The sequence below is a fragment of the Microbacterium sp. BH-3-3-3 genome, from assembly GCF_007679045.1.
GTDB classification, from domain to species: domain Bacteria; phylum Actinomycetota; class Actinomycetes; order Actinomycetales; family Microbacteriaceae; genus Microbacterium; species Microbacterium algihabitans.
In genome coordinates, this window is record NZ_VEFS01000001.1 from 784,706 (window position 1) to 895,363 (window position 110,658).

General features: G+C 69.2%; 123 protein-coding genes (1 of these 123 running past the window's edge). 44 read left to right on the top strand and 79 right to left on the bottom strand.

The annotated features are described in order from the left end of the window. Together FS769_RS16750 and coaA are read right to left on the bottom strand one after the other, a co-directional pair. Nucleotides 1-960: hypothetical protein (locus FS769_RS16750; RefSeq protein ID WP_186325406.1), on the bottom strand; the 960-nt coding region annotated here is incomplete at its 3' end. 301 nt (nt 961-1,261) lie between these two features. Continuing rightward, on the bottom strand, nt 1,262-2,215 hold the full coding sequence (coaA, locus tag FS769_RS03655; RefSeq protein ID WP_144829506.1) for a type I pantothenate kinase: 954 nt from the start codon (nt 2,213-2,215) through the stop codon (nt 1,262-1,264). A gap of 85 nt (nt 2,216-2,300) precedes the next feature. Here coaA and FS769_RS03660 point away from each other — a divergent pair, with 85 nt between their 5' ends. Beyond that, the gene (locus FS769_RS03660) at nt 2,301-3,230 is read left to right on the top strand and encodes a Ppx/GppA phosphatase family protein (RefSeq protein ID WP_144829509.1); all 930 of its coding nucleotides are present in this window, start codon (nt 2,301-2,303) and stop codon (nt 3,228-3,230) included. A gap of 119 nt (nt 3,231-3,349) precedes the next feature. On the opposite strand, the gene glmM is transcribed toward FS769_RS03660, so the two are convergent. The 5 genes from glmM to FS769_RS03685 all read right to left on the bottom strand — a co-directional run bounded on the left by glmM (nt 3,350) and on the right by FS769_RS03685 (nt 7,640). Further along, nucleotides 3,350-4,705 carry a phosphoglucosamine mutase gene (gene glmM, locus FS769_RS03665; protein WP_144829511.1) on the bottom strand — a complete coding sequence of 452 codons (1,356 nt, stop codon included), beginning with the start codon at nt 4,703-4,705 and terminating at the stop codon, nt 3,350-3,352. Nucleotides 4,706-4,719: 14 nt separating this feature from the next. Beyond that, nucleotides 4,720-5,190 carry a 30S ribosomal protein S9 gene (rpsI, locus tag FS769_RS03670; RefSeq protein ID WP_144829514.1) on the bottom strand — a complete coding sequence of 157 codons (471 nt, stop codon included), beginning with the start codon at nt 5,188-5,190 and terminating at the stop codon, nt 4,720-4,722. A gap of 24 nt (nt 5,191-5,214) precedes the next feature. After that, nucleotides 5,215-5,661, bottom strand: a complete 447-nt coding sequence (gene rplM, locus FS769_RS03675) for a 50S ribosomal protein L13 (protein WP_056226423.1) — start codon at nt 5,659-5,661, stop codon at nt 5,215-5,217. 189 nt (nt 5,662-5,850) lie between these two features. Beyond that, a complete protein-coding gene (locus FS769_RS03680; protein ID WP_144829517.1) occupies nt 5,851-6,597 on the bottom strand; it encodes a type II CAAX prenyl endopeptidase Rce1 family protein in 747 nt (248 codons plus the stop codon). A 206-nt stretch (nt 6,598-6,803) separates the two neighbouring features. Beyond that, nucleotides 6,804-7,640: an alpha/beta fold hydrolase gene (locus FS769_RS03685; protein WP_144829520.1), complete on the bottom strand. Its 837-nt coding sequence runs from the start codon at nt 7,638-7,640 to the stop codon at nt 6,804-6,806. A gap of 142 nt (nt 7,641-7,782) precedes the next feature. On the opposite strand from FS769_RS03685, the gene FS769_RS03690 reads away from it, so the two are divergent. Both FS769_RS03690 and FS769_RS03695 read left to right on the top strand, forming a co-directional pair. Beyond that, complete coding sequence (locus tag FS769_RS03690; protein ID WP_144829523.1) at nt 7,783-8,268, top strand: hypothetical protein; 486 nt, start codon at nt 7,783-7,785, stop codon at nt 8,266-8,268. Nucleotides 8,269-8,431: 163 nt separating this feature from the next. After that, on the top strand, nt 8,432-9,721 hold the full coding sequence (locus FS769_RS03695) for a hemolysin family protein (protein ID WP_144829526.1): 1,290 nt from the start codon (nt 8,432-8,434) through the stop codon (nt 9,719-9,721). A gap of 7 nt (nt 9,722-9,728) precedes the next feature. Here the strand turns inward: FS769_RS03695 and FS769_RS16755 are convergent, their stop codons facing one another. Next, a complete protein-coding gene (locus tag FS769_RS16755) occupies nt 9,729-9,866 on the bottom strand; it encodes a hypothetical protein (protein WP_186325407.1) in 138 nt (45 codons plus the stop codon). Nucleotides 9,867-10,002: 136 nt separating this feature from the next. On the opposite strand from FS769_RS16755, the gene FS769_RS03700 reads away from it, so the two are divergent. Together FS769_RS03700 and FS769_RS03705 are read left to right on the top strand one after the other, a co-directional pair. Further along, entirely contained in the window at nt 10,003-10,482 is a 480-nt protein-coding gene (locus FS769_RS03700; protein ID WP_144829529.1) for a MarR family winged helix-turn-helix transcriptional regulator, read from the top strand. Between the two features lie 26 nt (nt 10,483-10,508). Beyond that, nucleotides 10,509-10,928 carry an organic hydroperoxide resistance protein gene (locus tag FS769_RS03705; RefSeq protein WP_144829531.1) on the top strand — a complete coding sequence of 140 codons (420 nt, stop codon included), beginning with the start codon at nt 10,509-10,511 and terminating at the stop codon, nt 10,926-10,928. Nucleotides 10,929-11,000: 72 nt separating this feature from the next. Here FS769_RS03705 and FS769_RS03710 read toward each other — a convergent pair whose 3' ends face one another. After that, nucleotides 11,001-12,071 (bottom strand): PIG-L family deacetylase, encoded by a 1,071-nt coding sequence (locus FS769_RS03710; RefSeq protein WP_186325408.1) that lies wholly within the window; start codon nt 12,069-12,071, stop codon nt 11,001-11,003. Nucleotides 12,072-12,257: 186 nt separating this feature from the next. Here FS769_RS03710 and FS769_RS03715 point away from each other — a divergent pair, with 186 nt between their 5' ends. The 3 genes from FS769_RS03715 to FS769_RS03725 all read left to right on the top strand — a co-directional run bounded on the left by FS769_RS03715 (nt 12,258) and on the right by FS769_RS03725 (nt 13,362). After that, nucleotides 12,258-12,539 (top strand): hypothetical protein, encoded by a 282-nt coding sequence (locus FS769_RS03715; protein WP_144829537.1) that lies wholly within the window; start codon nt 12,258-12,260, stop codon nt 12,537-12,539. Nucleotides 12,540-12,609: 70 nt separating this feature from the next. Beyond that, nucleotides 12,610-13,134 (top strand): YbhB/YbcL family Raf kinase inhibitor-like protein, encoded by a 525-nt coding sequence (locus FS769_RS03720; RefSeq protein ID WP_144829539.1) that lies wholly within the window; start codon nt 12,610-12,612, stop codon nt 13,132-13,134. A 9-nt stretch (nt 13,135-13,143) separates the two neighbouring features. Beyond that, nucleotides 13,144-13,362, top strand: a complete 219-nt coding sequence (locus FS769_RS03725; RefSeq protein ID WP_144829542.1) for a three-helix bundle dimerization domain-containing protein — start codon at nt 13,144-13,146, stop codon at nt 13,360-13,362. 6 nt (nt 13,363-13,368) lie between these two features. Here FS769_RS03725 and FS769_RS03730 read toward each other — a convergent pair whose 3' ends face one another. Then, a complete protein-coding gene (locus FS769_RS03730) occupies nt 13,369-14,472 on the bottom strand; it encodes a PIG-L family deacetylase (protein ID WP_144829545.1) in 1,104 nt (367 codons plus the stop codon). Nucleotides 14,473-14,833: 361 nt separating this feature from the next. On the opposite strand from FS769_RS03730, the gene FS769_RS03735 reads away from it, so the two are divergent. The 6 genes from FS769_RS03735 to FS769_RS03755 all read left to right on the top strand — a co-directional run bounded on the left by FS769_RS03735 (nt 14,834) and on the right by FS769_RS03755 (nt 20,754). Then, a complete protein-coding gene (locus FS769_RS03735) occupies nt 14,834-16,291 on the top strand; it encodes a sugar transferase (RefSeq protein WP_144829547.1) in 1,458 nt (485 codons plus the stop codon). Between the two features lie 74 nt (nt 16,292-16,365). Further along, complete coding sequence (locus FS769_RS03740; RefSeq protein ID WP_144829550.1) at nt 16,366-17,691, top strand: UDP-glucose/GDP-mannose dehydrogenase family protein; 1,326 nt, start codon at nt 16,366-16,368, stop codon at nt 17,689-17,691. A gap of 181 nt (nt 17,692-17,872) precedes the next feature. After that, on the top strand, nt 17,873-18,097 hold the full coding sequence (locus FS769_RS03745) for a hypothetical protein (protein WP_144829552.1): 225 nt from the start codon (nt 17,873-17,875) through the stop codon (nt 18,095-18,097). Nucleotides 18,098-18,151: 54 nt separating this feature from the next. After that, entirely contained in the window at nt 18,152-20,158 is a 2,007-nt protein-coding gene (locus FS769_RS03750; protein WP_144829555.1) for an AarF/ABC1/UbiB kinase family protein, read from the top strand. Nucleotides 20,159-20,265: 107 nt separating this feature from the next. Further along, nucleotides 20,266-20,427 carry a hypothetical protein gene (locus tag FS769_RS16760; protein WP_186325409.1) on the top strand — a complete coding sequence of 54 codons (162 nt, stop codon included), beginning with the start codon at nt 20,266-20,268 and terminating at the stop codon, nt 20,425-20,427. Between the two features lie 66 nt (nt 20,428-20,493). After that, a complete protein-coding gene (locus tag FS769_RS03755) occupies nt 20,494-20,754 on the top strand; it encodes a hypothetical protein (protein ID WP_144829558.1) in 261 nt (86 codons plus the stop codon). Between the two features lie 103 nt (nt 20,755-20,857). Here the strand turns inward: FS769_RS03755 and FS769_RS03760 are convergent, their stop codons facing one another. After that, nucleotides 20,858-21,523, bottom strand: a complete 666-nt coding sequence (locus FS769_RS03760; RefSeq protein WP_186325410.1) for a hypothetical protein — start codon at nt 21,521-21,523, stop codon at nt 20,858-20,860. On the opposite strand from FS769_RS03760, the gene tatA reads away from it, so the two are divergent. Next, nucleotides 21,522-21,983 carry a twin-arginine translocase TatA/TatE family subunit gene (tatA, locus tag FS769_RS17035; RefSeq protein ID WP_230704188.1) on the top strand — a complete coding sequence of 154 codons (462 nt, stop codon included), beginning with the start codon at nt 21,522-21,524 and terminating at the stop codon, nt 21,981-21,983. The two genes, FS769_RS03760 and tatA, sit on opposite strands and share 2 nt — an antisense overlap. Nucleotides 21,984-22,051: 68 nt before the next feature. Continuing rightward, the gene (gene tatC, locus FS769_RS03770) at nt 22,052-22,783 is read left to right on the top strand and encodes a twin-arginine translocase subunit TatC (RefSeq protein ID WP_144829568.1); all 732 of its coding nucleotides are present in this window, start codon (nt 22,052-22,054) and stop codon (nt 22,781-22,783) included. Nucleotides 22,784-22,844: 61 nt separating this feature from the next. Here the strand turns inward: tatC and FS769_RS03775 are convergent, their stop codons facing one another. Beyond that, a complete protein-coding gene (locus FS769_RS03775; RefSeq protein WP_144829572.1) occupies nt 22,845-23,198 on the bottom strand; it encodes a hypothetical protein in 354 nt (117 codons plus the stop codon). 94 nt (nt 23,199-23,292) lie between these two features. Beyond that, nucleotides 23,293-23,568 (bottom strand): helix-turn-helix domain-containing protein, encoded by a 276-nt coding sequence (locus FS769_RS03780; RefSeq protein ID WP_144829575.1) that lies wholly within the window; start codon nt 23,566-23,568, stop codon nt 23,293-23,295. A 340-nt stretch (nt 23,569-23,908) separates the two neighbouring features. On the opposite strand from FS769_RS03780, the gene FS769_RS03785 reads away from it, so the two are divergent. Further along, nucleotides 23,909-25,384 carry a sugar transferase gene (locus tag FS769_RS03785; RefSeq protein WP_144829578.1) on the top strand — a complete coding sequence of 492 codons (1,476 nt, stop codon included), beginning with the start codon at nt 23,909-23,911 and terminating at the stop codon, nt 25,382-25,384. Between the two features lie 71 nt (nt 25,385-25,455). Here FS769_RS03785 and FS769_RS03790 read toward each other — a convergent pair whose 3' ends face one another. Then, complete coding sequence (locus FS769_RS03790) at nt 25,456-27,090, bottom strand: polysaccharide biosynthesis tyrosine autokinase (protein WP_230704519.1); 1,635 nt, start codon at nt 27,088-27,090, stop codon at nt 25,456-25,458. 395 nt (nt 27,091-27,485) lie between these two features. Between FS769_RS03790 and FS769_RS17040 the strand changes: the two genes are divergently transcribed. Beyond that, nucleotides 27,486-29,954, top strand: coding sequence for a LuxR C-terminal-related transcriptional regulator (locus FS769_RS17040; protein WP_144829583.1), 2,469 nt, complete (start codon nt 27,486-27,488; stop codon nt 29,952-29,954). Here FS769_RS17040 and FS769_RS03800 read toward each other — a convergent pair. Both FS769_RS03800 and FS769_RS03805 read right to left on the bottom strand, forming a co-directional pair. Then, nucleotides 29,932-30,144, bottom strand: coding sequence for a hypothetical protein (locus tag FS769_RS03800; protein ID WP_144829585.1), 213 nt, complete (start codon nt 30,142-30,144; stop codon nt 29,932-29,934). The genes FS769_RS17040 and FS769_RS03800 overlap by 23 nt on opposite strands. Nucleotides 30,145-30,175: 31 nt before the next feature. Continuing rightward, the gene (locus tag FS769_RS03805; protein WP_144829588.1) at nt 30,176-30,862 is read right to left on the bottom strand and encodes a DUF998 domain-containing protein; all 687 of its coding nucleotides are present in this window, start codon (nt 30,860-30,862) and stop codon (nt 30,176-30,178) included. A gap of 503 nt (nt 30,863-31,365) precedes the next feature. Here FS769_RS03805 and FS769_RS03810 point away from each other — a divergent pair. Beyond that, complete coding sequence (locus FS769_RS03810; RefSeq protein WP_144829592.1) at nt 31,366-31,557, top strand: hypothetical protein; 192 nt, start codon at nt 31,366-31,368, stop codon at nt 31,555-31,557. A 167-nt stretch (nt 31,558-31,724) separates the two neighbouring features. Here the strand turns inward: FS769_RS03810 and FS769_RS03815 are convergent, their stop codons facing one another. Beyond that, entirely contained in the window at nt 31,725-32,102 is a 378-nt protein-coding gene (locus tag FS769_RS03815) for a hypothetical protein (protein WP_144829594.1), read from the bottom strand. A gap of 80 nt (nt 32,103-32,182) precedes the next feature. Here FS769_RS03815 and FS769_RS03820 point away from each other — a divergent pair, with 80 nt between their 5' ends. Continuing rightward, entirely contained in the window at nt 32,183-32,773 is a 591-nt protein-coding gene (locus tag FS769_RS03820) for a MarR family winged helix-turn-helix transcriptional regulator (RefSeq protein WP_144829597.1), read from the top strand. A 23-nt stretch (nt 32,774-32,796) separates the two neighbouring features. Here FS769_RS03820 and FS769_RS03825 read toward each other — a convergent pair whose 3' ends face one another. Next, nucleotides 32,797-33,504, bottom strand: coding sequence for a triacylglycerol lipase (locus tag FS769_RS03825; protein ID WP_144829600.1), 708 nt, complete (start codon nt 33,502-33,504; stop codon nt 32,797-32,799). 111 nt (nt 33,505-33,615) lie between these two features. Between FS769_RS03825 and FS769_RS03830 the strand changes: the two genes are divergently transcribed. Beyond that, entirely contained in the window at nt 33,616-33,861 is a 246-nt protein-coding gene (locus FS769_RS03830; RefSeq protein WP_144829604.1) for a hypothetical protein, read from the top strand. Continuing rightward, complete coding sequence (locus FS769_RS03835) at nt 33,861-35,303, top strand: glycosyltransferase (RefSeq protein ID WP_144829607.1); 1,443 nt, start codon at nt 33,861-33,863, stop codon at nt 35,301-35,303. The genes FS769_RS03830 and FS769_RS03835 overlap by 1 nt, the downstream gene beginning before the upstream one ends. Nucleotides 35,304-35,455: 152 nt before the next feature. Here the strand turns inward: FS769_RS03835 and FS769_RS03840 are convergent, their stop codons facing one another. Next, a complete protein-coding gene (locus FS769_RS03840) occupies nt 35,456-35,644 on the bottom strand; it encodes a hypothetical protein (protein ID WP_144829610.1) in 189 nt (62 codons plus the stop codon). A gap of 89 nt (nt 35,645-35,733) precedes the next feature. Continuing rightward, on the bottom strand, nt 35,734-38,340 hold the full coding sequence (locus FS769_RS03845) for an MMPL family transporter (RefSeq protein ID WP_144829613.1): 2,607 nt from the start codon (nt 38,338-38,340) through the stop codon (nt 35,734-35,736). A gap of 117 nt (nt 38,341-38,457) precedes the next feature. On the opposite strand from FS769_RS03845, the gene FS769_RS03850 reads away from it, so the two are divergent. The 3 genes from FS769_RS03850 (at nt 38,458) to FS769_RS03860 (ending at nt 41,336) form a co-directional block, all read left to right on the top strand. Next, a complete protein-coding gene (locus FS769_RS03850) occupies nt 38,458-39,030 on the top strand; it encodes a TetR/AcrR family transcriptional regulator (RefSeq protein WP_144829615.1) in 573 nt (190 codons plus the stop codon). A 202-nt stretch (nt 39,031-39,232) separates the two neighbouring features. After that, nucleotides 39,233-40,255 carry a TerC family protein gene (locus tag FS769_RS03855; RefSeq protein ID WP_144829618.1) on the top strand — a complete coding sequence of 341 codons (1,023 nt, stop codon included), beginning with the start codon at nt 39,233-39,235 and terminating at the stop codon, nt 40,253-40,255. A 115-nt stretch (nt 40,256-40,370) separates the two neighbouring features. After that, entirely contained in the window at nt 40,371-41,336 is a 966-nt protein-coding gene (locus FS769_RS03860; protein WP_144829621.1) for an LLM class F420-dependent oxidoreductase, read from the top strand. Nucleotides 41,337-41,404: 68 nt separating this feature from the next. On the opposite strand, the gene FS769_RS03865 is transcribed toward FS769_RS03860, so the two are convergent. From FS769_RS03865 to FS769_RS03890, 6 genes are all read right to left on the bottom strand, one after another. After that, nucleotides 41,405-42,325: a helix-turn-helix domain-containing protein gene (locus tag FS769_RS03865; RefSeq protein ID WP_144829624.1), complete on the bottom strand. Its 921-nt coding sequence runs from the start codon at nt 42,323-42,325 to the stop codon at nt 41,405-41,407. Then, entirely contained in the window at nt 42,322-44,481 is a 2,160-nt protein-coding gene (locus FS769_RS03870) for a right-handed parallel beta-helix repeat-containing protein (protein ID WP_144829627.1), read from the bottom strand. The genes FS769_RS03865 and FS769_RS03870 overlap by 4 nt, the downstream gene beginning before the upstream one ends. Beyond that, nucleotides 44,474-45,772 carry a glycosyltransferase gene (locus FS769_RS03875; protein ID WP_144829630.1) on the bottom strand — a complete coding sequence of 433 codons (1,299 nt, stop codon included), beginning with the start codon at nt 45,770-45,772 and terminating at the stop codon, nt 44,474-44,476. Before FS769_RS03875 ends, FS769_RS03870 begins: the two co-directional genes overlap by 8 nt. Nucleotides 45,773-45,853: 81 nt before the next feature. Beyond that, nucleotides 45,854-46,852: a right-handed parallel beta-helix repeat-containing protein gene (locus FS769_RS03880; RefSeq protein WP_144829633.1), complete on the bottom strand. Its 999-nt coding sequence runs from the start codon at nt 46,850-46,852 to the stop codon at nt 45,854-45,856. Between the two features lie 115 nt (nt 46,853-46,967). Further along, on the bottom strand, nt 46,968-48,191 hold the full coding sequence (locus FS769_RS03885; RefSeq protein WP_144829635.1) for a M20 family metallopeptidase: 1,224 nt from the start codon (nt 48,189-48,191) through the stop codon (nt 46,968-46,970). A gap of 50 nt (nt 48,192-48,241) precedes the next feature. Further along, entirely contained in the window at nt 48,242-49,789 is a 1,548-nt protein-coding gene (locus tag FS769_RS03890; RefSeq protein WP_144829638.1) for an AbgT family transporter, read from the bottom strand. A 114-nt stretch (nt 49,790-49,903) separates the two neighbouring features. Here FS769_RS03890 and FS769_RS03895 point away from each other — a divergent pair, with 114 nt between their 5' ends. Then, the gene (locus FS769_RS03895; protein WP_144829641.1) at nt 49,904-50,953 is read left to right on the top strand and encodes an Lrp/AsnC family transcriptional regulator; all 1,050 of its coding nucleotides are present in this window, start codon (nt 49,904-49,906) and stop codon (nt 50,951-50,953) included. Nucleotides 50,954-51,128: 175 nt separating this feature from the next. Here the strand turns inward: FS769_RS03895 and FS769_RS03900 are convergent, their stop codons facing one another. From FS769_RS03900 to FS769_RS03910, 3 genes are read right to left on the bottom strand one after another with little or no spacing between them, the layout of a single operon-like run. Next, the gene (locus FS769_RS03900; protein ID WP_144829644.1) at nt 51,129-51,506 is read right to left on the bottom strand and encodes a PPOX class F420-dependent oxidoreductase; all 378 of its coding nucleotides are present in this window, start codon (nt 51,504-51,506) and stop codon (nt 51,129-51,131) included. A 2-nt stretch (nt 51,507-51,508) separates the two neighbouring features. Further along, complete coding sequence (locus FS769_RS03905; RefSeq protein WP_144829647.1) at nt 51,509-52,042, bottom strand: 2'-5' RNA ligase family protein; 534 nt, start codon at nt 52,040-52,042, stop codon at nt 51,509-51,511. 7 nt (nt 52,043-52,049) lie between these two features. Then, the gene (locus FS769_RS03910) at nt 52,050-52,427 is read right to left on the bottom strand and encodes a hypothetical protein (protein WP_144829650.1); all 378 of its coding nucleotides are present in this window, start codon (nt 52,425-52,427) and stop codon (nt 52,050-52,052) included. Between the two features lie 168 nt (nt 52,428-52,595). Between FS769_RS03910 and FS769_RS03915 the strand changes: the two genes are divergently transcribed. After that, the gene (locus tag FS769_RS03915; protein WP_144829653.1) at nt 52,596-52,889 is read left to right on the top strand and encodes a hypothetical protein; all 294 of its coding nucleotides are present in this window, start codon (nt 52,596-52,598) and stop codon (nt 52,887-52,889) included. A gap of 15 nt (nt 52,890-52,904) precedes the next feature. Here the strand turns inward: FS769_RS03915 and FS769_RS03920 are convergent, their stop codons facing one another. After that, nucleotides 52,905-53,231 (bottom strand): hypothetical protein, encoded by a 327-nt coding sequence (locus FS769_RS03920; RefSeq protein ID WP_144829656.1) that lies wholly within the window; start codon nt 53,229-53,231, stop codon nt 52,905-52,907. Between the two features lie 187 nt (nt 53,232-53,418). Here FS769_RS03920 and FS769_RS03925 point away from each other — a divergent pair, with 187 nt between their 5' ends. Next, nucleotides 53,419-53,874 (top strand): MarR family transcriptional regulator, encoded by a 456-nt coding sequence (locus tag FS769_RS03925; protein WP_144829659.1) that lies wholly within the window; start codon nt 53,419-53,421, stop codon nt 53,872-53,874. A gap of 6 nt (nt 53,875-53,880) precedes the next feature. On the opposite strand, the gene FS769_RS03930 is transcribed toward FS769_RS03925, so the two are convergent. Then, on the bottom strand, nt 53,881-54,201 hold the full coding sequence (locus FS769_RS03930) for an ATP-dependent DNA ligase (protein ID WP_144829663.1): 321 nt from the start codon (nt 54,199-54,201) through the stop codon (nt 53,881-53,883). A 75-nt stretch (nt 54,202-54,276) separates the two neighbouring features. On the opposite strand from FS769_RS03930, the gene FS769_RS03935 reads away from it, so the two are divergent. Both FS769_RS03935 and FS769_RS03940 read left to right on the top strand, forming a co-directional pair. Beyond that, nucleotides 54,277-55,302 (top strand): glycoside hydrolase family 6 protein, encoded by a 1,026-nt coding sequence (locus FS769_RS03935; protein ID WP_260979688.1) that lies wholly within the window; start codon nt 54,277-54,279, stop codon nt 55,300-55,302. 120 nt (nt 55,303-55,422) lie between these two features. Further along, entirely contained in the window at nt 55,423-56,376 is a 954-nt protein-coding gene (locus tag FS769_RS03940; RefSeq protein WP_186325411.1) for a response regulator transcription factor, read from the top strand. Nucleotides 56,377-56,463: 87 nt separating this feature from the next. Here FS769_RS03940 and FS769_RS03945 read toward each other — a convergent pair whose 3' ends face one another. Beyond that, nucleotides 56,464-57,939, bottom strand: a complete 1,476-nt coding sequence (locus FS769_RS03945; RefSeq protein ID WP_144829665.1) for a glycosyltransferase — start codon at nt 57,937-57,939, stop codon at nt 56,464-56,466. Between the two features lie 142 nt (nt 57,940-58,081). Between FS769_RS03945 and FS769_RS03950 the strand changes: the two genes are divergently transcribed. Further along, the gene (locus FS769_RS03950) at nt 58,082-59,161 is read left to right on the top strand and encodes a hypothetical protein (RefSeq protein WP_144829668.1); all 1,080 of its coding nucleotides are present in this window, start codon (nt 58,082-58,084) and stop codon (nt 59,159-59,161) included. A 20-nt stretch (nt 59,162-59,181) separates the two neighbouring features. Here FS769_RS03950 and FS769_RS03955 read toward each other — a convergent pair whose 3' ends face one another. Beyond that, nucleotides 59,182-59,982 carry a fructose 1,6-bisphosphatase gene (locus tag FS769_RS03955; protein ID WP_144831864.1) on the bottom strand — a complete coding sequence of 267 codons (801 nt, stop codon included), beginning with the start codon at nt 59,980-59,982 and terminating at the stop codon, nt 59,182-59,184. A gap of 180 nt (nt 59,983-60,162) precedes the next feature. On the opposite strand from FS769_RS03955, the gene FS769_RS03960 reads away from it, so the two are divergent. Together FS769_RS03960 and FS769_RS03965 are read left to right on the top strand one after the other, a co-directional pair. Then, nucleotides 60,163-61,830 (top strand): cell wall metabolism sensor histidine kinase WalK, encoded by a 1,668-nt coding sequence (locus FS769_RS03960; RefSeq protein WP_144829671.1) that lies wholly within the window; start codon nt 60,163-60,165, stop codon nt 61,828-61,830. After that, entirely contained in the window at nt 61,827-62,945 is a 1,119-nt protein-coding gene (locus FS769_RS03965; RefSeq protein WP_144829674.1) for a hypothetical protein, read from the top strand. The genes FS769_RS03960 and FS769_RS03965 overlap by 4 nt, the downstream gene beginning before the upstream one ends. Here the strand turns inward: FS769_RS03965 and FS769_RS03970 are convergent, their stop codons facing one another. Continuing rightward, nucleotides 62,946-63,584 carry a hypothetical protein gene (locus FS769_RS03970; RefSeq protein WP_260979689.1) on the bottom strand — a complete coding sequence of 213 codons (639 nt, stop codon included), beginning with the start codon at nt 63,582-63,584 and terminating at the stop codon, nt 62,946-62,948. Nucleotides 63,585-63,673: 89 nt separating this feature from the next. Between FS769_RS03970 and FS769_RS03975 the strand changes: the two genes are divergently transcribed. Both FS769_RS03975 and FS769_RS03980 read left to right on the top strand, forming a co-directional pair. Next, nucleotides 63,674-65,443, top strand: coding sequence for a DUF4012 domain-containing protein (locus tag FS769_RS03975; protein ID WP_144829679.1), 1,770 nt, complete (start codon nt 63,674-63,676; stop codon nt 65,441-65,443). Between the two features lie 176 nt (nt 65,444-65,619). Further along, nucleotides 65,620-66,192 carry a hypothetical protein gene (locus tag FS769_RS03980; RefSeq protein WP_144829682.1) on the top strand — a complete coding sequence of 191 codons (573 nt, stop codon included), beginning with the start codon at nt 65,620-65,622 and terminating at the stop codon, nt 66,190-66,192. A 72-nt stretch (nt 66,193-66,264) separates the two neighbouring features. Here the strand turns inward: FS769_RS03980 and FS769_RS03985 are convergent, their stop codons facing one another. From FS769_RS03985 to FS769_RS04150, 34 genes are all read right to left on the bottom strand, one after another. Continuing rightward, entirely contained in the window at nt 66,265-66,960 is a 696-nt protein-coding gene (locus FS769_RS03985) for an endonuclease/exonuclease/phosphatase family protein (RefSeq protein WP_144829684.1), read from the bottom strand. A 91-nt stretch (nt 66,961-67,051) separates the two neighbouring features. Continuing rightward, a complete protein-coding gene (gene truA, locus FS769_RS03990; RefSeq protein WP_144829687.1) occupies nt 67,052-67,909 on the bottom strand; it encodes a tRNA pseudouridine(38-40) synthase TruA in 858 nt (285 codons plus the stop codon). Between the two features lie 86 nt (nt 67,910-67,995). Next, nucleotides 67,996-68,559 (bottom strand): 50S ribosomal protein L17, encoded by a 564-nt coding sequence (rplQ, locus tag FS769_RS03995; protein ID WP_144829690.1) that lies wholly within the window; start codon nt 68,557-68,559, stop codon nt 67,996-67,998. Between the two features lie 41 nt (nt 68,560-68,600). Further along, entirely contained in the window at nt 68,601-69,590 is a 990-nt protein-coding gene (locus tag FS769_RS04000; protein ID WP_058230893.1) for a DNA-directed RNA polymerase subunit alpha, read from the bottom strand. A gap of 178 nt (nt 69,591-69,768) precedes the next feature. Next, nucleotides 69,769-70,167 (bottom strand): 30S ribosomal protein S11, encoded by a 399-nt coding sequence (rpsK, locus tag FS769_RS04005; protein WP_013583990.1) that lies wholly within the window; start codon nt 70,165-70,167, stop codon nt 69,769-69,771. A gap of 36 nt (nt 70,168-70,203) precedes the next feature. Continuing rightward, the gene (rpsM, locus tag FS769_RS04010; protein WP_056226287.1) at nt 70,204-70,578 is read right to left on the bottom strand and encodes a 30S ribosomal protein S13; all 375 of its coding nucleotides are present in this window, start codon (nt 70,576-70,578) and stop codon (nt 70,204-70,206) included. Nucleotides 70,579-70,720: 142 nt separating this feature from the next. Next, the gene (gene rpmJ, locus FS769_RS04015) at nt 70,721-70,837 is read right to left on the bottom strand and encodes a 50S ribosomal protein L36 (protein WP_005050492.1); all 117 of its coding nucleotides are present in this window, start codon (nt 70,835-70,837) and stop codon (nt 70,721-70,723) included. Between the two features lie 60 nt (nt 70,838-70,897). Further along, nucleotides 70,898-71,119, bottom strand: a complete 222-nt coding sequence (gene infA, locus FS769_RS04020) for a translation initiation factor IF-1 (protein ID WP_013583992.1) — start codon at nt 71,117-71,119, stop codon at nt 70,898-70,900. A gap of 141 nt (nt 71,120-71,260) precedes the next feature. Then, nucleotides 71,261-71,965, bottom strand: coding sequence for a thioredoxin domain-containing protein (locus FS769_RS04025; protein ID WP_144829693.1), 705 nt, complete (start codon nt 71,963-71,965; stop codon nt 71,261-71,263). After that, nucleotides 71,965-72,804 carry a type I methionyl aminopeptidase gene (gene map, locus FS769_RS04030; RefSeq protein WP_144829696.1) on the bottom strand — a complete coding sequence of 280 codons (840 nt, stop codon included), beginning with the start codon at nt 72,802-72,804 and terminating at the stop codon, nt 71,965-71,967. Before map ends, FS769_RS04025 begins: the two co-directional genes overlap by 1 nt. Nucleotide 72,805: 1 nt before the next feature. Next, a complete protein-coding gene (locus FS769_RS04035) occupies nt 72,806-73,402 on the bottom strand; it encodes an adenylate kinase (RefSeq protein WP_144829699.1) in 597 nt (198 codons plus the stop codon). Next, nucleotides 73,399-74,721, bottom strand: coding sequence for a preprotein translocase subunit SecY (secY, locus tag FS769_RS04040; protein WP_076673717.1), 1,323 nt, complete (start codon nt 74,719-74,721; stop codon nt 73,399-73,401). Before secY ends, FS769_RS04035 begins: the two co-directional genes overlap by 4 nt. Before the next feature lie 109 nt (nt 74,722-74,830). Beyond that, nucleotides 74,831-75,364, bottom strand: coding sequence for a 50S ribosomal protein L15 (gene rplO, locus FS769_RS04045; RefSeq protein WP_144829702.1), 534 nt, complete (start codon nt 75,362-75,364; stop codon nt 74,831-74,833). Further along, nucleotides 75,364-75,549, bottom strand: a complete 186-nt coding sequence (gene rpmD, locus FS769_RS04050; protein ID WP_013583998.1) for a 50S ribosomal protein L30 — start codon at nt 75,547-75,549, stop codon at nt 75,364-75,366. The genes rplO and rpmD overlap by 1 nt, the downstream gene beginning before the upstream one ends. Further along, on the bottom strand, nt 75,549-76,232 hold the full coding sequence (rpsE, locus tag FS769_RS04055) for a 30S ribosomal protein S5 (protein WP_144829707.1): 684 nt from the start codon (nt 76,230-76,232) through the stop codon (nt 75,549-75,551). Before rpsE ends, rpmD begins: the two co-directional genes overlap by 1 nt. Next, a complete protein-coding gene (rplR, locus tag FS769_RS04060) occupies nt 76,229-76,588 on the bottom strand; it encodes a 50S ribosomal protein L18 (protein ID WP_056226271.1) in 360 nt (119 codons plus the stop codon). Before rplR ends, rpsE begins: the two co-directional genes overlap by 4 nt. Before the next feature lie 2 nt (nt 76,589-76,590). Next, nucleotides 76,591-77,127 (bottom strand): 50S ribosomal protein L6, encoded by a 537-nt coding sequence (rplF, locus tag FS769_RS04065; RefSeq protein ID WP_144829709.1) that lies wholly within the window; start codon nt 77,125-77,127, stop codon nt 76,591-76,593. 6 nt (nt 77,128-77,133) lie between these two features. Continuing rightward, complete coding sequence (gene rpsH, locus FS769_RS04070) at nt 77,134-77,532, bottom strand: 30S ribosomal protein S8 (protein WP_094736305.1); 399 nt, start codon at nt 77,530-77,532, stop codon at nt 77,134-77,136. 93 nt (nt 77,533-77,625) lie between these two features. After that, nucleotides 77,626-78,216 carry a 50S ribosomal protein L5 gene (gene rplE, locus FS769_RS04075; protein WP_144829713.1) on the bottom strand — a complete coding sequence of 197 codons (591 nt, stop codon included), beginning with the start codon at nt 78,214-78,216 and terminating at the stop codon, nt 77,626-77,628. Between the two features lie 2 nt (nt 78,217-78,218). Then, nucleotides 78,219-78,578, bottom strand: a complete 360-nt coding sequence (gene rplX, locus FS769_RS04080) for a 50S ribosomal protein L24 (RefSeq protein ID WP_094736303.1) — start codon at nt 78,576-78,578, stop codon at nt 78,219-78,221. Between the two features lie 2 nt (nt 78,579-78,580). Then, on the bottom strand, nt 78,581-78,949 hold the full coding sequence (gene rplN, locus FS769_RS04085) for a 50S ribosomal protein L14 (RefSeq protein ID WP_013584005.1): 369 nt from the start codon (nt 78,947-78,949) through the stop codon (nt 78,581-78,583). 35 nt (nt 78,950-78,984) lie between these two features. After that, nucleotides 78,985-79,311 (bottom strand): 30S ribosomal protein S17, encoded by a 327-nt coding sequence (rpsQ, locus tag FS769_RS04090; RefSeq protein WP_144829716.1) that lies wholly within the window; start codon nt 79,309-79,311, stop codon nt 78,985-78,987. Then, nucleotides 79,311-79,622 carry a 50S ribosomal protein L29 gene (gene rpmC / locus FS769_RS04095; protein ID WP_144829719.1) on the bottom strand — a complete coding sequence of 104 codons (312 nt, stop codon included), beginning with the start codon at nt 79,620-79,622 and terminating at the stop codon, nt 79,311-79,313. Before rpmC ends, rpsQ begins: the two co-directional genes overlap by 1 nt. Beyond that, entirely contained in the window at nt 79,622-80,041 is a 420-nt protein-coding gene (gene rplP, locus FS769_RS04100; RefSeq protein ID WP_013584008.1) for a 50S ribosomal protein L16, read from the bottom strand. The genes rpmC and rplP overlap by 1 nt, the downstream gene beginning before the upstream one ends. Beyond that, the gene (gene rpsC, locus FS769_RS04105) at nt 80,041-80,799 is read right to left on the bottom strand and encodes a 30S ribosomal protein S3 (protein WP_058230882.1); all 759 of its coding nucleotides are present in this window, start codon (nt 80,797-80,799) and stop codon (nt 80,041-80,043) included. The genes rplP and rpsC overlap by 1 nt, the downstream gene beginning before the upstream one ends. Beyond that, the gene (rplV, locus tag FS769_RS04110; protein ID WP_013584010.1) at nt 80,799-81,197 is read right to left on the bottom strand and encodes a 50S ribosomal protein L22; all 399 of its coding nucleotides are present in this window, start codon (nt 81,195-81,197) and stop codon (nt 80,799-80,801) included. Before rplV ends, rpsC begins: the two co-directional genes overlap by 1 nt. Before the next feature lie 22 nt (nt 81,198-81,219). Then, complete coding sequence (gene rpsS / locus FS769_RS04115; protein ID WP_013584011.1) at nt 81,220-81,501, bottom strand: 30S ribosomal protein S19; 282 nt, start codon at nt 81,499-81,501, stop codon at nt 81,220-81,222. 12 nt (nt 81,502-81,513) lie between these two features. Then, a complete protein-coding gene (gene rplB / locus FS769_RS04120; RefSeq protein WP_013584012.1) occupies nt 81,514-82,353 on the bottom strand; it encodes a 50S ribosomal protein L2 in 840 nt (279 codons plus the stop codon). Between the two features lie 24 nt (nt 82,354-82,377). Next, a complete protein-coding gene (gene rplW / locus FS769_RS04125; RefSeq protein ID WP_144829723.1) occupies nt 82,378-82,677 on the bottom strand; it encodes a 50S ribosomal protein L23 in 300 nt (99 codons plus the stop codon). Next, nucleotides 82,674-83,336 carry a 50S ribosomal protein L4 gene (gene rplD / locus FS769_RS04130; protein WP_144829726.1) on the bottom strand — a complete coding sequence of 221 codons (663 nt, stop codon included), beginning with the start codon at nt 83,334-83,336 and terminating at the stop codon, nt 82,674-82,676. The genes rplW and rplD overlap by 4 nt, the downstream gene beginning before the upstream one ends. A gap of 2 nt (nt 83,337-83,338) precedes the next feature. Further along, nucleotides 83,339-83,998 carry a 50S ribosomal protein L3 gene (gene rplC, locus FS769_RS04135; RefSeq protein ID WP_055959336.1) on the bottom strand — a complete coding sequence of 220 codons (660 nt, stop codon included), beginning with the start codon at nt 83,996-83,998 and terminating at the stop codon, nt 83,339-83,341. An 8-nt stretch (nt 83,999-84,006) separates the two neighbouring features. After that, complete coding sequence (gene rpsJ / locus FS769_RS04140) at nt 84,007-84,315, bottom strand: 30S ribosomal protein S10 (RefSeq protein WP_013584016.1); 309 nt, start codon at nt 84,313-84,315, stop codon at nt 84,007-84,009. Between the two features lie 438 nt (nt 84,316-84,753). Next, nucleotides 84,754-84,969, bottom strand: coding sequence for a hypothetical protein (locus FS769_RS04145; protein ID WP_144829729.1), 216 nt, complete (start codon nt 84,967-84,969; stop codon nt 84,754-84,756). Nucleotides 84,970-85,059: 90 nt separating this feature from the next. Further along, nucleotides 85,060-86,604 (bottom strand): sugar transferase, encoded by a 1,545-nt coding sequence (locus FS769_RS04150; protein WP_144829732.1) that lies wholly within the window; start codon nt 86,602-86,604, stop codon nt 85,060-85,062. Nucleotides 86,605-86,759: 155 nt separating this feature from the next. Between FS769_RS04150 and FS769_RS04155 the strand changes: the two genes are divergently transcribed. After that, the gene (locus FS769_RS04155) at nt 86,760-88,373 is read left to right on the top strand and encodes a hypothetical protein (RefSeq protein WP_144829735.1); all 1,614 of its coding nucleotides are present in this window, start codon (nt 86,760-86,762) and stop codon (nt 88,371-88,373) included. Here FS769_RS04155 and FS769_RS04160 read toward each other — a convergent pair. Further along, entirely contained in the window at nt 88,360-89,703 is a 1,344-nt protein-coding gene (locus FS769_RS04160; RefSeq protein WP_144829738.1) for an O-antigen ligase family protein, read from the bottom strand. The genes FS769_RS04155 and FS769_RS04160 overlap by 14 nt on opposite strands. 158 nt (nt 89,704-89,861) lie before the next feature. Here FS769_RS04160 and FS769_RS04165 point away from each other — a divergent pair, with 158 nt between their 5' ends. Genes FS769_RS04165 through FS769_RS04195 form a run of 7 tightly spaced genes read left to right on the top strand, consistent with a single transcriptional unit; the run spans nt 89,862 to nt 97,853 of the window. After that, nucleotides 89,862-90,974, top strand: a complete 1,113-nt coding sequence (locus FS769_RS04165) for a hypothetical protein (RefSeq protein ID WP_396652404.1) — start codon at nt 89,862-89,864, stop codon at nt 90,972-90,974. Further along, nucleotides 90,971-92,326, top strand: coding sequence for a flippase (locus FS769_RS04170; RefSeq protein WP_186325412.1), 1,356 nt, complete (start codon nt 90,971-90,973; stop codon nt 92,324-92,326). The genes FS769_RS04165 and FS769_RS04170 overlap by 4 nt, the downstream gene beginning before the upstream one ends. Further along, the gene (locus FS769_RS04175) at nt 92,307-93,347 is read left to right on the top strand and encodes a nitroreductase family protein (protein ID WP_144829746.1); all 1,041 of its coding nucleotides are present in this window, start codon (nt 92,307-92,309) and stop codon (nt 93,345-93,347) included. The genes FS769_RS04170 and FS769_RS04175 overlap by 20 nt, the downstream gene beginning before the upstream one ends. After that, nucleotides 93,344-94,450 carry a polysaccharide pyruvyl transferase family protein gene (locus FS769_RS04180; protein WP_144829749.1) on the top strand — a complete coding sequence of 369 codons (1,107 nt, stop codon included), beginning with the start codon at nt 93,344-93,346 and terminating at the stop codon, nt 94,448-94,450. The genes FS769_RS04175 and FS769_RS04180 overlap by 4 nt, the downstream gene beginning before the upstream one ends. Next, complete coding sequence (locus tag FS769_RS04185; RefSeq protein WP_222123892.1) at nt 94,447-95,502, top strand: glycosyltransferase family 1 protein; 1,056 nt, start codon at nt 94,447-94,449, stop codon at nt 95,500-95,502. The genes FS769_RS04180 and FS769_RS04185 overlap by 4 nt, the downstream gene beginning before the upstream one ends. After that, a complete protein-coding gene (locus tag FS769_RS04190) occupies nt 95,499-96,557 on the top strand; it encodes a polysaccharide pyruvyl transferase family protein (protein ID WP_222123893.1) in 1,059 nt (352 codons plus the stop codon). Before FS769_RS04185 ends, FS769_RS04190 begins: the two co-directional genes overlap by 4 nt. Beyond that, a complete protein-coding gene (locus tag FS769_RS04195; protein ID WP_144829752.1) occupies nt 96,558-97,853 on the top strand; it encodes a hypothetical protein in 1,296 nt (431 codons plus the stop codon). A 31-nt stretch (nt 97,854-97,884) separates the two neighbouring features. Here the strand turns inward: FS769_RS04195 and FS769_RS04200 are convergent, their stop codons facing one another. From FS769_RS04200 to FS769_RS04210, 3 genes are all read right to left on the bottom strand, one after another. Next, entirely contained in the window at nt 97,885-98,934 is a 1,050-nt protein-coding gene (locus FS769_RS04200; protein WP_144829754.1) for a glycosyltransferase family 4 protein, read from the bottom strand. After that, nucleotides 98,931-100,394, bottom strand: a complete 1,464-nt coding sequence (locus FS769_RS04205; protein WP_144829757.1) for a polysaccharide biosynthesis tyrosine autokinase — start codon at nt 100,392-100,394, stop codon at nt 98,931-98,933. Before FS769_RS04205 ends, FS769_RS04200 begins: the two co-directional genes overlap by 4 nt. Before the next feature lie 80 nt (nt 100,395-100,474). Then, entirely contained in the window at nt 100,475-101,854 is a 1,380-nt protein-coding gene (locus FS769_RS04210) for a polysaccharide biosynthesis tyrosine autokinase (RefSeq protein ID WP_186325413.1), read from the bottom strand. Nucleotides 101,855-101,950: 96 nt separating this feature from the next. Between FS769_RS04210 and FS769_RS16765 the strand changes: the two genes are divergently transcribed. Further along, on the top strand, nt 101,951-103,183 hold the full coding sequence (locus tag FS769_RS16765; protein WP_186325414.1) for a hypothetical protein: 1,233 nt from the start codon (nt 101,951-101,953) through the stop codon (nt 103,181-103,183). 74 nt (nt 103,184-103,257) lie between these two features. On the opposite strand, the gene FS769_RS04220 is transcribed toward FS769_RS16765, so the two are convergent. The 7 genes from FS769_RS04220 to rpsG all read right to left on the bottom strand — a co-directional run. Beyond that, complete coding sequence (locus FS769_RS04220) at nt 103,258-103,854, bottom strand: low molecular weight phosphatase family protein (RefSeq protein ID WP_144829762.1); 597 nt, start codon at nt 103,852-103,854, stop codon at nt 103,258-103,260. A 91-nt stretch (nt 103,855-103,945) separates the two neighbouring features. Beyond that, nucleotides 103,946-104,482 (bottom strand): VanZ family protein, encoded by a 537-nt coding sequence (locus tag FS769_RS04225; protein ID WP_186325415.1) that lies wholly within the window; start codon nt 104,480-104,482, stop codon nt 103,946-103,948. A gap of 146 nt (nt 104,483-104,628) precedes the next feature. Then, nucleotides 104,629-106,542 carry a DUF4012 domain-containing protein gene (locus FS769_RS04230; protein ID WP_144829769.1) on the bottom strand — a complete coding sequence of 638 codons (1,914 nt, stop codon included), beginning with the start codon at nt 106,540-106,542 and terminating at the stop codon, nt 104,629-104,631. Between the two features lie 114 nt (nt 106,543-106,656). Beyond that, nucleotides 106,657-106,941, bottom strand: a complete 285-nt coding sequence (locus FS769_RS04235) for a hypothetical protein (RefSeq protein WP_144829772.1) — start codon at nt 106,939-106,941, stop codon at nt 106,657-106,659. Nucleotides 106,942-107,070: 129 nt separating this feature from the next. Beyond that, entirely contained in the window at nt 107,071-108,264 is a 1,194-nt protein-coding gene (tuf, locus tag FS769_RS04240; protein WP_144829775.1) for an elongation factor Tu, read from the bottom strand. 161 nt (nt 108,265-108,425) lie between these two features. Continuing rightward, on the bottom strand, nt 108,426-110,540 hold the full coding sequence (fusA, locus tag FS769_RS04245; RefSeq protein WP_144829778.1) for an elongation factor G: 2,115 nt from the start codon (nt 110,538-110,540) through the stop codon (nt 108,426-108,428). Nucleotides 110,541-110,627: 87 nt separating this feature from the next. Next, a protein-coding gene (gene rpsG / locus FS769_RS04250) for a 30S ribosomal protein S7 (RefSeq protein WP_144829781.1) crosses the window boundary here: on the bottom strand, nt 110,628-110,658 show its final stretch. Its footprint extends 440 nt past the window's final position; the window shows 31 of its 471 coding nt (coding positions 441-471); its start codon lies beyond the right edge, outside the window — the gene reads right to left on this strand; its stop codon occupies nt 110,628-110,630.

The window sequence follows — 110,658 nt, forward strand, 5'->3', positions numbered from 1 at the left end:
GGCGTCAGCGGCATCCGCGTCCACCACGTCCGTGGCGTCAGCAGCATCCGCGTCGATGTCCAGCACGTCCGCGTCGGCGTCGAGGACGTCGAGCACGTCCACCGCGTCGAGCACGTCGGTGACGTCGAGCACGTCGGCGTCAGCGTCCAGCACGTCGGCGTCGGCGTCGAGGTCGAGAGCGTCGAGCACGTCGGTCACATCGATGTCGAGGAGGTCCAGCGCGTCGGCGGCATCCACGTCGAGCACCTCGGTCGCGTCGACCACGTCAGCGGCGTCGAGCACCTCGGCCGCGTCGACGACGTCGGCGCCGTCGGCGTCGATGTCGAGCACGTCGGCGTCCGCGTCCAGGATGTCGATGTCCAGCGCATCCGCGTCGATCAGGTCGATGTCGAGACCCTCGGCGTCACCGTCGATGTCCAGCACGTCCGCGTCCGCGTCGAGCAGGTCGAGGGTGCCGTCCAGGTCGAGGGCGTCCAGCACGTCGGTCACGTCGATGTCGAGCACGTCGAGCGCCTCCGCGTCGGCGGCGTCGGCGTCGGCCACATCCGTCGCGTCGACGGTGTCGGCGTCGAGGTCGAGCACGTCGGCATCCGCGTCGAAGGCGTCGATGACGTCCAGGTCGAGCTGGTCGACGACGTCGGTGACGTCGAGCACGTCGGCGTCGGCGTCGAGCAGATCGAGATCCGCGTCGAGATCGAGGGCGTCGAGCACATCCGCGACGTCGATGTCGAGCGTCGTGTCGACGGCGTCCGCCAGGTCGAGGGCGTCGACCACGTCCGTGACGTCGAGGTCGAGCGTCCCGTCGATCAGGTCGAGCACTCCGAGCTGGATGGGCGCCGGGGCGCTCACCGTCGGAGCGGCCTGCGCGGCCGTGACCCCGCCGAACAGGCTGAGCGATCCCGCGCCCACCGCTGCGGCGACCTTGATCGCGGCGCGTCCGGTGCGACTGCCCGTCCACACCCGACCGTTCTCCGTCGACCCGCTGCCGGGACCGGAACCCCGGTCCCTCCATCTCACGCGAAACATATGACTCCCCCTTCGGTACGCCGGCGCCGCCGTCGGCGCAGGTCACGGCATCCCGCGAAAGAGAGCCGTGCAGTCACGCTAGGTCGGCTGTGAGGAGTCTGTGAACGACCTGTGGTACCGGTTTGAATGCGGGGCCGCGGGCAGTAGGTATACCGAGCGACGGACGTCGGTACCGCTCGGATCCGTCGCCGATTACCGGCCCTTCACGGGGACGGACGGTTCCAGATGCCGCGGCTCAGAGCTTGCGCAGCAGCACCGACTCGACGGTGTGGTCGGCGCCCTTCTGCAGCACGAGCTTCGCGCGATGCCGCGTCGGCAGCACGTTCTCTTCGAGGTTGGGGAGGTTGATCTCGCGCCAGTAGCCGAGCGCGCGCTCGACCGCTTCTTCGTCGCTGATGTCGGCGAACACGCGGAAGAACGACGTCGGGTTCGTGAAGGCGTTGTCGCGCAGGGCGAGGAACCGGTCGACGTACCAGCGCTCGATGTGGGCGGCGTCGGCATCGACGTAGATCGAGAAGTCGAACAGGTCGCTGACGGCGACCTCGTTCGGCGAGGGCGGCGGCTGCAGGACGTTGAGGCCCTCGACGATCACCACGTCGGGACGGTGCACGCTCACGTGCGCGTCGGGCATGATGTCGTACCGCACGTGCGAGTAGAAGGGGGCGCGGGCCTCTTCGGCGCCCGACTTGACCTCGCTGAGGAACTCCACGAGCGCCCGCCGGTCGTACGACTCGGGGAAGCCCTTGCGGTCCATCAGGCCTCGCCGTTCGAGCTCGGCGTTCGGATAGAGGAACCCGTCGGTGGTCACCAACTCCACGCGCGGCGTATCGGGCCAGCGACTCATGAGCTCGCGCAGCAGACGCGCGATGGTCGACTTGCCCACCGCCACCGACCCGGCGACGCCGATGACGAAAGGCGTCGTGGCATCCGGCTCGCCGAGGAACTGGCTCGTGTCGACGCCGAGCCGACGCGTCGCGCGGGCGTAAAGGCTCAGCAGGCGACTGAGCGGCAGGTACACCTCCGCGACCTCGCGGGGGTCGAGCCGGTCGCCGATCCCGCGCAACTGCACGATCTCGTTCTCGGTCAGCGGTTGCTCGAGTCCACCGGCCATGCGGGCCCAGTCCTCGCGGTCGATCTGACGGTAGGGGCTCAGCGACGGTGCGGGAGCGGCTGTCTCGGCGGCGGACACCCGCCCATGCTACCGGCGCGGCCGCGCGGACCCTCGAGCGCCCCGCGGCCGGAGGTCCGCGGCATCCGCCCACTACGCTCGGACCGTGCGCCTGGGAGTCCTCGACATCGGCTCGAACACCGTCCACCTGCTCGTCGCCAATGCGCGCGCGGGCGGCCGACCGACCGCGACCTCGTCGCATCGATCGGTCCTGCGCCTGATGCGCTACGTGCAGCCCGACGGCTCGATCTCGCCCGAGGGGGTGAGGGGATTGGTGGATGCCGTGACCGCCGCTCGCGAGAGGGCTCGCGCCGAGGGGGTCGACGAGCTGCTCGCCACCGCGACCTCGGCGGTGCGCGAGGCCACGAACGGCGACGACGTGATCGCCCTGATCGAGGATGCCCTCGGCCAGCCGCTGCAGGTGCTCGGCGGCGAGACCGAGGCGCGGTTCACCTACCTGGCGGTGCGCCGCTGGTTCGGATGGTCGGCGGGGCAGATCCTGCTCTTCGACATCGGGGGCGGGTCGCTCGAGATCGCCGGTGGCGCCGACGAGTTGCCCGACCTCGCCGAATCGGTGCCGCTGGGCGCCGGACGATCGACCGTGCGGTTCCTCCCCCACGACCCGCCCAGCGACGATGAGATCGAGGCGCTCCGCCAGCACGCGGCATCCGTCCTCGCCCCCGTCGCCGAGCGCTTCGCCGCTCTCCCCCGCCCCGATCACGTGATCGGCTCGTCCAAGGCGATCCGTTCGTTGGCGAAGCTCGCCGGGTACCCCGTGCCGGGGTGGTCGGGCATCGATCGCATGGTGCTTCCGCGCAAGGAGCTCAAGGACTGGATTCCGCGCCTCGCCCGCATCCCCGCCGACGCCCGCGAGGCGTTGCCGGGCATCACGGCCGATCGCACGTTCCAGATCGTGGCGGCGGCGGTCGTCGTCGAGCGGGCCATGAAGGCGATGGACGTCGACGAGCTCGAGGTCTCGCCGTGGGCCCTGCGCGAGGGCGTCCTGCTGCGCTACATCGAGTCGCTCGAGTACTGAGACGACGACGGCTCAGCAGCCTCCGCGGACGGAGACTGCTGAGCCTGTCGAAGGTCCCTGAGCCTGTCGAAGGTCCCTGAGCCTGTCGAAGGTCCCTGAGCCTGTCGAAGGGACGGACCCTAGAGCGCCAAACGCTCCCGCACCACGTCGGCGAGCCGATCGGCGTGCAGGCGAGCCGTGTGCTCGTCGGCGGCTTCGACCATCACGCGCACGAGCGGCTCGGTACCCGACGCGCGCAGCAGCACGCGTCCGGAATCGCCGAGTTCCGCGGTCGAGGCCGCGACGGCCTCCTGCACCTGGTCGTCACTCACTCCGTCGCGGTCGACGCCGCGCACGTTGACGAGCACCTGCGGGTACACGGTCATGATCGAGGCGAGCTCGGCGAGGGTCTTGCCCTGCCGCGCCATCTCCGCCACGAGGTGGAGTCCCGTGAGCAGTCCGTCACCGGTCGTGGCGAACTCGCTCATGATCACGTGCCCCGACTGCTCGCCGCCGAGGGAGTATCCGCCCTCGTTCATGGCCTCGAGCACGTAGCGGTCGCCGACCCCGGTCTGCAGCACACGGATGCCGTGGTCCTGCATCGCCCGATGGAGTCCGAGGTTGCTCATCACGGTGGCGACCAACGTGTCGTCGACGAGGGCGCCGCGGTCCTTCATCGCGACCGCGAGGATCGCCATGATCTGGTCGCCGTCGACGATGTTGCCTTCGGCGTCCACGGCGAGGCAGCGGTCCGCATCGCCGTCGTGAGCGATGCCGAGGTCGGCACCGAGGCGCACGACGGTCTCGGCGAGCACGTCGAGGTGCGTCGAGCCCACGCCGTCGTTGATGTTCAGTCCGTCGGGATCGGCGCCGATCACGGTGACCTGGGCGCCGGCGTCCTTGAAGGTCTCGGGCGACACACCGGCCGCGGCTCCGTGCGCGCAGTCGAGCACGACGTGGATGCCGTCGAGACGGTGCGGGAGCGAGCCGAGCAGGTGCAGGACGTAGCGGTCCTCCGCGTCGGCGAAGCGGCGGATGCGTCCGACGCCAGCGCCGGTGGGCTGCAGCCGTTCGCCCTCGAGAGCGCTTTCGATGCGCTGCTCGACGACGTCGGGGAGCTTGGTGCCGCCGCGCGCGAAGATCTTGATGCCGTTGTCGGGTGCGGGGTTGTGCGACGCCGAAACCATCACGCCGAAATCGGCGTCGTGGTCGGCGATCAGGAAAGCTGTCGCGGGAGTGGGGATGACCCCGGCGTCGAGCACGTCGACACCCGACGACGCCAGTCCCGCGGCGACCGCGGCCGAGAGGAACTCCCCCGACACGCGCGGGTCGCGCGCGACGACGGCCGTGAGTCGACGACCCTCGGCCTCGCGCGCCTCCGCGGAACGACCCTGGCCCAGGACGACAGCAGTCGCCTGGGCCAGGTGCAGCGCGAGTTCGGCGGTGAGGAGGCCGTTGGCCAGCCCCCGCACCCCGTCCGTGCCGAAAAGAGGCATACGGAGCTTCGAACTCAGCGCTTGGAGTACTGAGGCGCCTTGCGGGCCTTCTTGAGACCGGCCTTCTTGCGCTCCTTGACGCGAGCGTCGCGCGAGAGGAAGCCGGCCTTCTTCAGGGTCGGGCGGTTGTTCTCGGCGTCGATCTCGTTGAGCGCACGAGCGATGCCCAGACGCAGCGCGCCGGCCTGACCCGAGGGGCCACCACCGGAGATGCGCGCGATCACGTCGTACGAGCCCGCGAGCTCGAGCACCGTGAACGGGTCGTTGATCAGCTGCTGGTGCAGCTTGTTCGGGAAGTAGTCCTCGATCGTGCGGCCGTTGACCGTGATCGTGCCCGAGCCGGGAACCAGACGCACGCGGGCGATGGCCTGCTTGCGACGGCCGACGGCGCCGCCGGGGACCGAGAGCACGGGGCGCTCGGTGGCGACGGCCGTCTGCTCGGCCGGCGTCTCGGTGCTGTAGTTGCTGGAGTCGATGTTCGACACTGTTTCGTCCTTATCCGGCGGCGCTTACTGGGCGACCTGGTCGAAGGTGTATGCCGTGGGCTGCTGGGCACCGTGGGGGTGCTCGGCGCCGCGGTAGACCTTGAGCTTCTTGAGCTGCGCCGCGCCGAGGCTGTTCTTGGGCAGCATGCCGCGGATGGCCTTCTCGACCGCGCGGACGGGGTTCTTCTCGAGGAGTTCCTCGTAGTTGACCGACTTGAGGCCGCCCGGGTAACCCGAGTGACGGTAGGCCATCTTCTTCTGGAGCTTCTGACCCGTGAGCGCCACCTTTTCGGCGTTGATCACGATGACGAAGTCGCCGGAGTCGATGTGGTTGGCGAAGGTCGCCTTGTGCTTGCCGCGGAGGAGGACCGCCGCGTGCGAGGCCAGACGGCCGAGAACGACGTCGGTGGCGTCGATAACGACCCACTCGCGCGTGACCTCAGCGGCCTTGGGGGTGAAAGTGCGCGTCACAGTAGTGCTGCTTTCTTGATCGAACGGAGGAGTTCGTGAATCCCGCTCCGGTGGTCCGTTCTCCGCCCGAGGGGCGGGGGAACAGGGCCGGTGGAGGGCTCACGTTCGGGTGACCCGCTCGCAGAGAGGCAGGCACCAAAGATCAAGACTACGTCATCCGGATGCCACGGCCAAACCGTGCCGTCGGACTCACGCGAGCAGGGTGCCGATGGCGACCAGGGCGATACCCGACGCGTTGAAGACGATGTGCACCGCCACCGCCGGCCAGATGCGCCCCGTGCCGACGACGAAGACCCCCGTGACGACGCCGAGCAGAGCCAGGGCGGCCAGGTCCACGGCATCCGGTGCTCCGAGGATCTGGTGCGTGACGACGAACAGGGCGGTCGACAGCGCCACGGCCGCGACGCCCGCCGCGACCGGGCCGCTCCACCGCCTCACCACCGCGAAGATGCAGAGCAGCACGACCCCGCGGAAGAAGCTCTCCTCGCACAGCGGCGCCACGATCGCGTCCCCCACCGCGTCGGTCAGAAACGACGACGGCAGTCCGTCGCCCGTCGTGAACGTCGACGGCCAGGCGACAGGCCCCTCGAGGCCGGCGAGCGCCCCTTGCACCCCGCGCACGATCAGACCGAAGACGATGCCGTACGCGAGGTCGACGAGTCTGATCCGCAGCAGGCCGCGCGGTCGCGACCGGCGCAGGGCGATCACGGCGGGCGCCAGCAGGGCCACCCAGAACACGACGCGAGAAGCGTCGGACGACGTTTCGACGGGGAGGGCGACGGATGCCGCGTGCGCGAGCAGCACGCCCACGCCCAGGGCGAAGACGGCCCAGCCGAGCATCTCGAGATCCCAGCCGCGAACGCGGGATCCGCCCTCGCGCCACCCGCGGCGCCGAGGACGACCGCGACGCAGGAGGGCGGCGTCGGTGTCGGACATGCGCGTCAGGCTAGGGACGAGGCGGGCTGCTCACCGGCATTTGCGGCGGCCCCCGGGAGTCTGTCGCCCGACGCATCACCCCTCGCGCAGATCACACTCACCCGGCCGGACGCCACGACGCCCCCGCCACCGATGGTGACGAGGGCGTCGAAGAAAGGTCGCGCCCTCCGCGGATGCGGGCGAGATCGAGAGGGCGACCGGAGGGCTTAGCGCTGGAGGAAGTCGATCAGCACGCGGTTGAACTCCTCGGCGTGGCTCACGTTCACGCCGTGCGGGGCGCCCGAGACGACGTGCAGCTCACTGCCCGCGACAGCCTCGTGCGTGCGCTTGCCGGACCCCTCGAACGGAACGGTCGCATCGCTGTCGCCGTGGATGACGAGCGTCGGCACCGTCACGTTGGGCAGATCGTCGCGGAAGTCCGTCGTGGCGAATGCCTCCATCGACTTCAGCGCGGCGTGGTGATCGGCCTGGTCGGCCAGGCGCTCCGCCTCGGCGCGATCGGCTTCCGAGACCACCAGCTCGCCGTTCACAGAGAAGAAGTCGGTCGTGAACTGGTGGTAGAACGACTTCTCATCGTCCTTCAGCCCTTGCTTCATCCCGTCGGCGGTCGCGTCGTCGAGAGGGCCCTCGGGGTTGTCGTCCGTCTTCGCGAGGTACGGCGGCACCGCCGACGCGAAGACGACGCTGTGCACGCGGTCCGCCCCGTGCCGGGTCAGGTAGCGGGCGACCTCGCCGCCGCCCATCGAGAAGCCGACGAGAGTGACATCGCGCAGGTCGAGGGCCTCGAGCACGGCCTGGAGGTCGTCCGAGAAGGTGTCGTAGTCGTAGCCCGAGCGCGGCTTGTCGCTGCGGCCGAAGCCGCGCCGGTCGTAGGTGACGACCCGGTACCCGGCGCCCTCGAGGGCGGGGACCTGGTGCGCCCACGACTCGCCGGAGAGGGGCCAGCCGTGGATGAGGACGACGGGGCGACCGGAGCCGCCCGTGTCGTCGACGTGGAGGTCGATGTCGGTCAGGAGTCCATGGTGTGCGGTGATCTCGCTCATGCCGGTGATGATTAAACCCGAAGCTGGACGTCGGGCCACCGTTGACGGGTCGGCCGCCGCTTGGTAATGCCCCCCGAACGCACACCGACGACCCCGCGCGCAACACCCTGCGTCGAGCGGGAGCGCTGATTAGCCTTCGGGCATGGCCTCGATCCGATTCCCCGCCGCCATCGCCCTTATCGCCGCGGCCGCCCTCGCGCTGAGCGGATGCGCGTCCACCCCGGCGGGAGGAACGGATGCCGCCGCATCCGACCGCGAGGCGGTCCGGGCCATCACCACGGCGGAGGCGAGCGCCGGCGGCCGAGCCTTCGAGCTCGAGACCGACGACGGCGAGTGGCAGGTGCACGTGGCGACGGGCGACCGCGCGATCGAGGTGCGGGTGAGCTCCGACGGCGCGACGGTGCAGTCCTCGCAAGACGCCGACGCGCTCGACGACGAAGACCGCACCGCTCTCGACGCGATCACGACCACCCTGGCCGACGCGGTGCGCATCGCCGCGGGCGAGGGTGGCGACGCCGCGGTCGACGAAGCGCAGCTCGAGGACGAGGGCGGAACCTCGGTGTGGGTCATCGAACGCGAGGGCGGCGAGACGGTCCGGGTTTCGGGCGCCGACGGCACGATCCGCTGACGAGCAGACGAGCGCATCCCGGCGCAACCCCCCGCTTTCACGGCGCTGCCCGAGCGCACGCTCCGTACACTCGGCGCATGAGCCACGCCTGCGGTCCCGACGGTCACAGTCCGAACGCCCGGGTGACCCCGGGCGCGAACTCCGGACAGAACGGGGCGGGCCGGTGAACGACCTCGCTCTCAACATCGTCCTGGTCGTGGTGTTCGTCTTGATCGGAGGCGTGTTCGCCGCGACCGAGATGGCGTTGGTCACCCTGCGCGAGAGCCAGGTCAACGCGCTCGCGTCGCGGGGCAAGCGCGGCCAGAAGGTGGCCGATCTCGCGCGCAACCCCAACACCTTCCTCTCGGCGGTCCAAATCGGCGTGACCGTGGCGGGTTTCGCGTCCGCCGCGTACGGCGCCTCGTCGATCGCCCCCTCCGTGACCCCGCTCTTCGTCTCTCTGGGCCTCGAGCAGGGCGCCGCCGCGACGGTCGCGACGATCGCCCTGACGCTCGTGATCGCCTATCTCTCGCTCGTGCTGGGAGAGCTGGTGCCCAAGCGCCTCGCGATTCAGCGCAACGCCGCGTTCGCCTACACGGTGGCGCCGGTGCTGAACGGCTTCGCGAAGCTCATGCGACCGGTGATCTGGCTGCTGTCGATCTCGACCAACCTGCTGGTCCGACTGCTCGGCGGCGATCCCGACAAGACCGGCGAGGAGTTGACCGAGGAAGAGCTGCGCGACATCGTCTCCAGCCACGAGGGGCTTCCCGACGACGAGCGTCGCATCCTCGACGATGTCCTGTCGCTGCGGGATCGGCACGTGAGCGAGGTCATGCGCCCGCGCCCGGAGGTCGTGACGCTCGACGCCGGGGGCACCATCGCCGAGGCGGCCGAACGCGTGCGCGATCTGCCCTACTCGCGCTACCCGGTCGCCGAGCAGACCATCGACGACGTCGTGGGCTTCGTCCACGTCCGCGACCTCTACGACGAGCCCGGCCGCCCGCTCTCGGCCGTCATGCGCGAGATCCGCTACATCCCCTCGACGGCGCGAGTGCTGCCGACCCTCACGGCGATGCGCGCCGACGGCAGTCACATCGCCGTCGTCGTCGACGAGTACGGCGGCACCGACGGGATCGTGACGTTGGAGGATCTGGTCGAAGAGGTGGTGGGCGAGATCTTCGACGAGTACGACACGGATGCCGAGCAGCCCCTGTCCGAGGGAGAGCACGGCACCGTCGAGGGTCGACTCAACCTGCAGGACTTCGAAGAAGCGACCGGCGTGCCCCTCCCCCGCGGCGCGTCCGACACGGTCGCGGGATTCGTGGTGGAGCGCCTGGGACGACTCGCGCGGGTCGGCGACACCGTCGAGGTCGAGGGAGCGACGCTGCAGGTGAGCGCGATCGAACGTCGGCGCGTCTCGCAGTTGCTGGTGACGCGGCATCCCGCCGACGACATCGAGCCCGACCGCGGGTGACGCGGGTTCAGACCGCGCCGCCTCCCGCGAACGTCGAAGGCGTGCCGAGGTCGAAGTGGTGCCCGTTGATGGCGAGCAGGTCGCCGTCGCCGTCGGGGAGGAATCCCGAGGGCGAGGCGAAACTCGCGTCGCTGCGGCTGGTCATGCGACCCATGCTGAGGCGTCGGCGGTCGGGATGTCAGGGCTTGACATCAGGCCCATGGTCCGTCTGCGTCCATGGCGGACGGCGAGCGATTCTCATTTGAGTTGTGCACAACTGAGTTGTGTGCAAGAGTTCTGCCATGCCCGCTGTCGACCACCTCGTCTGCTTCGCGCTCTACGCGGCGAACCGCACGACCACGCAGGCGTACCGCGTTCTGCTCGAGCCGTGGAACCTCACCTATCCGCAGTACATCGCGCTGGTCACGCTGTGGACCGACGGCGACCAGAGCGTGACCAGCCTCGGCGAGGCGCTCCAGCTCGACTCCGGCACGCTCTCGCCGATGCTGGCGCGCATGGAGGCCGCGGGATACGTGACGCGCGCGCGCCGCAGCCCCGACGAGCGCGTCGTCACCGTGTCCCTCACGCCGCGCGGAACGGCCCTGCGCACCGAACTCGCCCACGTGCCCCGCTGCATCGCGGCCGGGTCGGGCCTACCCGACATGGACAGCGCGCGCGAGCTGATCGACGCGCTGCACCAGCTCACCGAGGCCATGAAAGACCTGCGGGACCACCCCGAACCGGTGATCGCCGCATCCCGGGCGCCACGCACCACCGCGTGATGCCCCGCCCCACGAAAGGAACCCCCATGGACGTCCTCTACACCGCCGAAGCCGTCTCGACCGGCGAGGGCCGCAACGGCCACGTCACCGCCGGCGACTACATCGACCTCGACGTCGCCGTCCCTCAGGCGATGGGCGGATCCGGCGCCGGAACCAACCCCGAGCAGCTGTTCGCGGCCGGCTACGCCGCCTGCTTCCACAGCGCGCTGCACGCGGTGGCCCGCGGCCACAAGGTGAAGCTCGCCGACTCGTCGGTCGGCGGTCGCGTGCACATCGGTCCCAACGGACAGGGCGGCTACCAGCTCGCCGTTCTGCTCGAGGTCGTCCTGCCGGGCATCGAGGCGCAGCTCGCCCAGCAGCTCGCCGACGAGGCCCACCAGGTCTGCCCCTACTCGAACGCCACCCGCGGAAACATCGAGGTCACCGTCACCGTCTCGGAGGACTGACCTCCCCTCGACCCCCGGGGCGGAGCGCTGAGCCCCACGTATCGCGCTCCGTCCTGGGCCTTCCCGACAGGCTCAGTGCAGCTGCAATTCGCCGTCCGTCTTGGGATACGAGCGCCGCAGCCACTGACCGAACCCCGGCTGCGCCAGACAGGCCGCGGCGGAGTCGCACGTCACGACGGGGTCGTGCGCGGCGTAGGTCTGGTAGGCCGCCACCTTCGCATCGAGGTCCGCGCCGAGCACGTTCGGCGGCTGGTGCTGCGACGGATAACCGATGTAGTAGGTGATGGCCTCCGCCGCCACCCCCGCCGTCGCCGCGACCGTGCGCACGAGCGATCCCACGCACGAGTGGTCGGGGTGGTCGCCCCGGGCGAAGGCGCTCTCGTGCGGAACGTTCGTCGTCACGCGGTCGGGCCGACCCGCGTGGATCAACTCGGCGACGGTCTGCGACAGGCGCCCGCTGTCGAGGGTGGGACCGTCATCGATGGGCTGCAGAGCCGGCACGGTGCCGTTGATGAGCTGCGTCAGGCCCGCATCGCCGGTGGCGGGGAAACCCTTCGCGCTCAGATTGCCGTCGGGCAGCCGCAGGACGGTGATCGACAGCCGATCGTCGTCCGACGGCACGAAGCGCGTGACCCGCGCGCCGCTGAGCAACGTGATCTGCTTCTCGTCCCACGGCTCCGAGCTGCCGCGCATGTCGTCGTAGGCGGCGCGGATGCCGGCTTCGCGCAGCTTCGCGTACTCCAGGCCCCGTCCCGCATCGCCGGCCGTGACGAAGACCGTGCGCAGGGTCGCGCCCGAGGCGATGATCCCCGCGAGATGCGGGTTGGCGAAGATGATGTCGTCATCGGCGTGGGCCCAGACGGCGACCGTCGTGTCCGCCCCCGGTTGCTCGAACGCCGGCGAGGTGGCGCCGGGCGACGATTCGGGCAGCGGCACGATCGGGCTCAACTTCACCCAGCTGCCCTCGGGTCCCGCGGCGCGTCGCACCTCCCGGTACACCAGCGCTCCCCCGCCGAGCACGGCCAAGCCGCCGACCGCGATCCCCCCGAAGACGAGCGTGCGCCGGGACAGTCCGCTCTTGCGCGACGACTGGTCGCCGCCGCGCGCGGGGTCGCCGCCCGAAGGCTCGTCGATGTCACTCACGGCGACTCCGTCCTGTACAGCGCCCCCCGGCGGCGGATATCGGCTACCGACGCTACATCGGCTCGTCGATGATCCTGCTGAAGAACCTCCGAGCGACGGCATTCGCGACGCTCTCTGCACTCTTCGTACACCCAGCGCTGGGCCGACGCTCAGCCCACTCCGAAGCGCACTGCCCACACTCGGGGCATGCAGACGTCCTCACCGCCGCGGTCACTGTCTCCCGAAGCCCTCCGCATCCGCGAAATCCTCAACGAATGGGACCCCATCGGCGTGCACCACATCGGTCGTGGCTGGCCCGCCGACGAGTACGACGACCTGATCCTCCCCATCCTCGGAGCTCTGGAAAGCGCCCCCACGGCCGACGACCTCGCGGCCGAACTCCGCACGGTCGTCGAGGTCGATTACGGCCTTCCCTCACCCGGCGGATGCCACGACGTCGCCCGCTCGCTCCTCGCCGTCACCCGCTGACCGCTACCGGTCGGCCGGGCACGGTGCAAGCCCTCGCGACACGTCACCTGCGCCGCCTAACGTGCCCGTCATGGTCGACCTCTCCCGCGCGCAGACTCCGGACCCCTACCCGCTCCTCCCCGCCGTCGCCTCGTTCGAGGTGGTCAGCTACGACGTCACCGACGGACAGCCGCTGAAGGACGACCAGGTCGCCGACGGCGGCAACACCTCCCCGCACCTGCGCTGGTCGGGGGCACCCGAGGGGACGAAATCGTTCGTCGTCACCTGCTTCGACCCCGACGCGCCGACCCCGAGCGGGTTCTGGCACTGGGTCCTCGTCGACCTCCCCGGCGACGTGACGGAGCTGGCGACGGGCGCGGCCGCCGCCGATCTGCCCGGCGGCGCGTTCCACGTGCGGAACGACGGCGGCGAGGCCGGCTTCATGGGAGCGGCACCGCCGGAGGGCGACCAGATCCACCGCTACTTCTTCGTCGTTCACGCCGTGGGCGAGGACACCCTCGGCGTCGACGCCGACGCCTCCCCCGCCGTGGTCTCGTTCAACCTGGCGTTCAAAACGCTCGGCCGCGCGATCCTGCACGGCACCTACCAGCACTGAGGTCCGGCCATGACGAAACGCAGCGAGGGCTTCGACAAGGACGAAACGATCGCCGAAGTGGAGGAGCGCGTTCAGGCGCGCTTCCCCGCCGCACCGTCCGACGTCATCCACGACGAGGCGGTGGCGGCGGTCGACAAATACGCCGACGCCCCCGTGAAGGACTTCGTCGAGATCATCGCCGAGCGCGACGCGCGCACCGCCGTCGAAAACTCCCTCGACGAGAGCTGATCCCGCTCAGCCCAGCTGGAGCTCTGCCTCGGTCTTGGGGTACGACCGCTGCAGCCACTCGCCGAACTTCCGCGTCTTCAGGCACGCCGATCGGTCCGCGCACCGGATGACGTCGTCCTGCTGGGTGTAGATGCGGTACGTGTCGACCTTGGCGTCGAGGGTCGCGTCGTCGAGGTTGCGGGGCAGGTTCTGCGACGGGTAGCCGACGAAGTACCGGATGCCGGGTGCCAAGGTCGCGTTCGCTCCGATCGCCTCGCGCACGAGGCTGCCCACCACCGAATGGTCGGGATGGTCCCCGGGCGCGAAGGCGCTGCCGCGCGGGATGTGCGTCAGGATCTGCGCGGGAGTGAGCGCGGCTCCGAGTTCGGCGATCGACGCGACGAGCTGATCGCGCGAGACGGCGGATCCGCCGTCGATCGGCGCGAGCGTCGCGCTCTGCCCGTCCCACAGCTTGCTCAGGGTGGCGTAGCCCGTCGCCGAGAATCCCCCGTCGGTGATGTTGCCGTCGGGAAGGCGCAGGAACAGCACCGACACGCGCGCGTCGCCCTGGGGGCTGAGCCGTCGCACGTGCAGCCCGGAGGAGAGGTCGAACTCCTGCGCATCCCACAGCCCGTCGTTCTTTCGCATGGCGTTGTAGGCGCGGAGGATGCCGAGCTCGCGCGCCTTCACGTACCCCATCCCCTTGCCCGCGTCGCCGGCGGTCACGAAGACCGTTCGGACGCACTCGCCGGCAGCGAGGGCGTCGGAGATCATCGGGTTGGCGAAGATGATGTCGTCGTCGGGATGCGCCCAGACCGTCAGCATCGTCGCGCCCGACTCGCACGGCTGAGCCGCGGGAGAAGACACCGCGGGAGGCGGAGGCGGCGTCGGAGTCGAAGTCGGCGTGTCGCTCGCGGTGGGGGTCGGCTGCGCCGATGGCGATTTCGTCGGAACGGATGACGCCGACGGTGACGCGGAGGCCGCGACGGGGTCGCCACCGGGTCGCAGGAGGGCGAACGCGAACACACCCGCGACGGCGCTGACGACCACCACGGCCATGGCGAGCGCCGCGATGAGCCCCGCCGAGAGGCGTCGGCGCGGAGGCCTCGGGCGCAGATCAGCGCGTGACATCGAAGGCCTTCCGGCGGCGGGTGGGGGTCTCGCCCTGGCGAGGCCGAGAATGACGGACACCGGGGGGTCCCCCCGGCCCGCCCCGAGTGTAAACGACGCGTCCTTCCCGCCGCCACGACCCGGCCGTCCCGCGCACGGACGCAACGTTCATGTTTCGGACGAATGACAGTTCGCAAAGGTCGCCGACGCCGACGAATCGAGCCTGTTATCTTTCACAAGTCGATATCGGCGCGCTCGAACCCCGGGGGAGGGGCATCACATCGTGGCCTTTGACGTGCGGACGGGCCTGCCCGCCGAGGACGCACCGCTTCCTGACGACCCACAGGCGCAGACCCCGGGGCCGCAGACCGTCGCGCCTCGTGTGCCCCCAGCGCCGTCCCCCGACCCGTGGCGGCGCCGCTACCGACGCAACCTCGCCATCACCGACTTCTTCGCGCTCGTCTGGGTGGTCTACGGCACGCAGCTGCTCTGGTTCGGCCTCGGCAACGCGCAGGTCGCCGCAGGCAGCGACAGCCGCATCTCGGATCTGTCGTACTGGGTCTTCTCGGCGATCGTCATCGTGACGTGGATGTGGTCGCTGTCGTTCGTCGACTCCCGCAGCGACCGCGTCATCGGCACCGGCTCGCAGGAATACGTGCGCATCGCCGATTCGAGCTTCCGCCTCTTCGGCACGATCGCCATCGTCGCCTTCCTCACGCAGATCGACGTCGCGCGCGGTTATCTCCTCATCAGCCTCCCCGCCGGCATCCTCGTACTCATCTTCACGCGGTGGATGTGGCGGCAGTGGCTCGTGTTCCAGCGCTCGCGCGGCCTGTCTTCGGCGAGCGTCCTCCTGGTCGGATCCCTCCCCTCGGTCACGCACCTCGCCCAGGAGTTCGCCCGCACGCCGAGCGCCGGCTACCGAGTGGTGGGGGCATGCGTCCCCAACGGAAAGGTCGCCGACGTCATCCCCGGGACCTCGATCCCCGTGATGGGCCAGGTCGGCGACGTGACCCGCGCCCTGCAGGCGACCGGCGCCGACACCGTCGCCATCACGAGCGCCGACGATCTGCCGGCGTCCAAGGTGAAGCAGATCTCCTGGAGTCTCGAGGCGGGTCGTCAGCACCTCGTGCTCGCCCCGAGCATCGTCGACATCGCCGGCCCGCGCCTGCACACGCGCCCCGTCGCCGGACTCCCCCTCATCCACGTCGAGACCCCGAAGTTCTCCAAGGGGCAGAGCTTCCTCAAGCGCAGCGTCGACCTGATCGCGGCATCGGTCGGCGTCGTGCTGCTCAGCCCGCTCCTGCTGTTCCTCATGGCCGCCGTGCGGCTCTCGAGCGAGGGGCCGATCTTCTTCCGGCAGACCCGCGTGGGCTTCCGCGGACGCGAGTTCACCATGATCAAGTTCCGGTCGATGGTGGTGGATGCCGAGGCGTTGCTGGCGCAGCTGGCCGCCGACGACCGCGACTCGGGTAACGAAGTGCTGTTCAAGATGAAGAACGATCCGCGCGTCACCCCGATCGGGCGGATCATGCGCAAGTTCAGCCTCGATGAACTCCCCCAGCTGTTCAACGTGATCGGCGGCTCGATGTCGCTCGTGGGCCCGCGTCCTCCGTTGCCGTCCGAGGTCGCCGTCTACGCCGATCACGTGCACCGCCGCTTCCTGGCCAAGCCCGGGATCACCGGTCTGTGGCAGGTCAGCGGCCGCTCCTCTCTATCCTGGGAGGAGTCGGTGCGACTGGATCTCTCCTACGTGGAGAATTGGACGCTCCTCGGCGACTTCGTCATCCTCGGCAAGACGGCTCGCGCCACCCTGGCGCCGGGCGAAACAGCCGCATGATGTCCGCCCGCGTGGTCGCGGGAACGCGCTCCGCCCCGCGGAAGTGCGTCCACACCTACCCGAAAGGCTAAATAGTGCGTTTGTCTGTAGTGGGATGCGGTTATCTCGGAGCGGTGCACGCCGCCGCGATGGCTTCCATCGGTCACGAGGTCGTCGGGATCGACGTCGATGAGCGCAAGATCGCGGCGCTCTCCCGCGGGGAGGCCCCCTTCTTCGAGCCCGGTCTGCAGGAGATTCTGACCGAGGGCATCGCCTCTGGTCGTCTGTCGTTCACGACCGAGATGTCCGCGGCGCAGGGCGCCGTGGTGCACTTCATCGGTGTCGGCACCCCGCAGCAAGCCGGTGGGCACGCCGCCGACATGACCTATGTCAACGCGGCCGTCGACGCCCTGCTGCCCTTCCTCAGCGAGGGCGACATCGTCGCCGGAAAATCGACTGTTCCCGTGGGCACGGCCGCGCGTCTCGCACCGCGCGTCGCCGAGCGCGGTGCGACCCTCGTGTGGAACCCCGAGTTCCTCCGCGAGGGCTGGGCCGTACAGGACACCGTCGATCCCGACCGTCTCGTGGCCGGCGTCCCCTCCGACGACGGTGCCCCGACGGCCGAGGGCGAGCGTTGCGCCCAGGTCCTCCGCGAGGTCTACCACCCGTCGATCGCCAAGGGCACGCCCTTCATCGTCACCGACTACGCCACGGCCGAGCTCGTCAAGGTGTCGGCGAACGCCTTCCTCGCGACGAAGATCAGCTTCATCAACGCCATGGCGGAGATCGCCGAGGTCACCGGAGCCGATGTCACGACCCTCGCCGACGCCATCGGCCACGACGCCCGCATCGGCCGACGATTCCTCGGCGCCGGGATCGGCTTCGGCGGCGGATGCCTGCCCAAGGACATCCGCGCCTTCTCCGCTCGCGCGGAGGAGCTCGGTCGCGGCGAGTCCGTCGCCTTCCTTCGCGAGATCGACGCGATCAACCTGCGCCGTCGTGACCGCGCCGTCGAGCTCGCCACGCAGGCGCTCGACGGGAGCGTCTTCGAGAAGAAGATCGCCGTCCTGGGTGCGGCCTTCAAGCCTCACAGCGACGACATCCGCGACTCCCCCGCGCTCGACGTCGCCGTCCGCCTGCACGGGCTCGGTGCTCACGTGACGCTCACCGACCCGGCCGCGATCGAGAACGCGCGACGCATCCATCCCCAGCTGACCTACGACGCCGACCTCGACGCGACCCTGCGCGATGCCGACGCCGTGATCGTGGTCACGGAGTGGGACGAGTACCGCCGCGAGCTCTCCCCCGAGCACGCCGCGTCGCTCGCGCGCGGCCGCGTCGTCATCGACGGCCGCAACTGCCTCGACCCCGCAGCCTGGCGTGCGGCCGGATGGACCTACTTCGGCATGGGCCGCCCCTGAGCCTCCCGTGATGACGAACGCCCCGACCCCTTCCGGTCGGGGCGTTCGTCGTCGTTGCGCGTCGCCCGTCGTGAATCGCGTGACGAATGCGGTGGTCGACACGTCTGAGTGATGAGGGTCTCGTCCGTGCCCACGACCTCCGTGTCGGCACGCGGCGGATCCGGATCCAGAGGAGGATGCCATGCGCAACAAGATCATCCTGATCGGCGCGATCGCGGTCGTCGCGTACGTCGTCGGTGCGCGCTCGTCGCGAGTGCAGGTGAAGAACCGCGAATCGGTCGGGCACCAACTGGTGCGACTCTGGGACGACCCCCGGGCACGCAAGCGTCGTCACAAGGCTGCCAAGAAGGCCGCGTCCGCGGCGGAGAAGCGCGGGAAGAAGCTGTTGCGCGAACTCCACCACTGACCGCCCGCGCGTCCGCCTCGTGGCGGGTGAGCGACGGGCCGATACGCTGACCCCGTGGTCGCCACTCTGCTCATCTCGATCTCCGCCATCGTGTCTGCGGTGCTCGTGGGGTTCGTGGCCCGCCGCGTCCTCGGCACCGCAGTGGGGTGGCCGCGCAGCATCGTGGTCGGCCTGCTCGTCTTCTTCCTCGGCGTGCCGTTCACGCAGTGGACGTTGCGCCAGACAGGGCTTCCGGATGCCACGACGCCCATCCCCGCGGACGACGTGTGGTTGTGGGTCGGGCTGATCGCCCTCTCCCTCGCGTGGGTCTTCGCGTTGGGCGTCGCCGCCTTGGTCGCGAGCGAGGCGATCTTCCCCACGCGCGCGCTCCCCAACCCCGTCGATCTCGTGCGCGCCGCGCTGCGCCAGCGAAAGCGCACGCGCCGGTACCTGGAGATCCTCGCCATCGCCTCGCGTCACGGCGTCGGCTGGCTGTTCCACGGCGGTCGTTCACGGGTCGAAGAGCAGTTGAGCACCTCCGAGGAACGCGCGAACGCGATCGTCGCGACCATCAACGACGCCGGGGTCAGCTTCGTCAAACTCGGGCAGGTGCTCTCGACCCGTCGAGACCTCATCCCGGAGCCCTACCTGAGCGCGCTCGCCTCCCTTCAGACGAAGGCGACCACGTTGCCGTGGGACACCGTGCGGGCGGTGATCGAGACGGACCTCGGTCGCCCCCTCGATCAGGTGTACGCCGACGTGGACCCCTCTCCCCTCGCCGCTGCCTCCGTCGCGCAGGTCCACCGCGCGCACCTTCTCGACGGCACCGCCGTGGTCGTGAAGGTGCAGCGTCCCGCCGCGCGCGCCCAAGTGGAGGCGGATGCCGACATCATCGGCCGACTCGCGCACCGGGCCGAGATGCGCACGCGCGTCGGGCGCGATCTGCGCATCGAGTCGGTCGCGCGCGGCTTCACCGCCACCCTGCTCGAGGAGCTCGACTACCGCATCGAGGCCCGCAACACCATGATGGTCGCCTCGACGGTCGATCTCATCGACCGCGCGGAGCCCGACCGCCGCAGCATGGTCACCGTTCCGCGGATCCACGCGGCAGCCTCGCATCAGCGCGTCCTGACGATGGAGCTCGTCGACGGCACCGCACTGAGCGATTCCGCCGAGCGGTTGGCAGCGATGACCGCCGACGACCGGGAACGGCTCGCACGGGTGTTGATGTCGACGGTGATCGAACAGATCCTCGTCTACGGGGTCTTCCACGCCGATCTGCATCCGGGCAATGTCCTCCTCCGCGAGAACGGCTCCCTCGGGCTCATCGACTTCGGCGCCGTCGGAGTGATCGAGCGCAGCCGTCGCCAGCACATGACCGCGTTCCTGCTCGCCGCCCTGAGCGAGAACGACGTCGCGGCCACCGACGCCCTGCTGCTGATCGTCGATCCTCCCGACGACCTCGACGTCGAGGCCTTCCGCCACGATGTCGGTATCGTGCTCACGACCGAACACCTGCGCACCACCGGGCAGGGTTCGATCTTCACCCGCATGGTGGATGTGATTCGCCAACACCACATCGCGCTCCCGGGCGAGCTGGCTTCGGCGTTCCGCAGCTTCGCCACGCTCGAGGGGTGCCTCCGGGTCATCGTCGACGATTTCGACATGGTCGGAGAAGCCCTCCCGCTCATGCCGAGCCTTCTGCGGCGCACCGTTTCGGCGAAGAAGATGCTCACCGACCTGCAAGCGCAGAGCGTCATCTCGCTCGCCCGGCTGCAGCGCATCCCCCGTCGCCTCGAGAACCTCCTCGCCGGCGCCGAGAAGGGGTCGATCGGCATCACCCTCCGCGGCGAGAGCGGCGACGACGTGGGCGGCATCCTCGGCCGCACCACCGCCGAGATCGCCTCGACGCTGGTCTCCATCGCCGCCGTCGTCCTCGCCGTGGTCCTCGTGGTCGCCGGCGGGGGTCCCGTTCTGGGCGGATCGATCACGCTGTTCGGCGTGCTCGGCGCCGTGATCGGCCTTTTCGGATTCCTCGGACTCCTGCGCATCGTCCGCAGAACGTTCACCAGAAAAGGCTGACACGCGCGAATCGATGGTCTCCGGATGCCGCGTCCGGGCCGTCCGCGGCGCTACCGTGACATCAACCACCTCACCGGTGGGCAATCGGGCTACGAAGGAGAAGTCCCATGATCGCTCTCGCCGCTGTGTTCTGTGCCGTCATCGTCTGGGCGCTCGCGTCCGTCGCCGTCGGCGTCGGGGTGGGTCGGATGATCACCCGCGCCGAGTCCGAGTCGGTCCTCTCGGTCGCGGGCGCCCCGCACGAGCTCGTCCCCTCCGGGCGCCTCTGACGTCTCGCCATCCGGCGGAGCGGAGGGCACCTCGCTCGGCGAGTCCTCCGCCGTGACGGACACGGGGTGAGGCGAGCCAGCGCTCGACTCACGCCGTTCCTTGGCGTCGCCCCCCTCACCTTCCGACTCACCCTGAGAGGCGTCCGCGGTCGTCTGCTCCCCTCCCGTCGCCGCATCCCGCGCGGCGGTGTCGGCGAGTTCGCGCAGGATCCGGCGCGGATGAAGAGCGCGCGGGTCGTACTCGCGCCAATCCGGCGCCAGATCGTCGAGTTCGTCGACGACCTGCGACCGCCCCTCGAGGTAAAGGGCGTGCAGCCGACCCAGTGAGCGCGGGATCGTCTGACGAAGCTCGCGCAGCCGTGAGGGTCCGAGGATCACCCCGACGAGGATTCCGACGAGGAGCAGTTTGTCGAGTCCGAAATCGAACATGTCACTTCCTCCACGGGGCGGGCGGGTCTGACGGCGTGAGCTGCGCCTGTCGGTACTCCCGCCGCGTGCGGGGGGCCGGATCGGCGGCGGAGGCACTCGGGCCGGTGGGTCGCAACGATCCGACGGCGCCCAGGATCGCCGAGACGGCGCCGGTGGCCTGGCGCTCGAACGCGAACCACGCCGAGGCGGGTCCGTCGACGGGGTCGACGATGTCGTCGGTCTCGGCGTTCGTGCCCGCCGAGGCGAGTCGGGCACCGGCGCAGGCGCGCACGAGCTCCGCCCACGAACCGGCCGAACCACGCACGGACGGAGCCTCGGTCAGCCGGGCGAACTCGCGGATCGTGAACGTGGAGGCGATGAGATCCGGGCGCAGATCGAGCACGACGCGACGGTGAGCGGCTTCCGCGCACAGCACCGTGTCGCCCGCCCGCAGGAGGCTCTCGTCCAGACGGCGCGAGCGATGGGTGTCGAGCGACAACCCGTAGGTCCGTCCGATTCGCAGGACGTCCTCGGGCACCGCGTGCCCGGGTCGCGCCGCCGTCCCGGCGCTGTGCACCGCGAGGCGTCCGGCCCGCGCCTGCGGCAGCCGCGACGAGAGCAATCCGGCCACGAACGGTGAGCGGATCATGTTCGCCGTGCACAGCACGAGGATGCGATCGACGGTCATGAACGGCATGCGCGCATCACGCCCCCTCTTCTGCGAGAGCTCGCCCCGCCGCTCCAGTAGAACGCGTGAACCGGCGCAGTCGGCCGATCGGCCTTTCTTCGCCAACCGGGTGAATTTCCTCGGGGTCCGGGCGATGTTCGCGCACCCGCGCCCCCTTCTCATGATGTCGGGCGTCAAGCATGAGGAGTACCGCCGTCTATCGAAGGGTTCCCACATGGGTATTTTCGGCAATGCGTTCTCTGGCTGGCACCTGCTCCTCATCCTGGCGGTCGTCCTCCTCTTGTTCGGTGCCGCCAAGCTGCCGAGCCTCGCCAAGAGCGTCGGTGAATCGGTTCGCATTCTGCGCGCCGAGACGCGCGAGGCGAAGGGCGACAAGACGGAACCCGCGTCGGCGCCCTCTTCCGCGACGGCGAACGACCAGCCGGGCCGCAATCCGTCAGGCCCGTCGTCGTCCACGTGAGCTCCCGCACCCGCGTGCGCGATCGGCGCCGAAGCCGACACGCCGACGGCACAGGGAGCGGCGGGGCCATGTCCCTCCTGTCCCATCTGTCCGAGTTCCGTCGACGCGCCACGGTCTCTGCGATCGCCATCATCGTCGCGGCCGTCGGCGGCTTCCTGCTCTCCGACCTGGTGATCGAGGCGGCATCGGCGCCGCTGAGCTCCGTGCAGGGTCCCTCGACGACCAGCCTCAACTTCACGCGACTCGGCGAAGCCTTCGATCTGCGGTTCAAGATCGCCATGACGCTCGGCATCGTGCTCGCGGCCCCCGTCTGGCTGTCCCAGGTGTGGGGCTTTCTCGTTCCCGGTCTGACCTCGCGCGAACGGCGGATGGGCATCGTCTTCGTCGCTACGGCGCTTCCGCTCTTCTTCGGAGGCGTCTTCTTCGGCTGGAGCGTCATGCCGCAGATCGTGCACGTGCTCGCGAGCTTCGCGCCGGCCGGTTCGACCACCCTGCTCACCGCGAGTCAGTACTTCGACTTCCTCCTCAAGCTCGTCGTCGGCGTCGGAATCGCCTTCGTCTCTCCCCTGGCCGTGGTCCTGCTGAACGCCGTCGGGGTGCTGAGCGCACGGACGATCATCCGCGGGTGGCGCGTCGCGCTGGTGATCATCGTCGTCTTCTCGGCTGCGGTCACGCCGCCCTCCGACCTGATGAGCATGCTCATCATCGCCCTTCCGCTGTGCCTGCTCTATCTGGGCTCGGCCGCGTGGGCGTGGGTGCACGACCGGCGAGCCGCGCGGAAAGCAGCCGCGGCGTCCTGACTCCGGCCGCACAGACGCCCGACGACGTCGTGGGTCATCCGCATGCCACCGGGCAGCGACATCACCGGTCGTCGAAGACGGATCGCAAGACGCCGGTCGGCCCCAGATCGTCGGTCAGCCGCCGCCCCAGCGAACGAGCCGCGTCGGCGTCGAGAGCCAGGGCGATCCCCGCGCCCGTCTCGACGACCACCCACGTGCGATCGTCGTCGGTGCGCCGGAGCGCGCCGACCTCGACGTCACTGAGCGTCCCCGTCCCCCGCCCGGAACCGTCGCGGACCCAGGCTCGGAATCCGCGACCCGCGCTGCGATGATCTTCGTCGTCGGGGTGAACGGTCGCCCCGTGCGCGGTGACGCACCATTCGTAGGAGCATCGTCGGGTCTTCACCTCGCGGGCGAATCGATCATCAGCGGCCATGCCTGACACCTCTCTCTCGGGGCCGCCGCAGAACTCGGCGACCCGAACATCGGCGGGCACGAACACAGTGAACAACAGACCTCCGACACTGCCCTCACCGTTCGGGCGGCAGCCCCTTCGGCGGGGTCGGAATGAGGTCCGGCAGCGGCACCCCGAGCACCTCGGAGACGGCCACGATCGTCCGCAGACGCGGGTTGGCGGAAGTGCCCGGATTGGACTCGCCCTTCTCCAGCTTCCGGTACGTGAAGGTCGCGAGCCCGGCAGCGTGCGCGACCTGCTCCTGCGAAAGGTGCTGTTCGGAGCGCGCGCGGAATATGCGCATGCCGAGTTCGCGGACGAAGTCGGACCAGGGGTCGGGCGCATCGGTCATAGGTAAAGCTTGATCGGTGCATCACCCCCACATAGACATGTAAACATGCCTACGTCATCCTCGATCGCCTCTGAGTGAGGTCTTCGAGGCATGGTGAGGCGAACTGACGCAGGGGTGAGCGCGAGGGCTATGTGCGGTGCGGGCGGCGGGCGAGCCGCTCGGCGTGGACGCACCACCGGAGTGACGAGCGCACCAAGGAACGGGCTTCACCCCGCACCATCGCCCGGATCCCCGGTCTTTCGACCACCGCGAAGGTGGCAGAGTCCCCGCGCCCACCGTCGAAACCATCCCGGGGCGGTGGGGGGATCATCAGCCCCCGGGCATGGACTGCGGAGTATGCATGAACTCTTCCGTCTCACTCGTCGCCTCATCCGTCGAGTCCGACAATCTCACCCGGTCCGGCAGGGGCGTGCGCACGCCCTGGCAGAGGAAGTACTCCCACGTGGTGGCCGCCGTCGACACCGCGGTGATCGCCGCGGCCGTCTTCGGTGCGCAGGTGGCCTGGCTCGGCCCGGACCCTGTGCACGTGGCATCCGCGCCCGTCACCTATACGGCGGTGTCCTTCGGTCTCGCGGCGGCCTGGCTGGCGGCCCTGTTCCTCTGGGGTACTCGCCAGCCTCGCGTCATCGGTTACGGAGCAGCCGAGTACCGCCTCATCCTCGCCGCGTCGATGCAGATGTTCGGGCTCGTCTCGATCGTGGCCTACCTGAGCGACGCGGAGCTCTCGCGTGGCTACTTCCTGTTGAGCCTCCCGCTGGGCACCGCCGGCCTTCTGTGCGGGCGGCTCCTGAGCCGGCGATGGCTCTCCCGCCGTCGCGCCGCGGGGGCCATGAGCACGCGAGTGGTGCTCGTCGGAGCCGCAGACGAGAACGAGCGCGTCGCCGGCGAACTCTCTCGCCAGCCGAGCGCCGGCCTCCACGTCGTCGGAGTGCTCGCCCTCTCTCGCGCGGGATCGGGCCCCGCGTGGTCGGACGAGGAGGCGAACGCCCTGCGCGAGTGTCTGGCGACGTCCGGCGCCGACGGCGTGCTCGTCTCGGGCGGAGCGGTCCTCCAGCCCGCAGACATCCGCAGGATCGGCTGGAGCCTCGACTCCGGCCGACACCACCTCATCGTCGCGATGAACCTCATCGATGTCGCCGGCCCCCGGCTCCACACGAGGCCGGTCGCAGGCCTGCCCCTCGTGCATGTCGAGACGCCGCAGTTCTCCGCCACCCAGCGCGTTCTGAAGCGCGTCTTCGACATCGCCGGAGCCGGTGTGCTCGTGCTCGCCCTCGCTCCCGTCTTCGCGGTGCTCGCCCTGCTCGTGCGCGCCTCGGGGCCGGGACCGGTCTTCTTCCGCCAGGAGCGCGTCGGACAGGGCGGCGCGCACTTCGGCATGCTGAAGTTCAGATCGATGATCGACGGAGCCGACGCGCGGCTGCAGGAGCTGCTCGCCGAACAGGGGCGCGAGGGCACTCCCCTGTTCAAGATCGACAACGACCCCCGCATCACGCCTGTCGGGCGATGGTTGCGCAAGTACTCGCTCGACGAGCTGCCGCAGCTCTTCAACGTCCTCGGCGGGCAGATGAGCCTCGTCGGCCCGCGCCCGCAGCGCGACGCGGAAGTGGAGTTCTACGACGACGACGCCCACCGTCGGCTCATGGTGCGCCCGGGGATGAGCGGGCTCTGGCAGGTCAGCGGCAGATCCGCGCTGGCCTGGGACGATGCCCTCCGACTCGACCTCTTCTACGTCGAGAATTGGTCCCTCGTCGGCGACATCGTGATCCTCGCCCGCACGTTCAAGGCGGTCGTGGCTCCCGGCGACACCGCGCACTGACGAACAAGGGGGGAGGCGCCGATCCATCGGATCGGCGCCTCCCCCCTTTGCACGTTGTCAGGTGCGGAGGTTCACTTCCCCCGCGAACGGCGCAGGTGCGCGGAGTCTTCCGCTCCCGAGGGGGCTCCGACCATGGCCGGATCACCAGTCGGCTCACCCACAGGCGCGCCAGTCGTCCTCCGGTGGGCGAGAGTCCGCAGCCCTCGCACGTTCTCCGGCGGGACACCGCCGGACGCGCGACGCGACGCGGAATCCGCGTCCGATACCGCGCCCGCCTCCGCCGGTACCCGGCGCCGGAGGCGCCACCAGGGTCCCCGAGTCGAGGCCGGCACGCCGTAGCCGTAGTAGCCGCCGTACTGGGCTCCGTAGTAGCTCGAGTCCGCGCCGCGCAGCGGCATCCGGTTCAGCACGACGCCCAGGAGGCGGCCACGGGTCTTCGCGAGGTTCTCGGTCGCGCGCGTGAGCATGTCGTCGGTCGTACGGCCGACCGTGACCACCAGCACGGCCCCGTCCGCCCAGCTCGCGATGACGGCCGCATCCGCCACCGCCAACGTGGGCGGGGAATCGATGATCACCACGAGGTCTTCGGCGAGCTTGCGGGTCAGCGCCTGCATGCGCTGAGAACCGACCATCTCAGTGGGGTTGGGCGGCGTGCGCCCGGCCGCCACGACGAACAGGCGCCCGTGCTCATCGACCTGATGTGCGACCTGCTCGATCTGTGCACGGCCGGCGAGGACGTCCGAGAGCCCCACGTCATCGGAGAAGCCGAAGATGCCGCCCAGCACCGGTCGTCGCAGGTCGGCGTCGATCAGGATGACGGACTGTCCCGTGGCCGCGATGCTGACTGCGAGGTTCGCCGCAGTGGTGGACTTGCCGTCACCGGGGAGCGGACTCGTGATCACCATGATGCGGGCGGGGCGGTCGACGTCGACGTACTGGAGGTTCGTGCGCAACTCGCGCATGGCCTCCTTGTGAGCGAACGATCCCCGACCGTCCTTGATGTCGTCGAACGAGAACACCGCTCGACCGCCGGCGAGGTCCTTGTCGACGGGGAGCACACCGACGACCGACGCGTCGACGGCGTCGGTGACGTCGCGGGCGTTGCGCAGCCGGCGATCGAACGCCCGGCGCACGAGCGCGAACACGACACCGGCCACGGCACCGAGCAGACCGCCGATCAGCACGTCGAGCTTGACGTTCGGAGACGACGGAGCGTCGGGGAGGCGCGCGGAATCCCCGGCGATCAGACGCACGGCGCCTTCACCGTTCCCGCCCGTCTCCAATCCGTTGACCTCGGAGGTCATGCCGTGGATCCAGGCCTCGGCGAGATCGCGGGCCGCTTCGGGCGTCGACCCCGTGGCATCCACCCGGATGTTCACGGTGTCGACCGGATTGGACACGTGGATGCGCTGCACGAGGTCTTCCGGGCTGTCATCGACCCCCAACTGCTGCCGCGCCGACTCGGCGACGCTGCGCCAGTAGCCCATGTCGACGAACGACTTGACCTTCGACAGCGCGAGCTGGTCTCCGGCGAGGGCTGCTCCCGTCGACCCGTCCGACGAGGTGGCCGCGACGTACCCGCTGGCGTCGGCGGTGTAGACGCGCGGTTGCACGGCGCTCCAGGCGAACCCCGCCAAGCTCCCCACGATCGTCAAGGCGACGATCGCCTTCCAGTAGGCGCGCAAGATGCGCACGACCTTCTGCATGTCCACTCGGATCCGCCTTTCGCGATGCGGCGGAGACACCGCCGGGTCGCCGCAGCATAGGCACGAGTCCGAGATCTCTTCGCGCGCGCCTTCGCACCGCGGCGACGGGCGAAAGACGGCGCTCGCCGATCAGCCACCGCATCGGCGGAGCCCGCTGACCGACAGGGTCCCGCGCTGCGAGGCACCGCCGGCCCACCGGCCGGACCGCCGGAGGGTGAGAAAAAAGGGTGAAGAGCAGGGGGTGATGAGGGGATGACAAGGGGGATGAAAGATCGCCGTTTCGACGGATCGAATGCCGCATCACCCCGAAGATCATCTCGACACGCACGGCACACCGCCGCGTGGAGATCGCGCTCGCCCGAGAGCGCCGACGTCGCGACACTTTGGAGGTACTCATGCTGATCGATGTGGAGACAGCGCCCGATGGCATCCGTGCGATCCGCCGGACCAGCCGATTCTGGACGACGCGCCACGAGGCGATCGCCCGCGTGCGCGAGGCCATGTCGAGCGACGTCGTGCTCCTACGAGGTCCCGCCGGCGTCGGAAAGACCTCGCTGCTGCGCCAGTTCGCGGCCTCTATGGAGCACGACCCGGAGCGCGGCGTGCAGTTCATCGACGGCGGCGTGACGGGTGCGAAAGAACTCTCGCGCGTCCTCGACGCCTTCTCGGACGGACCGAGCCTGCACGTGCTGCTGATCGACAACTTCAACGAGGCCGAGGGACTCACGACCGACGACGTCCTCGCCCTCCTGCGCGCCGACACGGCCCTTCGCATCGTCGTCGCCACCCGCCAGGCGACAGGGCTCGAGAGCCCGCTGGTCGCTCTCGAGTTCGACGTGCAGGTCGTCCCCGCCCCGCACCTGCTGATGTCGCAGCAGGAGGTGGCGTCCGTCCTCGCACTCAACGGCGTCGAGAGCACAGAGGTGGGGGTCGAGACCCTCGTCGAGCGCACGCACGGCTGGCCGGCGCTGTGTCAGCTCGTCGCCGCCCGCCTCCGGCTCGAGGGCCTCCCGTTACGCACCCGAGACGAGGCCATCGTCGCGGCGGAGCACGCCGGGGCGACCTTGACGGCCGACATGGAGGAGCGCCTGTCGCAGGTCATCACCGACGAGGTCCGCCTTCTCGCGGTCGCCCCGTACGTCACCGTGCCCCTCGCGGACGCGCTGGGGATCGATCCGACGGTCGGCTCGGTCCGCCAGCTGATGAGCGAACTGCAGAGCGCGGGGTTCATGTGGCCGAGCGCGACGCGCTTGACCCTCGCGGAGCCGGTCCGGGAGCAGTGGCTCCGCGACATCGGCACGCGCAAGCCCGAGCTCGTCAGCTCCGCCCAGTCGAAGCTGCTCGACCACCTCGTCCGCGGCGGCGAGCAAGTGCGAGCCGCGCAGATGGCAGCCGGTGCCGAACGGTGGGAGATGCTCGCCTCGATCCTGCGGTCCTCCGGACCCGAGATCTGGGCGCGCGACAAGGCGGCCTTCTCCCGGCTGGTCGGAGTGCTGCGGACGACGGCGCCGCTGACTCCGCGGACCATGGACGCGTTGCTCGCCCTCGATCCGCAGACCGCCTGCTCGGCCGAGACCCCGACCGCCGCCGTCCGGGTGCTGACGCAGCTGCCCGACGCGAAGAGCGCCTCATCGACCGATGTCGAATCGCTCGTCCTCCGCGTCGGCATCCTGCGAGCGGCCGGCCGTTTCGCCCTCGCGACCGAAGCCGCCTCACTGCTCTCCGACGCGCTACGCCGGTCGTCGGAATCCGGTGCGGACGCGACCGCCGAGGGGTGGTACCAGGTGGCCATGACCTCGTTCGCGATGGGCAAGCTGCGCGATGCCGGTCTCGCGCTGGCCCAGTCCGAGCGGGTCGCTCCCCCCGCCCGCAAACTCCGCGCCCGGGGGGCCCGCGCAATCATCGCCCTGATGGAGGGCGACGTCGCCGAGGCTCGCAACATCGCGCGTCAGAGCGCCGAGGACGACTGGGCGGCTTCGCCCTGGGGGGAAGGGATGCGCATCGCGACCGCGTGGCTCCTCCTCGAAGAGGGCGACGCTCCCGCTGCGCGATCGATCCTCGACGACGTCAGCGCCACTGCGGGCGCGCGCGAGCTCTGGCCCTACGCCGCTGCCGTGCACGTGCAGTCCTACCTGCTGTCGGAGGCGGCGCCCGATGCTCTCGGTCTTTTGCGGTCGTGGACCGCACGCGCGCGCAGCACGCCGCCGTCGCACTTCCAGTCCACGCAGATCCTCACCGCGCGCGCCCGGGTGCTCATCGCGCTGCGCCAGGCGCGCAAAGCGCTGGCTCTGTTCGAAGGGCCCTTCGCCCTGTCGTCGACGACCGCTCCGGCGATCGCGCTCTCGCAGTTGTACGCCGGACGCGCCCACGAGGCCTTCGTGATGAGCGTGAAGTGGGGTCTGCACCATGAGCCGTCTCCCCGGGCCGCTCTGGAGAGCCTGGTGGTCAGCATCGTCGCCGACGTCCGCTTGAACGGCGTGGCCGCGCACCGCTCGGCCGTGCAGCGCGCCGAGGCGCTGAGCATGCGCTACGGCCTGTGGAGTCCGTGGAGTGCGGTCGCGCCGGAGGACCGTGCCCTCGTGCTGCGGATGCTGTCGCCGACGGCACGAGAGCAGGTGGAGAAGCGCGCCTCGTTCTTCGCCTCGTCGGTGAGCGTTCCGCACCTGACGCGTCGGGAGCAGGTCGTGCTGGCACAGCTGACGCCGACCTCGACGATCGCCGACATCGCCCGAGCGCTCGTGGTCTCGCCGAACACCGTCAAGACCCAGCTGCAGAGCCTCTACCGCAAGCTCGAGGTCTCCGACAGATCGAGCGCGATCCGCGCCGCGCACGCCTGGGGTCTCATCGAGACCGAGGTGGAGTGATCGCACGGTCGCGGCGCCGGCGACGCGCACGTCCGATGACGACGCGCGCGAGGACCAGCGCCGCAACCACGATCAGCACCCCCGGCACCGAGAGGGGAACGCCTGCACCGCGCAGCACCGCGAGGATGACCACGAGCGCGGCGAACGACAGCAGCCAGGTCAGCAACCGTCGGAGTCGGTGAAGTCGCACGCGAGACACGGTAATCGCTCGGCGGACCGATTCAGACCGACGAGCCCCGGCGGACGGCCTGGCGATGGTCGGCGGCGACCTGCAGTCCGAATACACCGAACCAGGCGATCGCCAGGGTGGCGGCCGTGAACTCGAGGTTGCCGCCCAGCGCGGTGTCCCCCCGGAAGAGGGCGATCATCGCCCCGGTGAAAGCGGTGACGCCGACCGCGATGAGCGTGACCACGCTCGTCGCGCGCATCCACGGACGACGGCGGATCATCGCGACCTGCCCCATCGCGACGATCGCGAGCACGAATCCCAGCACGGCGAACGTGATGTGCAGGAGATCCTGAGGGAGCGAACCGGGAGTGAAGGGAACGGGACAGCCCGGCGAGCACGTGACCACGGAGGCGACGCCGAAGCAGAGCCCGCAGATCAGCAGGGTCGTCGCCACGGGCCACCCCACGACGTAGCCGACCGGCCGCGCAACGAGCGCGCGATCCACCAGCACCGCGGCCACGGCGAGCAGGAGCAGCGCGAGGTTGAACACCGGGGCCGTGGGCATCGCGGTCGCGCCCAACTGGCTGACGTATTGGACGCTCGGATCCCAAGCACGACACGACCAGATGAGGGCGGCACTGCCGAACGCGGCGGCGGCCCCCACATTCGCCAGCAGAGCGGGCCGGTGGGGGGCGTCTCGACGGACTCCCGAGACGGGCCGCTCGACGGTTTCGGTCATGGGTCCTCCCGGGTGGCGCCCGGCCACACTATCGCTTCGCCCCGTTGCCCCGCGCCGCGTGGTGAGGTGTGCGGCCGTCAGGGTGATTTCCGGGCCTTTGGGCTTCAGTCTGCCCCCGCGACGTCGGATGCTTGGTTCAGCGGGCAGAGCGAACGCGGCGCATGCGAGCCGGGGGGCCGCAAACGCAAGATGCCGACGCTCTGCCCGCACCTTCTTCTTCGCAAGCGGCCCCGCCGACAGCGTCTGATGATCTCTGACGCATTGACGGGTGATAACGCTCGATCAGCCTCTCAGACCGTCTGCATCACGTGCGATGCTCGACCTCGAGCAGCGGCGCAAACGGTTCTCCCCCAGGTTCCCAACCCGCCGACCGGTTGCTCTGGGAGGCACGGTTTCGCGGTCACGGAACCCGAACGGCGAGACCGTGCCTCCGCTTCAGCGGCTCGCTAGGCTAGCGGCGAACCGGAGGGAGCCCGATGACGAAACGGTCGACGCATCGCCCGGTGGCCGTTCTCCTGTGCGTCGCATCGGCGGCAGTGCTGGCCGCCCCGACGCTCCTCTTCCCCGCGGACTCCCCCACGGAGCCCAAGCTGGGCCTGCTCGCGATCGGCACGATGCTCTTCGCGCTCGGGACGATTCGCATCCGCAGCGAGCACGCGCCTCCGCCGACTGACGGAGACGTCACCGGCGACTGAGCGCCTCGAGTTCCCCCGCGGTGACGATGGAGATCGGTTCGGTGGGGAGGTCCCACGTGGCAGGAGGGTTCATTGCTCTCTTCCTCGAAGACGTTGTTCAGTGTGCGCCCTCGTAGCGAAGGAGACGGGACCACTCGCGGTCCCGGCCGTCCGCTCCCTCGGCCCGCTCACGCCGCTCGAGCGAGCGAGCGCGCCGCCTTGGCGCCCTGCGAAGCAGGACGGGTGGCGGAGCCGCGCTGAGCCGGCTCGTCCATCGAGATGTCGAGGCTCAGCCCTCGCGAGGAGTTGGCGTCGTTCGCCATGCGCTTGAGGAGGTTCTGGTCGAGAGCCTCGGGCTGCTCGGAGTCGAATACGAACCGCAGCGGAATGGACGGCTGCAGCCAGATCGTCGATCGGCCGGCGGGCTCGTCGGCGCCGTGGATCCACGAGAGCGTGAAGCTCTCGCCACGTCGCAGTTTCGTGGCGACCACGACTTTGACGTGTGCCAACATGCGGTCGTCGATGCTGATCGGCTCGGTCGTCGTGCCGTAGTAGAGCTTCGCCATGATGTACCCCTCTGCTCGTTGCTCGTTTCAGAACTTACTAGTTAGACTAGCGAATAGGCAAGCGAGATATTAGGAACCAGATGACGAACGAAGATCCGTCACCGCCCTCGTACTGGTACAGCGAGAATCGCGAAGACGAGCGCGGGGCGCGCATCATGGAGGCCATGCGGTCGTACCGCGCGGCCGAGATGACGATGCGCCGACGCACGCAGGATTCGATGGCGATGGGCGAGAACGAACTGCTCGTCCTGCGCTTCCTCACGCGCGCGGCGAGCGCCCAGCGCGACGTGACCCCGATCGATCTCGCCCGTCACCTGGGCGTCTCCACGGCATCGGTCACCGCCCTCCTCGACCGCCTCGAGCGCTCCGGTCACCTGACGCGCCGGCCGCATCCCGTGGACCGTCGCAAGGTGCTCGTCTCGACGACCGCCCACGCGGATGACGAGATGCGCGAGACCCTCACCGCCATGCACGCCCGGATGATGCAGGCCACCCGCGGAATGACCGAGAGCGAGACAGAGGCAGTGACGGCGTTCCTCCGCCGCATGCGCTGCGCCGTCGCCGATCTGTGCGTCGACGCCGGCGACACGTGCTGCATGATCTCCCGGACTTCGTCCGCGGCATCCGACACCGTCTTCGCACCGCGCATCGCCCACCCCGACGCCGCCTGAGTGCCACCACGCGGCCGGGTGGGTCATTCCGCCACGCGGACGACCTCTTCCACCACGCGCGGGTCGGCGAGGACGCGGAAATGCCCGCCCGTGGACAGGGGCACGTTCCGCGCACCCGCCAGTTCGCTGCCTTCGGGGATGTGCGGGTCGAAGACGCCGTAGATCGAGACGATGCGCGCGTTGGCCTCGACGGCCGCGGACAGCGCCCGCATCGTCGCATCCCCCGACGCGAAGGCGCGCAAGGACGGCGTCGGCATGACCCTGCTGTAGCGCGAGCCCCCGAACGGGGTCGCGACGGCCACCATCGCCCTGACGCGGTCCCCGAGCGGGCTGAACGCCATCAGGTGCTTGCCGATGAGGCCCCCCTTGCTGTGCGCCACCAGCACGACGTCGTCGAGGCCCCTCGTCTCGAGCAGAGAGCCCAAGCGGCGAGCCTGCTCGGCGATCGGTCGGCGGTTGTCACCGAGCTCGGTCACCGCGTGCACGGGGTGGCCTCTGTCGTGCAGCACCCGGGCGAGGGGTTCGAGGAAGCGCCAGGTCTCGTAGATGCCCGGCAGCAGGACGATCGGCGTGCCTGTTCCGCTCGTCAACCCCTCGGGGAGCGACCGACCGAAGGCCGCCCGTCGCTGCGCGGCGAGCGCGTAGCCGTAGTCGCGCACCCACCATCTCAGGTTCCGCGCCCGGACACCGGGCGTCCTCGAGTCGCGTGGGGGCACGGCATCCGTCGACATCCGCCCATCCTCGCGGCCTCATCGCGAGCGCGGAGGTGGGTTGCTCCGCACAGGCCTCCGTGCGACGCAACCCCGGCGTTCGACCCGCCGCGGCCGCCGTAGGGTGTCGCCATGGAAACCTCGGACATCCGCTGGAACGAGCCGGCCCGCCAGAAGATCCTCGACGACGCCGACAAGGTGCTGCGCGAGGCCGTCGTCGCCGTGGCACGCGAGAGCGAGGGGATCTCGTCGGACGAGGCCTTCGCGCAGATCAACGCCCGGATCAAGGACCGCTTCATCGACTACGAGCCCGGCCCCGACATCCGCACCTACGCCGACGCGATCGCCGCCGGGGAGATCCCCACCCACGACGCGTGATGGCGCGCGGTTCCCTTCTCCCCGCCGGCCGGCAATTCGTTCTGACCTGGGGCGTACCACGCGAATACGGCGGTCTCACCGCGGCCCTGTTCCAACGCTCGCGGCTGTTCGCCGGGCTCGGCAGGACGGCGGTGCACGTCCTCACCTGCGACGATCGAGACGACCGGGTGGCGGTGACCGCCGAGCTCGCTCGTCGCGGAGCCCTCACCGACGGGGTGCGACTGACCAACCTGTGGGATTGGCTGCGCGAGAACGATCTGCGCGGTCGGGCCGTCGGCGCGGGGGCGGGTTTCTCCCCCCTCGGAGGCGACGCGGATGCCGAGTACTCCGGCGAGACGCTCGTGCGACGGATCCGCACCGATGCCCGCGGCGCCGTCGCGCAGATCGATCACCTGCGCCCGGACGGGACCCTCGCCGCGAGCGACCGGCGGGACGTCCCGCACGCGTCCGGACGCCGGCGTCGCGTGATCGTGACGTGCGACGCCACCGGCGCGCCTCGCTCGGCGTGGCGGGGGGTGCGGGAGCTCTACGCGGCGTGGCTCGACCGGCTCACCGCCGGCGAACCCTCCTTCCTCCTCGTCGACAGCAAGGCGATGGCGCGGTTCGCGGCGGGATACCGACGACCCGGCGTCACCGTGCTGCACGTGGTGCACGGCTCGCACCTCACCGACGACGGCACCTCGATCCGCCCCTCGCGCGCGGAGGTCTTCTCCCGCCTGAGCGCGTTCGACGCCGTCGTGTTCTGCACGGCACGCCAAGCGGGCGACGTCCGACGCGAGGTGGGGGTGCTCCCCCTGTTGGCCGCTGTTCCGCATCCGGTGGCGATCCCCGAGGCCGACCTCGTTCGGCCGCGATCGGGTGCGACGGTGATCGCTCGTCTCGAACCCATCAAGCGGGTGGAGGATGCGATCGAGGCCGTCGCGCGCGCCCGCGCCCGCCTCGACGATCTGACCCTCGACGTCTACGGCGACGGACCCGCGCGCCTCCCTCTCGAACAGCGCGCGGGCGAGGGCGTGCGCTTCCACGGCTTCCAGCCCGGGGCTCGAGACACCCTCGCGTCGACGGGGTTCCTCCTGCTGACCAGCCGCTCCGAGGCCTTCTCGCTCGTGGTCGCCGAGGCGATGGCGGCGGGCTGCCTCCCGATCGCGTACGACGTGGCGTACGGTCCCCGTGAGCTGATCGCTCACGGCAGCACGGGGTGGCTGGTGCCCCCGGGTGACGTGGACGCCCTCGCCGACGCCCTCGTCGCCGCCTCATCCCTCGACGCCGCCTCGCTGCAACGCATGCGGCGTCGTGCGCGTGATCGCGCCCGCGCCTACGACGAGAACGCGGTGCTCGCGCGCTGGGGTCTCACACTTCGGCGAGCCCGACGTCGGCACCGCGTGCGTCAGTCGACCTGGCGTGTGCGCGAAACCCTTCGGCGCCGCCTTCGGATTGGCTGAATTCCCGCAGCGAGGCCGGTGGCCGGGCGTACTGTTTCTGTACCCGACCCCGGCATCGCCGGCGCGGATGACGCCTCATCTCGGCGTCCGCGACGACTCCCGCTCGTCGAGCCTGTCCCCCACCTGGCTCCGGACGGGGGTCGTCGTCCGGCTCAGCGGTCTTCGCCGTAGCCCTTGATGCTGCGCAGGTCGTCCTTCAGGTCCTGCTGGGCCGGGTCGTCGTCCTGCACCGCAGCGTCCGCGGCCCGCTGCTCGCGCGCGCCGTCCTTCTTCTCCTCCACACCGGCGTCGGTGGCGCCGTCCATGACGGGAGCGTCCTGGGTCTCTTCGCGATCGGTCATCGTCGTCCTCCTCGGTACGGGTCGTGCCCGAATCCTCCCCTCCGCGCGAGAGGATCGGCCGGGGCTTGCGCAGCCCCGGCCGAGAATGCTCAGACGCCGTGGTGCGACGGGTGCCGGCGCTCGAGCGCCGAGCCCTCCACGTCGACGTTCGGCACGATGCGGTCGAGCCATTTCGGCAGCCACCACGCCGCTCCGCCGAGCACGTGCATGATGGCCGGCATCAGCAGCATGCGCACGATGAAGGCGTCGAACAGCACGCCCAGGGCGAGCCCGAGCCCCATCGATTTGATGATGACCGAATCGGAGGCGATGAAGCCGGAGAACACCGCGATCATGATGATCGCCGCCGCGGCGACCACGGTGCGTCCGGCCCGGAAGCCCCGCGCGACCGCGAGCCGGGGAGCGGCACCGTGCGCCCAGGCCTCGCGCATGCCGGTGGCGAGGAAGAGCTGGTAGTCCATCGCGAGCCCGAACAGGATGCCGACGAGGATCACCGGGAGGAAGCTCAGGATCGGGCCGGGGTTGTGGACTCCGAGCACCTCGCCGAGCCAGCCCCACTGGAAGACCGCGGTCACCGCGCCGTAGGTGGCGAACAGCGACAGCACGAATCCGAGGGTGGCGATCAGCGGCACCAGCAGCGAGCGGAACACCGCCACCATGATGAGGAACGACAGCCCGACGACGACGACGAGGTAGATGGGCAGGACGTCGGCGAGCCCCTCGGAGATGTCGATGTTGATGGCCGCGGCCCCGGCCACCCCGAGCACGATGTCTCCATCGACCGGCGGGATGGCGCGCAGATCGCGCACGAGCCGATCGGTCGACACCGCATTGGGCCCCTCGGTGGGGATCACCTGGAAAGCGGCGAGACGGCGGTCCTCCGACACGGCGACGGGCGCCACGGCGACCACGTCGTCTTGAGCGAAGAGCTCGCGGGCGACGTCGAGCTGGATGCCCTGCACGTCGGCTTCGGCCGTGTCCGCCGGCAGCGCCGCGGTGACCAGCAGAGGAGCGTTCGCTCCGGCGCCGAACGCCTCTTCGGTCCAGGTGAAGGCCTGGTACGCCGTCGAGTCCTCCGCCTCCGAGCCGCCGTCGGGGAGTCCCAGACGCATCGACAGCGCGGGGATGGCGACCACGAGCAGGGCGAGGGTCGCGACGAGCATCGTGACGATCGCCCGCACGGTCGACATGGGCGCGACGGGGGCGCCGGCGGTGGGGATCGAACCGGTGCGGGCGGCGCGGCGCGGGTGCTCCTCGGCATCCGTCGGGGCGACTCCCGTGCGCGCGGCGCGGCGCGGGTGTTCGGCCGCGCCGAGCGCGGCGACACGGGCGCGGGCGCGACGGCTCAGGATCCGCAGCCCCGCAAGACCCAGCAGCGCGGGGGTGAGCGAGACCGCGATGAGGACCGCGACCAGGACGCTGACCGCACCCGCGGTGCCCATCAGCCCCAGGAACGGAATGCCGGTGATGTTCAAGGCCAGCAACGCCACGATGACCGTCGTGCCGGCGAAGACCACGGCGTTGCCCGCGGTGCCGTTCGCGAGGCCGATCGACTCGACGACGCCCGCCCCCTGCAGGACCTGCCGGCGGTGCCGGTAGAGGATGAACAGCGCATAGTCGATGCCGACGGCGAGACCGAGCATGACTCCGAGGATGGGGGTGACGGATGCCATCTGCACGACACCCGAGAACGACAGGGTCGCCATGGCACCGATGGCCACACCCACGAGCGCCGTGATGATCGGGAAGGACGCCGCCAGCAGCGAGCCCAGCACGACGATCAGCACGATGGCGGCGACCGCGACACCGATCGCCTCGCCGACGCCGAGGATCTCGGGCACCCCCTGCGAGATCTCGGTGTTGAACGCGACGTCGACGCCGTCGACCGGGTCCGAGGTGAAGTGGGCGACGACCGCCTGCTTCGATTCCTCCGAGAGCTCGAGCCGGGGCTCGCTGAAGGACACGTTGACGATGGCCGTCGAGCCGTCCTCGGACACCAGTCGCACGGCATCCGCGAATCCGAGAAGCTCCGAGCCCTGGTCGAGCTGGGTCTGCTGCGCCTCGAGCTGTGCCTGCCCGTCCGTCAGCTGCGTCTGCTGGTCGCCGAGCGCAGCGCGCTGCTGGTCGAGCTGGCTCTGCTGCGCGGAGAGCGCCGACAGCTGCGCGGCCTTCTGCGCCTCGGGCAGGGGCGCCGCCTCGAGCTGCGCACGAGCCGCGTCGAGCTGCTGCTGGCCCGCGTCGAGCTGAGCGGTGCCGGCGTCGAGCTGCTGCTGCCCCGAGGCGAGCTGCGCGCGCGCCGCGTCGAGCTGCTGAGTCCCGTCGGCGACCTGCTGCCGCTGATCGTCGAGCTGCTGCTGCGCCGAGAACGGATCGGTCACGCGCGCCACGTCGAGGAGGTCGCCCGCGGAGGCGACCAAAGCGCTGATGGCGCTCTTCTGCGCGTCGTCGAGGGCTGACCCGTTGTCGGTGCGGAACACGACCGCTCCCGCTGCGCCGGCGAAGTCGGGCAGCTCGCCTTCGAGTTCGGCGATCACGTCTCCGGATGCCGTGCCGGGGATGTCGAAGCTCGAGCTCAGCCCCTTGAATCCGATCAGGAAGCCGCCGACGACGACGCCGAGGATGACCACCCAGGCCACGACGACCGTCCACGCGCGCCGAGCGGCGAAGGTCCCGAGACGGTGCAGAAATTCGGCCATGCGGTGTTCCTCTCGTGCGGTGCGCACGCAGGAGCACCGTCGGCTCCGACCAGTGGGACTAAGATAACACGCACCGTCTCGTCTCGATTCGGCTCGACGTCGTCCAGAATGTGTGTCATGGCACTTCCGCGCAGTGGCCCCATCCGCAGCGAAGCCGCGCGCCTGGCCATCCTCGACGCGGCCGTCGCCCTGTTCGCCGAGCGCGGCTACGACCACCTGACGATCGAGGGAATCGCCCGTCGCGCAGGCGTGGGAAAGCAGACGATCTACCGCTGGTGGCCGAGCAAGGGCGACGTGCTCGCCGAAGCGATCCTCGAGGGCCGCCTGCTCGGCCCCCAGCGCGAGATCCCCGACACCGGCGACCCGCGCGCCGACCTGGCCGCGTGGCTGATCGAGATCTTCACCCTGCGCGCGAGCGCCGACGGAGAAGGACTGCTGCGCTCCCTCGTCGCGGCCTCCGCCGGCAGCGCCGAAACCGGTCGGCGCCTGCGATCCGAGATCCTGGCCGCGCCGCTGATGGACTGCTTGTCACGAGCGATGGGCGACGCCGGGGGCCCGCGTCTCGCGGCGGCCGCCGACGCTCTCCTCGGTGCGGTGATCCTGCGCGCGCTGAGCCGTGAGCACTTCGACTCCGCCGACATGCTGGCGCTGGTCGATGTCGTCGTCGGACCGCCCCCCGCGCTGAGCTGACTACCACGATGGGACTCTCAGCGTCCAGCCCCGCAGCGCACAGCGGCATCCCGTACAATCGCTCTCAACAAGGGGAGTACTCCCACCGCGACGATCTCGTCAGTACGGACCACGCCATCGTGAGCCCGGGACGTCGGCCCTCTCGCCGGGGCGGAAGAGACCTTGGTGTCTTGTCGTACACCTATTTCCCTTGGAGGTCGCCATGGGCGTCACCCCCCTCATCTGGATCATCACGATCGCGGTCACGATCGCGTTCTTCGTGTTCGAGTTCTTCGCGCACGTGCGCAAGCCGCACGAGCCGACGATCGGCGAATCCGCCCGCTGGTCGGCTTTCTACATCGGGCTCGCGCTGCTGTTCGGCGTCGGCATCGGCGCCGTGTCGGGCTGGACCTACGGCGGTGAGTACTTCGCCGGGTACCTGACCGAGAAGGCGCTGTCGATCGACAACCTCTTCGTCTTCCTCATCATCATGACCGGCTTCGCCGTGCCGAAGAAGTATCAGCAGAAGGTGCTGATGGTCGGCATCGTGATCGCGCTGATCATGCGCGGCGCGTTCATCGCCGTCGGCGCCGCCCTCATCGAGAACTTCTCGTGGATCTTCTACATCTTCGGTGCCCTGCTGCTGGTCCTGGCCTACCGCCAGGCCTTCGCCCACGGCGAGAGCGACCCGGCCAACGGCAAGTTCATGACCTTCGTCCGCCGCGTCCTCCCCGTCACCGAGGAGTACAACGAAGACAAGCTGACGGTGAAGAAGGACGGCAAGCGCTTCGTCACCCCGATGCTGCTGGTCATCATCGCGATCGGCTTCATCGACCTCGTCTTCGCCGTCGACTCGATCCCCGCGATCTACGGCCTGACGAACGAGGCGTACATCGTCTTCACCGCCAACGCCTTCGCCCTGATGGGCCTGCGTCAGCTGTACTTCCTCATCGGCGGCCTGCTCGAGCGCCTGGTCTACCTCGCTCAGGGCCTCGCTGTCATCCTCGCCTTCATCGGCGTCAAGCTCGTGTTCCACGCCCTGCACGTCAACGAGCTGCCCTTCATCAACGGCGGCGAGCCGCTGCTGTGGGTGCCCGAGATCCCCATCTGGTTCTCGCTGTTGTTCATCGCCGCGACCGTCGCCGTCGCCACGATCGCGAGCCTGCGCAAGACCCGCAACGACGACAAGAAGAAGGAACGCGAGACCTTCGACGGCGAGAAGGTCATCCACGCCCCCGAGGACTGACCCTTCGACGACGGGCCCGCGGCAGCCGCCGCGGGCCCGTCGTCGTTCCCTGCCGCATCCGAGGTGTCGGCGCAACCCCGGCGATCCCCCTCGAGGTCGCACCTACCGTGGCCGCATGACGCGATTCGGCTACACCCTCATGACCGAGCAGAGCGGCCCGAAGGCCCTCGTTGACTATGCCGTCGGCGCCGAACGCGCCGGCTACGACTTCCTCGTCTCCAGCGATCACTATTCGCCGTGGCTCACCAGCCAGGGACACGCCCCGTACGCGTGGACGGTTCTCGGCGCGGTCGCGCAAGCGACCACCGATGTCGAACTCATGACCTATGTCACCTGCCCGACGATCCGGTATCACCCGGCCGTCGTCGCTCAGAAGGCAGCCACCCTGCAGTTGCTCTCCGACGGGCGCTTCACGCTCGGCCTCGGTTCGGGTGAGAACCTGAACGAGCACGTGGTGGGAGAGGGATGGCCCGCGGTGCACGCGCGCCAGGACATGCTCGTCGAGGCGATCGAGATCATCCGCGCCCTTCACACGGGCGACCTCGTGACGTACGACGGAGAGTACTTCCGCGTCGACTCCGCTCGCGTCTGGGACGCCCCCGAAGGCGGGGTCCCGATCGGCGTCGCGGTGTCGGGCGAGCACTCCATCAAGCGATTCGCCCCGCTGGGCGACCACCTCATCACCACCGAACCCGAAGCCGACCTCATCGCCGGCTGGGACGAGCACCACGAGGGCGAGTCCCGCAAGATCGGGCAGATCCCCATCAGTTGGGACCCGGACAAGGGAGCCGCGATCGAGCGCGCGCACGACCAGTTCCGGTGGTTCGCCGGTGGATGGGCCGTCAACTCCGACCTGCCGACCCCGGCCGGATTCGCGGGGGCGTCGCAGTTCGTGCGCCCGGAGGACGTCGCCGATTCCATCGCGTGCGGCCCCGATCTCGACGAGCTCGCCGAGAGCGTGCGCCCGTTCATCGACGCCGGCTTCACCGACATCGCCATCGTGCAGGTCGGCGACGCGCAGCAGCAGCGGTTCGTCGACGAGGTCGCCGCTCCCCTGTTGGAGAAGCTCCGCGCCCTCTGATCCCCCGGATCGACCCGTCGCGGGGGCGCGCATCTCGTGCGTCCCCCCGGCGGCATCCGGGATCCGCCTCAGCGGGTTGCGACGTATCCCGCCTCGCGCACCCACTCCTCGAGGCGCCACACCGGGAGACGGAAAACCCGTGCCACGGCGACGGGGGAATGGTTCGCCTCGGCCACCGCGGCGATCGCGAACTCGCGGAGCGAGCGGAACTCCCGACCCGCGAGCACTCCCTCGCGGAGGTCGGCGAACGTCCGCGGCTGGCGGGGCGGGGTCTGCCCCTGCACCACCAAGACGTACGGCGGCATGTGTTCGACCCCGTGGGCGGCCGCACGGCGGTGCACCGATTCCGCGGCGGACGTGGCGTTCGAGGCGATGTCCCTGCTCACGCCGGCGGGTACCCGGCTCGACACGGGGACGCTGACGGAGGCCACGGGCGGTGCCGGTACCGGCGCTACCCAGGGGGCGTCCGGGAGTGAGCCTCCCCACGTCGTCTCGGTCGGGGTCACCGCCGGTGGCGCGGGGCGTGCACCCGAGGTCGCCTCCGGCATCGTCGGTGCGGCCACCGCGGTCGTCCAGGCCGCGGGCGGAAGATCGCCTCCCCACACGACCTCGCTGGGCACGACATAGGGGCTCGGCGCCGGAGTGGCTGCAGCCTCGGGCATCCACGGCGCGGGCGGGAGCTCGCCGCCCCAGATGACCTCGCTGGGAACGACGTAGGCGCTCGCGGGCTCGACCGGTGCAGCCGCGCGTACCGGGTCGGCGAAGAGCTCGGCGACGTCGACCTCGAAGGTCTCGGCCAGGGCGACCAGGGTCGCCAACGAGGCCGTCGTCCGACCGGCTTCGAGTGCGCGCACCCGCGACTCCGACAGCCCCGCTTCGAACGACAGGGCCGTGATCGACAGATCGCGTTCCTCGCGCATGCGGCGCACGCGGGCAGCCAAGGTGTGCAGGACTTCGTCGAGGCGATCCGCCTCCGGTGCGTCGTTCACGCGCTCACTCCCGTCTCACGCGAGGCGCGATCGGCCTCGTCGACCCACTGTTGCAGACGCCAATGCTGTATCCGGAACAGGCGCGCAATGGTGGTGACGGAGTAACCGCCCTCCCGCACCGCCGCGACGGCGAAGTCCTGGAGCGAAGCGAACGTGCGCCCCTCCAGGGGCCCCGTCCGCAGATCGGCGAAGGATCGGGGCCGCACGCGCCCCGGACGGACCCCACCACGCGGGGTCGCAACCGGCTCCGACGTCGCGAACCGCTCCCCCGGCGTCCACGACCCCGGGCCCCGCGGCATCCGTGGTCCCGCTCCGCGCGTGCTCGTCGATGACGGCGATCCGACGAGCACCGGAGCGGTCGCTTCCGCCGGCTCCTCGTCGACCGGGCGTGGCGCTTCGACGACGCCTCCCGGGTAAGCGGCCATCTGCTCCTCACCATGGCGCAGCAGTGCCTCACGCAGCAGGTCGCGCAGACGCTGATGCTCGCGACGGCGACGCCACAGCACGGGCACGCCGATCGCGGGGACCAGCAGCACGAGGGCCCACATCCACATCATCGGATGCTCGTTCATCCACCCGACCCAGGCCCACTGGAACGTCCAGGCGGACTGATCGTTGTCTGCCTGCATGGTGCGCGCCCCCGACCACAGGGCGACCGCGTCCTGACCGACGCCGCGCAGCACGTTGCCGGTGATGTCGGCGCGGGCTCCGTCGGCCAGTTCGACCGCGTATCCGGATGCCACGGTCATGTCGTTTCCGCTCACGATGACGGCCGCGCGCGTCAACTCCAGCGCGATGCGGCGGCCCACCAGGCGCGAGTCGGACACCGTGGCATCCGTGATGTCGCCCGAGATGTCGAGACCGCGCAGATCTGCGGACGATAGATCGGCGTTGGCGACGGTCAGCCCGGTCGAGGGCCCCTCGACGAGGACGGCCGTGCGCGTCTCGTCGACCGTGGTGCGCCGGATCTCGGTGTCGTCGGTCGAGATGACCCGCACACCGCCCTCGCGATTGCCCGAGATGCGGCACTCGGTGAGCGTGAGCCCCTGGGAGGGGGTGAGACCGTAGCCGCCGGTCGTCGGTCCGTCGGCGAGCGCGGCTCCGTCGACCCGGACACCCCACCCGGCCGATCCCTCGACCGTGACGTCGTCGAGAGTGACGGCGCTCGACTGCCGCGAGACGGCGATCCCGTCGCCGCCGGAACCGGTGATGCTCGTCTTCTCGATGGTCGTGTCGCTCGCGCCGTTCGTGACCTCCACGCCGGTCAGCGTCGAATCATCGAAGCGGGAATCCGTGATCGTGATGCCGGTGGTGTCGGATCCGAAGAACCCGTAGTGCAGTCCCGTCGTCGTGACGTCCTGCAACGCGGCGATCGACCCGCTGCCGCTCCCCGTCACCGAGACCCCACCCGTGCGACCGCTCCAGAAGCCGAGATCAGAGAGGCGTGTCGACACCAGACCCAGGATGCCGTCGCGCACACGGATGTAGGCGCGCCCGTCGCTCTGATCGGTGTCGGGGGCGGCCAGCGTGTCGTCCCAGCTGGTCACCGTGACGGGGTGGTCGGCTGTTCCGCCGATCGCGAGGATGCCGCCCCAGCCCACGATGCTCGTGGTGGTGTCCGCCGTGCTGAGCAGGCGCAGGGTGTCCGTGCCCTGAGCTGCGCTCGGATACAGGTCGAGTTCGGCACCCGCCCGGATGACGACGTTGCGGACGAGGGTCGCGGTCGTGCCGTCGTCGACCCGCACGGCCCCCAGGGCCACGAGGTCGCCGAAGAGGTACCCCGTCTGCTGACCGTTGCGAGGAGCAAGCACCACGGTGTTCCAGGTGTCCAGCAGAGCGGGATCGCCCGTGGGCAGCGCCGCAACCGCGGAGAGCCGGGCGTCCTCCGCCGCGACCCTCTCGGCCGGCGTCTTCGGCGTGTCCGAACCGTCGGAACCCGCCGAGCCCGACGGAGACGGCGCGACGAGGGGCGTGTCGGACTGCGCGGCCGCGTCCACCCACGGCAGGAACGTGCCGGTGTGCACGAAGTTGCCCGTGAGCACGACCCCCACGACCAGCACCACGACGGCGACCACCATGGCCACTCGAACCGGGCCGCGGATGCCGGGCCGGGCGTCGCCGCGCTCCTCCGCCGTCAGCGCGCCATCGTCATCCACGGCTCACCTCGCCGGTCGCCGCCGCAGCGTGCGCATCCGCGCCCGACAGGCCGACGCTCGCCGCCGACTGCCCCTCGCCCCCGAGGCTCGCCTCGGTCTGGCCCTCGCCGCCCGTGGCATCCGCCGATCGCGTCAGCCACCCCTGCTTGTTCATCGTGAACAGCGCGTAGACCTTGATGGGCAGCGCCACGAGGATGATCACGAGGGTGGCGAGCGGGAGCAGCACGATGTCCTCGGGCCGCCGCCACAGATGCGACATGCCGCGGATGCCGCGACCGACGAACAACCACAGCACGGCCAGCCCGAGGGCGAGCCAGGGGTGGGAGGACCGCACGGAGAGCGCGATGTAACCGAGCGCGACGAACATCGTGAACGGGGTGAGCAGGATCTGCATCATCGTGATCTGCGAGATCAGCGGCACCTTGAACACCCACCCGCGCCGGATCGCCGTGAGATAGCAGCGGTAGGAGTTCCGGCTCCATCGCACCCGCTGCTTCACGAACGCCCGGAACGTGCCGGGGAACATCGACAGTGCCCGCGCACTGTCCTGATGCGCGACGCGGAACCCCTGCGACAGCACGAGCCACGTCATCCGGCCGTCGTCTCCGGCCACGCACTCGCGTCCGAAGAAGATCTCGTGCTCGAGGTCTTCGACGCGGGGCTGGATCACGGTGCGTCGGTACGCGGCGGTACGACCCGAGGCGCAGATGATCCCCCCGAACCGCCCCATCGCGGGGGCGTAGTCGGTGTAGCGCAGGTCGATGATCCAGTCCGCGACGCGGCGCCACACGCTCGATCGCGGAAGGTAGACGTTCTGCCGGGTGCTGACGGCGCCGACCGCGGGATCGATGAAGGGCATCTGCACGGCGGCGAGCATGCCGTCGTCCCACGCGGTGTCGGAGTCGACGAACACGATGAGTTCGGTGTCGACCATCCGGATGCCGACGCCGAGGGCCGACCGCTTGCCCCGGTGCTGGAACATGACGACGTCGACGCCCGGGATGCCGAGGGCCTCGATGCGCCGTTGGGCCTCGATGTCGGCGAGGTCGAGCACGATGATGATGCGCGAGGGCCCCTGCCGTACCCAGGTGCGAAGGCATCGGACGAGGACGTCGGGGTCTTCGTGGAACGACGGGACGACGACGGTCGTGGTCGTGCGGAAGGCGTTTCGCACGGGACGGGCGGTGGCGGCGAGGATCTTGCGCACCAGCCAGAAGCCCCACGAGACGATCCCGAGGTAGCCGAAGGGCAGCACCCACATGAGCTGCTCAGCGAATGAGCCGTCGTGCACCGTGTCCCCTCCTGACGGCCAATGCCGTCGGCTGCGCCAGGGGAGACAGTGAACGATAGCGCGTCCGGTGCCGCCGTGTCGTCAGGTACAGCGACCGGTAACGAGCTCGATACCCGCCGACACGGTGTTGTCACACGCGACGACGTTGCCCGCCCTCTGCGCCGCGCCCACCAGCCGCACGCCGACGCCGGCCGCCGCCGCCCGCAGGTCCGAGCCGCTGACGGTGTTGCGCTCCCCCCACGGCGCGACGATGACGTGCACCGAGACGGCGTCGACGGGGCCGGTCACGGTGCTGCCCTCAAGCCGCCACCCGGAGCCCTTCAGGTCGATCGCGCTGTCGACGCTCGCCCCGGACGCGGTGGCGAGCGTGGACGCCCGGATGACGCCGTCGCTGGTGCCCTCCTTCACGTCGACGGCCTCCGCGGTGGTGTCCGCGACGACGAGCTGCTCGAAGACGTTCCGATCACTGCGGTCGGGCTGACACGCGCTGTGGCGGCACCAGTTCGACTCGGCCGATCCCACGTAGATCCCCTCCCCGAATTCGGGGTCGGTCAACCCGGTCTGCTCGACCGTGATCGCGCGTACGAGATTGTCGCTGCTCGCCGCACGCAGGTGGAGCCCTTCCTGGCCGACGTGGGAGATGCGCAGGCCGGACAACATCGTGTGCGAGACGCCGTCGAGGACGACGCCCTTCTGCCCACCGCGCACCTCCAGGTCGCGAACGTCCCAGTACGACGCTCCGTCGAGGTGCAGCGCATACCCGTGATCGACACCGCCCGCGTCGATCACGCTGCCGGCGACGCCGCACAGGACGATGGGCTGATCGGTGGTCCCTGAGGCGGTGGCGCGGAACCGCCCCGTGTAGGTCGCATCGGCCAGCTGCAGGACGGCCCCGGGCTTCGCGTCATCCAGAGCGCGCTGCAGGGCGTCGGCGTCGGCACCGACCTGCACCGCCCCGGGCGCGCACGGCTCGTCCGCCGCGGGAAGCGCCGTCGACGCGGTCGACGCGACACCGGGGGCGCATGCGGAGAGCATCAGGCCGGCGCTGAGCAGCGCGAGGGATCGAGGAAGGCGGGACATCGGGTCGAGTATCGCAGGAGCCCCGCTTCGACGGACCCACGTCCGACCGGCGGCAGGGTCTCCCCCGCCGCCGGCGGATGCGTTCGGCGTCGCAGGGGCGCGGGGCCGGACGAGCTCAGTCCCGCGCGAAGGTCGCCTTGGCGTCGGCGACCACGCTCGGTTCACGGAACGCGGAGAGCGCCGTCGCGGCGAGCATGAGCGCTCCGTCGGCGATCGTGGGCGGAGCGAGCTCGGCCGAACCGGCGGCCGCGGCGAACTCCCGGGTGTGCGGAGCCACGTCGCGGGCGAGGCAGATCATCGGGTGGATCGACGGGACGACATGGCTGACGTTGCCCATGTCCGTGGAGCCCGCGACGGTGGGGTCGGGCTCGAGATCGCGCCCGAGCACGCTGTAGGCGGCCTCGGCGACGTCGACGAGCGTCGGGTTGGACCGCAACGAGAAATAGGGTGGCGTGTTCTCCGCGATCTCCACCGTCGTGCCGGTTGCGATCGCCGCACCCTCGAAGCAGTCCCGCACGCGCGGTACGACGTTCGAGAGCAGATGGTCGCGATCTGCCGCCCGCACGAAGATCCGCAGACTCGCGCGCTCGGGGATGATGTTCGGCGCTTGCCCTCCGTTCGTGATGATCGCGTGGATGCGGACGTCATCGGTCATCTGCTGTCGAAGCATCCCGATGGCCGTCAACGCCAGCGTCGCGCCGTCGAGGGCGTTTCGACCGAGTTCGGGCGCCGCCGCCGCATGCGCCGCCTTTCCGTGGAAGTCGATGTCGAGGGCGACGCGCGACAGCGACGAGCCGCGTACGGCATCGGTCCCAGACGGGTGCACCATCATCGCCAGGTCGACGCCGTCGAGCACACCGCCCTCGATCATGGGCACCTTGCCGGCGGCGCCCTCTTCGCCCGGGCTGCCGATGACGACGAGATTCGCGGGCACCGGCGACGCCTCCAACGCGTCCTTGACGAGAAGACCCGCGCCGAGACCGCAGGCGGCGATGATGTTGTGCCCGCACGCGTGACCGATCTCCTCGAGGGCGTCGTACTCGCAGAAGATCGCGATGGTCGGGGCGTCGGCATCCGTCGTCGACCAGCGCGCCACGAACGCCGTCTCGAGGCCGGCGAAACCGCGCTCGATTGCGAAGCCCGCCAGCTCGAGTTCGGCCGTCAGGCGCGCGGCGGCGTGCGTCTCCGTGAAGCGGATCTCGGGATGCGCGTGCAGGTCTGCGGCGACGTCGACGAGCGTTGCGAGCCTGCGCTCGAGGAAGGGACGCAGCTCGGTGATCGTGGTCGGCATCGCGTCGATGCTCGCTGCGGCGGTGGAACGCACGGTGAGGGTGGACATGGGGTGGACCTCCTGGGGGTCTCGGCGGGCGGATGGAGAGGCGATGACGGTCACTGCAGCTCGAGGCCGTGGCCGGGGCCGACCGGCAGGCCGAGCAGACCCCAGACGATGAACTGCAGGAGCCAGACGCCCCAGATCACGAGGGTGAAGGGGATGACGAGGCTGAAGAGGGTTCCGAGTCCGGCTTTCGGCTGCCACCGCTGCAGCAGACCGAGGACGACGGGCAGCATCGGGTTCATCGGCACGAGCGGGTTGGTCGCGGAGTCGGTGATGCGGAAGGCGGCCTGGACGTACGCGGGGTCGATGCCCGCGAGCATGAACATCGGCACGAAGATCGGCGCGAGCAGGGTCCACAACGCCGAACCGCTCGCCAGCAGCAACGCCGGGATCGTGCAGAACAGGCTGAAGAGCACCAGTCCGCCGAGCCCGCCGAGCCCGGTCGCCTTCATCGCCTCGGCCCCCGATGTCGCGAGCAGCAGGCCGAGCTGAGACCAGTTGAACCACGCGATCGCCTGCGCGGCCGTGAAGATCACGACGATGAAGGGAACGAGGTCCTTCACCGCTGCCGTCATGTGCTCGGGTACCTGTCGCGCCGAGGTGAGGGTGCGGGCACCGAGTCCGTATGCGATGCCCGCGACGAGGAAGAGGAACAGGATGAAGATCGGCAGCGCCGTCATGAAGGGCGATCGGAGGATCTGCCCTCCTTCGCCCTGCAGAGGCGACCCGGGCACGGCGACGACCGTCGCGACGATGGCGAGGTAGGCGGCGACGGCGATTCCGGCCACCCGCAGTCCGCGGCGCTCGATCGCCTCGAGCGGCTTGGACGCGTCTTCGTCGGCAAGGCCCCCCTCGTAGGGGGTGAGACGCGGTTCGACGTAACGCTGGCAGACGACCGTGATGACGACGGCGAGGAGGAGGGTCGAGGTGGCCATGAAGAAGTAGTTGGCGAGCGGTGAGACCGACGCCCCGGGATCGACGATCTGCGCGGCGCTCGTCGTGATGCCCGACAGCAGAACGTCCGTGCCCGCGGGGACGACGTTGGCACTGAACCCGGCGACGACCGCGGCATACGAGGCCGCGAAGCCGGCGAGCGGGTGCCGACCGGCGGCGAGGAACGCTGCTGCGGCGAGGGGCGGCAGGATCACCATCGCCGAGTCGGACGCCAGGTTGCCCATGAGGCTGACGAGCACGACCACGAACGTCACCGCCCAGCCGGGCGCCGCGAGCACGGCGCCGCGCATCGCGGCTTTCAGCAGTCCGAGCCGCTCGGCGACGCCGATGCCGAGCATGACGGTGACGATGAGGCCGAGCGGGGGGAACGTGACGAAGTTCTGGATCGCGGTCGTGAGCGCGTAGACGACGCCTTCGCCCGACAGGATGCTGCGGATGGGGATCGTCTCGCCCGTGGCGGGGTCGATCGTGGCCGCCCCGAGCAGGGTGGCGATCGCCGAAGCGACGGCCACGAGGCCGGCGATGAGGAGGAAGAGGTAGAAGGGGTGGGGCAGCTTGTTGCCCACGCGTTCGATCCCGCGCAGGATGCGGCCGCCGAGGCCTTTGGCGTCGGCGAGGGTCAGTGCGGGGGTGGTGTCGGTCGACATGGGGGGGCTCCGTGTTGTTCGACGTGGCGGTCGGAGAGACTGTGCCTGGCATCTTGCCGATCGCGTGTCACAACCAGTGGCGGATGTTCGATTCCGACTCCCACGGATGCCAAGATGTCGGTTATGCGCATCGAGTCGTCGCCCCACCCGCACGACCTGTCGGATTCGGACCTCGCGCTCGTCGCCGCTCTGCAGGACGCGCCACGCGCCTCGTGGGCGTCGATCGGCCGCGCCGTCGGCGTCAGCGCCCCGACCGCCCGACGGCGTTGGGCGGCGATCGTCGAGTCGGGGGCCGCATGGGCGACGACGTACGTGGGTTCCGGCGCGGGCATGCTCTTCGGGCTGACCGAGGTGCGCTGCCGACCGGGCAGCGTCGACGCCGTCGCCGCCGTGCTGCGCATGCATCCGAAGGTCATCTCCGTCACCGGCATGACGGGCGACCGCGATCTCGTCCTGACGATCCTCGCGGAGGACATGGCGCGCTTCCGCCGGCTCATTCAGTCGTGGTTGGGGTCGCACGAGGCGGTCATCGGCGTGCGCTCGACCGTGGTGACCCGCATGTTCTCCGAAGGTTCGCGCTGGCGCGCGGTCGGTCCCCCGCAGGCGGTTGCTCTGCCCTCGGTCCCCGATGGCGAGCCGATCGCGCCGACCGCGCAGTGGCATGCGGTGCTCGACGAACTGGAGCGCGACGGTCGCGCGTCGCCGCAGGCGATCGCGGCCAGGCTTGGCAGCTCCGAGGCTCACGCGCGTCGCGTGGTGCGGCGGCTGCTCGGCACGGGATGGATCCAGCAGCGCATCGACGTCTCGCTCGAACAGAGGATGTGGCCGCACGCTCTGGCCCTTTGGCTCGTGGTACCCGCGGCACGGCTCGAGGCGACGGCGCTGCAGATCGCGAACATGCCGATGACGCGCATGTGCGCCGCCCTCGCGGGCGGGGCATCGAACCTCTACGTCATCGTGTGGCTCCGAGACCTGTCGGATGCCGCATCGCTGGAGGCGGAGCTGGCCCGGAGCCTGGAGTTGCGCGTCCTCGATCGCGCCATCCTGCTGCACTACTACAAGCGCGTCGGCCACCTCTTCGACGACGAGGACCGACGCGAGGGCCACGTGTCGTGGCTTGCCCCGGCTCCGGAGCATGCGCGGACTGCCGGCGCCGGCCCCTGAGCGGTCAGGTCATCGGAGGCGTGGCACCGTGTCCGCCTTCGAGGAGTGCCCCGCTTACCCCGGCGTCCAGGGCGAGCACGTCATCGACATCGAGGACACCGATCAGCTGCCCCGCCGCTTCGCCGAGATGTGCGCGGTGTGTCTGCCGCCGGGGCTCCGCGCGCCGACGACCCCCTCAGGCGCGGAAGGACGGAGAGCCCAGAACCCGCTCGACGGTCAGCTCGAGGACCACGCGCTCGGGGTTCACCCGGGGCTGGCGGTAGCGGGCGGCGTACAGTTCGACGGCGTGCGCCACCGCGTCGGCGTCGTCGGTGACCCGGGCGGGGCCCTCGAAGCTGATCCAGCTGCCCCGGTCCACCGAGCAGATCGATGCGCGACCACTGCGGGCGGCATTGACGAATTTCTGGGTCCCGCGCGAGCCGATCACACGGACCACGCCGTCCTCGTAGGTGAAGCCGACGGGCACCGAGTGCACACGGCCGGAGCGGCCCACGGTGGAAAGGGTGGCCAGGTGGTACTCGCTCATGAAGGCGAGGGCGTCGTCGGTCAGCACGGTTACAGCGTGCCACGTCCGGCGATGGACGACACCGTCCGCGTAGCGGCATCCCACCTCCGGATGCCGACGGCTCGGGTCGCGAGATCGGCGCCGCCCGCCGCGGCGAGCACCTCCAGCGCGTCGCCCACCCGGTCGAGCGGCACCCGACGGGCCAGCGTCACGTGGGCCGTCCAGGCACCGGGACGCGTGTGGTCGACGTCGTCGCCGGGGCCCGCGAGCTCGTGGACGCGGGAATGGAGGGCGAGCACGTCCATGGTCGGAACGACCGATCGCGCGATCACACGCGTGCGCCCCGCGCCGAACAGGAGCGGCGCGCCGAGGGTGAGAGCCACCGGGAGCGCCCTGTCGAGCTCCGACGCCGCGATGTCGCGGAGCGCGGACCGTACGAGCAGCGTCGTGTGCGGCCGGTTGCTCTCGCCCTTGTGCTGGGCCTGGCTGGGCAGACCGGCGTCGGCCAAGGCCTTCCACTCGCTGCGCACCGCGGCATCCGTGTCGTCGTCGAAGACGAGCTCGAGACTGACGACGTCCGTCATGGCGCGCTCAGCGCGTCGACCACCAGGCGGCGGCAACGAGGAGAGGTTGGAAGAAAAGGCGTCCGAATCGCTTCTGGTCGGTGTCGAGCCCGAAGGCCGAACGTCCCTTGCGCCACTGATCGATGTTGCCGGGGAAGATCGCCACGAAGAAGGCAGCCAGCGCCGCTCCGATCCGCCGACGCTCCTTGGGCAACGCCACGAGCGCGAGACCGAACGCCGCCTCGACGACACCGGATGCCACGACCACGGCGTCCCGATCCAGAGGGAGCTTCTCGACCAGGGCATCGGGCACCTGCGCCTGGAAATCGCGCCGCGCGAAGGTCAGGTGCGCGACACCGGCGAACATCATGGCCAGGGCGAGGGCCCACCGCACCGGAGTTCTCATGGCCCCACGTTATGACGTTCCAGGGCCACCCCGGCGGGCTTGACGGCGGCCTCCGCACCGACACACGACATCGGCCGATGACCGCTACGACACCCGTACGTATTGCGCAACCCCAGGCCGCCGGCCGCGCCCGCGAGTTGACTTGGTCCACACACGAAGGAGGTGCCCGTGACCATGACCGATGTCGCATCCGCAGCGACCCGCGATCCCGATCTGGATGCCCTCCTGGTGCGCGCGGCATCCGGAGACTGCGACGCGTTCGTCGCCTTCTACGATGCGACCTCGCCGCGCGTGTACGCGACTCTGCTGGCCCTCACCGGCCTGGCGCAGCGGGCCGACGCCCTGCTCGAGGGGATCTACGTCGAGGCGTGGGAGCGGATGCGCGGACGATCCGCGCCTCCGTGCCCGGGCCTGCAGTGGATGTCGGCGATCGCTCACCGTCACGCCACGGGCACCGTCTGACCGGGTCGAGTCGGTTCAGCGGGACCGCTCGGCGACGGGGACGTCGTGCGATTCGATGTCGAGGGTCAGGCCACTCGAGGAGTTGGCCGAGTTCGCGTAGGTCTGCAACAACTGCGGATCGAGCATCTCGGGCTCGACCGCCGCGAAGACGAAACGAAGCGGGATCGACGGCTGGATCCAGATCGTGCTGCGTCCGGTCTCTTCGCCCGACGGGTGCCGCCACGACATCGTGAAGCTCTCGCCCCGTCGGAGCTTCGTCGCGATCACGACCTTCACGTGCGCGAGAACCCGATCGGGAATGCTGATCGGGCTCGCGGAGGAACCGTAATACAAGAAGCCCATGAGCGTCTCCTTCCAGGAGATTCGGCCCTCGTTATTTTACTAGATTGCCTAACTATCGCAAGGGAAGAGAAAGGGAAACGACGGGGATCCATCGCGTTGTCGGACTCGAACCGGAATGCATCGCCTGTCGTGTATCTCGACGACCTAACTAGACTGGCCCCGGGTGGCCGGAGCCCCGAGGAGACCTATGACGTTCGACACTGCTGAGGACCACGCGACCACAGCCGCACGCGCCGTGGAGCGACTGCGTCTCGCGGAGGCGCGCCTCGCGCGACGCCGCCAGACAGACTGCGGACCCAGCGAGAACGCTCGAGCCGCGATGCGCCTGATCCTCGAGCGGGCCGACGCGGGCCTGTCGGTCACGCCGACCGAGATCGCTCAGTCGCTCGCCGTATCGACGGCGTCGGTGACGGGCATGCTCGATCGTCTGCACGCGGGAGGCCTCATCACCTTTGCCGCGAATCCCGCCGATCGCCGGAGCAAGTTCGTGCTCCCCTTCGATCGCGACACCGACGCCGACGCGATCGACCCGGTCACGGCGCGCATCCGCGAGTTCGCCCTCGACCTTCCCGACGCGCTGGCCGACCAGGTCGCCGCCTTCCTCGACCGCGTGCGCGAAGTCGTCGACGCCGAGTGCGCCTGACGATCGTCACCCGATGAGGCTCGGCACCGAATCGGGGTCGGGCTCGGCGACGACGCTGAGACCCTGCGGGGTGCTCGCCTCGTTCATGAGGTCGTCGATCCACCGGCGGTTCAGCTGCGGAGCACGACTGCCGTAGAAGTGGAAGACCAGCGGAATCGACGGCGAGATCCACAGGGAACGCGTGCCACTGCCGTCACCCATCGGGAAGTGGAACATGAACGGCTCGCCACGGCGCAGCTTGTTCATGAAGACGACACGAAGGTGAGAGAGCGTCCGGTCCTCGATGTCGAACGAGTGACCTGACGTGTTGTAAACCAGTTTTCCCACGGAGAGAGTCTATGCCCGTTCACCGAGTTAACTACCTCGGCGCCACCCCCGCTCACCTCGGATAGAGTCCTCAACGTGGCGCGAACGCACCGGCCGAAGAGGCCCCGACGACGGATTCCGCGCGCCCTCGTGGTCGTCGGAGCCATCGTCGTCATCGCGGCGTTGATCGCCGTCATCGCCGTGGTCGGGAGCCTCGTGACCACTCTCTTCCAGACCCTCGGGGCCCGCCCGCCCGCCGTCGACACGCGCATCGTCGCTCCCGACGAGTCGAAGGCCGCGCAGGCGGCCCGCGCCGGCGCGGGCGACGCCGATGAGAACGCGGCCGCGGAGTGGCTCTCGACCCAGCCCACGACATACTGGCTGACGCCCGAGATCGATCCGGTCGATGAGGTGTGGGACCGCGTGGCGCACCTGGCCGCTGAAGCCCGCGACCAGAAGGCGGCGCTGTCGATCGCCGTGTACGGACTCCCCGATCGTGACTGCGGCAATCACTCCGCCGGCGGACTCGACCCCGACGCCTACCGCGAATGGACCGGGCGGATCGGCGACGCCTTGCGCAATGCCTCCGACATCCAGAAGATCGTCGTCCTCGAGCCCGACAGCATCGCTCTGGCATCCTCGTGCGGGTCCATCCAGGACCGCGCGGGCTACCTGCGCGGGGCGGTCGACAGCATCCGCGGCACCAACACCTGGATCTACCTCGATGGGGGCCACTCCTCGTGGCATCCGCCGGCCGAGATGGCCGACCTCCTGCGAGCGACGAATCTTCTCTCCGACGTGCGCGGAGTCGCGCTGAATGTGTCGAACTACCAGGACACCGCGGCGGAGTTCGCCTACGCCCACGCGCTCTCCGACCAGCTCGGCGGCATCCACGCGGTCATCGACACCTCGCGAAACGGTGCCGGGCCGGCGGGCTCCGAGTGGTGCAACCCCGCGGGTCGACTCGTGGGGAGCCCGGGCGGTTCCTACGGCGACGGGGTCGTCGACACGAACCTGTGGATCAAGCCCCCGGGCGAGAGCGACGGCGAATGCAACGGGGGCCCGGTTGCCGGCACGTGGTGGCCGGCGGCCGCTGCAGAGCTGACCAGAGAGCAGCGCTGACGGCGCGGACCGTCCTCCCCGCGCGCGAAGTGTGTCAAGATTGCGCTCGTCGCTGTGCGACGCCGTGTCTCGGGGGAGAACGCGGGCACGATCTCGTGCGAAGCCGGAAGAGTGGGTGAAATGAGCGACAGCACCGAGTTGCTGAAGACAGCCGTCATCGTCGAAGACGATCCCGACATCCGACACCTCCTGGTCGAAGTGCTCGAATCGGCCGGTTTCTCCACCGTGTCGGTCGGTAACGGCATCGACGGCGTGCGGGCGGTCATCGCCTACCAGCCGCTGATCACCACGCTCGACGTGAACATGCCCGGCATCGACGGGTTCGAAGCCGCGCGCCGCATCCGCCAGCAGAGCGACACCTACATCATCATGCTGACCGGCCTCGAAGAAGAGGCCGACGTCGTCCTGGGCCTCGGCGCGGGCGCCGATGAGTACGTGGTCAAGCCGTTCCGTCCGCGCGAACTCCGCGCGCGCATCGAGGCGCTGCTGCGACGTCCGCGCGCCGGCGACTCCGCGGCATCCGCGGCCCCTCGACAGGACAGCGTCGGCCCCTCGTTCCCCGCCGCCCGCACCGATTCGCCCGCACCCGCGGCACCCTCACCGGTCGCCTCGGCCCCCGCGGCGAGCGCACCGGTGGTCGTGCCGTCGTCGCAGGGACCCGAACCGCGCGCCGCGGCACCCGGAGGCGAGATCGTGCCGCGCGCCGCTGCGGGCGAGCTCACTCCGACCGGCGGAGCCTGGGTGGCGCACCGCGACCTGCAGCTCGACCCCGACAGTCGCCTCGTGCGTGTCGGTGGCGAGGAGCTCGACCTCACGCGCACCGAGTTCGACCTGCTCGCGACCCTGATGGAGTCGAAGCGACGCGTGCGCAGCAAGGCCGACCTCACCCTCGTCCTGCGCGGCGAGTCCTACGTCACGAGCTACTTCGTCGGCGAGGCGGACAAGCGCGCGATCGAGGCCCACATGACCAACCTGCGGCGCAAGCTGGGCGACAACCCCGCCAACCCCCGGTACATCGAGACCGTGCGCGGCGTGGGCTACCGTCTGACCTCCGAGCTGCTGGCCGCGCCCTGACGCCCCCGGACATAACGAATGCCTCGGCCCTCCCCAGGGCCGAGGCATTCGTCCTTTCTGACGCGTTCGGGTCAGATCGTGGGTCCGTCAGACCTTGAAGCCGTGCTGGCGACGGACGAGCTTGGAGAACATCAGGAGGGTCTGCAGGACCGTGACCACGCCGACGATGGGCCATCCGATCCACAGGATCGAGGACTGCACCATCGGGCCCACCATGATCCAGATGACGGCGAGGGCGATCGCCACGCCGATGAGCACGATCATCGGCGTCCAGTGACCGAGGCCGCCACCGCGCTCGGCCTTGGCCTGCATCGCCCAGTTGTCGACCTTCTTGCGTGAGAGGAAGCGGGTCCACGAGCGCACGAAGTGACTGATGCGGATCCACATGAACAACTCGGCCGGGAAGAACAACACGGCGAACAGCACGTCGTTGCGGTTGACGTTCTTCATCGTGCGGGCGATGCGCAGGTTCAGCAGCATGGCGATGACCGGCGGGATCAGCCAGAGCGGCGAGAACACGAAGGCGTTCAGCGTCAGCGAACCGGCGAGCAGCGTCAGGAACGCGACGCGGACGAAGAGGTTCGTGAGCATGCCGAAGTTCTCGAACCACCGCAGGCGCAGGTTCGGGTGGAAGGGCTGGCCCTTGGTGTCACCACGCTGGCCGGGCCACATCAGCTCGATGGCACCGTAGGTCCACTTGACCTGCTGTGCGTCGTAGCCCGAGAGGGTGGTCATGCCACCCACGTCGGCACGGGCGTACGGGCTGATCTTGGTGAGGTAGCCGGCGCTCTTGATCTGCAGCGACAGCAGCGAGTCCTCGACCTCGGAGTCCTTCACCCACGGGGTCGACTGGTGGTTCTGCGACATGGCGTCGCGGAGGGCGTTCGTGGAGAAGATCGAGAACTGCCCGCCGAGGACCGCCATATTGCGGCCGCGGAGCATGTTCTGCAGGTTGAAGGCGGCGAACTGCGTGCGCTGACCGGCCGTCAGGAAGCGCGCGATGACTCCCTTGATGGGCTTGTCGTCGATCGTGTAGATCGCCGAGATGCCGCCGATGCGGGAGTCCGACACGGCCTCGGTCTCGAGGAACTCGACGGCCTTGCTGTCGGCGATGGTGTCGCCGTCGACGCCGAGGAGGTAGTCGTAGCCCTCCACGAGGGAGTAGCCGTAGTTGAGCGCGCCGACCTTCTTGTCGGGGTTCTTGCCGATGTCGTGCACGAAGACCTCGGTGAACTGCTCGCCGAGCTCGGTGTGCAGCTCGTGGGGTCCGCTGTACTCCGAAGCGATCTTGACCGTGGCGTCCGAGGTGTTGTTCACGACCACGTGGATGACGTCGGGAACGCGGGTCTGCGCCAGGAGGGCCTCGATCACATCGGCGATCGACTCCTCCTCGTTGTAGGCGGGGATGACGCAGCCGATGGTGGAGCGGTGCACCGACGTGTTCTCGAGCACCGCGGCGAAGTCATCGGCGAAGCCGTGCTCCTCGCTCGCCGTCGCCGTCAATTCGCCCGGGTGGATGCGAAGATCCCGAGACTGCGGGGTGAAGTTGCGCGCATCGGTCATGGCGGGGTCTTCCTGTCGGTGGAGCGGCGTATCGGCTTGTTCCTACTCTGGTAGGTTCGCCGCAAGACGACCACTGCCGAACACCCCCGTCTGCGCAAGATTTCCTCAAGATTGCGTCTGACGCCCGAAGGAGACGACCCCTGTGATCGTCCTCGCTCTTCTCGCATCGATCGCCGTAGCCGGCGTCGCGGGAACGATGCTGTTCCTCGCCCACGGCCGCCCCGGCGATGACCGCGGGGGTGCCCGCGCCGACATGGTGCGCTACTTCGGGATGGCGGCCATCGCGGCTCTGCTGTGTGGCGCGATGAACGTCGTCGAGACCGCGGGCGGAGGGGTGACCGCCGCGGCGGCGGGCAACGCCACGAATCTGCTGGCGGTGGGCCTGCAGTGGGCGGGCGCGCGGCGGCTGAACGGTCGCTCCGCGATCGGCGGGGTGAGCACTGTCGCGGTCGTGATCCTCATGTTCGGGGTCACGTACCTCATCGACCTCGACGACGCCACGCTGCTCAAGACCGCGGGGCTGGTGGTGTTCGCCGCCCTCGGCGCGCTCGAGCTCTCACGACGACCGCTGGGCGAGTTGGGCGGAGCGAAGCTGATCGCGTGGACGCTCAGCCTCTTCGCGGCGTACAACCTCTCCCGACTCGCCGTGGTGGCCGCCGTCGGGATCGCACCCCTGCTGAGCCCGGGAGCCGTATCGGCCGAGACGACGGCCGTCGTCAGCGCGCTCGCGATCGCCGCGGTTTCCGTCGGTGCCGTGTGGATCGGCCGGCAACTCGACGACGACCCCGCCCCCGGCACCCGCGCGCACGATCGCGGCTCGCTGCGCCGCGAGGCCGAGATGCTGCTCGCGGAGCACGTGTCGGTCCGCGCGACCCTGGTGCGCGTGCCCGAGATCGATCTCATCCGCGCCGCGCACAGCGGCGAACGGGGCGACACGATCCTGCGCACGGTCGGCGAGGCGGCCCAGGACGTGCTACCCGGAGCCGCCACCGGCCTCCCCGCGCGCGACACGGTCTTCGTCGTCGCCCCGTCGGTTCTCGACACCGCCGAGGTCGAGCAGGCCGTGCGACGCGCCTTCGCCCGCCGCATGCCGGCGATCGATTACGACGACGTTCCCGACCTGACGTTCGAGCACTACCTCGTCATGGACGTCGAGGATCTCTCGCTGCTCATGGAGAGTCGACGCCTCCGCCCGCGGCAGGGGCACAACGGCGCGGAGTGAGAGGGGCGGATGCCGCCCGCTCAGCCCTGCCCGTTGGTCTGGCCCCAGCCGGGTGCGCGGCCCGTGTTGCTCTGCGTGCCGGTCCCCTGGCTGCCTCCGTCGACCTGTCCGTCGTCGGCGAAGATCGCGATCGGCAGGTACTGGTAGACGGTCTGCTGCGAGAACGAGGTGTCGGTGTTCGCCGTCCCCTCGACAGCCACGTTGAGCGCGAACTCGAGCGTGATGCCGTAGGTGTCGTTCGGCAGCTGGCGGATCGAGGTCGTGGGCACCAGCAGGCCGCCCTGGTAGCTGTTCAGCAGCAGCCCGCGCTCGGAGCGCAGGGTGTCGGTGGGAACCAGGGTGCGCGGGTCGGCGCTGAACTGGAACGGGTTCGACACCTGACCGCTGGTCTGAGCCGTCTGCGAGGTCACCGAGATCGACGAGACGTACACGCGTCGCTTCTCGGCGAGGACCGCCTTCTCGTCGACCCGGTTGTCGACGATGTTGACCGCGAAGCCGAGCTGCTTCTCGTTGGTGGGGGTCCACTCCATGGTGCGCTTGGGGTCGACCGCCCAGACGTCGAGACGCAGCTCGAGGCCGTCGGCGACCTCGGAGGTCAGCCGCACCGAGCCGTCGTAGGTGAATTGCGAGTCGAAGGGCTTCGCGTCGGCGGACGACTGCGGAGCGGCGGTCGGCACGACCACCGATTGGTTGCTCCCCGGCTGGCCGGGCAGCGAATTGAATGCATCGGCGATCTGACCGCAACCGGTCAAGGTGGCCGGCGCGACGATGGCGAGGGCAACGGCCAGGGCGGTCGCGCGGACGCGACGGCGAGAGGTCATGCTCACAGGTGACTCCTGAGGAATGGGCGCGGACGCGCCGAGGTCGACGAACGACCATCACGCTGCGGGATGCAGGCCTCAGGGGGAGTCTGACCGGGCGCGTGGGTGCGAAACCACGAGCGGCGAGCAGAGACAGGATGGCGCGCAGAAGACTACACCACTCTCTATACACTCGAACACATGGCATCACTGAGGAGCGTCCCGCCGGCGGTTCCTCCCGAGGTCGTGCCGGACGACGACGCGACGAACCCGAGCAGCCGCACCCGGTCGGTCTGGCTCCTCCAGCTCGTGCTCGGCGCCAGCGTCGTCATCACCGTGCTGCTCGTCCAGGCGCTCGAGCCGTCGCTGTTCGCCCTGTGGCCGTTCTCCTCGGGCGTCGGCGTCATCATCGCCCTCACCGCGGTGGCGATCGTGGTGCCGTGGCAGAAGCTGCCCCGCGCGGCGGTCGCCCTGATCCCGTTCGGTGACATCGTCGGCATCGGTCTCTTGAGCTTCGGCACCGACCTGCGCTTCAGCTTCTTCTGGGTCTTCCCGATCATCTGGATCGCCACCCATTTCACCCTCGTCTACCTGATTTCGGCCATCGGCGCGGTCGGCGTCATCATCGTCATCGACGCCGCCGTCAACGCCACCGGTCCCGTCACCGCGCTGCGTCTGATCGTGGTGCTGCTGTCTCTCACCTTCATCGCGATCACGTCCTACCTGTCCGCGCGACAGACGCGGGCGTTCAAGCAGCTCCTGCGTCGCCAGGCGAGCCGCCTGCAGGGCACTCTGCAACGTGTCTCGGGCCAGGAGCGCCGCGTCTCGCAGATGCTCAACGGTCTCGACACCGGCATCGCCCGCCTCTCCGCCGACGGCGAGGTGCTCGCCCTCAACGACACGTACGTCGCGCTGTACGGCGTCGAGCGCGACGAGCCGCAACGACCCGGCGGCGCGGTCGAGTACGCGAACCTCCGCGGCGAACCACTGCCCGAGTCGGAGCGGCCCTTCGCCCGCGCGGCCCGCGGCGAGCAGTTCGACGACGAGCGGGTGTGGCTGTTCGATCCGCACGGCGATTGGCACGCCCTCTCGGCATCCACGCGTCGTCTCATCTCGTCGGACGAGCCCGAGAGCACGCTGTTGATCATCCACGACATCACGGCCCTGATCGAGTCCGAGCGCGCACGGGAGCGACTGGCCGCGACCGTGTCGCACGAGCTGCGCAACCCGCTGACGGCGATCATCGGCCACGCCGACCTGGCGCTCGACGATCCGAACCTGTCCCCCAAGGTGCACGAGCAGCTCGAGGTCATCGCCGCGGCCGGCGAGCGCATGCAGAAACTGATCTCCGAGATCCTCGCGACCTCCCGTGGAGTGTTCCGCGAGACGTCGGGGCCGGCCACGGCCGATGCGAGCCGCATCATCGCGTCGTCGCTGGCCTCGTTCCGCCCCGCCGCCGCCGCGCGCCGGGTGAGCGTGATCGACGAACTCCCCGAGTCCGCGGAGGTGCTCGGCGATGCGTTCCGCCTGCGGCAGGCCTTCGACAACATCCTCAGCAACGCGATCAAGTACACGTCCGCCGGGGGAACCATCCGCATCAGCGGAGAGGTCTCCCCCGACGACGTGATCCTCCACTTCGCCGACACGGGCATCGGCATCCATCCCGATGACATCGATCGGGTGTTCGACCCGTACTTCCGCGCGCAGGCGGTGCGCGAGAGCCCGACGCCCGGCACGGGGCTCGGCATGGGCATCATCCGCAGCATCGTGGAAGACCAGGGCGGGTCGCTCTTCCTCGAGAGCGAGCTGGGCGCGGGTACGACCGTGACGGTGGTGCTCCCCTCGCGATCGGACGCCGCCGTCGCATGAACACCACCGACGTCCTCTCGAACCTCGGACTCGCGCAGGCGACTGTCGCGACCGTCTCCACGGTGATGATCATCGGCCTCGGCTTCCTGCATCGTCCCTCGCGCTCCGCGCTGCTGTGGTCGCTCGCCTTCGTGCTGGCGATGACGAGCACCTGGGTGTCGATCATGGGATCGATCGCGGATGCCGAGTCCGTGCGCCGCGCGGGGCTCGGGCTCATGCTGGGTGCGCCCGCCCTGATCTGGTCGGGGTTCCGCGCGCGCCGCGGGGTGCCGGCGTTCCCGTGGATCGGCGGGATGCAGGCGGTCCTGACCGCGATCGCGTTCACGGCGGTGACCGACGCCGCCGCCTACGGCCTCGCCTTCCGGCTGGCCTTCGTCGGTGCGGCCGTGTTCGCCGGACTCACCATCGGCGAGCTGCGGCGCGCCGCCGATCGCCTGGAGCGACTCGCTCTGCCGCTCACGATCGTGTCGGCGGGCTTCGTCGCCGTCGGAGCCGCGATCCTCGTGTCGGGGTTGGCCGCCCCTGCCGACATCGGCGACCTCGCCCTCCCCCGGGTGATCAACGGACTCGCGATGCTCATCTACCTGGTGTGCGCCACGGTCTCGCTGCTGTACTTCACCTCGGTGTCGCCGACCGGGGGCCACACGGCGTCGACGTGGCCGCACTTCGTGATCACGGCATCCGACCGTCTGCGTCGCGCCCGCCGTGCGCGCGAGCAGTCCTGGGCGGTGCTGACGGTGCGGCTCGACGACCCCACGCACATCCGCAGCGCGGCCGGAGAGAACGGGTGGCTGCGGCTCGTCACGGAGTTCGAGGCGGTCGTCGACGAGAGCTTCCCCGCCGACGCGGACATCGGACGCGAGACGCGGGGTCGCCTCGTGATCGTCCTCGCACGACCGGGTTCCGTGATCCGGGAGCACGTCCGCACGACCCTGCGCCGCATCACCGAGTTGGACGTGTCCGACCACGTCGACGTGCAGTTGTCGGCGAGCGTGGGCTGGGTGCCCGCCGAGAGCGCCGACTACGACCTCGCAGCCCTCGTGCTGGCGGCCGGAGAAGCCGCGGCCGAGGCCACCCGTCAGGGCGGCGATCGGTGGGAGCGCGTCCGACCCTGATCAGCCTGCGGGCGTCGCTTCGCCGCCCCCGGCGATGGCGACCGTCAGAGTGTCGCTGGCCGTCTGCTTGGCGAACTCATTGGACGTGGGGGTGGTCTGGACCAAGAACTCGAAGGTGAATTGGAGGGTGACAAACGTCGCGTCCGCCGGGACCTCGCCGACGTTGAACGTCTGCGAGTAGCTGTACGGCGCAAGCACCAGATATCCCGGGGCATCCGTTTGATCCGACTGCGCGGACAAGGGCGAGAACGACTGCGAAGCGTTTCCCGGCACGGCCGTCATGGTCGCCCTCTGCAGGTACACCTTCTGCCCGTCGTTGGGCGTGACGGTGGTGACCATCGACAGGTTCACCGGCTTGAGCGCACTGGGCGTCCACTTGTCCATCGACAGCGTCGACCAGTAGTCCACTGTGGCACCGACGGCACCCGCCGTCAGCGTCCGCTGCGTCGAGCCGCTCGCCAGGTCGTTGCGCACCGGCTGCGGAACCGTGGTCTGCGTGACAGTCGGCGACGCCGAGGGCGTGCCCTGACCGCCGCCCTGGGCCCATGGCGGGGCCCCGCACGCGGTGAGTGCGAACACGGACGCGCCCACCATCGCCGCGCTCCAGAACGCTCTGCCGCGCCGCATCGCCCGCACCATGGATTCTCCCCCGAGTCGTTCCTCCCAGTCTAGGTGGCCGCGGTCGGCGCGGTCCGGTGCGCGGATGAGGCAGGCTTACAGTTTTCGGCGTGATCCGCACCACCCGCCGCTCGTCGGCCACGCCGGCCGCTTCCGTCTTCGCCTGGACGGTGGTGGGAGTGCTCGTGCTGGGTCTCGCCGCAGCCGCCTGGATCGGCACGCGAGGGGTACTCGCGGCGGGCCATCTCGCGGCCGCGCAGGCCGGCGTCTCCGACGCGGCCAGCGACGGCGACGATCTCGCCGCAGCACTCTCCCGCCTGTCGACGGTCGCTGACGACACCCGCGCGGCGCGGGAATTGACGAGCGATCCGATCTGGGCCGCGGCGACGGCGCTCCCGTGGGTCGGGCCGCAGCTCGACGCGCTGACCCGCACCGCCGCTGCGATCGACGACGTCGCCGCGAACGCCTTCGAACCGCTCGCCGAGGCCTCGGCGGGACTGTCTCCCGAGTCCCTCCGGCCGGTGGGCGGCGCCTTCGACGTCGCACGACTGGCCGCGGTCGCGCCCGCCGCCTCGACGGCCGCCGCCGCACTGCGGGCCGCCGCCGATGACGTCGCCGGCATCGAACGGGCTCCGCTCCTCGGACGGCTCGCCGATGCCGTGGCCGCCTCGGCGCAGCAGCTCGACACCGCCGCCGACGACGCCGACGCGCTCAGACGGGCGACCCTGCTCGTCCCGAGCATGCTCGGAGCCGACGGCCCCCGGTCGACGCTCGTGCTCTTCGAGAACAACGCCGAGTGGCGTTCGCTCGGGGGCGTCGTCGGAGCCGTCGCTCAACTCGACGCCGACGACGGGCGGTTGGCGCTCGTCGCGCAGGCCTCCAGCCCGGAGTTCGAGCCCGTCGCCACCTCGCCCGCAGGCGAGCTCCCGGCCGACGTGCAGAGCATCTACGACACCCGGCCGGCACGATTCGTCCAGAACGCTACACAGGTGCCCGACTTCTCGGTGGGAGCCCCCGTCGCACGTGAGTTGTGGCGACGCCTGTCGGGGACCGAGGTCGACGCCGTCGTCGCCGTCGACCCGGTGACCTTGTCGTACCTGCTGCGCGCCACCGGACCCGTCGCCCTCCCCTCCGGAGATCAGCTCACCGCCGACAACGCCGTCTCCCTCCTGCTCGACGAGGTGTACCGGCGCTACTCCGACTCGCGGGAGCAGGACGCGTTCTTCCAGAGCGCGTCGACCGCGGTCTTCCAGGCGGTCGCCGACGGTCGCGCCGACCCGGCTGCCCTCATCGACGCGGTCCGTCGCGCGGGACTCGAGCGACGTCTGCTGGTCTGGAATGCGGATGCCGTGCAGCAGGCGCTCCTCGATGGCACCACCCTGCAGGGGGCGCTGCCCGTCTCCGGCGCCACCACCGGGGTCTTCGGGGTCTACCTGAACGACGGCACCGGCTCGAAGATGGACTACTACCTGCACCCGCAGGTCGAGACCGCGTCGTGCGGTGACGGAACGGCGTCCGTGCACGTGACGCTGCGCAGCGACGCCCCCGACCCCGCCACACTCCCCGCGTATGTGACCGGTGGTGGCGAGCACGGCGTGCCCCCGGGCGACGTCCTGACCGGCGTCTACGTCTACCTGCCGCCCGGCGCGGAGATCATCGGCCAGCGCACGACGAGCGACGGCGATCCCCCGGGCTTCGCCGGCGGCGTGCACGACGGCCGCCGGGTGCTGAAGTGGTCGGTGCAGCTCGCACCGGGAGAGAGCGCCGATCTCGAGGTCACCGTCTCGGTGCCGGGCATGACCGCGGTCAGCGCGGTCTCGACGCCCACCCGCATCCCCGACGAGGTGCCGCGTGCAGGCACATGTCGGTCCGGTGAGTGACGCCGCGCCGGACCCCCTGGTGAAGGCTGCCCCGCCGGCGCGTGAAAGCGAGCCCTTTCCGCCGGGTCGCACACGGCACGACCGACAGACTCGGGCAAAGGAGCCGCCATGTCATGCGGACGCGGAAGACGCCGCGTCCCCTCCGACACGGCACACGGCTCGACCACGCTAAGCAGATGGGGCACACCATGAAGACCACGATCATCCGGGCCGTCGCCGCGCTCTCGCTCGCCGCGGCCGCGCTGATGGCCCCCACGGCCGCCAACGCGTACACCGACGCCGGCGCCATCGTCGCCAACCCGGCCACGCTGCCGGCCGGCGACGTCACCACCTTCACCACTCCCGGAACCCCCTTCGTCGGCGACGAAGACGTTCTCATCTCGGTCACCGGCATCAACGCCAGTGGCATCACCCTCGCCTCGGCCAAGGTCGAGACCAACACCTCGCTGCGCGGCAAGTCGTCGAACGGGTCGCTCCGCGTCCCGGTCAAGATGCCCGCGAACGGCAAGGGCTCGTACGACTTCACCTTCACCGGCGCGTCGAGCGGACACGTCCTGCACGCCACGGTCACTCTGACCACCGCGGGCTCGGGTTCGGCATCGAACCCCTCGAAGGGCGGACTCGCGGTCACCGGTGTCGACGGCGGCGCCGCGACCGGCCTGTGGATCGGCGGAGGCGCACTCGTCCTCGCCGGTGGGGCCGTCGCGATCGGCGCCAGCGTGCGACGCCGTCGCCGTGTCGAGGCCTGAGCACCGACACGCGCACAGCAGGAGGGGCCGTCGTTTCGACGGCCCCTCCTTTCGCGTTCGCTCTCCCGCGCGTCAGCCGGCGACGGGGGCGCGATGCCCCTGCGTCACCTCAGCCGTGATGAGGATCGGGAGGTGGTCGCTCAGCCCCTGCGGGAGGGTCTTGATGTGGGCGATGTCGAAGCCGATCGACGTCGCGAAATCGTAGTGGCCGCGGAACACGCGGTACCTCGTGTACGTGCGCGCATCGCTCAGCGTGAGCTCGTATCCCTGGTCGCGGACTTTCTGCCCGAGGTTCTCCTTGAAGACCGGGTAGTTGTAATCGCCGACCATCAAGGCGGGCAGCCCCGGACCGAGGTTCTGCAATTCGGTCAGGGCGGTACGGATCTGATGCCGCCGCAGGGAATTCAGCGCGGTCAAGGGCGCCGCGTGGAACGAGGCGACGATCACGTCGCGACCCGTGTCGATGTCGCTGAGGCGCACCCCCAGCATCCGCTCTTCAGCCGGTTTCAGCACACGGTCGTGCAGGGACTTCTTCAGCGCGATCGCACGCACCTCTTCCGCACGGAAGGTGTTCTCGCGGTAGTACAGGGCGAGACCGAGGCGATTGCGCTGCGTCGCCTCCGCGAGGCGCAGACCACCGATCTGAGCGGGGATGTCGTTCGCGTCGCACTCCTGCAGACAGAGCACGTCGACCTCGTGGGCCTCGACGAGGGCGACGAGCTCACCGGCAGCGCGGTGCTTGTTGAGGTTGTACGAGATGACCTTCATGGCGAAGACAGCCTACGACCGTCGGCTCGGGGCGAGCCGAGGGGTTGCACACACCCGCAACGGGCGACTCCGGATGCCGCCGACTCGGGGATCAGGAATCGGCGATGTCTGCGTCGCGGCGCGCACGCGTCTGCTCCGCGCGGGAAGCGAGGAGCTCGTCCGCCGGATAACCGACCTCGGCGAGGACGAGACCTCGCGCGGCCAGCACCTTCGTCTCGGGGATGCGCATGCGCGCGTCGCGGATCGCAACGACGTCCTCGACCGCGATCCGCCCCTCCCCCACCGCGACGCAGGCGCCCACCAGGGCGCGGACCATGCTGTGGCAGAAGGCGTCCGCGCGGACGTTCGCGACCAGCACCCCGTCGTCGCCTCTGCGCCAGTCGTACTCGAGCAGGGTACGGATGGTGGTCGCCTCTTCGCGGGCTTTGCAGTACGCCGCGAAATCGTGGAGCCCGATGAGACGCGAGGCGGCGGCATCCATCGCCTCGAGATCCAGCGCGCTGCGCACCGTCGTCGTGCAAAGGCGATCGAGGGGGTCGTACCCGGTGGCTGCGTCGGCCAGTCGGTAGCTGTAGCGCCGCCACACCGCCGAGAAGCGCGCGTCGAATCCCTTCGCAGCCGTGGAGGTGCGTCGGACCGTCACGTCGGGATAGGCGCCCAGCACGCCGCGCACGCGGCCGGCCAGCGCCGCGACCGCGTCGCCTTCGTCGTTGTCGCGACGCCGTCGCGGAAGGCGAGCCGTCTGCGCATCGTCGAGGTCGAGATGGGCCACCTGGCCCGACGCGTGCACGCCGGCGTCGGTGCGACCCGCGACGATGAGCCGCGGCGACCCTCCGACGATGCGGGACAGGGCGTCCTCCAGAACTCCCTGCACGGTTCGCAGACCCGGCTGCCGCGCCCACCCGCGGAAGTGCGTGCCGTCGTAGGAGATGTCGAGACGGATGCGCACTCCCCCAGCCTACGAGCGTCGGAGGGGGCGCGGGAACGACGAAGCCCCCACCCTGACGGGTGGGGGCTTCGCACGAGCGGGAGGGCTCAGGCCTTGGCGTCGTCCGTGACGGCGTCGTCGGCGGCGGCCTCGGCGGCCGCGCCCTCCTCGGGCGACTCGGCGCCGGCCTCGGCGGCCTCGTCGTTGGAGGTCTCCTCAACGGCGGTCTCGTCGGCGGCGGGCTCCTCGGCGGCGGCCGGGGCGGCAGCGGCGGCGGGGGCCGCAGTGGCCTTGTTCGATGCCTTCTTCGTGACGGGCTCGAGAACGAGCTCGATCACGGCCATGGGGGCGTTGTCACCCTTGCGGTTGCCGACCTTCGTGATGCGGGTGTATCCACCCTCACGGTCGGCCACCAGCGGCGCGATCTCGGTGAAGAGGGTGTGCACGACCTCTTTGTCACCGATGACGCCCAGCACGCGGCGACGCGCGTGCAGGTCGCCACGCTTGGCGAAGGTGATGAGGCGCTCAGCGAGAGGACGGAGGCGCTTGGCCTTCGTCTCGGTCGTCTTGATCGACTTGTGCGTGTAGAGGGCTGCCGCGAGGTTCGCGAGAAGCAGACGCTCGTGGGCCGGGCCGCCTCCGAGGCGGGGACCCTTCGTGGGCTTGGGCATGTCGTGTTACTCCTGGAAAAGGTTCGGTCGGGTCTGACGCGTCAGACGGTTTCTTCGTCGTAGCCGCTGTAGAACTGGGCGCCGTCGAAGCCGGGCACCGAGTCCTTGAGCGACAGGCCGAGGGAGGTGAGCTTGTCGCGCACCTCGTCGACCGACTTCTGACCGAAGTTGCGGATGTTCATCAGCTGCGTCTCCGAAAGGGCGACCAGCTCCGAGACGGTGTTGATGCCCTCGCGCTTGAGGCAGTTGTACGAGCGGACCGAGAGGTCCAGGTCTTCGATCGGCATCGACAGCTCGTTCGAGAGGACGGTCTCGACCGGCGCGGGGCCGATCTCGATACCCTCGGCCTCGACGTTCAGCTCGCGGGCGAGGCCGAACAGCTCGGTGAGGGTGCGGCCGGCGGAGGCCACGGCGTCGCGCGGGGCGATCGAGGCCTTCGACTCGACGTCGAGGACCAGCTTGTCGAAGTCGGTGCGCTCACCGGCACGGGTGGCGTCGACGCGATAGCTGACCTTGAGCACGGGCGAGTAGATCGAGTCGATCGGGATCTGACCGGCCTCGGCGTACTCGTTGCGGTTCTGGGTCGCCGAGACGTAGCCACGGCCACGCTCGATCGTCAGCTCGAGCTCGAACTTGGCGGTGTCGTTGAGCGTCGCGATGACCAACTCGGGGTTGTGCACCTCGACACCCGCGGGAGCGGAGATGTCGGCGGCGGTGACCTCACCGGCGCCGGTCTTGCGCAGGTACGCCGTGATGGGCTCGTCGCGCTCGCTCGAGACGACCAGCTGCTTGATGTTCAGGATGATCTCGGTGACGTCTTCCTTCACGCCCGGGATGGTGCTGAACTCGTGCAGGACGCCGTCGATGCGGATGCTCGTGACGGCCGCGCCGGGGATCGACGACAGGAGGCTGCGACGCAGCGCGTTGCCGATCGTGTAACCGAAGCCGGGCTCCAGCGGCTCGATGACGAAACGGCTGCGGAACTCCCCGATCTTCTCCTCGGTCAGAGTGGGACGCTGTGCGATGAGCACTATGTGTTCCTTTCGATCACGTGCCCGCTATATGACACGTGTAATGGGGTGAGGTGTTGAGTTGTACTCGCGGGATGCCGCATGGCCTCGACGGCCGCGCGCGGCATCCGGAAGTCTGAATCGCGCGAGAGCGCGGCATTCCCGGGGAGTGACGAGCACTCCCCGGGAACGAAACGCATCAGACGCGGCGACGCTTGGGCGGACGGCAGCCGTTGTGGGCCTGCGGCGTCACGTCCTGGATCGAGCCGACCTCGAGGCCGGCCGCGGTCAGCGAGCGGATCGCGGTCTCACGACCCGAACCCGGACCCTTCACGAAGACGTCGACCTTCTTGACGCCGTGCTCCTGCGCCTGGCGAGCGGCCGACTCCGCGGCCATGCCGGCGGCGTACGGCGTCGACTTGCGCGAGCCCTTGAACCCGACACCGCCGGACGAAGCCCAGCTAATGACGGCACCCGAGGGGTCGGTGATCGAAACGATGGTGTTGTTGAACGTCGACTTGATGTGGGCCTGACCCACGGCGATGTTCTTCTTTTCCTTGCGGCGCGGCTTGCGCGCGGCGGACTTGGCCTGTGCCATGTGCGTTCTCCTGAATCCTGACGCTCAGCCCGCGGCTTAGCGCGCCTTCTTCTTGCCGGCGACGGTGCGCTTGGGACCCTTGCGGGTACGCGCGTTCGTCTTCGTGCGCTGACCGCGCACCGGGAGGCCGCGGCGGTGGCGCAGGCCCTCGTAGGAACCGATCTCGACCTTGCGGCGGATGTCGGCGGCGACCTCGCGACGGAGGTCACCCTCCACCTTGTAGGTGCCTTCGATGTGGTCGCGCAGAGCGACCAGCTGGTCGTCGGTGAGGTCCTTGACGCGAATGTCCTGGCTGATGTCAGTGGCGTTCAGGATCTCGACGGAGCGGGTGCGACCCACGCCGTAGATGTAAGTAAGTGCGATCACCACGCGCTTGTCGCGCGGGATGTCGACGCCGGCGAGACGTGCCATGCGGCTCTCCTCAGAGTGTCGTGGAGGTGTGGAGCAGGATCGGTGCTCGGGCCTCCGACCCGAGGTGTCCCCCGTCCGCGTCAGCGAACGGGATCTGATCCTGCCGATGTGTATTCAGTTGGAAAGGTGTGGAGCTGGAAGCTCAGCCCTGGCGCTGCTTGTGGCGCGGGTTGCTCTTGCAGATCACCATCACGCGCCCGTGACGACGGATCACCTTGCAGTGGTCGCAGATGGGCTTGACGGAGGGGTTGACCTTCATGATGTTCCTGTTTCGCTGTCTTCGAGGCCGCGGGAGCGGCTCGTTACTTCTCGGCCGGACTCAGCGGTAGCGGTAGACGATACGACCGCGGGTGAGGTCGTAAGGGCTCAGTTCGACGACGACGCGGTCCTCGGGGATGATGCGGATGTAGTTCTGTCGCATCTTGCCCGAGATGGTCGCGAGCACTTTGTGCCCGTTCGTCAGCTCGACACGGAACATCGCGTTGGGCAGTGCTTCGGACACCGTGCCCTCGATCTCGATGACACCGTCTTTCTTCGCCATAAACTCGCTCACGCTCAGTTGCAGACCGGCCGGTCTGCGGTGGATGGGGATTCGGTGCTTCGACACGCCAATGAAGGCGCAACGCACCAAAGATCAAGCATACGTGGTATCGCTTGACCCGGCAACTCGCCGGGAGTGTCGTCAGCCGTCGAGGCGGGCGACGATGTCCTTCTTCGGGTCGCCGGTCAGATCGTTCTGGTTCGACAGCACGGTTCCGTCGACGGCGATCGTCGGGGTCGCGATGCCGCTCTGCCCCGGCTGCACAGGCGTCTTCTGCGTCATCGCCGTCACGAACTTCTCGTAGGTTCCGTCGTTGATGCAGGAAGTCACGGCATCCGATGCACCCGCCGAGGTCGCGATCGAGGCCAGAGTCGCGTCGTCGAGCCCGGCGGTGTTCTCCGACGGCTGCTGCGCGTAGAGGGCCTTCACGAACGCCGGGACGTTCGCCGGGTCGTCGACGGCCACGCAGTACGCGGCCGATGCGGACCGCGTCGAGTACTGGGTTCCCTGCGAAGCCCTGTCGAGGATCGAGATCGGGTGGATGTTGAGCGTGATCTGGTCGTCCGCCACCAGCTGGTCGAGCGTGGGGCCGTAGCTTTGCTCGAACTGGTTGCAGATGGGGCACATGAAGTCGATGTAGGTGTCGACCGTCTTCGGGCCCGTGCCCACCGCGATCGCACCGGTCTCGGTGTTGACGGCCGAGGACTGGGGCAGAGTCCCCGGCGATCCCACCTGGCTGTTGGCGAACCACACCACTCCGCCGACAATCAGCACCACCACGACCGCGGCGGCCGTGACTCCGATCGCGAACCAGTTGGTGGACTTCCGCACAGCGGCCATCATCATCAGTCGATCTCCTTCGGCACCACGCCGAACGGCGCGAGTTTCTCGGCTCCGCCATCGTGCGCGGTCAGCACCCAGATGCCTCCATCATGCACGGCGACACTATGTTCCCAGTGGGAGCCGGCCGTACCGTCGATCGTCGTGACGGTCCACCCGTCGCCTTCGACCTGAGTCGCCTGATCGCCGATGACCACCATCGGCTCGATCGCCACGGCGAGACCGGGGCGCACTTCGGGACCCAGGTCGTCGACGGCGTAGTTGAACACGCTCGGCGACTCGTGCATCTTGCGGCCGATGCCGTGCCCGACGTAGTCGCGCAGGATGCCGTACCCGCCGGCGGGGGCGTTGTCGTCGATGTACTCCTGGATCGCTGCCCCCACCTCGGCGAGATGTGAGGCGCGGCTGAGCGCGGCGATACCCGCCCAGAGCGACCCCTCGGTGACCTCCGAGAGGCGGCGACGCGGCGCCACCAACTCTTCGGATGCTTCGCCCGGCACGATCACGGTGAACGCCGAGTCGCCGTTCCATCCGCGGAACTCCGCGCCGGCGTCGATCGAGAGGATGTCGCCCGCTTGCAGGGGGCGCTCGTTGGGGATCCCGTGCACCACCTGCTCGTTCACCGACGCGCAGATCGTGTGCCGGTAGCCGCGCACCATCTGGAAATTCGACTTCGCGCCGCGGCTGCCGAGTACCCGCGCGGTCTCGGCGTCGAGTTGGAGCGTGGTCACGCCCGGCTCGATCATCGCGCGGACCGCGGCCAGCATGTCGGCCGTGATGAGCCCCGGCTCGATCATCGACCGCAGCTGGGCGGGCTTCTTGTAGATGGAGGAGCGCAACACCACGTCAGGCAGCCGGCGTGGCGATGATGCCGCGCGCCTCGAGCGCCGCGAAGATGCGGGCGGTGACCTCGTCGAGGCTGCCGACACCGTCGATCTCGTCGACGATGCCGCGCGTGCCGTACACGTCGAGGATCGGCGCCGTCTCACGCTCGTAGATGCCGAGGCGGATCGCGATGGCCTCTTCGGTGTCGTCGGCGCGGCCCTGCTCCGCGGCACGGGCGGTGAGACGCGACAGCGACTCCTCGCGCGGTACGACGAGGGCGATGACGGCGTCGAGCGCCTCGTCGCGGCCCTCGAGGAACTCGTCAAGATGCATCACCTGAGCGAGGTTGCGGGGGTACCCGTCGAGGAGGAAGCCTTCGGCGGCGTCCTCCTGCGAGAGGCGGTCGCGCACGACAGCGCTGGTCAGCTCATCAGGAACGAGATCGCCCGCGTCGATGATCGACTTCACCTGGAGGCCGAGCTCGGTGCCGTCCTTGACGTTGGCACGGAAGACGTCGCCCGTGGAGACGACAGGGATACCGAGGGACTCCCCGACGCGGACACCCTGGGTTCCCTTGCCCGAGCCCTGCGGGCCCACGATCAGAAGACGCGCGGTCATCGCAGCAGCCCTTCGTAGTGACGCTGCTGAAGTTGCGCGTCGATCTGCTTCACCGTCTCGAGACCGACACCCACGATGATGAGGATCGACGCTCCGCCGAACGGGAAGTTCTGGTTGGCCCCCACGGTCGCCAGGGCAACCAGAGGCAGGAGGGCGATCAGGCCGAGGTAGATCGAGCCGGGCAGCGTGATGCGGGTGAGCACGTAGTCGAGGTACTCGGCCGTCGGGCGACCCGCGCGGATGCCGGGGATGAACCCGCCGTACTTCTTCATGTTGTCGGCGACGTCGACCGGGTTGAACGTGATCGCGACGTAGAAGTAGGCGAACCCGATGATCAGCAGGAAGTAGATCAGCATGTACAGCGGGTGGTCGCCGCGCGTCAGGTACTGCGAGATCCAGGTGACCCAGGGTGCGGGCTCCTGGCCGGCCTGCGGCTGGTTGAACTGCGCGATCAGGGCGGGGATGTACAGCAGCGACGAGGCGAAGATGACGGGCACGACACCGGCCATGTTGACCTTGATAGGGATGTAGGTGTTCGTACCGCCGTACGTACGGCGTCCGACCATGCGCTTGGCGTACTGCACGGGAATGCGACGCTGCGACTGCTCGACAAACACCACCAGGGCGACGATGACGATGCTGACCGCGAGCACGAGGAGGAAGACCTCGACGCCACGGGCGTTGAGAATCGAGATCATCGCGCCGGGGAACGTGGCGGCGATGGAGGTGAAGATGAGGATCGACATGCCGTTGCCGACACCGCGCTCGGTGACCAGCTCGGCGAACCACATGACCAGGCCGGTACCGGCGGTCATCGTGATGATCATGAGCAGCTGCGCCCACCAGATGTCGTTCGTGAGCAGCTGCTGGCACTCGGGCACTCCGGCCGAGCCGAAGAGCTGACCCGACCGCGCCACGGTGACGAGAGTCGTCGACTGCAGGAGCGCGAGAGCGATGGTCAGGTAGCGGGTGTACTGGGTGAGCTTGGCCTGACCGGCCTGGCCCTCTTTGTACAGCGTCTCGAAGTGCGGGATGACCACGCGCAGCAGCTGCACGATGATGGTCGCCGTGATGTACGGCATCACACCCAGTGCGAAGATCGACAGCTGCAGGAGCGCGCCGCCCGAGAACAGGTTGACCAGTGAGAGAAGGCCCTCGGTCCCACCCGACTGGTTCAGACACTGCTGAACGTTGGGGAAGTCGACGAAGGGCGTCGGCACGTGGGCACCCAGCCGGTAGATGGCGATGATGCCCAGCGTGAAGGCGATCTTCCGCCTCAGGTCGGGCGTGCGGAAAACCCGCGCGATGGCGCTGAACAAGGGAGAATCCTCCAGAACGATCTCGGCGCGCGACGGGGCGCACACCAAATCAGACTAACCCAGAAGGGGCCGACGGCCGGAAGGCCGCCGGCCCCTTCGGGGTCGGGCGTCAGTTGACGGAGCCGCCTGCGGCGACGATCTTCTGCTCAGCGGAGCCGGAGACCTTGTCGACCGAAACGGTCAGCGCGACCGAGATGTCGCCGGTGCCGAGCACCTTGACCTTCTCGTTCTTGCGGACGGCGCCCTTGGCCACGAGGTCGGCGACGGTCACGTCGCCACCCTGCGGGTAGAGCTCGGCGAGCTTCTCCAGGTTCACGACCTGGTACTCGACGCGGAACGGGTTCTTGAAGCCGCGGAGCTTCGGGGTGCGCATGTGCAGCGGCATCTGCCCACCCTCGAAGCCGACCCGGACCTGGTAACGGGCCTTGGTTCCCTTGGTACCGCGACCAGCCGTCTTACCCTTCGAGCCCTCACCGCGACCCACGCGGGTCTTGGCGGTGTGAGCACCCGGGACGGGACGCAGGTGGTGGACCTTCAGCACGCCGGGGCGCGCCGCGGGGGCTTCCTTCTTGGCGGCCGTCTTACGGGCCGTTGCCTTCTTCGGGGCGTCGACCGTGGCGGTCTCGTCCTTCTTGGCAGCCATTAGTCGATCTCCTCAACCTTGACGAGGTGGGCGACGGTCTTGACGTAACCGCGCGTCTGCGCGTCGTCGGGACGGACGACAGAGTCGCCGATCCGCTTGAGACCGAGTGAACGCAGCGTGTCACGCTGGTTCTGCTTCTCGCTCACCTTGGACTTGATCTGCGTGACCTTCAGACGCTCGGCCATCAGGCACCTACCTTCTGGGCGGCGGCCTCGGCGCGCACGAGGCGGGCCGGGGCGACCTGGTCGAACTCCAGGCCACGGCGGGCGGCCACGGCACGGGGCTCCTCGAGCGACTTCAGAGCCGCGACGGTCGCGTGCACGATGTTGATCGTGTTCGACGAACCGAGCGACTTCGAGAGGACATCGTGGATGCCGGCGCACTCGAGGACGGCGCGGACGGGACCACCGGCGATAACACCGGTACCGGCGGCGGCGGGGCGCAGGAGCACCACACCGGCAGCGGCCTCACCCTGGACGGGGTGGGGAATGGTCGAGCCCGAGCGGGGGACGCGGAAGAAGTTGCGCTTGGCCTCTTCGACACCCTTCGAGATGGCGAGGGGGACTTCGCGGGCCTTGCCGTAACCGACACCCACGACGCCGTTGCCATCGCCCACGACGACGAGCGCCGTGAAGCTGAAGCGACGGCCACCCTTGACCACCTTCGACACGCGGTTGATCGTCACGACGCGCTCGAGGAACTGGCTCTCGTTGCGGTCGCGCGAACCACGGTCGCGCTGGTTGGTGTTGCGCTCGCGACCACCGCGACGCGGCTCGCGCTCACGCTCGGCGGGGGCCTGAGCCGCAGCCGCACCCTCAGCCGGTGCAGTCTGCTCGGTGGTCACTTCGGTCTCCTTGTTGTCACTCACAGGTTCAGCCCTCCTTCGCGAGCTCCGTCGGCGATCGCGGCGACGCGGCCGGCGTAGCGGTTGCCGCCACGGTCGAACACGACGTCGGACACACCGGCGGCCTTCGCACGCTCGGCGACGAGCTCGCCGACCTTGCGGGCCTTGGCGGTCTTGTCACCGTCGAAACCGCGCAGGTCGGTCTCGAGGGTGGAAGCGGAGGCCACGGTGTGGCCCTTGCTGTCGTCCACGACCTGGACGAACACGTGGCGGGCGGAACGCGTCACCACGAGGCGGGGGCGCAGCTCGGTGCCGACGATCTTCTTGCGAAGACGCAGGTGGCGACGCGAGCGGGCTACGGACTTTGTCTTGACAGCCATGGCTACTTACCACTCTTTCCGGCCTTGCGGCGCACGACCTCGCCCGCGTACCGCACACCCTTGCCCTTGTACGGCTCGGGCTTGCGGATCTTGCGGATGTTGGCGGCGGCCTCGCCGACGGCCTGCTTGTCGATGCCGCTCACGGTGACCTTGTTGTTGCCTTCGACCGTGAGGGTGATGCCGGCGGGCGGCTCGATGAGGACGGGGTGCGAGAAGCCGAGGGCGAACTCGATCGAGCTGCCCTTCTGCGCCACGCGGTAACCCGTACCGACGACCTCGAGGCCCTTGGAGTAGCCCTGGGTGACACCGATGATGTTGTTGTTGATGAGAGTGCGGGTCAGGCCGTGGAGCGACCGCGACTCGCGCTCGTCGTCGGGGCGGGTGACGAGAACCTGGTTCTCTTCGACCGCGACCTCGAGGGGCTGCGCAACGGTGAGCGCGAGCTCGCCCTTGGGGCCCTTGACGTTGACCTCCCGACCGTTCACCGAGACGGTGACTCCGGCGGGGATGTCGATGGGAAGACGTCCAATACGCGACATGTCAGATCACCACACGTAGGCGAGGACTTCCCCGCCGACGCCCTTCTGCTCGGCCTGACGGTCCGTGAGGAGACCGGAGGAGGTGGAAAGGATGGCGACGCCGAGGCCACCGAGGACCGTGGGGACCTCGGTCGACTTCGCGTATACGCGAAGGCCGGGCTTCGACACGCGCTTGATGCCGGCGATGGACCGCTCGCGGTTCGGGCCGTACTTCAGCGTCATGTTGAGGGTCTGGCCGACGCGGGCGTCTTCGACGTTCCAGTCGGCGATGTAACCCTCCTGCTTGAGGATGGCGGCGATGTTGGTCTTGAGCTTCGAGCTCGGCATCGACACGGAGTCGTGGTGCGCCGAGTTCGCGTTGCGCAGACGGGTCAGCATGTCTGCGACCGGGTCTGTCATCGTCATGTCTTGCTTCTTTCTTTCATGAGGTTTCGGCTGCCGTTACACGACAGCCGACCTTCGATGACGGGCCCCCGGAAACCCCGGGGGCCCGAAGGGTCAGGCCTGCGCGTCGGCCGACTGGAAGGGGAAGCCGAGCTGGCGGAGCAGCGAGCGACCCTCGTCGTCGGTTTTGGCGGTGGTGACGATCGTGATGTCGAAACCACGCACGCGGTCGATGCGGTCCTGATCGATCTCGTGGAACACGGACTGCTCCTGGAGACCGAAGGTGTAGTTGCCGTTGCCGTCGAACTGCTTGGCCGACAGACCGCGGAAGTCGCGGATGCGGGGCAGTGCGAGGTTCACCAGACGGTCGACGAACTCCCACGCACGGTCGCCACGGAGGGTGACGTGTGCGCCGATGGCCTGCCCCTCGCGCAGCTTGAACTGCGCGATGGACTTGCGGGCCTTCGTGACGACGGGCTTCTGACCGGTGATCTTGGTGAGGTCGTCGACCGCACCATCGATCACCTTGCTGTCACGAGCAGCCTCGCCGACACCGGTGTTCACGACGACCTTGACCAGGCCGGGGATCTGCATGACGTTCTCGTAGCCGAACTCGTCCTGCAGCGCCTTCTTGATCTCGGCGTTGTACTTCTGCTTCAGGCGGGGCTGGATCTTGCCAGCCTCCGCGGCAGTCACGGTGCTCATGTTCAGAGGTCCTTGCCTGACTTCTTCGCGAAGCGCACGCGGACGGTGCGCTTGACGCCGTCCTTCACCTGCTCCTCGACACGGTGACCGACACGGGTCGGCTTCTTGGTCGAGGGGTCGACGAGCGCGACGTTGGAGATGTGGATCGGGGCCTCGAAGGTCTCGATGCCACCGGTCTTCGTACCGCGCTGGGACTGGCCCACGCGGTTGTGCTTGGTGACGTAGTTCACGCCTTCGACGATGACGCGGTTCTGCTCGGTCAAGACCTCGAGGACCTTGCCCTGCTTGCCGCGGTCTCCGCCACGCTCGGGCTTGGCACCCGAGATGACCTGAACCAGGTCGCCCTTTTTGATTTTCGCCATGATCAGATGACCTCCGGGGCGAGCGAGACGATCTTCATGAACTTCTTGTCACGAAGCTCACGACCGACCGGTCCGAAGATACGGGTGCCGCGGGGCTCCCCGTCGTTCTTCAGGATCACGGCGGCGTTCTCGTCGAACTTGATGTACGAGCCGTCGGGACGGCGGGTCTGCTTGACGACACGGACGACGACGGCCTTGACCACGTCGCCCTTCTTGACGTTTCCACCCGGGATCGCGTCCTTGACCGTGGCGACGATGACGTCGCCCAGGCCGGCGTAACGGCGGTTGGAGCCGCCGAGCACGCGGATGGTGAGCAGCTCCTTGGCGCCGGTGTTGTCGGCGACCTTCAGCCGGGATTCGTTCTGAATCACTGTTTACTCCTTGGATTCCAAGTAAGCCGCGAGGCTTACTTGGCCTTCTCGAGGATCTCGACCAGGCGCCAGCGCTTGGTGGCGCTCAGCGGACGGGTCTCGTTGATGACGACGAGGTCGCCGATGCCCGCCGAGTTGGACTCGTCGTGCGCCTTGACCTTCGAGGTGCGACGGATGACCTTGCCGTAGAGCGGGTGCTTCACGCGGTCCTCGACCTCGACGACGATCGTCTTGTCCATCTTGTCGCTGACCACGTATCCACGACGCGCCTTGCGGTAACCGCGGGCGTTCTCGTCACGGACGTCGTTCTCGGCGTGCTCGTGGCCGGCGACCTGCGCCTCGGCCTTCTTCGCGGTAGCCATTACTCCGCCTCTTCCTTCGTGGCGTCGTCAGCGGCATCCGCCTTCTTCGCCTTGCTCTTCTTCGCCTTCGTCGCCTCGACCGGGGCCGGGGTGGCGCGGATGCCGAGCTCGCGCTCACGGATCACGGTGTACAGACGCGCGATGTCGCGCTTGACTGCACGGATGCGACCGTGGCTCTCGAGCTGGCCGGTGGCCGACTGGAAGCGCAGGTTGAACAGCTCTTCCTTGGCCTTGCGCAGCTCCTCGACGAGGCGCTGGTCTTCGAACGTGTCGAGCTCGCTCGGAGCGAGCTGCTTGGTGCCGATCGCCATTACGCGTCGCCCTCCTCGCGCTTGATGATGCGTGCCTTCAGGGGCAGCTTGTGAATGGCACGGGTCAGTGCTTCGCGAGCGAGTTCCTCGTTCACACCCGCGACCTCGAAGAGGACGCGGCCCGGCTTGACGTTCGCGACCCACCACTCGGGGGAACCCTTACCGGAACCCATGCGGGTTTCGGCGGGCTTCTTGGTGAGGGGACGGTCGGGGTAGATGTTGATCCACACCTTTCCACCACGCTTGATGTGACGCGTCATGGCGATACGAGCGGACTCGATCTGACGGTTGGTCACGTAAGCGGGGGTCAGCGCCTGGATGCCGAACTCACCGAACGACACCGTGGTGCCACCGGTGGCCTGGCCCGAGCGACCGGGGTGGTGCTGCTTGCGGTACTTGACCTTGCGGGGGATGAGCATTACGCCGACGCTCCTTCTGCCACGGGGGCCTCGTTGCGCGGGCCACGACGACGGTCGCCACCGCGGTCGTCACGACCGCGCGACTTCGGCGCGTTGGCCTGCTCGCGGGCGAGCTCCTTGTTGGTGAGGTCGCCCTTGTAGATCCAGACCTTCACGCCGATGCGGCCGAAGGTTGTCTTGGCCTCGTAGAAGCCGTAGTCGATGTTCGCGCGGAGCGTGTGCAGGGGCACACGGCCTTCGCGGTAGAACTCCGAGCGGCTCATCTCGGCGCCGCCGAGACGGCCGGACACCTGGATGCGGACACCCTTGGCGCCGGCGCGCTGCGCGCCCTGCAGACCCTTGCGCATCGCGCGACGGAACGCCACGCGAGCAGACAGCTGCTCGGCGACACCCTGCGCGACCAGCTGAGCGTCAGCCTCGGGGTTCTTGACCTCGAGGATGTTCAGCTGGATCTGCTTGCCGGTGAGCTTCTCGAGGTCGGCGCGGATGCGCTCGGCCTCGGCGCCGCGGCGACCGATCACGATGCCCGGACGGGCGGTGTGGATGTCGACGCGAACGCGGTCTCGCGTGCGCTCGATCTCGATGTTGCTGACACCGGCGCGGTCGAGCGAGGTGGTCAGCAGGCGACGGATCTTGATGTCCTCGGCGAGGTAGTCGGCGTAACGCTGACCGGGCTTCGTCGAGTCCGAGAACCACCGCGACACGTGGTCGGTGGTGATGCCGAGGCGGAAGCCGTACGGGTTGACCTTCTGTCCCATTACTTGCTCGCCTTCTTGTTGGCGCGAGCCGGGGCCGCCTCAGCGGTCTCGGGCGTCGCGAGCACGACCGTGATGTGGCTCGTGCGCTTCTTGATCTGGAAGGCGCGACCCTGAGCGCGGGGCTGGAAACGCTTGAGCGTCGTGCCCTCGTCGACGTACGCGTTCTTCACGTACAGGTCGGCGTCATCCAGGTATTCGTTCGTCTTGTCGGCGGTGACGCGAGCGTTCGCGATCGCCGAGGCGACGAGCTTGTAGATCGGCTCGCTCGCGCCCTGCGGCGCGAACTTCAGGATCGCGAGGGCCTCTTCGGCCTGCTTGCCCTTGATGAGCGCGACGACGCGACGAGCCTTCTGAGGGGTCACGCGGATGTGTCGCACACGTGCGATGGACTCCACCATTTCTCTCTCCTCCTCGGTCGCCTTAACGGCGACGGCCCTTCTTGTCGTCCTTCACGTGGCCGCGGAAGGTGCGGGTGGGCGAGAACTCGCCCAGCTTGTGGCCGACCATGGTCTCGGTCACGAACACGGGGATGTGCTTGCGACCGTCGTGCACGGCGATGGTGTGTCCCAGCATGGCGGGGATGATCATCGAACGGCGCGACCAGGTCTTGATGACGTTCTTCGAACCGGCTTCGTTCTGCGAGACGACCTTGCGAAGCAGGTGCTCGTCGACGAAGGGGCCCTTCTTAAGGCTGCGAGGCATCTTCCTCTACTCCTACTTGCGCTTCTTGCCGGCGGTGCGACGGCGGACGATGAGCTTGTCGCTCTCCTTGTTCGCGTGGCGGGTGCGGCCCTCGGCCTTACCCCACGGCGAAACAGGGTGACGACCACCGGAGGTCTTACCCTCACCACCACCGTGCGGGTGGTCGACCGGGTTCATGGCGACACCACGCACGGTCGGGCGGACGCCCTTCCAGCGCATGCGGCCGGCCTTGCCCCAGTTGATGTTCGACTGCTCGGCGTTGCCGACCTCGCCGATCGTGGCGCGGCAGCGCACGTCGACGTTGCGGATCTCGCCAGAGGGCAGACGCAGCTGCGCGTAAGGGCCGTCCTTCGCGACCAGACGCACCGAGGCGCCGGCCGAACGGGCCATCTTCGCGCCGCCACCGGGGCGGAGCTCGATCGCGTGGATCACGGTACCGGTGGGGATGTTGCGCAGCGGCAGGTTGTTGCCCGGCTTGATGTCAGCGCCGGCACCCGACTCGACGACGTCGCCCTGCGACAGCTTCGCGGGAGCGAGGATGTAGCGCTTCTCGCCGTCCGCGTAGTGCAGCAGCGCGATGCGCGCGGTGCGGTTGGGGTCGTACTCGATGTGAGCGACCTTGGCGTCGATGCCGTCCTTGTCGTTACGACGGAAGTCGATCAGACGGTACTGACGCTTGTGGCCACCACCGATGTGACGCGTGGTGATGCGGCCCTGGTTGTTGCGGCCACCGGTCTTCGACAGCGGGCGCAGCAGCGACTTCTCGGGCGTCGATCGGGTGATCTCGGCGAAGTCGGCCACCGACGAGCCGCGGCGACCGGGGGTCGTGGGCTTGTACTTGCGAATAGCCATTGTTGTTGTCCTCTATCCCGACCGTCAGCCGACAGACGTGAAGATGTCGATGGTGCCCGACTTGAGCGACACGATGGCGCGCTTGGTGTCCTTGCGCTTGCCGATGCCGAAGCGGGTGCGACGGGCCTTGCCCACGCGGTTGATCGTGTTGACCGAAGCCACCTTGACGCCGAAGATCTTCTCGATCGCGAGCTTGATCTCGGTCTTCGACGAACGGGGGTCCACCAGGAAGGTGTACTTGCCCTCGTCGATGAGCGAGTAGCTCTTCTCGGAGACGACCGGCTTCAGGATGATGTCGCGCGGGTCCTTGTTGACGGCGGTCATGCCGAGACCTCCTCGGTGGCCGCAGCCTTCGACGCGACGAACGCGTCGTAGGCGGCCTTGGTGAAGACGATGTCGTCGGAGACGAGCACGTCGTAGGTGTTCAGCTGGCCGACGGTCAGCACGTGGACGTACGCGAGGTTGCGCACGCTCTTGATCGTGAGCTCGTCGTCGCGGTCGATGACCACGAGGACGTTCTTCACGGCACCGAAGGCCTTCAGCGCGGCGGCGGCAGCCTTGGTCGAAGGTGCACCCTCGATCGCGAAGCTGTCGACGATGTGCAGACGCTGGCCACGAGCACGGTCGCTGAGCGCACCCAGGAGGGCGGCGGCGATCATCTTCTTGGGGGTGCGCTGGCTGTAGTCGCGGGGCTTGGGGCCGTGGACGATGCCACCACCGGTCATGTGCGGCGCGCGGATCGAACCCTGACGGGCGTTACCGGTGCCCTTCTGCTTGAAGGGCTTGCGGCCGGCACCCGAGACCTCGCCACGACGCTTGGTCGAGTGCGTGCCCTGGCGAGCCGCGGCGCGCTGCGCCACGACGACCTGGTGGATGAGGGGGATGTTCGTCTTGACGTCGAAGAGAGCGGCGGGCAGCTCGACGGAGCCTGCCTTCTTGCCGTCTGCCTTCACGACGTCGAGCGCGAGAGTCGAGTCAGCCATGTTCAGGCACCCTTCACTGCGTTGCGGACGTAGACGATGCGGCCACGAGCACCGGGGACGGCGCCCTTGACGAGCATCAGACCCTTCTCGGCGTCGACGGCGTGCACCGTGAGGTTGAGGACGGTCACGCGCTCGCCACCCATACGGCCGGCCATGCGCATGCCCTTGAAGACGCGGCTCGGGGTCGACGATGCGCCGATCGAGCCGGGCTTGCGGTGGTTGCGGTGCGAACCGTGCGAAGCGGAGACACCCTTGAAGTTGTGACGCTTCATGACACCCGCGGTGCCCTTGCCCTTGCTGGTGCCGACGACGTCGACCAGCTGGCCGGCCTCGAAGAGACCGTCGACGGTGAGCTCCTGGCCCAGCGCGTAGTCGGCGGCATCCGCCGTGCGCACCTCGGTGAGGTGGCGGCGCGGGGTGACGCCCGCGGCGTCGAAGTGAGCCGTGAGGGGCTTGTTCACCTTGCGGGGGTCGATCTGGCCGTAGCCGATCTGAACGGCGTTGTAGCCGTCCTTCTCGAGCGAGCGGAGCTGGGTCACGACGTTCGGGGCGACCTCGATGACGGTGACGGGAACGAGCTTGCCGTTCTCGTCCCACACCTGGGTCATGCCGAGCTTGGTGCCGAGGAGGCCCTTGGAGATCTTGGAGTTGATGTCAGCCATGTCGAACCTCAGAGCTTGATCTCGATGTTGACATCGGCAGGAAGGTCGAGGCGCATCAGCGAGTCGACGGCCTTGGGCGTCGGGTCGATGATGTCGATGAGGCGCTTGTGGGTGCGCATCTCGAAGTGCTCGCGGCTGTCCTTGTACTTGTGGGGCGACCGGATGACGCACACGACGTTCTTCTCGGTCGGCAGGGGAACCGGGCCCACCACGGTGGCACCGGCACGGGTCACGGTGTCGACGATCTTGCGCGCCGACGAGTCGAGCCCGGCGTGATCGTACGACTTCAGGCGAATGCGGATCTTCTGTCCCGCCATTGTCTGCTCTCTCTCTTTCTCGCGTCTTACCCGACCTGGGGCATTGGACGCACGGTGGCGCTCTCGCGCCCTGGCACTTCCCCTCGCTTGCGCGAGAGATGCTGCACCGCTGTTCAGCTGTCAAACCGGATGCCATGGCATCCGGCCCACCCCGCGTGCGCACGCGCACGAATCCGGTGAAGGATGAGGGGTTCGGTGTCTGTTCTGCTGCCCGCGGCCCAGGACCCTGCGCTTCCGCGCCGCCTGTGCACTGCCGAGACAGTGATCCTGGCGCGCGCCGAGCGCGCACCGGAATGTGGAACTGAACTAGTCTACGGACCGCCCGCGCGTGTCGCAAACCCGGGCGTGTCGCGTGCGGCGTATCCTCAGCAACTCTTCCCCGAACGCGACGGCGCCGCCCCCGATTCCCGGAGACGGCGCCGATCCGGCGACCTGATGTCAGGCGTTGCCGATGTTCTTGTCGACGTTCTCGCGGACCTCGTCGACCTTGGAGTGCTGCTCGGCCGGAACGACCTTCTTGATCGCGTCGGCTGCACCGTCGAGGATCTTGTCGCTCACCTCTTCGGCCTTCTCGCTCTTGAGCGCCTCTTCGATCTTGTCGCGGTTCTCGTCGAGCAGTTTCTTGCCCTTGGCGATGATGTCGTCCACACCCATGGTGATCCCCCTCGCTGACGGGGCCGACGGTGGTGTCGGCCGTGCCCTCATTCTGGAGGGACCGCGCGGTGCCGCGGAAGCCCCTTCCGCTCAGTGCGCGGTTTCGCCGGGAGCGACGACGGCGCGGAAGGTGCGCAGCAGGATGACGATGTCCTGCGTGAACGACCAGTTCTCGACGTAGTAGAGGTCGAGGCGCAGGGAGTCCTCCCACGACAGCGTCGAGCGTCCGCTCACCTGCCAGAGGCCGCTCATTCCCGGCTTCACGAGCAGACGACGGTGAGCGGCGTCGTCGTAGAGCTCGACCTCGGCTTGGCGCTGCGGTCGGGGACCGACGAGGCTCATGTCGCCGAGCAGCACGTTGATCAGCTGAGGGAGCTCGTCGAGCGAGTACCGGCGCAGGATGCGACCGACGCGCGTGACGCGCGGGTCGTTGACCACCTTGAACAGGGGCTTGTCGGTGGTGCCCTGCTGGTCGAGCAGGCCCGCGAGCTGATCATCGGCGTTGGCCACCATCGAGCGGAACTTCAACATGCCGAACGGTCGTCCGCGACGCCCGATGCGCTCCTGCGAGTAGAAGAGGGGCCCGGTACTGGTGAGCTTCACCGCGAGCGCGACGACGATCATGACGGGCGAGAGCAGCAGGAGCAGCAGCGCGGAGCCGACGATGTCGAAGGAGCGCTTGGCCATGCGATTGATGCCCTCGAGCTTGGGGAACGAGACGTGCACGAGCGGCAGGCCCGCCACGGGGCGCGCGTGGATGCGGGGGCCGGCGACATCGGTCAGTGCCGGCGCGACGATCCACGCCACGTCACGGTCCGCCATGGCCCATCCCAGCTCGCGCATGGCCTGCGGGTCGAGGTCGTCGGCACCGGCGACGATGACGGTGTCTGCCTTGACGCTGTCGACGGTCTGCTCGGCCTCGGCGTACGAACCGAGAACCGGGACCGATTCGATCTCCGCTCGGGTCCCGCGCTCGGTGACGGCGCCGACGATGTGGTAGCCGGCGCGCGATGCACGCTGGATGGACCGGATGACGTGCCCCACCTTCGCGCGCTCGCCGATCACGACGGCACGGTGGACGTCTTTGCCCTGCAGCTGGCGGCGGTGCAGCCACCGGCGCCACAGCGATCGCGACACGATGAGCAGCACCGCGCCGATGGGGAGGGCGAGCACGAACAGCGATCGAGCGAGATCGATGCGCAGGAAGAACGCGATGACGAGGGCGAGGCCGAACGCGAGGAGAGACGCCCTGACGATGCGCTGGTACTCGGCGAAGCCCTCGCTGACCGTGTGCCGGTCGCGCGAGTCGACGACGTCGAGACAGATCAGCCAGATGATGCCGAGGACGACGAGCGCCAGCGCGTAGGAGATGCGCGGACCGCCGTCCCAGGCGACGGGGAGGCTCAACTCGGGCAGCGCGAGGAGGGCGTAGATCGAGAACGACAGCGCGATCACGAGGGCGTCGCTGTAGAAGAGCCGGCTTGCGTAGCGCTCGGGCCACCGCGCGACGCGCTTGCCCGAGGGGCGGTGCTCGCCCGCCCCGGGGGCAGGATTCTGGGCATCGTCGACCCCGGCGCCGGGTACGGCCGAGGATGGATCTCGATGCTGCGTTGCCGGTGCGGTGTGTCGCGTCACGATGGGCTCCCATGTCGTCGGCAGACGTTAATCATACGCCGCGCTAAGCACTCCCCCAGGCTCGCCGCGCGACGGCGGCGCACCGGCCCGCGGAAAAACACCCCACGGATGAGGAAGCCGCACGTTACGCTCACCCCATGTCCTGGGGGAGAGAAATGAACACGACGCGCCGCCGAGCACTGCTCGGCATCGCCGCAGCGGCTACGGCCGTCACCGTCGCCGCACCCGCTCAGCGCGCATCGGCGGCCGACCCCGCCGACGTCGTGACCAAGCAGCAGGTGCACGGCGTCCGCAACATCCTCGAGTTCGGCGACTCGAGCATGACCGACGAAGCTCGCTTGCGCGTGGCGCTGTCGAGCTTCGTCTCCTCCCGGGAGGAGGTGCGACTGACGATCTCGCGGCGCATGGTGATCACCGACACGATCACCGTCGACACCTCATACGTCTCCCTCGACTTCACCCAGGGCACCGTCGACGCCCGAGGGGTGAAGAACAAGCCCGCCTTCGTCTTCACCGGCAGCAGCAACGCGGGCTATCCCAACACCCGTTCCACCGTCACGGGTCTGCGCATCCTCGGCCCGGGCTCGTCGGCGACGACGGCTCCGGGAGTCGTCTTCGAAGGAACCTCCACCACCGACGTGCGCGGGGTCGGGATCTTCGGCATGGAGCTCTCCGGCTTCGCGACGGGGATCGAATTCCGTTCGAACGCCTTCCTGCTCAGCTTCTTCAACTGCCACGTCTACCGCTGCAACGTGGGCATCTCGATGCCCGGAGGACTCCGCAACTACGGCGAGAACATCAAGTTCATCGGCGGGGGCATCGGCACGTGCGATCTCGCGGTGCAGAACTCCAACCCCGACGGTAACTTCCACCTGATCTCCACGTCGATCGACTTCTGCCGACGCGCGGTGGAGGCCCTCGCCGGCGGTGTCTTCATCGATGCCCCGCACATCGAGTTCAACGAGACGGGGGCGCGGTCCACCGACGCCCACTTCGTCACGGGCTCCGACTCGAGCGCGAAGATCATCCTGACCAGCGGCCACATCTTCTTCCACGAGGACCCCGTGGCCCCCGCGATCTTCGAGACCCGCAACCCCAGCTGGGGTGGCGGCATCCACCTCATCAGCACCGCCCTCATGCGCACCAGCACGACCTCCGGCTTCCTGTGCGGCGGAACGGGCCAGATCACCATCAGCGATCCGGTCGTGTACGACGGGGGCGCGTCCGGCTCCTCCATGGGCGCTCTGATGCCCAGCCCGCAGGCCAACGTCCTCGTCGACGGCAGCTTCGAGCAGAGCACCGTCGTCGAGGCCTACGTCAACAACACCGATCGGACGTCGCGCACGGCCAACCCGGGCATCTCGCTGCGCGTCGCCTCGGGCAACCTGGTCGTCAAGAGACTCAGCACCACCAAGCCCGGCACGGTGGCGTTCGACGTGCCGGTCGCCTACGGCAAGCTCTATGCGATGGCCATCACCTTCGGCTCGACGACCTCGACCGGTTCGCTCGAACTGATCGAGTCGTTCGTGGCCCTGCGCGGGGAGACGACGGCGGGAGTGCCGAACGTGCTCCGAAACCAAGCGCGAGGAGCCACGTCGATCCCTCTCAAAACGATCGCGGGCACGGCGAACTACCGGCGGGTGTTCGGCGCCGGCACGTGGGATCGCCGTGCACCCGCCTGGGCCACGCACTTCCGCCTGCGGCTGCTGTTCGACAAGACCGGGCTGGGCGAGACCCAGATTCAGGAGATCGTCATCACGGCGTTGTAACCGCGACGCCTCGTTCACTCGGGGCGTCGAGCGCCTGACCCTTGAGAGCGCCTTCCGGCAACAGGTCGGTCTGCGGCGCCTTGGCGCTCGGCGTCGTGGCGAGCAGGGCCACCGCGAACCAGATCGGCAGCACCGTCCACGACGGCGCGGCGTTCAGACCGACGGCGAGGAACACCGCCATCGCCAGCACGCTGCGGGGTGATCGGAGGTTGCGCAGGATCAGCGTGAGGATGAGTCCGATCAGACATACGACGGCGACCACGCCGACCTCGGCGAGGACCTGGGCGTACGCGTTGTTCGCGATACCGCGGTTGCCGATGGCCGCCGCAGTGTCGCTGAACGCGTCGTCCCAGTACCCGTAGCGACCCGGGCCCACGCCGAGCCACGGGAAGACCTCGGACATGTCGATGGCGCGCTGGATGGAGGACGTGCGGTTGTTGAGCGAGTATTCGATGCTCGCACCGAGCGACGCGTCGCTGATGAGGCCGAGCTTGCCCAGCTGGCGTGTGATGTACACCGCGACCACGTCGACGGTGGAGACGACGATGATCCCGACCAGGGCGACGAAGGCCAGGACGCCGACGACGCGACCGGCCGGTCGCAGCACCGCGACGGCGAGCACGCCGACCACCACGCCGACGAGGGCGACGGTCGACTGCGAGTACAGGAGGCAGCCGGCCGCGGCGGCGACGCCCCACCAGTCGCGGCGACGGAGAACGACGAAGAGCGCGATGCCCGCGAAGAAGCCGAGGTAGTTGCCCTCGAGGAAGGGGCCGTTGCGCGGGAGACCCACGCCGTACGCGGCGCCGATCTGCACCGTGGCGTGGACCTCGCGCAGAATCGACGCGGCTCCCACGAAGTACAGCGCCACCTGCAGCAGGCTCCAGGCCGCTGCGAGCTTGACCGCCACGCCGAGGCCGCGGGCGATCCAGTCCGGTCCGAGTCGCGTTCCGGCGAAGGAGGACAGGACGATGACGAGCGCCGCGTACACGAAGTACAGGAGCATGTCGGCGTTCATCCCGCGCTCGTACCCGAGTGCGGTCTCGCGGGGCGGTCCCATGATGAGCCACAGCGTGGTGGACAGGTAGACCAGGGCGAGGAGGGCCCACTGCAACGGCGCGCCGAAGTACCGCCGCCGCTCGCCCGTGCGCTCGCTGGTCATGTAGAGCACGACCGCCAGGATGCCGGTGATCTCACTGATCTTCAGCGGGAATCCGGCGTCGATGGTCAGCGCCTGCTGGAAGGGGACGGCGCACACCGCGATGAACATGAGCTTGGACGCGAGAGTCGGGGGAAGGCGCTCCGCCAACGCTGCTCTCACATCACTCACCGCGTCAGCGTACCCAACCGGGCGCGGATCGGACGAATGACGCCTCCCGCATCAATGCAATGACGTCCATTGCGCAGAAAGGCCTCCGACGTGGGAGCACATAGACTGGAGGCCATGACCGAAATGCCTGGCCCCGGCCATTGCTCGGGGACAGATCGGTGAGGGTCGTCTTTCTGAGCCACACAGCGCCCAGTGGTGTGTTCCGCGTCGGAAGCCATCATCTTTCGCGCGAAATCGCTCGCCTCGGACATTCCGTGGCGCACGTCGCGACGCCCGTGTCACTCGCCCACCTCGGAAAAGCGATGCGCGATGAGGACGTTCGCGCGCGTCTTCAATCGGCGCGGGCGCCTCGATCCGATGCCGATGGCGTCCGTCAGTTCGTCCCCCTCGTCCCCGCTCCGCTCGGCTCGGTTCCCACCACCGTGAACGAGGCGCAGTTGCGCCTGACGGGCCCCTGGCGCCGGCGGCGTCTCGGTGCGTTCCGGTCGGCCGACGTGGTGTTCGTCGACCAGCCCCTGCTCGGTCCGGCGATCGCTGACTTCCCCCGGGCGAAGATCATCTACCGCCCCACCGACGCGCACCACGACCCGCGCGCCCGCGCAGCCGAGGTGCGGCTGCTCGAGCGGGCCGACGGGATCTCCGCCGCTTCCGCGTCGACCCTCGAGCAGGTCACCGCGGGCACCGGATGGACCGGACCCTCGACCGTGATCGAGAACGGCGTGGAGTACGACCGGTTCGCTTCCGCGGGTGACGGCGGAGAGCGGGCGGGTGTCGTCTACCTGGGCGCCCTCGACGCGCGCTTCGACTGGGCTCTCGTGGCCGACCTCGCCCGGGCGCTTCCCGACGTGTCGTTCACCATCGCCGGCCCGCGGCCCGCGGTCGTCCCGGCCCTCCCCGCCAACGTCGCACTCGTCGGCGCCGTCCCGTACGCGCAGGCGCCCGCCCTGCTCGCCCGTCACGCCGTCGGACTGCTCCCGCTCTCGGACCACCCCGGGAATGCCGGTCGCAGCCCCATGAAGTACTACGAGTACCTCGCCGTCGGTCTCTCCGTCGTGGCGCGCTCCTCCGACGAGCTGCGCCGCCGCGCCGACACGAACGTCCACCTCTACGACGACGTCGTCGGCGCCGCACGCGCCGTCACCTCGGCCGCGGCAGCCGGCGAGGCCGAGCGTGCGGCCGGGCGTCGCGCCGCTCAGGACATGGGCTGGGCCGACCGGGCGAAGCGCCTTCTCGCCTTCGCGGACTCGACGCGCAGGGGCTCGACGACGTGAGCACCTCCTCCGCGCCGTTCTCTCGCCGCCGCTCGATCAAGAGCGGCGTCTGGGCGACGATCCAGCAGTTCGTCACCCTGGGCAGCACGGCCATCACCGGCATCATCCTCGCGCGCACGGTCAGCGTCTCGGATCTGGGCGTGTTCAGCTTCGCGACGAACCTCGCCAGCATCGGCACGGCGATCCTGACCGCGGGTCTCGCCGGTATCGCCATCAAGGCGTTCGTCGACAAGCCGGCATCCGCCCATCGCACGATGACGGCGCTGATCCTCATCCGCGAGTTCTTCGCGATCCTGGCGTACCTGGTGCTCCTGCCGATCTCGGCCCTGGTCGGCGACGCCGCCGTCGTCGGGGCCACCGCGATCGCGCTGCTGGTGCTGTTCGCCCGCGCCCTCGATGCCAGCGAACTGTGGTTCCAGGCGCAGGCGCGCAGCGGCAGCACGGCGCCGGTCCGCATCGCCGTCGTCCTGGTGATGCTCGGCATCCGGCTCGTCCTGGCCTTCACCGGTGCCGACCTGATGACCTTCGTCATCCTCTACGTCGTCGAAGCGGTCGTCGTCTCGAGCCTGCTCCTGGTGCGGTACGCCCGTGACCGCGACTCCCCCAAGTTCGCCAAGCCCGAGATCGAGACCCCGCGCGCTCTGCTGGGCAGCTCGTGGATCCTGATGCTGGCGAGCCTGGCCACGCAGATCAACTCCCGCGGCGACGTCGTGGTCATCCAGGCGTTGCTGGGCAGCTCGGCCGTCGGCCTGTACTCGGCCGCGGCGCGCCTGTCGGAGATGGCGTACTTCCTGCCCGTCGTGTTCATGACGGCGACCTTCCCCCGTCTGCTGCAGGTGCGGCGGGAGTACGGCCACAAGAGCCGGCAGTACAAGCAGGAGCTGCAGGCCAGTTACGACCGCGCGTTCTGGGCCGGGGTGCTCATCGCCGTGGTGATCCTGCTGATCGGCCCGTGGGTGCTCACCACCCTGTACGGCGCGAAGTACGAGGCATCCGGTCCCGTGCTGCAGATCCACGTGCTCGCTCTGCCGTTCGTCTTCATGGCGGCGGTGTTCAGCAAGTTCATCATCGCCGAGAACGCACTCTTCGCCTCGCTGACCAGAAATACGCTCGGCGCGGTTCTCAACATCGCTCTGAATTTCCTTCTCATCCCGCATTGGGGAATCCTAGGAAGCGCGTGGGCGACGGTGTTCTCGTATTTCGTCGCCTCGTACCTTTCGTGTTTCGCGACGAAGACGACACGTGTCGCGGGCGTTCAGATGACGTTGGCGTTCATTTATCCGCTCCGACTCCTCGCCTCCGCCGTGCGCGGAACGCGAAAGAAAGGCAGCCATGAAGAAGAAGCTCCGTAAGGCCGCAGGTCGTCTGCGGGAGCGCCTGCGCGTTCGCCTTCGCAAGGGCAACGCCCTCGAGCGCTCGATCTACTTCACGTTCTGGAGCGACGCCTACCGGCGCGAGCGGCTCGTGGTCGCCCGCGGCAACCAGGAGTACTGGCGCCGTCTCGAAGACGGCAAGCTCGAGTTCCTCCTGCGCCGCAACATCCACATGGCCGAGAAGGGTCTCACCATGCGCCCCCGGCGCGAGACCTTCGCCGTGGCGTACATCGAAGAGACCGTCACCCTCGCCGGCCGCCTGACGCAGGCGATGCCCCCGATCATCTCGGCCGAGGTCGAGCTGTGGGCGCGAGAGGTGCTCGAGCGCTACTTCGAGGCGACGGCGTCGAGCTCCGACCCCACGATCGCGCGTGCCCGCGAGAACTTCGGCCGCATCTCGTGGAACATCGAGCGCGACAACGTCAGCGGCCCGCACGCCCCCTTCGTGGATGCTCCGCCGGTCGAGATCGAGGCGTTGACCGCCCTCGCCAAGCGCCGCAAGTCGGTGCGCTGGTTCGAGCAGCGCCCGGTGCCGCACGAGGTCGTCGACAAGGCCATGCTGGTCGCCGCCGAGGCCCCCACCGCGTGCAACCGCCAGCCGTTCTCGTTCCGCTTCTTCGACGACCCCGAGCAGGTCGCCAAGGTCGCGAAGGTGCCGATGGGCACCGCCGGCTACGGGCAGAACCTGCCCGGCATCGCCGTGATCGTCGGCGACATGTCGGCCTTCATCGACGAGCGCGACCGCCACCTCATCTACACCGACGGCTGCCTCGCCGCGATGTCGTTCATCCTCGGCCTGGAGTCGCAGGGCGTCGCGTCGGTCTGCATCAACTGGCCCGACATCGCCTCGCGCGACGAGAAGATGAGCCGCCTTCTCGGCCTCCAGTCCCACGAACGCGTGGTCATGCTGGTCGGCTACGGCTACGCGGACGAGCAGGGTACGACCCCGTACTCCGCGAAGCGCCACCTCGACGCCCTAAGGAGCTACAACTCGCTATGACCGCTGAGTGGATCGAACTGCGTGGCGTCAACACGCACAACAAGGGCGCCCACCTGATGATGATCGCCGTGGCGAACCGTCTGCAGGGTCGGGCGAAGCTGACCGTCTCGCCCAACGGCAGCGACTTCGACGACCGCGGCGCTCTGGGCTTCCACCAGACGCTCCTGCTGAACCAGCTGCCCGCCGTGTCGGGCGCCGTGGGCGGTCTGATCCCGGGCTCGGTCAAGGACGCGTTCGGCCTGGTGGCCTCGAAGGACGTGGGTGGAGTGCTCGACGCCGCCGGCTTCGCGTACAGCGACTCCTTCAGCATCCAGCGCAGCAAGCGCGAGGCCAAGATCAGCGCGGCGTGGAAGAAGCGCGGCGTTCCGCGCGTGTTCCTTCCGCAGGCGTTCGGTCCGTTCACGAACCCCGAGCAGGCGAAGTGGACCCGCGAGCTGCTCGACGGCGCCGCCCTCGTCTATGCCCGCGACCGTCAGAGCCTCGACTACGTCACGGCCCTCGGCGCCAAGACCGAGGTGCGCCTCGCCCCCGACTTCACCATCGGCCTCAAGCCCGGTGGCATCCCCTCGCCCCTCACCGGCGAGTTCGGCGCCATCGTCCCCAACGCGAAGATGCTCAGCCACACCAAGCTCTCGCTCGAGGAGTACACGCAGTTCCTCGCCGACGGTGCGGCGGAGTTCCGCGCACAGGGGCTGCGCGCCGTCGTGGTCGTGCACGAGCACAACGACCGCGCCCTGGCCAAGGCGCTGTCCGAGCGCAGCGAGGTCGAGATCTTCGAGAGCCCCGACCCCCTCGTGCTCAAGCGCGTGCTCTCGGACGCGCGGATCGTGGTGGCCAGCCGCTTCCACGCGCTCGTCAGCGCCCTCTCGTCGCGCACGCCCGTCGTCGCGCTGGGGTGGTCGCACAAGTATGCCGAGCTCCTCGAGGACTTCGGCGCCGGTGCGTGGATGACGGACGGGTCGGATGCCATCGCCGCACGCATCCGCCACACCCTCACCGACACCGAGACCGCCGCCCGCCTGGACGCACGGGTGCCCGAGCTGCTCGCGCAGAACGAGCGCATGTGGACCGAGGTCGAATCGGTCCTCGGGATCCGCTCGTGACGGCCGGGAGCGGCTCGTCGCGCCTGCGCGTGCTGATGCCGTCGCGCTTCGTCGACCGCCACGTCGGCGGCAACACGACCTACGCGCGGTACATCGCCACGGGGCTCGAGGCCCGGGGGGTGCCCGTCGGGCGCATCGCGGCCGCCTCGCACCCGGTCGCGACCGCCGCGCTCGAGACCGCCGCGGGCCTGCGCCGGCATGCCGCGGGCGATGTGCTCCACTACGTCGGAGACACGGGGCCCCTGCTCGGGACCCGGACCCCGACCGTGGTCACGGTGCACGGCGTCGCCAGTCGGTGGATCGACGTCGCACGTCGTCCCGCACAGGAGAAGGCGTGGCGTTTCCGCGTGGGCCGCGCGATCAGCGCCGCCGACCACGTCATCACGGTGTCGAACTCCAGCGCCCGCGATGTCGCCGAGGTCTTCGGCGTCGAGCCCGAGCGTCTGACGACCATCGAACACGGCATCGACGTGGAGCGGTTCTCGACTCCGGTGGAGCTGTCGGCCGAGGTGCGCGCGAAGCTCCCCGAGCGTTTCGCCCTGTACCTGGGCAACATCGAGCCGCGCAAGAACCTCGTCTCGCTGGTGCGGGCGTTCGCGACCCCCGAGGTGCGCGCGCTCGGCCTGCCCCTCGTCATCGCCGGCAAGGCGGCGTGGAACGCCGACGACTCGCTCGGTGAGATCCGCGACTCCCCCGACGTCATCTCGCTCGGGTTCGTCAGCGACGAGGACCGCGCCGCTCTCATGCAGGCGTGCGAGGTCTTCCTCTTCCCCTCGCTGTACGAGGGCTTCGGCTTCCCCGTGCTGGAGGCCCTCGCCGCCGGCGCCGTCGTGGCCACCTCGGATCGCGGATCGCTCGCCGAGGTCGCGGGCCCGTCGCTGCGCCTGCCGGGTCTGGAGCCCGAGGCGATCGCCGCCGGCATCGTCTCGGCGGTCACCGACGACACCGCCCGCGCGCAGTGCCGCGCGGAGGGCCTGGCGTGGGCGAGCCGCTTCACGTGGGACGCCAGCGTCGACAAACATCTCGAGGTCTACCGGCGGGTGCTGCGATGAACCGTTCTCCCCGCGTGCTGATCCTGCACGCCTATTCCGCCGACAACGCCGGCGACGGTCTGCTCGTGCGCGAGACGCTGGCGCTGCTCGAAGACGCCTTCGGCTCGGTGGATGCCACGATGCTCGCCTCGCGCCCGGACAGCTTCGCCGACCTGGGCATCCCGACCTTCCCCACCGTGCCGACCCGACGCGGATGGGACCGGCGCACGCGCGCCGTGCTCTCGCGCATCGACGACTTCGACCTCGTGGTCGGCGTCGGCGGTGGATACCTGCGCGCGGGCACCCCCGTCGAGTTGCTGAAGTCGGCACTCGTCATGGGACCGCAGCTGCGGGCGGCCGCGCGGTCGACCACGCCGTCGGTCTACCTCCCGCAGAGCATCGGACCGGCTCGTTTCGGCACGCGCGGCGTGCTCACGCGCCTGCTCCGCGACATCGACGTGGTCATGGTGCGCGACGACCGCACCTTCCTCGAGGTCGCCGGCCCGACCCTCGTACGCACGCCCGATCTGGCCGCGGCGTCCATCGCCGACGCCCGCAAGGCCGGCACCACGGTGGAGCCCCGTCCCGTCCTGTCGATCCGCAGCGTCCACGGACGCATCAACCCCGACATCTACGCGCTGGCAGAGCGCATGACGCCCTACGACGGGTACATCCAGAGCACGATCGGCGGAAACGACGACCGCCCGGCATCCGCGACCCTGAGCCCCGCACGTACCCTCGAGCGCAGCGAACTGATGGGCGCCGGGAGCACTCCGCGCGTGGTGGTGGCCGTGCGTCTGCATGCCGCCCTGATGGCTCTGGCCGCGGGCCACTACGTCGTCCACCTCGCGTACGAGCGCAAGGGCTTCGGCGCCTTCGACGACCTCGGGATCTCGCCCTGGGTGCACCGCGTCAACGGCTTCGACGTCGACACCGTCGCCACCCAGGTCGCCGACCTGCTGAACGACGCGGCGGTGCGCGACGACTACGACGCGCGCTTGATGAACTCGTCGGCGCGCATCCGCGATGCCCGCGCGGACATCGTCCTCGCCCTGCAGAACGCGATCGGAGACTAAGTGCGCCGGTCCGACCCGGCCGACACCTCCTCCGTGCGGCGCCGTCCGCGTGCGCGCCTCAGCGCCGCGCTCGGCCTGCTCGCGACCGTGGCCGTCGGTGCCGCCGGGTGCGTGGCGGGGCCGCCCGCTCCGCCCGAGCCCGCGCCCTCGACCGAGATCGTCGCCACGATCGACGACGCCATCCAGGAGTGGTGGATCGGTCCCGTCGTGCAGCAGCAGTCGGACTGGTACTCCACCGCGGCGCTGAGCGAGACCGGCGAGGTGGAGGCCGTCGACATCGACGACACGGGCGCGACCTCCCGCACCGTGGTCGGCACCGCCCCGGTCGACGACCACAACGTGCCGGCGCGCATCACGCTCCCCGGACGCGGTTCGCTCGTGCAGTGGACGCACCACGGCACCGAAGAGGGCTTTTATGTCTCCGTCGCCCCCGGATCGGGACGCGCCGAAACGTTCGCCGACCGTCCGGTGACCGAGATCACCGTGGGCAGCAAGGTCTCGTACGGCCAGATCCTGCACATTCCCGATGCCCAGACCGCCGACACCGACACGTTCTGGGTGCTCCTGCGCAACGACCTCAACTGGGGCATCGCGGAACTGGTCGTGAACTGGTCCACCGGCGAGGCGAGCTACTCCGGCAAGTACCGCCGCCTGATCACGTTCCCCGAGCAGGCGTACCTCACCTCGACCTTCGACGACACGTCGGCGGGGACCGTGCGCATCGCCGCGGGGTACAACCCCGCCGTCGGTCGCAGCGAGGTCTATCTGCTCGAGCTCGACCTGCGCACCGGCATCCTGATGGATCTGATGAAGCCCCGTACGACGCACGACATCACGTCGTCGACCTATCTGTCGGCGGAGGAGCTCACCCCGGTGCTCGGGCAGACCTCCGGCACCCGCCGTCTCCTCGACGTCCGTGCCTCTCCCGCCGCGCCCGCGGTCCTGACCGTGGAGTACCCGGGAGACGTCTCTCCCGACGGCGTGTACACCGAGACCGCCGTCGATGAGAACGGCCTGACGACGTCGCGCACCTTCGGGAAGACGGGCGCCCACCTCGAGCGCTATCCGTGCGGTGCGTCCTACGGCGTCGACGGTTCCGTCTGGCACTGCGGCGAAGACGGGGGTACGTCTTCCCTGTGGCGCGACGACCGGAAGATCCTCGACTCCGAAGCGCCGCTGTTCCGTCCGATGCCGACTCCGGGCGGGCCGGTCTCCGTCCTCGTCGGAAGGATCGAACGGTACGAGGACTACAGGAGCTGGAGCGGAAGCTCGCTGCTGGCCGTCGCGGTGCGCTGACCGCGCGACGAGGGGGCGGATGCCGCGGGGCTCAGATCCCGCGCCAGACGGCGTCGAGCGCGTCGGCCTGGGTCGTGGGGTTCATCTGCGCGAGCATGCGTTCGCCGCGCTCCTGCGCGTCGCGCAGGGCCGCCGGATCGTCGAGGAGCCGGCGCACGGCGGCCGCCCCGTCGGAGGCGGAATCGAAGGTGAGCAGACCCACCTCGTCGAGCGAGGGGATGCGGCGTCCGAGGACCGGGATGCCGCGAGCCGCGGCATCGAGCACGCTCAGCGGGAATCCCTCGTACGAGGCCGTGTGCACGTAGAGCGAGAGGGCGTCGAGCTCGCGCGTGACCTCGTCTTTGCGCAGCCACCCGGTGACCCGCACACCCGCCTCCTGCAGACGCTGCGTCCAGGCGTCGTCGCCGCCGCCGATCCAGACCGCCTCGACGGGGGCGGGGCCCGCGGCGAGTTCGCGCGCGAGGGCGATCATCATCGCCGGGTCCTTCTGCCCTGCGAGGCGCCCGACCATGCCGATGCGGCGGGGAGCGTCGTGCGCATACGCCCGAGGCGCGCGGGGAGGCACCGAGGCGGTGTTGGGCACGCGCGCCACGCGCGCCCCTGCGCCGAGCTGACGGGCCAGATCGGCCTCGTGCCCGGACAGGACCGCGAAGACGTCCGTCCGGCGCGCCAGGAGGCGCTCAGCGCCGCGGACGGCGGTGCGCAGCGCCCGCGACACACTCGGGTCGTCGAACTTGAAGCAGTGCGGCGAGTAGACCACGGGGATGCCGGACGGCCTGACCAGTCGCACGAAGGCACCGGGGAAGCTCGAGTGCGCGTGGATCACGTCGGCGTCGCTCCCGCGCAGGGCAGCGCGCGTGCGCATCGGCTGGCGCAGACGCGACGCGCCCAGGTCGAGATGCGCCGCGTCGACGTCGTCCCAGATCGGCGACGGCCGGCCCTCGACCCACGGCGACAGGATCGTATGCCGGATGCCGCGGGGCGAGTTGCGGATGTAGTCGCACACCGCGACCGGGACGCCGCCGGTGAGGCGATCGACCACGTGCACGACGGACGTGGAGTGATCGACCTCGGAGCTCACTTCGCGGAGACCTTGCGCTTCTTCTTCGGACGCGACGAGGCGCGCTTGCCCGAACGCTTCGACGAGGAGCCCGACGACGACCCCGTCTCGGCGTCGCCTCCGTAGGAGTAGGCGCCATAGCCGTAGCTGTCCGGACCGCGGGTCGGAAGCATCGTCATGATGACGCCGACCAGTCGGCCACCGGCCGTCTGCAGGGTGCGCAGCGCGCCCTCGAACTCCTGCTTCTTGGCCTTGCCGGACGCGGCGACCATGATCGCCCCGCGCGTGACCTTGCTGAGGACGGCGGCATCGGTGACGAGCAGCAGCGGGGGCGCGTCGATGAGGACGTAGTCGAAGTGCTCGGTCAGCGTGGCGAGCAGCTGCGACATCGCGGCGGAGCCCAGGAGCTCGGCCGGGTTCGGCGGGACGGGACCCGAGGGGAGCACGAACAGCTGGCCGCGACCCCACTTCTGCAGCACGTCCGCCACCTCGACGCGGCCGATGAGCACGTCGGTGAGGCCGACGCCGCCCTCGATGCCCATGTAGTCGGCGATGCGCGGCAGGCGCAGGTCGCCGTCGAGCAGAGCAACGCGCGCCCCGGTCTCGGCGAGGGCGATCGCGAGGTTGGCCGTGGTGGTGGACTTGCCCTCACCGGGGCCGGAGCTGGTGACGACGAACAGCTTGGGGCCGCCCTCGACGTTCAGGAACTGCAGGTTGGTGCGCAGTGCGCGGAAGGACTCCGACCGCGGGCTGCGGGGGTCTTCCTGCACGATGAGCGGACGCTTGGTCGCCTCGGGGTCGAACGCGATGCCACCGAGCAGCGGTGCCTCAGTGAGCGACTCGAGGTCTTTCAGCGTGCGCACGCGGGTGTCGAGGGCGTTGCGGAGGATCGACAGCAGCACGGCGACGACGAGGCCGAAGAGGGCTGCGACGACGACGATCACCGGGATGCGCGGGCTGAAGGGGGTCGAGGGCTCGACCGCGGGCTGCACGACCGTCAGACGCACCGGGCTGGCCGCCCCCTCGCTGACCGGCGGCTCGAGCGTGGTCTGGACGGCGTCCACCAGGCTCGAGGCGATCGCGTCGGCGAGCTTGGCGCTCTGCGCGCCGCTGGTCGAGGTGACCGTGATGTTGATGTTGACCGTGTTCAGCGGGGCCTCGGCCGTCACCTTCGAGGCGAGCGAACCCACCGAGGTGTCGAGGTTCAGGTCGTCGATCACGGGCTGCAGCACGAGCGCGCTGGTGACGACGTCGACGTAGCTCGCGACGATCTGCCGAGCGAACGTGGTGCCCTGCACCAGGTCGCCCGTGGCGGGGTCGGCGCTATCGGCCTGCACCGACACGTACAGGCGCGTCGTGGACTGGTACTGGGGCGTCTGCGTCGCCGCATAGCCGAATCCACCGGCTCCGCCGAGGATCGTGAGCACCAGGATGAGCACCCAATTTCGGTGCAGGATCCGGATGTAGTCGCGCAACTCCACGGTGAATTCCCTCAATCACAGTCGTGGGGCACAGCTGTCGCGCCCCTTTTGTATCCTGTCATACCCCCATCGGGCAGACGTCATGCGTCGGTCGGCTGGTGCGTCATGCCGTACGTGTAGGCGCCGTACCCGTAGGTATCGGGCCCCCGGGTCGGCAGCTTGGTCAGGATGACGCCGAGCAGGCGTACATCGGCCGCCGACAGCGCTTTCGCGGCGTCGGCGAGCTGGGGCTTGCGGGTGGATCCGGATGCCGCGACCAGGATGGCCCCGGTGGCGAAGCGAGCCAGCACGGCGGCGTCGGTGACCGGCAGCACCGGCGGGCAGTCGACGATCACGTAGTCGAAGGCTTGACGCAGCGTGTCGAGCGTCGCCTCCATCGTCGGCGATCCCACCAGCTCCGCCGGGTTCGGCGGCTGCGCGCCGGCGGGGAGCACGAACAGGCGGCCGGAGCCGTACGGCTGGAGAAGGGCCGACAGCGGCGCCGCACCCGCCAGGACGGTCGACAGGCCGGCGCCGCCTTCGATCCCGAAGATCTGCGCGGTGCGCGGCTTGCGCATGTCGGCGTCGACGAGCGCGACGCTCGAGCCGTCTTCGGCCAGGGCCAGGGCAAGGTTCGCGCTGGTGGTCGACTTGCCCTCGCCCGGGTTGGCACTGGTGACCACGTAGACGGGCGCGCGTCCGTCGAGATTGACGAACTGCAGTGCCGTGCGCGCGCGGCGGAACGCCTCTGACCGCGGATCGCGTGGCGACTCCTGCACGATGAGGGGCCGCTTGGAGGCGTCGGGGTCGAAGGGGATGCCGCCGAGGATCGGGGCCGACAGGATCGACTCGACGCTGGCGGCCGTATGGATGCGGGTGTCGATGATCGTGCGGATGATCGCCAGGATGATGCCCGCGCCGGCTCCGAGCGCGAGGCCCAGGAGCAGGTTCAGACGGTAGTCCGGGGCGGAGGGCTCCAGCGGGACGCGCGCGGGGCTGACCGTCTCGACGCGGAGCAGTCCCACCCCCTCGGTTCCGCGAGGAGCCTGGAGCTGTTTCTCGACGACGGTCGTGAAGCTCTCCGCGACAGCATTGGCCAATTGCGATGCCTCGCTCGGAACGGCATCCGTCGCCGTGATGACGATCGTCTGCGTACTCGGCGGATTCTCAGCCGAAATGCGGCTTTCGACATTGTCGTCATTACCGGAGAGCCCGAGTTGAGCGATGACGGGATCGACGACGACGGCGCTCGAGACGAGGTCGACGAAGCTCTCGAGCGACTGGCGGACGTAGCTGCGCCCCTGGATCAGGCCGTTCGGCGTGCCATTCGTCTCGGCCGCCACGTACAACTCGACCGAGGCCTTGTAGGTGGTGGGCGTCAGCACGGCCAGGGCCGTGCCGGCCGCGGCGCCGATCGCCATGCAAGCGACGACGAGCAGCCAGCCGCGCCGAATAGCAGCGAGCACGTCACGCAAAAGCAAAAGCAAATCCTCCGAGCGCTGAACGGGACCGTCCGCCCCGGTTAGCATTGAATGCCGACGCACGATCTTTTCACACTACGCGCCAAGAAAATTCTCATGACTCGAATGCAGGACCTCTTCGCTTCTCAGCGGCGACGCGACGAACGCGTCCGAACTACTCTCGGCGACCCTGCGACCGATCGGCGTCTCGAGGAGATGTTCGATGGTGCGCCCCGCGTCACGTCGGCGCCCACCGACTTCGCCGACGAGGTGCAGGCGTTGAACTCCCTCATCGGCAGCCGTCGCGTCGCCGAGCCCGAGCTGCGCGGCGTGAAGAAGCCCGGCCGCCTGCGCCGCAGCCGCAGCAGCCGCGACTGGCTGTCGATCGGCGCCGCCGCCCTCGCCGTCGTCTCGGTCGTGTCGGCCTCGACCCTGGTGGGCATCTCCGTGGCATCCGCCTCCCCCGCCTCGGATGCCCTCAACACCCTCACGGCGAACGAGGCGGTGCTGGCCAACAGCATCGAACGGGTCAACAGCAGCATCTCGGCCCTCGAGCAGTCCCGCCAGACGGCGAAGAGCGACGCCGAGGCCCTCGCCGCACCTCTCGCCTCACTCGCCCAGATCGCCGAGATCCCCGCCGTCGCCACCGCCGAGACCGCGCGTCAAGCGCTGCTGGCGGAGATCGACGGCGTGCAGATGCCCGACCAGCTCGCCGCGTACCGACGTCCCGCGATCGACGGCGACTCGCTCGAGTCCGTCGGAACCGCGATCGACCTCGTCGACACCCGCACGCGCGAGGCGCAGGAGGCGTCGGCGCAGCTGGACGACCTGCGCACGACGCTGGAGAAGACGGTGCAGCCCTTCGAGGACGCCGTCGCCGGAGTCGGCCGCGAGCTGCCCGCCGTAGCCACCACGCTCGTCACCGAGAACGACCTGGCCGACGAGACGCTGCGCACGAACGTCACCAGCCTCGCGGCACGCGTGGCCACCGTCGAGAGCCACACCTCGCCCAGCGCCATCAGCGACTTCGTGAACGCCGTAGCCGCGCTCAAGACGGGGCAGCGCACGGCGGAGATCGAAGAGGCCGACCGACAGGCCGCCGCCGAAGCCGAGCGTCGTCGCCAGCAGGAGCTGCAGCGTCAGCAGCAGCTGCGGGAACAGCAGCAGCAGCAGGAACAGCAGCCGCAGCCGTCGACACCGCCCGCGTCACCCGCCCCCAGCCAGCCTGCGCCGGACCCGGTCGAGTCGACGCCGGAACCGTCGCAGCCGTCGACCGACCCCGGCACTGGCACCGGCACTGGCACCGGCACTGGCACTGGCACTGGCACCGGAACGATCATCGGGCAGTAGTCCCGAACGCCACGCAACTGCGGCCCGCACCCTCACCGAGGGTCGCGGGCCGCAGTCGTCTGCCGGGAGCGGGGTCAGCGAGTGAGCGCGAGCCGCACGACGCGGACGACCTGCTCCACGGCAGGGGCCAACTGCGACGCGGTGAGCTCGTAGGTCTCCCACGACCGGCGGTACGGGTCGACGATGTCGTCGTCGGCCGGGTCCGCGGGAGGAGGCGTCAGACCGCGCACCCCGGTCACCGCGTCGATGGCCGCCTTCAGTCGCCGCGAGTCGTCGTCGCCCGCGGCAGACGCATCGCCGACGATGTCGGCATCCGGAACCTCCGCCGCGAGCCGCGCGAACTCCCGCAGCGTCAGCGTCGACCGCAGCCGTGCCGGGTTGAGCTCGACGATGCGGCGTCGGTGCTCGCGACTCATCGCGAGGATGAGGTCGGGGGCGCGCAGGTGGGCTTCGGTGAGGTAGGTCGCCCGGTGGCCCTCGATCAGCGCGGGGTCGACCGCCAGCTGCGCCGCGAGGCGCTTCGTCTCGTCGGTCATCGACTCGCCCTGCAGTCCGTACGTGCCGGCGCTGGTGACCTGCACGTCGAGGTCGGCGAGCCGGGTCGCCAGCATCGTGGCGGCCAGGGGCGAACGGCACACGTTGCCCGTGCACACGGTCATGATCTCGATCATCGGAACTCCGTCTTCGTTCGCGCGCGACTCGATCGGCGCGCGGGGATGGGGGTGGGGGAAAAGGCACTCGCGGATGCCGAGGACGAGGCCGTCATCGGCGATCCGCCCGCGGCGCACCGGGGCGGGGGCCCGCGGCATCCGGTCGAGGAGGGACGGCGGCGCGCTGGGCGTTCATCATCGCGACGTTGCGTTCCCACAACGCCCGGGCCACGATCTTGCGGTCACGACCCTCGACGAACACGCGCAGCACGATCACGATCGCGACGCCGATGTACCCGCCGATCGTGTTGGCGAGCACGTCGAACACGCTCGCGAAGCGCTGCGAGAGGAAGAGCCCCTGCAGCACCTCGATCACCGTGGAGGTCGCCGGCACGATCACGAGCGCGAGCCAGAAGAGCCGGCGCGGGACCAGGAGACCGACGAGGAAGCCCAGGGGGACGAACATGGCGATGTTGGCGCTGAACTCCAACTGCGAGTACCCGAACCACTCCGGCACCCCGTTGCGGTGCAGCACGGCGAGGAAGCGCGAGATCGCGCCCTGGTATCCGCGGTCCAACGGCGTGGGCGACATGGTCATCGCCACCACGACCGCCGCGTAGATCAGCAGCAGCACCGACGCACTTCCCACGCGCGCATGGCTGCGCGGCGGGGCCTGTCCGGGAAGGGGAAGCAGAGCAGCCTCCATCATTCGGGAGCGGGTCGAAGCTCGCTGGCGTACGAGACAGTCACACTACCGGCCCACGGGGAGCGCCCCGCGCACGGCCGGTACATGCGTCACTGCCCGAACAACGAACCGCACGAGGCGTCGACGGTCACCGAGGTGTCGGTGGCGGTCGGCGAATGCCGCAGCTCGAGCGGGCCGAGCGGACCGTCGGGCAGCTTCACGGTCGAGGTGAGCGTACGGGTCTCCCCCGTCGGCAGCACGACCAGTCGGTTCACCGCGGTGTTGCCCTTCTCCGTGCCCGACCGGTCGAAACCGCCCCGATCGCTCGACGCGGGATCGGTCGAGACGATCTCTCCCCCGGGAGGGGCGAAGAACAGCACGTTCAGCATCATCGAGGTCGCGGGCAGACCGTTCGCCGCGTTGCGCTCACCCAGCGTGTAGGCGCTGCGCCCCTCCGTCGGCACCGAGCTCGACAGAGTGGTCGTGGTGGTGATGGTGCGCGCGGTGGGGTCGCAGACGGCGGACACGGACTGGGTGAGGTAGTACTCGAGCTTTCCGACCGAGTAGTCGTTCAGATAAGTGCCCACCTGCGTCTTGACCGTGTTGTCGGCGCGCAGGCCGCCGTCGAGGCCGACCTCGGTGACCAGCTGCTGCGCCTCGGGAGAGGTGAACGAGAGATTGATGCGCTTCTCTTCGGCCGACTGCGTGAGTGCGTCGAGCATCTTCGTCGGGTCCCACTTGGTCGAGGTGAGGTGACGGAAGACCTTGTCGGACACGGCGGCGAAGAACGCGTCCGAGCTGCGCGCCGTGGGGAACTTCTGGTACGCGTCGCTCAGCAGCACCTTCACGGCGTTGTCGCCGTTGATCTGCTGACCCGCGACGTCGACGGGGCCCGCGACCTGGAGCATGTGCGAGAGCACGACGGGGTCGATGGAGATGACACCGTCGAACCGGCCCCCGTTCACCTCCGTGTAGGCGTCGCTGAAGAGCTGCGCCGTCGTCGGGAAGTCCGGCGTCATGGTGTTGTCCTGCGAGTAGTGCGCGAACGACGAGGGGTACAGCGACATGGTCTCGGCCGGGAGGTCGGTGAACTGCACGCCGGCGCCCTCGGGACCGTAGAACGTGCTCGGTCCGCCCTGGTCGAGCAGCGAGAACGCACCCTGGTCGACGTCCATGATGATGTTCGCGGAGGGGTTTCCTCCGGTCGCGCGGCTCTCGGCGTTGTTCTGGAAGACCACGAGGTACTTCTTCGGACCGTTCGCCCCCGCGATGTCGAGAAGAGTCGGCAGATACCGGTTCGCGATGTCGAGGGCGGGCGCTGCGCGATCGACCACGTCGCGGATCTCGTCGACGGGACCGCTGACGGGCGAGAGCAGCTGGTCCGAATCGATGCCGTCGGTCTCGGCCTTGGCCGCGCTGAAGGCTTGCGACATCGCCGGCAGGGCGTCCTGCGCCTGGACGAAGGGCTGCAGGTTGATGCCGCCGCCGTCGAGGGTCAGCTTCGACAGGTCGGTCTGCGCGAGCATCTGGATGCCGGGCGGAAGGGCGTCCTTCACAAGGATGTCCGCGGCGCGGGTCACGCGGGACACGGCGTCGATGTTCACCCCGACGACCGGGAACTGCGCGGCCATGTCCCACAGGGGGGTGTTCACGGTGGCTGCCGCACGCGAGGTGCGCTCGCTCAGGTCGGCGGCCGCCTGCTGGAGCCCGGCCTCGTCACGGGCTTCGGCGAGAGGACCGAGGCTCGAGATCGACGACTTCGCCGCCAGCAGGTCGTCACGCACGTCGAGTGCCTGCACGGCGAGGGTGGCGCCCAGGATGCCGGCGAAGGCAGCGGCGCCGCCGACGACCCCGAACACCCCGCCGACGACCCACGGCCACACGCGGCGCCGGGGGGCGTCGTCTTCGTCGTCGTACCGCGACCGACGCGGGGGGTCGTCCGTCGGCGTCGAGTCGAAGACGTCGAGGTCGGAATCTCCTCGCGTCGCCTGACTTCTCGCATCTCGTCGCAGACGTTCACCCATGGGATGAATTCTAGTTGAGGCTCCCTGGACGTCCTTGGGGCGCGATTGCGCTCCGCGGACACCCGCGGGATCGCCCCGACGAACCGGGCCGCGTCGGCCCCCGCGGGAGACGGCTCAGACGAAGGGCAGGGCGATCAGGATGCCGGCGGCGACGCACGCCGACGTGAGCCCGCCGACCACCGGCATGGCCGTGGCGCGTCCGCGGCGACCGACGACGAATCCGATGACCGCGAGGACCACGCCCACCGCAGCGATCGCGAGGCCGGTGCCCACCGCCTGCGCGACGACGGTGCCCGAGCCCGCGAGCAGAAGCACGGCGACCCCCACGACGGGCACCGCGACGGCGGCGATCGCGAGGAGCAGGGACAGCACACCGAGCAGACGGGACAAGGAATTCACCCGAGCGACTCTACCGGGCGGCTCGCGTGCGCCCCGGCCGGAATGCTGTGGGGGGGAAGAGATGTCCCCCGGGAACGACAAAGGCCGGGCCCGAAGGCCCGGCCTGTGCCGAGTGAAGTCTGGAAGGACTTACTTGACGATCTTGGTGACGGTACCGGCACCGACGGTGCGGCCACCCTCACGGATCGCGTAGCCGAGGCCCTCTTCCATGGCGATCGGCTGGATCAGCTCGACCGACATCTCCGTGGTGTCACCGGGCATGACCATCTCGGTGCCCTCGGGCAGCGTGATGACGCCGGTCACGTCGGTGGTGCGGAAGTAGAACTGCGGGCGGTAGTTCGTGAAGAACGGGTTGTGACGGCCGCCCTCTTCCTTGGACAGGATGTACGCCGTGCCCTCGAAGTTGGTGTGCGGGGTGACCGAACCGGGCTTGACGATGACCTGGCCACGCTCGACGTCGTCACGCTTGGTGCCGCGGAGGAGCAGACCACAGTTCTCGCCGGCCCAGGCCTCGTCGAGCTGCTTGTGGAACATCTCGATACCCGTGACCGTGGTCTTCTGCGTCGGGCGGATGCCGACGATCTCGACCTCGGAGTTGATCGCGAGGGTACCGCGCTCGGCGCGACCCGTGACGACCGTTCCACGACCGGTGATGGTGAAGACGTCCTCGATGGGCATGAGGAACGGCTTGTCCTTGTCACGCACCGGGTCGGGGATCGACTCGTCGACGGCTTCCATGAGCTCGACGATCGAGTTGACCCACTGCTCGTCACCCTCGAGAGCCTTGAGGCCCGAGACGCGCACGACGGGGGCGTTGTCGCCATCGAAGTCCTGCGACGACAGAAGCTCGCGAACCTCGAGCTCGACGAGCTCCAGGATCTCCTCGTCGTCGACCATGTCGCTCTTGTTCAGCGCGACGAGCAGGTACGGCACGCCGACCTGCTTGGCGAGCAGAACGTGCTCACGCGTCTGAGCCATCGGGCCGTCGGTGGCGGCGACCACGAGGATCGCGCCGTCCATCTGAGCGGCACCGGTGATCATGTTCTTGATGTAGTCGGCGTGACCGGGGGCGTCGACGTGAGCGTAGTGACGCTTGGGGGTCTCGTACTCGACGTGCGAGATGTTGATCGTGATGCCGCGCTGACGCTCTTCGGGCGCCGAGTCGATCGACGCGAAGTCGCGCTGAACGTTGGTGGCCGACGGGAACTTGTCGGCGAGCACCTTCGAGATGGCAGCGGTGAGCGTGGTCTTGCCGTGGTCGACGTGACCGATCGTTCCGATGTTCACGTGCGGCTTGGTCCGCTCGAACTTGGCCTTAGCCACTGGGTCCTCCTCAGGACGTTGGTTGCGACGTCTCGGGCACTGGATTGCGACCGATTCTTCGCGGGGATGGTTCTCAGATTACTAGAGAGTCGGTATTCAGTTTGAGCGGATGCCGGGAACCCGAGCAGAACCCGGGATTCCCGGCATCCGTGAGAGCGGTGTTACTCGCCCTTGTTCTTCTGGACGATCTCGTCAGCGACGGCGCGAGGAACCTCGGCGTAGCTGTCGAACTCCATCGAGTACACGGCGCGGCCCGAGGTCTTCGAGCGCAGGTCGCCGATGTAGCCGAACATCTCGGACAGCGGGACGAGCGCCCGCACGACCTTGACACCCTGAGCGTCTTCCATCGACTGGATCTGCCCGCGACGCGAGTTCAGGTCGCCGATGACGTCGCCCATGTACTCCTCGGGAGTACGCACCTCGACCGACATGAGCGGCTCGAGGATGACGGGGTTGGCCTTGCGGATCGCTTCCTTGAAGCCCATGGAGCCGGCGATCTTGAACGCCATTTCCGAGGAGTCGACGTCGTGCGACGCGCCATCGAGCAGGATCGCCTTGACGCCCACCATGGGGTAGCCGGCGAGCACGCCGACGTTCATGGCGTCCTGGAAGCCCTGGTCGGTCGGCGAGATGTACTCGCGCGGGATACGACCACCGCTGACCTTGTTCTCGAACTCGTAGGTCTTGTCGGCCGTGACCTCGAGGGGCTCGAGCGCGAACTGGATCTTCGCGAACTGACCCGAACCACCGGTCTGCTTCTTGTGGGTGTAGTCGTGACGCTCGACGGTCTTCTTGATCGTCTCGCGGTACGCCACCTGCGGCTTGCCGACGTTGGCCTCGACCTTGAACTCGCGCTTCATGCGGTCCACGAGGATGTCGAGGTGCAGCTCGCCCATGCCCTTGATGACCGTCTGGCCGGTGTCGTTGTTCTGCTCGACACGGAACGTCGGGTCTTCTTCGGCCAGCTTCTGGATCGCGAGACCCAGCTTCTCCTGGTCGGCCTTGGTCTTGGGCTCGATCGCGACCTCGATGACCGGCTCGGGGAACGTCATCGACTCGAGGACGACCTGGTTCTGCGCGTCGCAGAGGGTGTCGCCGGTCGTGGTGTCCTTCAGGCCGATGACCGCGTAGATGTGGCCGGCGGTGACCGAGGGAACCGGGTTCTCCTTGTTGGCGTACATCTGGAAGATCTTCCCGATGCGCTCCTTCTTGGACTTCGTCGAGTTGACGATCTGCGCGCCCGAGTCGAGGTGACCGGAGTACACGCGGATGTAGGTCAGACGACCGAAGAAGGGGTGCGTGACGATCTTGAACGCCAGCGCGGTGAAGGGCTCTTCACGATCGGCGTGCCGCTCGATGATCGTCTCTTCGTTCTTCGGGTCGTGCGCCTCGATGGCCGGCACGTCGAGGGGCGACGGCAGGTAGTCGATGACGGCGTCCAGCATGGGCTGCACACCGCGGTTCTTGAACGCCGAGCCGCAGAGCACCGGGTAGATCTCCGAGTTGACCGTCATCTTGCGGATGGCGGCCTTGATCTCGGCGACGGTGAGCTCTTCGCCGCCGAAGTGCTTCTCGAGAAGCTCCTCGTCGGTCTCGGCGACGGTCTCGAGGAGCTCTTCGCGGTACTTCGCGACGACGTCGGCCATGTCGGCCGGGATCTCCTGGATGTCGTACTTGGCGCCCATGGTGACATCACCCTTGGCGTCGCCCGCCCAGACGAGTGCGCGCATCTCGACGAGGTCGACGACACCGATGAAGTCGTTCTCGACGCCGATGGGCAGCTGGATGACCAGCGGCTTCGCCTTGAGCTTGTTGATGATGGTGTCGACGGTGAAGTAGAAGTCCGCGCCGAGCTTGTCCATCTTGTTGACAAAGCAGATGCGGGGGACGTTGTACTTGTCGGCCTGACGCCACACGGTCTCGGACTGGGGCTCGACGCCCTCCTTGCCGTCGAAGACGGCGACGGCGCCATCGAGCACGCGGAGCGAGCGCTCCACCTCGACGGTGAAGTCGACGTGACCGGGGGTGTCGATGATGTTGATCTGGTTCTTGTCCCAGAAGCACGTCACAGCAGCGGAGGTGATCGTGATGCCACGCTCCTGCTCCTGCTCCATCCAGTCGGTCGTCGAGGCGCCGTCGTGGGTCTCGCCGATCTTGTGGTTGGTTCCCGTGTAGTACAGGATGCGCTCGGTGGTCGTCGTCTTGCCGGCATCGATGTGCGCCATGATGCCGATGTTGCGGACCTTGGTCAGGTCGGTGAGCACGTCTTGTGCCACGGGTGTCTTCCTTACCTGTTGGGAGGTTGATGCCGGGCCCATCGGGGTGTCCGTGACCGGGATGCGGTCACGGACACCCCGCGGGTTTTACCAGCGGTAGTGCGCGAAGGCGCGGTTC

Excerpts from the sequence above, each read along its gene's own strand:
- FS769_RS03760 (WP_186325410.1), bottom strand. The coding sequence starts at position 21,523 with ATGACCGTCGATCGCATCCTCGTGCTGTGCACGGCGAACATGATCCGC.
- FS769_RS03945 (WP_144829665.1), bottom strand. The coding sequence starts at position 57,939 with ATGACCGATGCGCGCAACTTCACCCCGCAGTCTCGGGATCTTCGCATC.
- tatA (WP_230704188.1), top strand. The coding sequence starts at position 21,522 with ATGAACGGCATGCGCGCATCACGCCCCCTCTTCTGCGAGAGCTCGCCC.
- FS769_RS04025 (WP_144829693.1), bottom strand. The coding sequence starts at position 71,965 with ATGATGATGGCCGCTGTGCGGAAGTCCACCAACTGGTTCGCGATCGGA.
- infA (WP_013583992.1), bottom strand. The coding sequence starts at position 71,119 with ATGGCGAAGAAAGACGGTGTCATCGAGATCGAGGGCACGGTGTCCGAA.
- rpsQ (WP_144829716.1), bottom strand. The coding sequence starts at position 79,311 with ATGGCTACCGCGAAGAAGGCCGAGGCGCAGGTCGCCGGCCACGAGCAC.
- rpmC (WP_144829719.1), bottom strand. The coding sequence starts at position 79,622 with ATGGCGATCGGCACCAAGCAGCTCGCTCCGAGCGAGCTCGACACGTTC.
- rplX (WP_094736303.1), bottom strand. The coding sequence starts at position 78,578 with ATGGCGAAAATCAAAAAGGGCGACCTGGTTCAGGTCATCTCGGGTGCC.
- rpsH (WP_094736305.1), bottom strand. The coding sequence starts at position 77,532 with ATGACGATGACAGACCCGGTCGCAGACATGCTGACCCGTCTGCGCAAC.
- FS769_RS04145 (WP_144829729.1), bottom strand. The coding sequence starts at position 84,969 with ATGGGTGTGGACGACATCATCGCCAAGGGCAAGAAACTGCTCGACGAG.
- FS769_RS03885 (WP_144829635.1), bottom strand. The coding sequence starts at position 48,191 with ATGTCCACCCTCACCGTGCGTTCCACCGCCGCAGCGAGCATCGACGCG.
- rpsS (WP_013584011.1), bottom strand. The coding sequence starts at position 81,501 with ATGCCTCGCAGCCTTAAGAAGGGCCCCTTCGTCGACGAGCACCTGCTT.
- glmM (WP_144829511.1), bottom strand. The coding sequence starts at position 4,705 with ATGCCTCTTTTCGGCACGGACGGGGTGCGGGGGCTGGCCAACGGCCTC.
- FS769_RS03970 (WP_260979689.1), bottom strand. The coding sequence starts at position 63,584 with ATGGTGCGGGCGATGCGGCGCGGCAGAGCGTTCTGGAGCGCGGCGATG.
- FS769_RS03720 (WP_144829539.1), top strand. The coding sequence starts at position 12,610 with ATGGTCGACCTCTCCCGCGCGCAGACTCCGGACCCCTACCCGCTCCTC.
- FS769_RS03965 (WP_144829674.1), top strand. The coding sequence starts at position 61,827 with ATGAACACCACCGACGTCCTCTCGAACCTCGGACTCGCGCAGGCGACT.
- FS769_RS03745 (WP_144829552.1), top strand. The coding sequence starts at position 17,873 with ATGCGCAACAAGATCATCCTGATCGGCGCGATCGCGGTCGTCGCGTAC.
- FS769_RS03820 (WP_144829597.1), top strand. The coding sequence starts at position 32,183 with ATGACGAACGAAGATCCGTCACCGCCCTCGTACTGGTACAGCGAGAAT.
- FS769_RS03910 (WP_144829650.1), bottom strand. The coding sequence starts at position 52,427 with ATGAGAACTCCGGTGCGGTGGGCCCTCGCCCTGGCCATGATGTTCGCC.
- rplD (WP_144829726.1), bottom strand. The coding sequence starts at position 83,336 with ATGGCTGACTCGACTCTCGCGCTCGACGTCGTGAAGGCAGACGGCAAG.
- FS769_RS03835 (WP_144829607.1), top strand. The coding sequence starts at position 33,861 with ATGGCGCGCGGTTCCCTTCTCCCCGCCGGCCGGCAATTCGTTCTGACC.
- FS769_RS17040 (WP_144829583.1), top strand. The coding sequence starts at position 27,486 with ATGCTGATCGATGTGGAGACAGCGCCCGATGGCATCCGTGCGATCCGC.
- FS769_RS16755 (WP_186325407.1), bottom strand. The coding sequence starts at position 9,866 with ATGACCAGCCGCAGCGACGCGAGTTTCGCCTCGCCCTCGGGATTCCTC.
- FS769_RS03955 (WP_144831864.1), bottom strand. The coding sequence starts at position 59,982 with ATGACCTCTCGCCGTCGCGTCCGCGCGACCGCCCTGGCCGTTGCCCTC.
- FS769_RS03845 (WP_144829613.1), bottom strand. The coding sequence starts at position 38,340 with ATGGCCGAATTTCTGCACCGTCTCGGGACCTTCGCCGCTCGGCGCGCG.
- FS769_RS03895 (WP_144829641.1), top strand. The coding sequence starts at position 49,904 with ATGTCGGTTATGCGCATCGAGTCGTCGCCCCACCCGCACGACCTGTCG.
- FS769_RS03920 (WP_144829656.1), bottom strand. The coding sequence starts at position 53,231 with ATGGGCTTCTTGTATTACGGTTCCTCCGCGAGCCCGATCAGCATTCCC.
- tatC (WP_144829568.1), top strand. The coding sequence starts at position 22,052 with ATGTCCCTCCTGTCCCATCTGTCCGAGTTCCGTCGACGCGCCACGGTC.
- rpsK (WP_013583990.1), bottom strand. The coding sequence starts at position 70,167 with ATGGCACAGGCCAAGTCCGCCGCGCGCAAGCCGCGCCGCAAGGAAAAG.
- FS769_RS03780 (WP_144829575.1), bottom strand. The coding sequence starts at position 23,568 with ATGACCGATGCGCCCGACCCCTGGTCCGACTTCGTCCGCGAACTCGGC.
- rpsJ (WP_013584016.1), bottom strand. The coding sequence starts at position 84,315 with ATGGCGGGACAGAAGATCCGCATTCGCCTGAAGTCGTACGATCACGCC.
- FS769_RS03685 (WP_144829520.1), bottom strand. The coding sequence starts at position 7,640 with ATGAGCGAGATCACCGCACACCATGGACTCCTGACCGACATCGACCTC.
- FS769_RS04175 (WP_144829746.1), top strand. The coding sequence starts at position 92,307 with ATGAAGAAGAAGCTCCGTAAGGCCGCAGGTCGTCTGCGGGAGCGCCTG.
- FS769_RS04190 (WP_222123893.1), top strand. The coding sequence starts at position 95,499 with ATGAACCGTTCTCCCCGCGTGCTGATCCTGCACGCCTATTCCGCCGAC.
- FS769_RS03700 (WP_144829529.1), top strand. The coding sequence starts at position 10,003 with ATGCCCGCTGTCGACCACCTCGTCTGCTTCGCGCTCTACGCGGCGAAC.
- FS769_RS03940 (WP_186325411.1), top strand. The coding sequence starts at position 55,423 with ATGAGCGACAGCACCGAGTTGCTGAAGACAGCCGTCATCGTCGAAGAC.
- FS769_RS03880 (WP_144829633.1), bottom strand. The coding sequence starts at position 46,852 with ATGTCCCGCCTTCCTCGATCCCTCGCGCTGCTCAGCGCCGGCCTGATG.
- rpmJ (WP_005050492.1), bottom strand. The coding sequence starts at position 70,837 with ATGAAGGTCAACCCCTCCGTCAAGCCCATCTGCGACCACTGCAAGGTG.
- rpsM (WP_056226287.1), bottom strand. The coding sequence starts at position 70,578 with ATGGCACGTCTCGCCGGCGTCGACATCCCGCGCGACAAGCGCGTGGTG.
- rpmD (WP_013583998.1), bottom strand. The coding sequence starts at position 75,549 with ATGGCCGAGCGTCTGAAGGTCACGCAGATCAAGTCCAAGGTGAGCGAG.
- rplC (WP_055959336.1), bottom strand. The coding sequence starts at position 83,998 with ATGGCTGACATCAACTCCAAGATCTCCAAGGGCCTCCTCGGCACCAAG.
- rplW (WP_144829723.1), bottom strand. The coding sequence starts at position 82,677 with ATGACCGCCGTCAACAAGGACCCGCGCGACATCATCCTGAAGCCGGTC.
- FS769_RS03815 (WP_144829594.1), bottom strand. The coding sequence starts at position 32,102 with ATGGCGAAGCTCTACTACGGCACGACGACCGAGCCGATCAGCATCGAC.
- FS769_RS03840 (WP_144829610.1), bottom strand. The coding sequence starts at position 35,644 with ATGACCGATCGCGAAGAGACCCAGGACGCTCCCGTCATGGACGGCGCC.
- FS769_RS04155 (WP_144829735.1), top strand. The coding sequence starts at position 86,760 with ATGAACACGACGCGCCGCCGAGCACTGCTCGGCATCGCCGCAGCGGCT.
- rplR (WP_056226271.1), bottom strand. The coding sequence starts at position 76,588 with ATGGCTGTCAAGACAAAGTCCGTAGCCCGCTCGCGTCGCCACCTGCGT.
- rplQ (WP_144829690.1), bottom strand. The coding sequence starts at position 68,559 with ATGCCCAAGCCCACGAAGGGTCCCCGCCTCGGAGGCGGCCCGGCCCAC.
- rplP (WP_013584008.1), bottom strand. The coding sequence starts at position 80,041 with ATGCTCATCCCCCGCAAGGTCAAGTACCGCAAGCAGCACCACCCCGGT.
- rplF (WP_144829709.1), bottom strand. The coding sequence starts at position 77,127 with ATGTCGCGTATTGGACGTCTTCCCATCGACATCCCCGCCGGAGTCACC.
- rplB (WP_013584012.1), bottom strand. The coding sequence starts at position 82,353 with ATGGCTATTCGCAAGTACAAGCCCACGACCCCCGGTCGCCGCGGCTCG.
- FS769_RS03860 (WP_144829621.1), top strand. The coding sequence starts at position 40,371 with ATGACGCGATTCGGCTACACCCTCATGACCGAGCAGAGCGGCCCGAAG.
- FS769_RS03985 (WP_144829684.1), bottom strand. The coding sequence starts at position 66,960 with ATGAAGGTCATCTCGTACAACCTCAACAAGCACCGCGCTGCCGGTGAG.
- FS769_RS03830 (WP_144829604.1), top strand. The coding sequence starts at position 33,616 with ATGGAAACCTCGGACATCCGCTGGAACGAGCCGGCCCGCCAGAAGATC.
- FS769_RS04180 (WP_144829749.1), top strand. The coding sequence starts at position 93,344 with ATGACCGCTGAGTGGATCGAACTGCGTGGCGTCAACACGCACAACAAG.
- FS769_RS03705 (WP_144829531.1), top strand. The coding sequence starts at position 10,509 with ATGGACGTCCTCTACACCGCCGAAGCCGTCTCGACCGGCGAGGGCCGC.
- FS769_RS03925 (WP_144829659.1), top strand. The coding sequence starts at position 53,419 with ATGACGTTCGACACTGCTGAGGACCACGCGACCACAGCCGCACGCGCC.
- FS769_RS03785 (WP_144829578.1), top strand. The coding sequence starts at position 23,909 with ATGAACTCTTCCGTCTCACTCGTCGCCTCATCCGTCGAGTCCGACAAT.
- FS769_RS04220 (WP_144829762.1), bottom strand. The coding sequence starts at position 103,854 with ATGATCGAGATCATGACCGTGTGCACGGGCAACGTGTGCCGTTCGCCC.
- FS769_RS04230 (WP_144829769.1), bottom strand. The coding sequence starts at position 106,542 with ATGGGTGAACGTCTGCGACGAGATGCGAGAAGTCAGGCGACGCGAGGA.
- rplE (WP_144829713.1), bottom strand. The coding sequence starts at position 78,216 with ATGAGCACCGTGACTGCCGCGGAGGCTGGCAAGATCCAGCCCCGCCTG.
- FS769_RS03980 (WP_144829682.1), top strand. The coding sequence starts at position 65,620 with ATGGGGCACACCATGAAGACCACGATCATCCGGGCCGTCGCCGCGCTC.
- rplV (WP_013584010.1), bottom strand. The coding sequence starts at position 81,197 with ATGGTGGAGTCCATCGCACGTGTGCGACACATCCGCGTGACCCCTCAG.
- FS769_RS03680 (WP_144829517.1), bottom strand. The coding sequence starts at position 6,597 with ATGTCCGACACCGACGCCGCCCTCCTGCGTCGCGGTCGTCCTCGGCGC.
- rplO (WP_144829702.1), bottom strand. The coding sequence starts at position 75,364 with ATGGCTGCCAAGAAGGACGAGACCGCCACGGTCGACGCCCCGAAGAAG.
- FS769_RS04035 (WP_144829699.1), bottom strand. The coding sequence starts at position 73,402 with ATGACCGCGCGTCTTCTGATCGTGGGCCCGCAGGGCTCGGGCAAGGGA.
- FS769_RS03775 (WP_144829572.1), bottom strand. The coding sequence starts at position 23,198 with ATGGCCGCTGATGATCGATTCGCCCGCGAGGTGAAGACCCGACGATGC.
- FS769_RS03790 (WP_230704519.1), bottom strand. The coding sequence starts at position 27,090 with ATGCAGAAGGTCGTGCGCATCTTGCGCGCCTACTGGAAGGCGATCGTC.
- FS769_RS03890 (WP_144829638.1), bottom strand. The coding sequence starts at position 49,789 with ATGTCGACCGACACCACCCCCGCACTGACCCTCGCCGACGCCAAAGGC.
- FS769_RS03805 (WP_144829588.1), bottom strand. The coding sequence starts at position 30,862 with ATGACCGAAACCGTCGAGCGGCCCGTCTCGGGAGTCCGTCGAGACGCC.
- FS769_RS16765 (WP_186325414.1), top strand. The coding sequence starts at position 101,951 with ATGACTCGAATGCAGGACCTCTTCGCTTCTCAGCGGCGACGCGACGAA.
- FS769_RS03730 (WP_144829545.1), bottom strand. The coding sequence starts at position 14,472 with ATGTCACGCGCTGATCTGCGCCCGAGGCCTCCGCGCCGACGCCTCTCG.
- FS769_RS16760 (WP_186325409.1), top strand. The coding sequence starts at position 20,266 with ATGATCGCTCTCGCCGCTGTGTTCTGTGCCGTCATCGTCTGGGCGCTC.
- FS769_RS03960 (WP_144829671.1), top strand. The coding sequence starts at position 60,163 with ATGGCATCACTGAGGAGCGTCCCGCCGGCGGTTCCTCCCGAGGTCGTG.
- FS769_RS03905 (WP_144829647.1), bottom strand. The coding sequence starts at position 52,042 with ATGACGGACGTCGTCAGTCTCGAGCTCGTCTTCGACGACGACACGGAT.
- FS769_RS03715 (WP_144829537.1), top strand. The coding sequence starts at position 12,258 with ATGCAGACGTCCTCACCGCCGCGGTCACTGTCTCCCGAAGCCCTCCGC.
- FS769_RS03825 (WP_144829600.1), bottom strand. The coding sequence starts at position 33,504 with ATGTCGACGGATGCCGTGCCCCCACGCGACTCGAGGACGCCCGGTGTC.
- rpsC (WP_058230882.1), bottom strand. The coding sequence starts at position 80,799 with ATGGGACAGAAGGTCAACCCGTACGGCTTCCGCCTCGGCATCACCACC.
- FS769_RS03690 (WP_144829523.1), top strand. The coding sequence starts at position 7,783 with ATGGCCTCGATCCGATTCCCCGCCGCCATCGCCCTTATCGCCGCGGCC.
- FS769_RS03725 (WP_144829542.1), top strand. The coding sequence starts at position 13,144 with ATGACGAAACGCAGCGAGGGCTTCGACAAGGACGAAACGATCGCCGAA.
- FS769_RS03855 (WP_144829618.1), top strand. The coding sequence starts at position 39,233 with ATGGGCGTCACCCCCCTCATCTGGATCATCACGATCGCGGTCACGATC.
- FS769_RS03850 (WP_144829615.1), top strand. The coding sequence starts at position 38,458 with ATGGCACTTCCGCGCAGTGGCCCCATCCGCAGCGAAGCCGCGCGCCTG.